The sequence below is a fragment of the Mesorhizobium sp. M7A.F.Ca.US.007.01.2.1 genome (genome assembly GCF_003998165.1).
Taxonomy (GTDB): Bacteria; Pseudomonadota; Alphaproteobacteria; order Rhizobiales; family Rhizobiaceae; genus Mesorhizobium; species Mesorhizobium ciceri.
Genome location: NZ_RZQP01000002.1, coordinates 1 through 85,690 on the forward strand (window position 1 = coordinate 1; position 85,690 = coordinate 85,690).

Annotated in this window: 74 protein-coding genes and 1 pseudogene; 32 read left to right on the forward strand and 43 right to left on the reverse strand. The window is 63.3% G+C overall.

Going from position 1 to position 85,690, the window contains the following annotated elements; all coding sequences use genetic code 11:
* The 5 genes from ugpC to EN949_RS00500 form a co-directional block, all read right to left on the reverse strand.
* On the reverse strand, window positions 1-1,005 hold a 1,005-nt coding region (ugpC, locus tag EN949_RS00480), incomplete at its 3' end, for a sn-glycerol-3-phosphate ABC transporter ATP-binding protein UgpC (RefSeq protein ID WP_127371616.1).
* A gap of 24 nt (window positions 1,006-1,029) precedes the next feature.
* Window positions 1,030-2,694 carry an alpha-glucosidase gene (locus tag EN949_RS00485; protein ID WP_063169812.1) on the reverse strand — a complete coding sequence of 555 codons (1,665 nt, stop codon included), beginning with the start codon at window positions 2,692-2,694 and terminating at the stop codon, window positions 1,030-1,032.
* A gap of 4 nt (window positions 2,695-2,698) precedes the next feature.
* Entirely contained in the window at window positions 2,699-3,853 is a 1,155-nt protein-coding gene (locus EN949_RS00490) for a carbohydrate ABC transporter permease (protein ID WP_063169813.1), read from the reverse strand.
* Window position 3,854: 1 nt separating this feature from the next.
* The gene (locus tag EN949_RS00495) at window positions 3,855-4,868 is read right to left on the reverse strand and encodes a sugar ABC transporter permease (protein ID WP_063169814.1); all 1,014 of its coding nucleotides are present in this window, start codon (window positions 4,866-4,868) and stop codon (window positions 3,855-3,857) included.
* Window positions 4,869-5,096: 228 nt separating this feature from the next.
* Window positions 5,097-6,452, reverse strand: coding sequence for an ABC transporter substrate-binding protein (locus tag EN949_RS00500; RefSeq protein ID WP_013528261.1), 1,356 nt, complete (start codon window positions 6,450-6,452; stop codon window positions 5,097-5,099).
* A 361-nt stretch (window positions 6,453-6,813) separates the two neighbouring features.
* Here EN949_RS00500 and EN949_RS00505 point away from each other — a divergent pair, with 361 nt between their 5' ends.
* Window positions 6,814-7,836: a substrate-binding domain-containing protein gene (locus tag EN949_RS00505; protein ID WP_013528260.1), complete on the forward strand. Its 1,023-nt coding sequence runs from the start codon at window positions 6,814-6,816 to the stop codon at window positions 7,834-7,836.
* Between the two features lie 119 nt (window positions 7,837-7,955).
* On the opposite strand, the gene EN949_RS00510 is transcribed toward EN949_RS00505, so the two are convergent.
* A complete protein-coding gene (locus EN949_RS00510) occupies window positions 7,956-8,864 on the reverse strand; it encodes a LysR family transcriptional regulator (RefSeq protein WP_127366643.1) in 909 nt (302 codons plus the stop codon).
* Window positions 8,865-8,942: 78 nt separating this feature from the next.
* On the opposite strand from EN949_RS00510, the gene EN949_RS00515 reads away from it, so the two are divergent.
* Together EN949_RS00515 and EN949_RS00520 are read left to right on the forward strand one after the other, a co-directional pair.
* Window positions 8,943-9,761: a class I SAM-dependent methyltransferase gene (locus tag EN949_RS00515; RefSeq protein WP_063169816.1), complete on the forward strand. Its 819-nt coding sequence runs from the start codon at window positions 8,943-8,945 to the stop codon at window positions 9,759-9,761.
* A gap of 23 nt (window positions 9,762-9,784) precedes the next feature.
* Window positions 9,785-10,294, forward strand: a complete 510-nt coding sequence (locus tag EN949_RS00520; protein WP_013528257.1) for a hypothetical protein — start codon at window positions 9,785-9,787, stop codon at window positions 10,292-10,294.
* Here EN949_RS00520 and EN949_RS00525 read toward each other — a convergent pair.
* The 14 genes from EN949_RS00525 to puuE all read right to left on the reverse strand — a co-directional run bounded on the left by EN949_RS00525 (window position 10,291) and on the right by puuE (window position 26,505).
* On the reverse strand, window positions 10,291-11,727 hold the full coding sequence (locus EN949_RS00525; RefSeq protein WP_063169817.1) for a S8 family serine peptidase: 1,437 nt from the start codon (window positions 11,725-11,727) through the stop codon (window positions 10,291-10,293). The two genes, EN949_RS00520 and EN949_RS00525, sit on opposite strands and share 4 nt — an antisense overlap.
* A complete protein-coding gene (locus EN949_RS00530) occupies window positions 11,717-12,385 on the reverse strand; it encodes an anti-sigma factor (protein WP_082826721.1) in 669 nt (222 codons plus the stop codon). The genes EN949_RS00525 and EN949_RS00530 overlap by 11 nt, the downstream gene beginning before the upstream one ends.
* On the reverse strand, window positions 12,382-12,948 hold the full coding sequence (locus tag EN949_RS00535; protein WP_027163789.1) for a sigma-70 family RNA polymerase sigma factor: 567 nt from the start codon (window positions 12,946-12,948) through the stop codon (window positions 12,382-12,384). Before EN949_RS00535 ends, EN949_RS00530 begins: the two co-directional genes overlap by 4 nt.
* Window positions 12,949-13,118: 170 nt before the next feature.
* Window positions 13,119-13,958 (reverse strand): alkaline phosphatase family protein, encoded by an 840-nt coding sequence (locus tag EN949_RS00540; protein WP_024501944.1) that lies wholly within the window; start codon window positions 13,956-13,958, stop codon window positions 13,119-13,121.
* A gap of 97 nt (window positions 13,959-14,055) precedes the next feature.
* A complete protein-coding gene (locus tag EN949_RS00545) occupies window positions 14,056-15,645 on the reverse strand; it encodes an ABC transporter substrate-binding protein (protein WP_024501943.1) in 1,590 nt (529 codons plus the stop codon).
* 185 nt (window positions 15,646-15,830) lie between these two features.
* Complete coding sequence (locus EN949_RS00550) at window positions 15,831-17,501, reverse strand: ABC transporter ATP-binding protein (protein ID WP_013528251.1); 1,671 nt, start codon at window positions 17,499-17,501, stop codon at window positions 15,831-15,833.
* Window positions 17,501-18,325, reverse strand: coding sequence for an ABC transporter permease (locus EN949_RS00555; protein ID WP_013528250.1), 825 nt, complete (start codon window positions 18,323-18,325; stop codon window positions 17,501-17,503). The genes EN949_RS00550 and EN949_RS00555 overlap by 1 nt, the downstream gene beginning before the upstream one ends.
* A 9-nt stretch (window positions 18,326-18,334) precedes the next feature.
* On the reverse strand, window positions 18,335-19,294 hold the full coding sequence (locus tag EN949_RS00560; RefSeq protein ID WP_013528249.1) for an ABC transporter permease: 960 nt from the start codon (window positions 19,292-19,294) through the stop codon (window positions 18,335-18,337).
* A gap of 16 nt (window positions 19,295-19,310) precedes the next feature.
* The gene (locus EN949_RS00565; protein ID WP_013528248.1) at window positions 19,311-20,897 is read right to left on the reverse strand and encodes an ABC transporter substrate-binding protein; all 1,587 of its coding nucleotides are present in this window, start codon (window positions 20,895-20,897) and stop codon (window positions 19,311-19,313) included.
* Window positions 20,898-21,051: 154 nt separating this feature from the next.
* Window positions 21,052-23,037 (reverse strand): CocE/NonD family hydrolase, encoded by a 1,986-nt coding sequence (locus tag EN949_RS00570; RefSeq protein ID WP_127365732.1) that lies wholly within the window; start codon window positions 23,035-23,037, stop codon window positions 21,052-21,054.
* 82 nt (window positions 23,038-23,119) lie between these two features.
* Window positions 23,120-23,713 carry a nucleoside deaminase gene (locus EN949_RS00575; protein WP_013528246.1) on the reverse strand — a complete coding sequence of 198 codons (594 nt, stop codon included), beginning with the start codon at window positions 23,711-23,713 and terminating at the stop codon, window positions 23,120-23,122.
* On the reverse strand, window positions 23,710-24,216 hold the full coding sequence (locus tag EN949_RS00580; protein WP_013528245.1) for an ureidoglycolate lyase: 507 nt from the start codon (window positions 24,214-24,216) through the stop codon (window positions 23,710-23,712). The genes EN949_RS00575 and EN949_RS00580 overlap by 4 nt, the downstream gene beginning before the upstream one ends.
* Window positions 24,213-25,076, reverse strand: coding sequence for a bifunctional allantoicase/(S)-ureidoglycine aminohydrolase (locus tag EN949_RS00585; RefSeq protein WP_024501939.1), 864 nt, complete (start codon window positions 25,074-25,076; stop codon window positions 24,213-24,215). Before EN949_RS00585 ends, EN949_RS00580 begins: the two co-directional genes overlap by 4 nt.
* Before the next feature lie 10 nt (window positions 25,077-25,086).
* Window positions 25,087-26,505: an allantoinase PuuE gene (puuE, locus tag EN949_RS00590; protein ID WP_127365731.1), complete on the reverse strand. Its 1,419-nt coding sequence runs from the start codon at window positions 26,503-26,505 to the stop codon at window positions 25,087-25,089.
* A gap of 203 nt (window positions 26,506-26,708) precedes the next feature.
* On the opposite strand from puuE, the gene uraH reads away from it, so the two are divergent.
* From uraH to xdhC, 4 genes are all read left to right on the forward strand, one after another.
* Window positions 26,709-27,083 carry a hydroxyisourate hydrolase gene (uraH, locus tag EN949_RS00595; RefSeq protein WP_013528242.1) on the forward strand — a complete coding sequence of 125 codons (375 nt, stop codon included), beginning with the start codon at window positions 26,709-26,711 and terminating at the stop codon, window positions 27,081-27,083.
* Window positions 27,084-27,086: 3 nt separating this feature from the next.
* Window positions 27,087-28,568, forward strand: coding sequence for a xanthine dehydrogenase small subunit (gene xdhA / locus EN949_RS00600; protein WP_127365730.1), 1,482 nt, complete (start codon window positions 27,087-27,089; stop codon window positions 28,566-28,568).
* Between the two features lie 190 nt (window positions 28,569-28,758).
* Window positions 28,759-31,113 (forward strand): xanthine dehydrogenase molybdopterin binding subunit, encoded by a 2,355-nt coding sequence (xdhB, locus tag EN949_RS00605; RefSeq protein ID WP_127370840.1) that lies wholly within the window; start codon window positions 28,759-28,761, stop codon window positions 31,111-31,113.
* Between the two features lie 74 nt (window positions 31,114-31,187).
* On the forward strand, window positions 31,188-32,069 hold the full coding sequence (gene xdhC, locus EN949_RS00610) for a xanthine dehydrogenase accessory protein XdhC (protein ID WP_127370839.1): 882 nt from the start codon (window positions 31,188-31,190) through the stop codon (window positions 32,067-32,069).
* A gap of 12 nt (window positions 32,070-32,081) precedes the next feature.
* Here the strand turns inward: xdhC and EN949_RS00615 are convergent.
* The 3 genes and pseudogenes from EN949_RS00615 to EN949_RS00625 form a co-directional block, all read right to left on the reverse strand.
* Window positions 32,082-33,333, reverse strand: a pseudogene (locus tag EN949_RS00615) (LLM class flavin-dependent oxidoreductase).
* The gene (locus EN949_RS00620) at window positions 33,330-34,337 is read right to left on the reverse strand and encodes an LLM class flavin-dependent oxidoreductase (protein ID WP_127366458.1); all 1,008 of its coding nucleotides are present in this window, start codon (window positions 34,335-34,337) and stop codon (window positions 33,330-33,332) included. The pseudogene EN949_RS00615 and the gene EN949_RS00620 overlap by 4 nt, the downstream one beginning before the upstream one ends.
* A gap of 124 nt (window positions 34,338-34,461) precedes the next feature.
* Window positions 34,462-35,382 (reverse strand): LysR family transcriptional regulator, encoded by a 921-nt coding sequence (locus EN949_RS00625; protein ID WP_013528236.1) that lies wholly within the window; start codon window positions 35,380-35,382, stop codon window positions 34,462-34,464.
* Between the two features lie 131 nt (window positions 35,383-35,513).
* On the opposite strand from EN949_RS00625, the gene EN949_RS00630 reads away from it, so the two are divergent.
* The 4 genes from EN949_RS00630 (at window position 35,514) to EN949_RS00645 (ending at window position 40,008) form a co-directional block, all read left to right on the forward strand.
* Window positions 35,514-36,731: a urate hydroxylase PuuD gene (locus EN949_RS00630; RefSeq protein WP_013528235.1), complete on the forward strand. Its 1,218-nt coding sequence runs from the start codon at window positions 35,514-35,516 to the stop codon at window positions 36,729-36,731.
* Between the two features lies 1 nt (window position 36,732).
* On the forward strand, window positions 36,733-38,049 hold the full coding sequence (guaD, locus tag EN949_RS00635; RefSeq protein WP_127366459.1) for a guanine deaminase: 1,317 nt from the start codon (window positions 36,733-36,735) through the stop codon (window positions 38,047-38,049).
* A 193-nt stretch (window positions 38,050-38,242) separates the two neighbouring features.
* The gene (locus EN949_RS00640) at window positions 38,243-38,746 is read left to right on the forward strand and encodes a heme-degrading domain-containing protein (protein WP_013528233.1); all 504 of its coding nucleotides are present in this window, start codon (window positions 38,243-38,245) and stop codon (window positions 38,744-38,746) included.
* Window positions 38,743-40,008, forward strand: coding sequence for a glycerate kinase (locus EN949_RS00645; RefSeq protein ID WP_127370821.1), 1,266 nt, complete (start codon window positions 38,743-38,745; stop codon window positions 40,006-40,008). The genes EN949_RS00640 and EN949_RS00645 overlap by 4 nt, the downstream gene beginning before the upstream one ends.
* Before the next feature lie 62 nt (window positions 40,009-40,070).
* Here EN949_RS00645 and EN949_RS00650 read toward each other — a convergent pair whose 3' ends face one another.
* From EN949_RS00650 to EN949_RS00665, 4 genes are all read right to left on the reverse strand, one after another.
* Window positions 40,071-41,528 (reverse strand): UdgX family uracil-DNA binding protein, encoded by a 1,458-nt coding sequence (locus EN949_RS00650; protein ID WP_127370822.1) that lies wholly within the window; start codon window positions 41,526-41,528, stop codon window positions 40,071-40,073.
* 2 nt (window positions 41,529-41,530) lie between these two features.
* On the reverse strand, window positions 41,531-42,766 hold the full coding sequence (locus EN949_RS00655; RefSeq protein WP_127365923.1) for a putative DNA modification/repair radical SAM protein: 1,236 nt from the start codon (window positions 42,764-42,766) through the stop codon (window positions 41,531-41,533).
* Between the two features lie 80 nt (window positions 42,767-42,846).
* Window positions 42,847-44,253 carry a glutamine synthetase family protein gene (locus EN949_RS00660; protein WP_082826626.1) on the reverse strand — a complete coding sequence of 469 codons (1,407 nt, stop codon included), beginning with the start codon at window positions 44,251-44,253 and terminating at the stop codon, window positions 42,847-42,849.
* Between the two features lie 11 nt (window positions 44,254-44,264).
* Window positions 44,265-45,644, reverse strand: a complete 1,380-nt coding sequence (locus tag EN949_RS00665; protein ID WP_127365922.1) for an aspartate aminotransferase family protein — start codon at window positions 45,642-45,644, stop codon at window positions 44,265-44,267.
* 363 nt (window positions 45,645-46,007) lie between these two features.
* On the opposite strand from EN949_RS00665, the gene EN949_RS36325 reads away from it, so the two are divergent.
* Window positions 46,008-46,253: a hypothetical protein gene (locus tag EN949_RS36325; RefSeq protein ID WP_245459037.1), complete on the forward strand. Its 246-nt coding sequence runs from the start codon at window positions 46,008-46,010 to the stop codon at window positions 46,251-46,253.
* Window positions 46,254-46,259: 6 nt separating this feature from the next.
* Here the strand turns inward: EN949_RS36325 and EN949_RS00675 are convergent, their stop codons facing one another.
* Both EN949_RS00675 and EN949_RS00680 read right to left on the reverse strand, forming a co-directional pair.
* Window positions 46,260-47,234, reverse strand: a complete 975-nt coding sequence (locus tag EN949_RS00675) for a WD40 repeat domain-containing protein (protein WP_127365921.1) — start codon at window positions 47,232-47,234, stop codon at window positions 46,260-46,262.
* A 253-nt stretch (window positions 47,235-47,487) separates the two neighbouring features.
* Complete coding sequence (locus EN949_RS00680; protein WP_127365920.1) at window positions 47,488-48,543, reverse strand: GTP-binding protein; 1,056 nt, start codon at window positions 48,541-48,543, stop codon at window positions 47,488-47,490.
* A gap of 199 nt (window positions 48,544-48,742) precedes the next feature.
* Here EN949_RS00680 and EN949_RS00685 point away from each other — a divergent pair, with 199 nt between their 5' ends.
* Window positions 48,743-49,489 carry an intradiol ring-cleavage dioxygenase gene (locus EN949_RS00685; RefSeq protein WP_063169833.1) on the forward strand — a complete coding sequence of 249 codons (747 nt, stop codon included), beginning with the start codon at window positions 48,743-48,745 and terminating at the stop codon, window positions 49,487-49,489.
* A 212-nt stretch (window positions 49,490-49,701) separates the two neighbouring features.
* On the forward strand, window positions 49,702-50,172 hold the full coding sequence (locus tag EN949_RS00690; protein WP_013528223.1) for a MarR family winged helix-turn-helix transcriptional regulator: 471 nt from the start codon (window positions 49,702-49,704) through the stop codon (window positions 50,170-50,172).
* A gap of 24 nt (window positions 50,173-50,196) precedes the next feature.
* Here the strand turns inward: EN949_RS00690 and EN949_RS00695 are convergent, their stop codons facing one another.
* On the reverse strand, window positions 50,197-51,066 hold the full coding sequence (locus tag EN949_RS00695) for an AraC family transcriptional regulator (RefSeq protein WP_127365919.1): 870 nt from the start codon (window positions 51,064-51,066) through the stop codon (window positions 50,197-50,199).
* Between the two features lie 49 nt (window positions 51,067-51,115).
* Between EN949_RS00695 and EN949_RS00700 the strand changes: the two genes are divergently transcribed.
* The 5 genes from EN949_RS00700 to EN949_RS00720 all read left to right on the forward strand — a co-directional run bounded on the left by EN949_RS00700 (window position 51,116) and on the right by EN949_RS00720 (window position 55,172).
* Window positions 51,116-51,523 (forward strand): DUF2000 family protein, encoded by a 408-nt coding sequence (locus EN949_RS00700; RefSeq protein ID WP_127365918.1) that lies wholly within the window; start codon window positions 51,116-51,118, stop codon window positions 51,521-51,523.
* Between the two features lie 197 nt (window positions 51,524-51,720).
* Window positions 51,721-52,605 carry a DMT family transporter gene (locus tag EN949_RS00705; RefSeq protein WP_164754807.1) on the forward strand — a complete coding sequence of 295 codons (885 nt, stop codon included), beginning with the start codon at window positions 51,721-51,723 and terminating at the stop codon, window positions 52,603-52,605.
* A 77-nt stretch (window positions 52,606-52,682) separates the two neighbouring features.
* Entirely contained in the window at window positions 52,683-53,705 is a 1,023-nt protein-coding gene (locus EN949_RS00710) for a LacI family DNA-binding transcriptional regulator (RefSeq protein ID WP_081714208.1), read from the forward strand.
* Window positions 53,702-54,685, forward strand: coding sequence for a 2-hydroxyacid dehydrogenase (locus tag EN949_RS00715; RefSeq protein WP_127365916.1), 984 nt, complete (start codon window positions 53,702-53,704; stop codon window positions 54,683-54,685). The genes EN949_RS00710 and EN949_RS00715 overlap by 4 nt, the downstream gene beginning before the upstream one ends.
* Window positions 54,686-54,767: 82 nt before the next feature.
* On the forward strand, window positions 54,768-55,172 hold the full coding sequence (locus tag EN949_RS00720) for a hypothetical protein (RefSeq protein ID WP_024501916.1): 405 nt from the start codon (window positions 54,768-54,770) through the stop codon (window positions 55,170-55,172).
* Here EN949_RS00720 and EN949_RS00725 read toward each other — a convergent pair whose 3' ends face one another.
* Window positions 55,173-55,946, reverse strand: coding sequence for a gamma-glutamyl-gamma-aminobutyrate hydrolase family protein (locus EN949_RS00725; RefSeq protein ID WP_063169836.1), 774 nt, complete (start codon window positions 55,944-55,946; stop codon window positions 55,173-55,175).
* 263 nt (window positions 55,947-56,209) lie between these two features.
* Between EN949_RS00725 and EN949_RS00730 the strand changes: the two genes are divergently transcribed.
* Window positions 56,210-57,319, forward strand: coding sequence for a TRAP transporter substrate-binding protein (locus tag EN949_RS00730; protein WP_127365537.1), 1,110 nt, complete (start codon window positions 56,210-56,212; stop codon window positions 57,317-57,319).
* A gap of 85 nt (window positions 57,320-57,404) precedes the next feature.
* Here the strand turns inward: EN949_RS00730 and EN949_RS00735 are convergent, their stop codons facing one another.
* The 4 genes from EN949_RS00735 to EN949_RS00750 form a co-directional block, all read right to left on the reverse strand.
* Window positions 57,405-58,433 carry a zinc-dependent alcohol dehydrogenase family protein gene (locus EN949_RS00735; RefSeq protein WP_164754865.1) on the reverse strand — a complete coding sequence of 343 codons (1,029 nt, stop codon included), beginning with the start codon at window positions 58,431-58,433 and terminating at the stop codon, window positions 57,405-57,407.
* An 18-nt stretch (window positions 58,434-58,451) separates the two neighbouring features.
* Window positions 58,452-60,236, reverse strand: a complete 1,785-nt coding sequence (locus EN949_RS00740; RefSeq protein ID WP_206523549.1) for a TRAP transporter large permease subunit — start codon at window positions 60,234-60,236, stop codon at window positions 58,452-58,454.
* On the reverse strand, window positions 60,233-60,817 hold the full coding sequence (locus EN949_RS00745) for a TRAP transporter small permease subunit (RefSeq protein WP_013528212.1): 585 nt from the start codon (window positions 60,815-60,817) through the stop codon (window positions 60,233-60,235). The genes EN949_RS00740 and EN949_RS00745 overlap by 4 nt, the downstream gene beginning before the upstream one ends.
* A gap of 188 nt (window positions 60,818-61,005) precedes the next feature.
* Window positions 61,006-61,911, reverse strand: coding sequence for a branched-chain amino acid ABC transporter permease (locus EN949_RS00750; protein ID WP_127365535.1), 906 nt, complete (start codon window positions 61,909-61,911; stop codon window positions 61,006-61,008).
* A gap of 148 nt (window positions 61,912-62,059) precedes the next feature.
* On the opposite strand from EN949_RS00750, the gene EN949_RS00755 reads away from it, so the two are divergent.
* The 11 genes from EN949_RS00755 to EN949_RS00805 all read left to right on the forward strand — a co-directional run bounded on the left by EN949_RS00755 (window position 62,060) and on the right by EN949_RS00805 (window position 76,006).
* Entirely contained in the window at window positions 62,060-62,671 is a 612-nt protein-coding gene (locus EN949_RS00755; RefSeq protein ID WP_127365534.1) for a CGNR zinc finger domain-containing protein, read from the forward strand.
* Window positions 62,664-63,200 carry a hypothetical protein gene (locus EN949_RS00760; RefSeq protein WP_127365533.1) on the forward strand — a complete coding sequence of 179 codons (537 nt, stop codon included), beginning with the start codon at window positions 62,664-62,666 and terminating at the stop codon, window positions 63,198-63,200. The genes EN949_RS00755 and EN949_RS00760 overlap by 8 nt, the downstream gene beginning before the upstream one ends.
* Before the next feature lie 219 nt (window positions 63,201-63,419).
* Window positions 63,420-66,911 (forward strand): indolepyruvate ferredoxin oxidoreductase family protein, encoded by a 3,492-nt coding sequence (locus tag EN949_RS00765; protein ID WP_127365532.1) that lies wholly within the window; start codon window positions 63,420-63,422, stop codon window positions 66,909-66,911.
* A 144-nt stretch (window positions 66,912-67,055) separates the two neighbouring features.
* Entirely contained in the window at window positions 67,056-69,368 is a 2,313-nt protein-coding gene (locus EN949_RS00770) for an EAL domain-containing protein (RefSeq protein WP_024501909.1), read from the forward strand.
* A 335-nt stretch (window positions 69,369-69,703) separates the two neighbouring features.
* Complete coding sequence (locus EN949_RS00775; protein ID WP_245472353.1) at window positions 69,704-70,441, forward strand: hypothetical protein; 738 nt, start codon at window positions 69,704-69,706, stop codon at window positions 70,439-70,441.
* Window positions 70,442-70,601: 160 nt separating this feature from the next.
* Window positions 70,602-70,751, forward strand: coding sequence for a DUF3096 domain-containing protein (locus EN949_RS00780; RefSeq protein WP_013528205.1), 150 nt, complete (start codon window positions 70,602-70,604; stop codon window positions 70,749-70,751).
* A gap of 206 nt (window positions 70,752-70,957) precedes the next feature.
* Window positions 70,958-71,182 carry an aa3-type cytochrome c oxidase subunit IV gene (locus EN949_RS00785; RefSeq protein ID WP_013528204.1) on the forward strand — a complete coding sequence of 75 codons (225 nt, stop codon included), beginning with the start codon at window positions 70,958-70,960 and terminating at the stop codon, window positions 71,180-71,182.
* Window positions 71,183-71,267: 85 nt separating this feature from the next.
* Complete coding sequence (locus tag EN949_RS00790; protein ID WP_063169840.1) at window positions 71,268-72,548, forward strand: Re/Si-specific NAD(P)(+) transhydrogenase subunit alpha; 1,281 nt, start codon at window positions 71,268-71,270, stop codon at window positions 72,546-72,548.
* Complete coding sequence (locus tag EN949_RS00795) at window positions 72,545-72,973, forward strand: NAD(P) transhydrogenase subunit alpha (protein ID WP_024501908.1); 429 nt, start codon at window positions 72,545-72,547, stop codon at window positions 72,971-72,973. The genes EN949_RS00790 and EN949_RS00795 overlap by 4 nt, the downstream gene beginning before the upstream one ends.
* Before the next feature lie 6 nt (window positions 72,974-72,979).
* Window positions 72,980-74,377, forward strand: a complete 1,398-nt coding sequence (locus tag EN949_RS00800; protein ID WP_013528201.1) for an NAD(P)(+) transhydrogenase (Re/Si-specific) subunit beta — start codon at window positions 72,980-72,982, stop codon at window positions 74,375-74,377.
* Between the two features lie 147 nt (window positions 74,378-74,524).
* Window positions 74,525-76,006: a hypothetical protein gene (locus EN949_RS00805; protein WP_127365530.1), complete on the forward strand. Its 1,482-nt coding sequence runs from the start codon at window positions 74,525-74,527 to the stop codon at window positions 76,004-76,006.
* 98 nt (window positions 76,007-76,104) lie between these two features.
* Here the strand turns inward: EN949_RS00805 and EN949_RS00810 are convergent, their stop codons facing one another.
* The 4 genes from EN949_RS00810 to EN949_RS00820 form a co-directional block, all read right to left on the reverse strand.
* Window positions 76,105-77,022 (reverse strand): hypothetical protein, encoded by a 918-nt coding sequence (locus tag EN949_RS00810; RefSeq protein ID WP_013528199.1) that lies wholly within the window; start codon window positions 77,020-77,022, stop codon window positions 76,105-76,107.
* A 231-nt stretch (window positions 77,023-77,253) separates the two neighbouring features.
* Window positions 77,254-79,725: a DNA topoisomerase (ATP-hydrolyzing) subunit B gene (gyrB, locus tag EN949_RS00815; RefSeq protein ID WP_013528198.1), complete on the reverse strand. Its 2,472-nt coding sequence runs from the start codon at window positions 79,723-79,725 to the stop codon at window positions 77,254-77,256.
* A 70-nt stretch (window positions 79,726-79,795) separates the two neighbouring features.
* Window positions 79,796-79,927, reverse strand: coding sequence for a hypothetical protein (locus EN949_RS37015; RefSeq protein WP_255337201.1), 132 nt, complete (start codon window positions 79,925-79,927; stop codon window positions 79,796-79,798).
* A gap of 248 nt (window positions 79,928-80,175) precedes the next feature.
* Window positions 80,176-80,745, reverse strand: coding sequence for an NADPH-dependent FMN reductase (locus EN949_RS00820; RefSeq protein WP_063169841.1), 570 nt, complete (start codon window positions 80,743-80,745; stop codon window positions 80,176-80,178).
* 177 nt (window positions 80,746-80,922) lie between these two features.
* On the opposite strand from EN949_RS00820, the gene EN949_RS00825 reads away from it, so the two are divergent.
* Window positions 80,923-82,290: a cytochrome P450 gene (locus tag EN949_RS00825; protein WP_013528196.1), complete on the forward strand. Its 1,368-nt coding sequence runs from the start codon at window positions 80,923-80,925 to the stop codon at window positions 82,288-82,290.
* A 29-nt stretch (window positions 82,291-82,319) separates the two neighbouring features.
* Here EN949_RS00825 and EN949_RS00830 read toward each other — a convergent pair whose 3' ends face one another.
* The 4 genes from EN949_RS00830 to EN949_RS00845 form a co-directional block, all read right to left on the reverse strand.
* Window positions 82,320-83,297, reverse strand: coding sequence for a complex I NDUFA9 subunit family protein (locus tag EN949_RS00830; RefSeq protein WP_024501904.1), 978 nt, complete (start codon window positions 83,295-83,297; stop codon window positions 82,320-82,322).
* Between the two features lie 93 nt (window positions 83,298-83,390).
* Window positions 83,391-83,843, reverse strand: a complete 453-nt coding sequence (locus EN949_RS00835) for a DoxX family protein (RefSeq protein WP_013528194.1) — start codon at window positions 83,841-83,843, stop codon at window positions 83,391-83,393.
* 196 nt (window positions 83,844-84,039) lie between these two features.
* Window positions 84,040-84,321, reverse strand: coding sequence for a hypothetical protein (locus EN949_RS00840; protein WP_013528193.1), 282 nt, complete (start codon window positions 84,319-84,321; stop codon window positions 84,040-84,042).
* Window positions 84,322-84,561: 240 nt separating this feature from the next.
* Window positions 84,562-85,563, reverse strand: coding sequence for an Ldh family oxidoreductase (locus EN949_RS00845; RefSeq protein ID WP_063170442.1), 1,002 nt, complete (start codon window positions 85,561-85,563; stop codon window positions 84,562-84,564).
* Window positions 85,564-85,690: the final 127 nt, after the last annotated feature.

The following is an 85,690-nucleotide window of genomic DNA, read 5'->3' on the forward strand; positions in this document are numbered from 1 at the left end:
GACCTCGACATTGCCGGGCAGCTTGGTCACCAGCGGCAGATCGGCGCGGCCGATGTCGACATAGACAAGCTGCACCTCGCCGAGTTGCTCGACATAGTCGACCGTCCCCTCGAACAGATAGTCCGCGCCGCTGGCGATGATCAGGTCCTCCGGCCGCACGCCAAAGCTCACCGCAGCGCCCTTTGCCGAAGCCGGCGTCGCAATCGGCACGGTCGCCTTGCGTCCGCCGACATGGCTGACGACGGTCGGGTTTCCGGTCTTTTCGATGGTCGCCGGCAGGATGTTCATGGCCGGCGAGCCGATGAACTGGGCAACGAACAGATTGCCGGGCTTCTTGTAGAGGTCCATCGGCGTGCCGACCTGCTCGATATGGCCGTCCTTGAGCACCACGATGCGGTCGGCCAGCGTCATCGCCTCGACCTGGTCGTGGGTAACGTAGATCATGGTCGTGTTGGGCATCGATTCCTTGAGCTTGGCGATCTCGATGCGGGTGGCGACGCGCAGCGCGGCGTCGAGGTTCGAAAGCGGCTCGTCGAACAGGAACACCTTCGGATTGCGCACGATGGCGCGGCCGATGGCGACGCGCTGGCGCTGGCCACCCGACATCGCCTTGGGCAGGCGGTCGAGATATTTGGTCAGCTGCAGGATCTCGGCGGCCTGGCGCACGCGGCGGTCGATCTCGGCCTTGTTCTCTTTGCCGATCTTCATCGAGAACGCCATGTTGTCGTAGACGGTCATGTGCGGGTACAGCGCGTAGGACTGGAACACCATGGCGATGCCCCGCTTCGACGGCGGCACGTCGTTCACCACTTCGCCGGCTATTCTGAGTTCGCCGGAGGTGATTTCCTCGAGCCCGGCGATCGACCTCAGCAATGTCGACTTGCCGCAGCCCGACGGGCCGACGAAGACGATGAACTCGCCCGACCTAATATCGAGGTCGATGCCGTGGAGAATGTTCAGATTGCCGTAGGACTTCTTCACTTGTCTTAGCGTGACATCGGCCATTGGTTTCCTCCAGTGATTGGAAATTCAGTCGAGACGCCCGAACCAGGCGCCGTAGCCGCCAAGCTCGATGGAACCGCTGCTCGCCTGCCCCGAAAATCCGTGCCCGGGCAGAGGTTGCAGCGATCGGCCGCCAAGGTCAACCTTGGCCCGCCCGGCTCCCAGATTGAAGACGCAGACGATCTGCTCGTTGCCTGCGCGGCGCGTGAAGGCCACGGTATCTCCCTCACTTTCGATGAAGGTGATGTCGCCCTTGGCCAGCGCCGGATGGGCACGCCGGAAGCTGAGAAAGCGCCGGTAGTGCTCGAGCAGCGAAGCCTCGTCGCCCTGCTGGACATTGACCGCTTGCGCCAAATGCTTGGCCGGCACCGGCAGCCAGGGTTTTGCCTGGGAGAAGCCGCCATTCTTGGCGCCGCCGTCCCACACCATCGGTGTGCGGCAGCCGTCGCGGCCCTTGAATTCAGGCCAGAAGCGGATGCCGTAGGGATCCTGCAAATCCTCGAACCGAAGGTCGGCCTCGCCGAGCCCAAGTTCCTCACCCTGATAGATGCAGACCGAACCGCGCAAGGACATCAGCAGCGCCGAGATGACCTTGAGGTAGGCGGTCGGGTCGGGCTCATTGGCGGCCCAGCGCGAGGCCGGGCGCATTACATCGTGGTTGGAGAAGGCCCAGCACGACCAGCCATCGCTGGCGACCTTGCCGAAGGATTCCAGCACCGAGCGGACCTTGCCCGCGCTGATCTTTTCCGGCGCCAGGAAATCGAAGGAGTAGCACATGTGCACGCGCTTGCCGCCGGCGGTGTAGGCGGCCACCACTTCAAGCCCACGCTGCGAATCGCCGACCTCGCCGACCGCTGCGGTTGCCGGATATTCATCGAGCAGGGCACGGAACCGTTCGAGGAAGCCGAGATTCTCGGGCCGGCTCTTGTCGTAGAGATGGTCCTGGTAGTTGTAGGGGTTGACCGCCGGCGCGGTCTGGTCGTTGCGCTCTTCCGGCGGCAGCGGCGGGTTGTTTTCCAAGCCCTGGCTGTGGAAGTAGAAATTGATGGTGTCGAGCCGGAAACCATCGACGCCGCGCTCCAGCCAGAAGCGGGTGACGTCGAGCAACGCGTCCTGAACCTCGTGGTTGTGGAAGTTGAGGTCGGGCTGCTCGGCCAGAAAATTGTGCATGTAATATTGCTGGCGGCTGGTGTCCCATTGCCAGGCCGAGCCGCCGAAGATCGACAGCCAGTTGTTGGGCGGCGTGCCGTCCGGCCTGGCGTCTGCCCAGACGTACCAGTCGGCTTTCGGGTTGCTGCGGCTCGACCGGCTTTCCTTGAACCACGGGTGGTTGTCGGCGGTGTGCGACAGCACCTCGTCGATCATCACCTTCAAGCCCAACCTGTGTGCCTCGGCGGTCAGCGCGTCGAAGTCGGCCAACGTGCCGAACATCGGATCGACGTCGCAGTAATCCGACACGTCATAGCCGAAATCCTTCATCGGCGACTTGAAGAATGGCGAAATCCAGATGGCGTCCGCACCGAGTGCCGCGATGTAGGGTAGCCGCCCGATGATGCCCTTAAGGTCACCGATGCCGTCGCCGTTCGAGTCCTGGTAGCTGCGCGGATAAATCTGGTAGATCACCGCGCCCCGCCACCAGTCGCGATCGATGGCGAGGTCAGGCTTCGAGCTGGCCTTCAAAGCGGATTGCATCGTCTCAGCCTCCTTTCACCGAGCCGGCAAGCAGCCCGCGGACAAAATAGCGCTGCAGCGAGAAGAACACGATCAGCGGCACGATGATGGTCACGAAAGCCGATGTCGTCAGAATCTCCCAGTCGCCGCCGCGTGAGCCCAACAGCGCGTTGAGCTTGGCGGTCAGCACGATCTGGTCTGCCTCTGTGCCGAGGAAAACCATCGCCACCAGCAGATCGTTCCATACCCACAGGAACTGGAAGATGGCAAACGAAGCCAGCACCGGAAACGACAGCGGCAAGACGATCTTGACGAAGATCTCGAAATCGCTGGCGCCGTCGATGCGCGCCGATTCCATGATTTCGCGCGGCAGGCCGGCAATGTAGCTGCGCAGCAGGTAGATGGCGAAGGGCAGGCCGAAGCCGGTATGCGCCAGCCAGATGCCGAGATAGGTCTTCGACGGCATGCCGAAGAAAGCGCCGACGCCGTTGTAGAGTTTCAACAGCGGGATCAGCGACATCTGCAATGGCACCACCAGCAAGCCGATGATGACCGCGATCAGCAGCGCCCGGCCGGGAAACCGCATCCAGGCCAGCGCATAGGCGGCAAAGGCGGCGATCAGGATCGGGATGACGGTCGCCGGAATGGTGACGGTCAGGGAATTCATGAAAGACCGTCCGATGCCTTCGGAAAACAGCACGGTTTTGTAATTATCGGTGGTGAATTTCGGCGGCGCCGACGAAGCATAATAGACGCGCTGGCCGCGATCGCCTTCGAACGCTTTCGGGGACTGCATGACGAAGCTGCCGTCGGCATTGAGCTGCAAGGTCACGCCGTCGCCGAGATCGGCTGTGGTGCCGGCGGGATACTGCGTCGGTGCCGCCGATTTGATTCCGAAGGCGCTGATGTCGCGCTTGGTGCCGTCGCCGAAGATATTGCCCTCGAGCACGAACTTGCCGTCCTTCTCGACTTGCGCCGAGGCGGGCGGCAGCCGGCCGGCTTCCGTCTGTGTGGAACTGGCGAACGAGTTCCACCAGCCCGAGGCGATGATCTGGTTCTTGTCGCGCAGCGACGAAACCAGGATGCCAAGGGTCGGTATGGTCCAGATCGCGACGAAGATGAGCACGGCGATGTGGACGCCGAAGCGGCTGGCGAAGGAATTTCCGGTCGCGACGGCCATCTCAATGTCCTCCCGTCTCTTTGTTCGCCTGTCGGATGTTCCAGACCATGATCGGAATGACCGCAATCATGATGATGATGGCGATGGTGGCGCCGCGGCCGAAATCGCCGCCGCCGCGGAACATCCAGTCGAACATCAGATTGGCCAGCACCTGGCTGTTCCACTGGCCGTTGGTCATGGTCAGCACGATGTCGAATACTTTGAGCACCAGAATGGTGATCGTGGTCCAGACCACGGCGATGGTGCCCCAGATCTGCGGCACCATGATCTTCCAGAAGATCTGGAACGGATTGGCGCCGTCGATGACGGCGGCTTCCAGCGTTTCCTCGGGGATGCCGCGCAGGGCGGAAGACAGGATGACCATGGCAAAGCCGGTCTGGATCCAGATCAGGATGATCATCAGGAAGAAATTGTTCCAGAACGGCAGCGATATCCAGACCTGCGGCTGGCCGCCGAAATGCTGGATGATGGCGTTGAGGATGCCGATCTGCGTCTGGCCCTCGCCCCGATACTCGTAGATGAATTTCCAGATCACGCTGGCGCCGACGAAGGAGATCGCCAGCGGCAGGAAGATCAGGCTCTTGGCGATCGTGCCCCACCAGATCTTGTCCGTAAGCACGGCGATGATCAGCCCGAGGAAGGTGCAGGCGGCCGGCACCACCGCCAGCCAGATGATGTTGTTGAGGATCGAGTTGCGGAACTCGCGGTCGCCGAACGCCCATTCATAGTTCGCCAGGCCGACGAAACTGATGCCGCCGCGATCGAGGAACGACAGCCGCAGCGTCTCGACCACCGGATAGATCAGGTAAATGGTGAGGATGATCATCGCCGGGCCGACGAACAGCCATGGGCGGACCAACCCTTGCCGGCGTAGATTGTCGATGGCCGCGGCACCGGCGACGCCGCGTGACGGGAATATCAGGTCGACCAGTTTGTTGGCGCCCCAGAAATAGGCGACGCAACCGCCGACGCCGACGATGATGACGAATATGGCCGAGAAAATCTGAGCCGCCATGGGTCCCTCTCCCCCTGCGCATGACCCGACAAGGAATGACCTTGGTGACGGGGACCAGGCGCCGATTCAGTTGTTTGGAGCGCGTCATCGGCGGCTTGCGCACATTGCCGATCGCGCTTCATGTCAATGCGCTCATGACGAAAGGCTGCGGCACGGGCCGCCGTCGGATCCGGGCCGGTACGGTCCGAATCCAGTGCGAGAATGGTTGGTCGTCTACGTGCCAGCCGTCTACTTGATGGCGTCCCAGCTCTTCTGGATGTCGGTGGCGACGTCCTGTGCCGACTTGCCGCCGACCAGGTCGATCATGCCGGTCCAGAAGGCGCCGGCGCCGATCTTGCCCGGCATCAGGTCGGAACCGTCGAAGCGGAAAGTCGAGGCATTGGCGAGGATTTCGCCCTGTTTCTTCAGCGCGTCGCTGGCATAGGCATCCTTGTTGACCGACTTGAGCGGCGTCACGAAGCCGCCCTCGGCCATCCAGATCTCGTGGGCGAGCGGCATCTTCAGGAATTCGATGAACGCGCGCGCACTCTTGCTGTCCTTGGTGATCATCGCCAGCGTACCGGCGCCGAGCACGGGCGTGCCCAGTTCAGGCTTGGCGGCATAGGGCGGGAAGTAGAAGAAGTCCGCGTCCTGGCCGACCTTGGTGCCTTCCGGGAAGAAGGTCGGAATGAACGATGCCTGGTGGTGCAGGTAGCATTTCGGCGGCACCGAAAAGAGGCCCTTCGGGCTGTCGCGGAAGTCGGTCGCCGCAACCGCCTTGGCGCCGCCGTCGACCATCTTGTCGTCGGTCGCGATCTTGCCGAAAATGTCGATGGCGTTGACCACCGCCGGATCGTTGAACGGGATCTCGTTCTTCACCCATTTGTCGTAGACCTCCGGAGGCTGGGTGCGCAGCATCAGGTCTTCGACCCAGTCGGTTGCCGGCCAGCCGGTGGCACCGCCGGAGCCGAGGCCGATGCACCACGGCTTGCCGCCATCGGCGATGATCTTCTTTTCGAGATCGGCGAGTTCTTCCTGGGTCTTCGGCACCTTGTAGCCGGCTTCCTCGAAATTGTCCGGCGAGTACCAGACCAGCGACTTCACGTCGGCCTTGTAAGGGAAGGCGAAGAAGCCCGGCTTGCCGTCCTTGTCCTTGAAGGTGCCGAGATCGACCCATGACTGGCCGGCGCCGTAATTGTCCTTGACCCATTTGGCGGTGTCGTCACCGAGCGGCGTCAAAAGGCCCTTCGACGCCAGGTCCTGGATGAGGCCCGGCTGCGGCAGCACGGCGATGTTCGGCGGGCTGCCGGCCTGCGTGTCGATGACGATCTGCTGCTCGTAATTCTCCGAGGAGGAGTATTTGATCTCGACGCCGGTGGCTTCCGAGAAATAGTCGAGGACGCCGCGCACCAGGCCTTCGTCCTCGCCGCGCCACGGTCCGAAGATCGACAGCGTTTCACCCTTGAGGTCGACTTTCTTGAGCTCTTCGTAGTTCGCCCAGTTGAAGCGCTTGTCTTCGCCGGGCTTGAACTTCAGTTCGGCCTGCGCGGGCGCGTTCAGGGCGAACGTGGCAAACGCAGCACCCAGCAAAAGCATTTTCTTCATCGGTATTCCTCCCAGTGGGTCTCACACACCGGACGGAACCTCCATTCCGCCCGCCGACGCCGCAGGACTGTGACTCAGTCGGAAAGGAACCGCAACCTTTCGAAGAGTCTTCCAAAGCGCTTTGGCTTTTTCGATCACGCCATTGAATCGCGGGGAAGTCAAGAGGCTGGCGAATCAATCGATTTAGGTTCGCGCATTTTCGCCCTAAAAGTGCGTCGCAGCATGCTATTATGGCAGTGCAGCAGCAATTTTTGTTTCAAACATGCCCAAACCGCGTCTATGGTTGGGCTTCGTATGGCTCGGCCCCGGTGGCACTTGGGTCGATTCAATTTAAAAGCGCTTTGAGGGAATGGAGACTTTCGTGAACCTCAAGCAGCTCGCCCACATGCTGGCACTTTCGCAAACCACGGTAAGCCGCGCGCTGAACGGCTATCCCGAGGTCAACGAGGAGACGCGCAGGCGTGTCATGGATGCCGCCAAGCGCCATGGCTATCGGCCCAACCCGAGCGCGCGCCGGCTGGCGACCGGCAAGACCGGCATGATCGGCTATGTCCTGCCGACCGGTGCGTCCGTCGACATCGATCCGCATTTCGTCGAGTTCCTGTCCGGCCTTGGCGACTATGCCCGCTCGCACGAGCTCGACCTTGTGCTGTCGCCGGCCGACGCCGACGACCAGGAGACGACCTACCGGCGCATCGTCGCCAACCGGCAGGTCGACGCTGTTTATATCTCCTCTCCAAGGCCCGCTGACCGGCGCGTGGCGCTGGTCAACACGCTCGGCATTCCCTTCATCGTCCATGGCCGCAGTGAGGGCTTCGATTTCGACTACGCCTTCACCGACATCGACAATGAGGGCGCCTTCCACGAAGCGGCCAGGCTGCTGATCCAGCTCGGTCATCGGCGGCTGGCGCTGATCAACGGTGACGGCCGCGAGACCTTCGCCATCCATCGCGAACGCGGCGTGCGCCGGGCACTCGCCGCGAGCGGACTGACATTGATCGAACGCCATGTCTGCTCGGTCGATATGACCGAGGAGAACGGCTACCGCGCCACCAGGCGTTTGCTGGAAGGGGACGACGCGCCGACGGCGATCGCCTGCTCCAGCCTGATCATGGCGCTGGGCGTCGTGCGTGCGGTGCGCGACCTCGGCTTGAGCATCCCGGGCGACGTCTCGCTGATCGCCCATGACGATGTCTTCCCCTGGCTGAGGCCGGAGAATTTCTCGGTGCCGCTGTCGACGACGCGTTCATCGATCCGTCTCGCCGGCGCCCGTGTCGCCGAGCGGCTGGCGGCACGGATTTCAGGACTGGAGGAGGGCGCGCGAGGCGAGGTCTGGCCGGTCGACCTGGTGGTGAGAGGGTCAGTCGCCGGTGCGCCGGCGTAGCTGGAGATCAAAGCCATGTGCTCTGCGGGATCGAGTTGAGACGCGACACTCACGCCGCATCAATCTCGCCCGACGCCGGCAGTAGCGAGACCACCGCAAGGGGGCCGGATTCCGACATCTCACGCCGCGGATTTGAGGTGGTCGATGAAGGCGCGCAGCTTCGGCAGGACTTGGCGCTTGCCGGGATGATACAGGAAGACGCCCGGCGTCGTGGCGGCGATGCCGTCCAGCACCGGTTCCAGTTTACCTTCGGCTATCGGAGCTTCAGCGATTGGTCGAGGCGTCTGCGCCAGCCCGACGCCCCGCATCGCGGCCCCGAGCAATGTCGGATAATCGTGCGCTATCAGCGGGCCTGAGAGCATCGCCTCGATCGTCTCGTTGCCGTCGACGAAAGCCCAGGGCGCTATGGCGCCATTCGAACGGCGCAAGCGCAGGCAGGCGTGGTTGCGCAGATCGCCGACGCGTTCGGGGCGGCCGTGGCGTTTGAGATAGTCAGGGCTGCCGACGACCACGAACGAAAACGATGGGGTTAGCCGCACCGCGACCATGTCGACCGCAATGAACTGGCCGAGACGGATGCCGGCATCGAACCCGCCGGCCGCGAGATCGACCATCTCGTCGCTCGCGGCGATCTCCAGCTCGATCTCGGGGTAAGCCCGGCAGAACGACGCGATCATCGGCTCCAGGATCAACGGCACGACAGCGCGGGGCACGGACAGGCGCAGCAGACCGGTCGGCCGTTGGCCGATGTCACGCACGGCCTCGCCGGCCGCGACGAGTTCTTCGAAAGCAGGGCCGGCACGATCGAGGAACCGCTGGCCAGGCTCGGTCAAGCCGACGCTCCGTGTCGTGCGGACGAACAGCGCCGCACCCATGCGTGCCTCCAGCGCGCGCACCGCCTGGCTCACGGCGGACGGTGTCACGCCGAGTTGCGCTGCGGCGCGGCGGAAGTTGCGGTGCCTGGCGACAGCCAGGAACGCCTCGATGCCCTCCAGCGCACCATGTCGGACTGTGTAGTTCTGCTTCATAGGTTGTTGTTATTACGCCGGGTAGTCGAATTATGGAAGTGGGCCTAGGTATGAGCTGAACCTAGGAGACATCATGCGATGACCGATGAACTTGAAGGGGTACGCGACCATTATCGCGCGACGGGCCTGACCGAGCGGCTGAAGACGGTGTTGGCTGCCCTCGGCCCGGAGGACCAGCTCCTCACGCCCCAACAATTGGGCGTTCTCGACCAGTTTCACACCCGTGGGCTAGCTGCCACCGCCGAGCTTGCCCAATTGGCGGGGATCGCTGCCGACATGTCGATACTGGACGTCGGCTCGGGCGTCGGTGGGCCGGCGCGCTTTCTGGCTGCGACCTATGGCTGCCGGGTTACTGGCGTGGATCTCAGCGAGCCTTTCGTGGATGCCGCGCGCTATCTGACCGAGCGCACGGGACAGAGCGGGCAGCTGTCGTTCCAGACCGCCAGCGCATTGGAGCTCCCATTCGACGATGGCCGTTTCGACGCGGTGCTGTTGCAGCACGTGGCGATGAACATCTCTGACCGGACGCTGCTCTACAGCGAGATTCGGCGCGTGCTGAAGCCAGGCGGCAGGTTTGCCACATACGACGTCGTGCTGTCTGGAGGCGAGCCGCACTATCCGCTTCCCTGGGCGAGAACGCCGGCGACGAGCTTTCTCCTAACAGCCGGTGCGACGCGCGAGGCGATCGAACCGGCCAGCTTCCGCATGCTGGCATGGCAAGACGACACCGACGCCGCCAAGGCGTGGTTCGCACAGTTGCGCGCGTCGGGGCCGCCGCCTTCGCCCAATCTCGGCGTGGTGATGGGACCGGACTTCGCTGAGCTTGCGGCCAACCTCGGACGAAATCTTATGCAAGGTCGGCTCGGTATCCTGACCGCAGTGTTCGAGGCCGCATGAACCAATTGTCGAGAGGAGGCCAGATGTCCACCGAAGTCCTATTCCAAATCCATCTTGTTCTGGGCTATGTCGCGTGGCTGCTTTGCTTCGCTACATACGGTTTGCCGTGGCTCAGGTCGATGGACCGGGTCGCGGCGCAGCGCGCTGTTGCCGCTCTGCACAGCTTCCGCTTCTTCGGGCTGGTCTTCCTCGTTCCGGGTGTCGTCAGCCCCGATTTGCCTGCCGGCTTTGCCGTGTTTGCTGCCTACGGCGACCTTGCAACAGGAGTGCTGGCCATGCTGGCGCTGCTCACGGTGAGGATACCTCAGCTCTTCTGGGCGCTCGTCGTCGCCTTCAATCTGGTCGGGACGGTCGACCTCATCGTGGACTATTACCACGCCATCCAGGTCGGCCTCCCCCAGCGTGCGGGCGAACTGGGCGCCACCTACGCGATCCCGATCATCTACGTGCCGCTGCTGATGATCACGCACATCGTCGCGTTCTATTTTCTGGTGCGTCCTCCGCAAGCCGCGGCTTGGACTGTCGCAGACTAGTCCTTTGCCGCCGCCGCCTTGATGTCCAGCAGGCCGTAGCCGAAATCATTGTCGCGTCCCTTGGGGCCGAGATCCCTGGCCGTTGCCGCGAGCGCCTTTTCGATGTCGTCGGCCGAGCGATCGGGCGCGGCATGGATGAGATTGGCGATGGCGCCGCTCACGATCGCCGCGGCAAACGAGGTGCCTGTGACCACATCCGAGCCGGCGCCGCTCGGCGCCACCATCTCGACGCCGGGTGCCGAGATGAAGACATAGGCGCCGCGATTGGCCTGCGGCATCAGCCCGTCCTTGGCATCGGTGGCGGTCACCGCGACGACACCATCGAAGGCGGCCGGATAGCCATAGGGCGCCTTCGGCCCGTTGTTACCGGCTGCGGCGACCAGCACCATGCCGAGCGCGCGGGCATTGCGGCAGGCGACGCCGAGCAAATCGTTCTTCGGCCCGACAAAGCTCATATTGATGATGCGCACGTCCTGTTCCGCCGCCCAGTCGAGCGCCGACAGGATGACGTCCATGGTCGACTTGCCGTCCTCGAAGGCGCGGGCGTGATAGATTTTTGCGCCCGGTGCCATGCCTTCCAGCGCGCCGACGCCGGCGATCAGCCCGTCGATCGACGTGCCGTGATCGCGCTTTTCGATCGGCACGTCGGGCATGGCGTCGAACTGCCCGGCAATGACGCCCGAGAGCGCCGGGTTGGTGTCGTCGATGCCGGTGTCGATCACCGCGATGCGGACGTTTTCTCCGTTGGCCTGCTTGGAATCGAGTGCAATGCGGTCGAACGCATAGTTGACGATGCCGGCGGCCTGCTGCAGCGAATAGACGTGATTGGGCTCGCGCCGCTGGGTGCGGCCGTCGGCGGCCAGTTGCGCCAGCACGACGCCGACGGGCCGGCCGTCGGGAATGCCGAAGCGCACCAGTGTGGTGCCAAGCAGCCGCGACTGGCGCTGCGAGCGCACCTGCAGGCCGAAGGAGGCGGCGATCTGCTGGACAGCGCCGGCATCGCCGTCGACGGTCACCAGCACCTCGTCGGGCACGAAATCGCCAACCACCGCGCGCCGCGGCTGAACGGCAATGAGATCGGTCGGCGAGACGATCGGGCCACCGGGCGGGGGGCCGGCTTGAGTGTCGGCCGGCGGCGTCGCCGGTTCGGGCCGTGGCGTCGGCACAGGGGTCGGGGGCGCCGCCGGGTTGGGAAACAGGTCGACGATCAGGGCCGGCAGGAACACCGCGCCGGATTGCGCCGCATCCGATCCGCCCTCTGTGTCGCTGCCATCCTTGGCGCAGTCGGCGCCTGCCGCATTGGTCCCGTCGCGGCAGTCGATTTTCGTCTGGTCGGGATTGGGATCGTTGGTCTGCGCCGACGCGGGCACGGCGACGATTGTCATCGCCGCCGCAAGCATTGCCGCAAATCGAATGACCGCCTCAGCCGCCATCAACCGGTTTCCTTCCCTCGATCACAGTCTCCGTGAAAGCCTGGGCGGCAACAAGGCCGATTTGCCTGGTGTAGTCGGCTGCGTTGGCAGCCGGGATGCCAAGCCGGAACACGCCGTCGGCGGTCGGTCCGCCGACGATCTTCAGCCCGTTGCTGCCGAGGAAGGCGGAAATGTCCGACATCTTCGCATCCGGCTTGAACTTGACCAGGGCGTACGGCATTTTCGCCAGATCGTCTTGCGCGCCGGCAATCTCGAAATCATTGCCCTTTCCGCCGGGTTCGACAAACGACTGCACCATGACCAGCGCCAGCAGAACCGCGGCTGCCGCCCAGGCGACGCCGACCGGCACCGCCATAAAGCGGCCCCAGGCCTGCGCCAGCCAGGACGATCCTGCCGGCTTGCGCGCAGGCCCGGCCTCGGCGTCGAGTGCCTTGGCAAAGCGGCTGAGCGCATCGGCCGGCGGCCGGATTGCTTCGTTGGCGGCCGTGGCGCCGGAGAATTCGGCTTCAGCTTCGCCAAGGGCGGCAAGTGCGGCCGGATCGCTGGCCAGCCATTCCTCGACCGCTTCCAGGTCGGAACCTTCCAGCGAGCCGTTCAGGTAGAACGGCAGCAGCGTTTCCATTTCGTCGCGGCGCGACATCTTTTCAGCGGCGCTCATGGCCACCCCCTGTCGTAACCGGCGGCCTTGAGAGCCTCGCCGAGTTTCTTGCGGGCGTAGAACATCCGGGTCTTGACGGTGGCGACCGGAATGTCGAGCACCTCGCTGATCTCGCTCACCGACTGCCCGTGATAATAGGCAAGATCGATGACGACGCGATGCTCTTCCGGCAAGGCGTCGACGAAGCGCCGCAGGGCGGCCGCCTTGTCTTCCTTCATGGTGACGACTTCCGGCGTGTCGGCGCCGTCGGGCACCGCGGCGGCGGCCTCGTCGTCGATCCAGTCTTCCTTCTTCTTGCGCAGAAAGGACAGCGCCTTGAAACGGGCAATGCCGAGCAGCCATGTCGAGACTTCGGAACGCCCTTCGAAGCCGGGCGCCTGGCGCCACAACTCGAGGAAGACTTCGTTGGCGATATCGTCGGCCATCATTTCCGATCCCGTCTGGCGCGCCACGAAGCGGTAGACCCGCGCGTGGTGACGCATGAACAGGAGCCGCACGGCGGCTCGGTCGCCCTTCGCGACCCGGTCGACAAGCGCGCGATCGGTCTCCGTCGCTGCCGTCATGGCCGGTCGAGCCGCCTGGCTCCTGTCTGCTCTGTCGCTGATCGGCCCAAAAAGGTTCATCCTCCGCCAAGGAATTTTGCGGAGGCTAACCGAAGAGCGCGGAGGTTGCCAGAGGTGCGCCTCTTCCTTCTCCCACAAGGGCAGAAGGGAAGAGCTTCGCGGACCGCTTCTCACTCCAAGAAAGACTTCGCCTTCATCGTCGCGGGCACGGGAACGCCCAGTCGGCTCAGCACCGTCGGCGCCAGCTGCAGCTGGTCGAGTAGTGTGTCCGCATCCGGCCCTTTGCCTTGTCCAAAATAATACAGCGCGAAATCCTGCATCTCGTCGTCATGGCCGCCGTGATGGCCACGATCGGTCTGGCCGTGATCGGCGGTGACGATCACCTCATAGCCGGCTTCGATCCAGCGTGGCAGGAAGGCGGCCAGCATGCCGTCCATCGCATAGACGGCATGGTCCATCTCGTGGCAGTCGTGGCCGAAGCGGTGTCCCATCGAATCCAGCGTGCAGGTGTGCAGGATGCCGTAGTCGATGCCATGGCGTTTCGTCAGCATGGTCAGCGTCGCGAACAGGTCGACATCGCTCGGCGTCATCTGGTTGCGGAGATTGTAACCGGTCATGGTGTGGAAGCGGCCATGCGTGATCGGCCCGCCTGGCTCGTCGAATTCCATGCCCTCCACCAGGTCGAACGGGTAGGCGCGGAAGAATTCCGACCAGTAGGAATGGGTCACCGCCCCCGTCTTGCCGCCTGCCTTGCTGACCTCGGAGAAGATATCGGGCTGCTCGACGCGGAAACGGTTCTCATTGGAGAGAATCCCGTGCACCTGCGGCGAAACCCCGGTGTGGATCGAGGCATAGCAGCAGGCCGAGGTCGACGGCAGCACCGAGCGCATCTTCCAGACCTGCGCCTCGCCCGATTGCACCCAGCCTTCGAGATTGCCCATCAGCCGGCGCCAGTTCCGGTAAGGCACGCCATCGAGGATGATCAGCAGAAGCTTGGATTTGAGCGCCACGGGCTGCTCCATGCGGTTGGCGGTTGAAACGGGAACGCCGTGTGCCGTCCCGGGCACACGGCGTTCTGATAGATGAAATCGGACGATCAGGGTCCGCTCAAGCGTTGAGCCAGCACTCGGCAAGCGCGTAGCCGTCCATCATTTCGCCGATAGGGCTCTTGGCATAGCCGCCGATCTTGTTGGTGGCGGCCGCGTCGATGAACTGGTTGAAGAAGGGCACGATCAGCCCGCCTTCGTCACGCATCATCACTGCCATATCGTGGTAGATCGCCTGGCGCTTGGCCTGGTCGAGCTCGCCGCGCGCGGTAAACAGCATCTTGTCGAATTCCGGCCGCTTGAAGCGCGTGTCGTTCCAGTCGGCGGTCGAGACATAGCCGGTGGAATACATCTGGTCCTGCGTGGCGCGTCCGCCCCAGTAGGAGAGCGAGAAAGGCTGCTTGTTCCAGACCTCCGACCAGTAGCCGTCGCCGGGTTCGCGCTTGATCTCGATCTTGATGCCGGCTTTGGCGCAGGACTGCTGATAGAGCTGTGCGGCATCGACGGCGCCCGGGAAGGCGACGTCCGAGGTGCGCAGCACGATCGAGCCGCTGTGGCCTGATTTCTTGTAGGCTGCCGCCGCCTTGTCCGGATCGAACTTGCGCTGTTCGATATCGGCGGAAAACAGCGGATAGGCCTCGTTGATCGGGAAGTCGTTACCCACCGAGCCATAGCCGCGCAGGATCTTTTCCAGCATCTCGTCGCGGTCCATGGCTAGCTTCAGCGCCATGCGCAGATCGTTGCTGTCGAAAGGTGCGGTGTCGCAGAACATGTTGAACGGATAGTAGCCCTTGCCCGAGACGTTCTCGATGGAAACGCCCGCGATGCGCTTGACCAGATCGACGACCTTGGGTTCGACGCGGTTGATCATGTGCACCTGGCCGCCTTGCAAGGCTGCAAGCCGTGCGGTCGCATCATTGATGACGATGATCTCGACCTGGTCGGCATGGCCGGCCTTGTCGCCAAGCCAGTAATTGGCGAAACGCTCGCCGCCATGGCGCACGCCTGGCTGGTTGACGCTAACCTTGTAGGGTCCGGCGCTGATGCCGGCATTCGGATCGTCCTTGCCGCCATTCGGCTGGATGACGAGATGGTAGTCGGCCATCAGATAGGGGAAGTCGGCATCGGCGTCGCCGAGCGTGACGATGACTTCCTTGCCGCTCGCCTTGACGCCCTTGATGTTCTTGAGGATGCCGAGTGCTCCGGACTTGGACTTCTCGTCCGCATGGCGCTCGATGGTGGCGGCAACGTCCTCCGCGCCGACCGTCTTGCCATTGTGGAACTCGATGCCATCGCGGATCTTGATCGTCCATGTCTTGGCGTCGGCTGAGGCGCCAATCTCTTCGGCAATCAGGTTGACCAGCTTGTTGTCCGGTGTGAGGCGCACAAGATACTCGCCCCAAAGCTTGCCAAAGCTGAAGGTTACCTGGCTGAGATTCAGCGCCGGATCGAGGCTGTTGGTGGATTCCCCGCCCTGCAGGCCAGCCTTGATGATACCGCCCTTCACCGCCGTCTGGGCAAATGCCTTGCCGGCCAGCGCCGGCATCATGGCCGCCGATACGCCGAGCGCGGCGGCGCGCCCAAGAAAGGCACGGCGCGATATCCGGCCGTGACCGGCGAGTTCGGCGAGATAATCGAGTTCAGTTTTCATGTCCTACCCCTGTTTAAAAGTCGTGCGAGCGGCGCTCGTCCCGAAGGACGTGTGGCGCTCTAGTGTTGCATCCGGATGACGGTCGCTGACGCCCCTATGTGGCAGCTTGGTCTGACACAATTTCCAGGGGAAGCGCCTGCCTTTTTCTTCCGGCAGTATTGGTTCCCAGTTTTCCCGGAATTGCTTTAGTTCCCCGCGCTGGCCATGCGCCGTCCCTTGATTGCCTTTTCCAGCCAGCCGATTTCCATCTCTGGAACCGAGGAGAGCAGCAGGTCGGTGTAGGCGTCGAAGGGCGGGCTCAGCACCTTGCCCTTGGGGCCGTAACGCACCACCTCGCCGCGATACATAACCGCGATTGAATCGGCGATCGACTTCACCGTGGCAAGGTCATGCGTGATGAACAGATAGGCGACGTTCTCTTCCTTCTGCAGCTCCAGCAGCAGCTCGAGGATGCCGTGTGCCACCAGCGGATCGAGCGCCGAGGTCACCTCGTCGCAGATGATCAGCTTCGGCTTGGCGGCAAGCGACCGGGCGATGCAGACACGCTGTTTCTGGCCGCCGGAAAGCTCGGCCGGGTAGCGGTCGGAAAATCCCTTGCCCATCTCGATCTTGTCGAGCAGTTCGGCAACGCGTCTGTCGCGCTCACGGCCGCGCATGCCGAAATAAAACTCCAGCGGCCGGCCGATGATGGTGCCGACGGTCTGACGCGGGTTCATCGCCACATCGGCCATCTGGTAGATCATCTGCAACTGGCGCAGATCCTCCTTCGGCCGGTCGGCCAGCCTGTTGGCCAGCGCGCGTCCGTCGAAGGTGACGGTACCCTGTTCGGGTGGCAAAAGTCCCGTGATGGCGCGCGCCAGCGTCGACTTGCCGGAGCCGGACTCGCCGACCACGGCCAGCGTCTGGCCCGGATAGATGTCGACGGATACGTCCTTCAGCACCTTGATATGGCTGCGGCCATAGGCGGCGGTGACGTTCTTCACCGACAGGAACGGCGACGTGCCGGGCTTCTGCTCCTGGTGTTCGATCTCATGCACCGAGACCAGCGCGTTGGTGTATTCCTGGCGCGGCTCCTTGATGATCTGCCTTGTGCCGCCCCATTCGACCAGCCTTCCATGGCGCAGCACCATGATCTCGTCGGAGACCTGGGCGACGACGGCAAGGTCGTGCGTGATGTAGAGCGCAGCGACATGGGTGTCGCGGATGGCGTCCTTGATCGCCGCCAGCACGTCGATCTGCGTCGTCACGTCGAGCGCCGTGGTCGGCTCGTCGAAGACGATCAGGTCCGGCTCGGAGCACAGGGCCATCGCCGTCATCACACGCTGCAACTGGCCGCCCGAAACCTGGTGCGGAAAACGCTCGCCGATGGTTTCAGGGTTCGGCAGGCTGAGCTTCTTGAACAGCGCAACCGCGCGCTTCTCGGCCTCGGCGCGTGTCGCGGTGCCGTGCAGCAGGGTGGCTTCCACCACCTGGTCCATCAGTCTGTGCGCCGGGTTGAAGGCCGCTGCCGCCGACTGCGCGACATAGCAGACCTCGCGGCCGCGTAATTTGCGGAAGCCGTCCTTGCCGCCCTTGAGGATGTCGCGGCCGTTCAGGATCACCTCGCCGCCTGTGATGCGCACGCCGCCGCGGCCGTAGCCCATAGACGACAGGCCGATAGTCGACTTGCCGGCGCCGGATTCGCCGATCAGGCCGAGCACCTTGCCCTTCTCGAGCGTCAGTGAGACATCGTGCACCAGCACGATGTCCTTCGGCGGTTCGCCGGGCGGGAAGACGGTAGCCTCGATGCGCAGATTGCGGATGTCGAGCAGCAGGCCTGACTTCGGTTGCCCGAGCTTCGCTTTGGTGTCGGCCATCACCCGCGTCCTCCCTTGAGGCTTGTCGTCCGGTTGAGCACCCAGTCGGCAACCAGGTTGACGGAAATCGCCAGCAGCGCGATCGCCCCCGCTGGGATAAGTGCGGCCGCGATGCCGAACACGATGCCGTCTTTGTTTTCCTTGACCATGCCGCCCCAGTCGGCGTCCGGTGGCTGCACGCCAAGGCCGAGGAACGACAGCGTCGACAGGAACAGCACCGCGTAGATGAAGCGCAGACCGAGTTCGGAAACCAGCGGCGACAATGCGTTGGGGAGAATCTCGCGGAAGATGATCCAGCCGCTGCCCTCACCGCGCAGTTTCGCCGCTTCGACATAGTCCATGACGTTGATGTCGACGGCGACCGCGCGCGACAGGCGATAGACGCGGGTCGAATCCAGAATGCCCATCACCAGGATCAGCGTCACCAGATTGGTCGGCAGCACCGACAGCACGACGAGACCCATGATCAGCGTCGGGATCGACATCAAGAGATCGACGAGGCGCGACAGCAGCGTGTCGAACCAGCCGCCGAACACGGCCGCCGAGAAGCCGAGAATGGCGCCGAGCGAGAACGACAGCGCGGTGGCCAGCACCGCGATGAACAAAGTGATGCGGGCGCCGTAGATCATGCGCGACAGCAGGTCTCGGCCGAGATTGTCGGTGCCCAGCAAATGGGCAGCCGACATCGGTTCCCAGACGTCGCCGACGATTTCGCCATTGCCGTGCGGCGCGATCCAGGGGGCGAAGACCGCCGCCAGCACGAACAATGCCGTCAGCACGATGCCGATCAGCGCGGGGATGGGGATGCGTTTGATATCGAGCATATCCGCCCCTTATTTCGGATGTCTGAGACGCGGATTGGCGACGATCGCCGCTATGTCCGCAATGATGTTCAGGCTGATATAGACGGCGGCGAAGATCAGGCCGACCGCCTGCACCACCGGCACGTCTCGCTTGGTGACGTGGTCGACCAGATACTGTCCCATGCCCGGATAGACGAAGATCACCTCGACCACGACGACGCCGACGATCAAGTAGGCGAGGTTGAGCATGACGACATTGATGATCGGCGCGATGGCATTGGGGAAGGCGTGCTTGCGGATGACGTTGAAGGCCGACAGGCCCTTCAGTTCCGCCGTCTCGACATAGGCCGACTGCATGACATTGAGGATCGCCGCGCGTGTCATGCGCATCATGTGGGCGAGCACGACCAGCGTCAGCGCCGTCGCCGGCAAGGCGATCGCCTGCATCCGTTCGCCAAAAGGCATGCCGTCATAGACGGTCGAAATGCCGGGGAATATCTGCCATTTCACGGCGAAGAAATAGACCAGCACATAGCCGATGAAGAATTCGGGAAACGAGGTCGAGGCCAGCGCCAGCCCGGAGATCAGCTTGTCGACCCAGCCATTGCGGTAGCGCACCGCGATCAGGCCGAGGATGATCGCCAGCGGCACGGCGACGATCGCCGCCCAGAAGGCGAGGAACAGCGTGTTCCACAGCCGTCCCTTGATCGACGTGGCGATGTCCTGCCCGCTCGACATGGCCGTGCCGAGATCGCCGGTCAGCACGCCGCCCAGCCAATGAAAATACCTGAGATAGGCTGGCTGGTTGAGTCCGAGCTGCTCGCGCAGATTGGCAAGCGACTCCGGCGTCGCCGACTGTCCGAGAATGGCTTGCGCGACGTCGCCGGGCAGGATCTGGGTGCCGGCGAAGATCAGGACCGAAACGGCCAACAAGAGCAGAATGCCCAGCGCAACGCGCTGGGCCACCAGTTTCAAGATGGGTGAGGACATATCCGCAAGGCCAAGCTCAGGCTTCGAGCCAGCACTTCGCCAGCGCGTAGCCGTTCATCAGCTCCTGATGCGGATCGTCGACCCAGCCGCCGACCTTGGCGCCGGTAGCGTCGATGAACTGGTTGAACATCGGCAGGATCAGGCCGCCCTCGTCTCGTACCAGGACAGCCATGTCATGATACATCTGCTTGCGCTTGGTCTCGTCGAGCTCGGCGCGCGCCGCCAGCACCATCTTATCGAAGTCAGGACGCTTGAAACGCGTGTCGTTCCAGTCGGCGGTCGACAGATAAGCGGTGGAGTACATCTGGTCCTGGGTCGAGCGGCCGCCCCAGTAGGACGCGCAGAAGGGCTGCTTGTTCCAGACCTCGTTCCAATAGCCGTCGCCGGGCTCACGCTTCAGCTCGATCTGAATGCCGGCCTTGGCCGCGCTCTGCTGGAACAACTGCGATGCATCGACGGCGCCCGGGAAAGCGACGTCCGAGGTCCGCAGCAGGACCGCGCCGTCGTGGCCGGACTTCTTGAAGTGGAACTTGGCCTTGTCGGGATCGTATTTGCGCTGCTCGATCTCGGTAAACAGCGGATAGGACGCATTGATCGGGAAGTCGTTGCCGAGCGAACCGTAGCCGCGCAGGATCTTGTCCAGCATTTCCTCGCGGTCGATGGCCAGCTTCAGTGCCATGCGCAAATCGGCGTTGTCGAACGGCGCCGTGTTGCAATGCATGATGAACACGTAGTGGCCAGGACCCGCGTGGTTGCGGATGGTGACGCCCGGCAGGCGCTTGATCAGGTCGACGATCTTCGGCTCGACGCGGTTGATCACGTTGACCTGGCCGCCCTGCAGGGCGGCCGTGCGCGCCGTCGCATCGTTGATGACGATGATCTCGATCTGGTCGGCATGGCCCATCTTGTCGCCCTGCCAGTAATTGGCGAAACGCTCGCCGCCATGGCGCACACCGGGCTCATTGGTCGTGACCTTGTAAGGACCGGCCGAGATGCCTGCGTCAGCCTTGTCCTTGCCGCCATTTGGTTGGACGATCAGGTGATAGTCGCTGAGCAAATAGGGCAGATCGGCATTGGCCTCCTTCAGCGTCAGCACGACTTCCTTGCCGCTGGCCTTGATGGTCTCGATACCTTTCATGTAGCCGAGCGCGCCGGATTTCGACTTCTCGTCGGAATGGCGCTCAAGTGTGGCGGCCACGTCCTCGGCGGTCACTGTCTTGCCGTTGTGGAATTCGACGCCGTCGCGGATCTTCAGCGTCCACACCTTGGCGTCGTCCGACGAGCCGATCTCCTCGGCGATGCGGTTCTCGAGCTTGCCTTCCGGCGAAAGCTCGACAATCAATTCGCCCCACATCTTGCCGAAGGCGAACGGCACCTGAGTCATGAACAGTGCCGGATCAAGGCTGTTGGTGGATTCGCCGCCGACAAGTCCGGCCTTCAGTGTGCCGCCCTTGACCGGGCCTGCCGCGCGTGCAGCGCTTGAAAGCAGCGAGTTGGCGAAGGGCGCGGAGATACCGAGCGCCGCCGCCCGGCCGAGAAAATCACGACGGCTCAGTTTGCCCGACGCGACACGCCGGCTAAGAAATTCCAGTTCGTTCGACATTTTGAGTTCCTCACTCTGTTGGTTCGACTCTGCGGTCGTTTTTCTTGTTTCTTGTGAGGAGAATAATGACCGCAAGGGAAAGCGGTAAGCAAGACCGAATGCGACATGCCGTGGCGTAAATCGTACGTCGCAATTGGACCAATGAAATCGGCATTCAAAGAAGCGCGCGCGGCACCTTCTCCTCGAAATTGCGCTCGAAGACGAGGGTTTCGTCCTCATAGGCCTCGATTCTGGCGCTGACGATGAAGTTTTGCGCGTCCGATCGCATTTCGGCTGTCGTTTCGGTGCGTACTGACCATCCGTTTCGCGACAGGGTCTGCGTCCAGTGCGTCTTCCCCGAGGCCGACAGCGGATCGTCGGGATGGATCGTCCAGGTCTCGCGGGCGATGCTGCCATTGGCGAGGCCATGGGCGAGATCACGCACCTCGCCGAAATCGTCAACAATGGAAAGCGTCACCATTCCGGTCTTCTCATCACGATCGACATGGCGCTCTGAATTGGCGGCGCGGATCGTCTCTGTTGCCCAGGGGGTGGCACCTTCCGGCTCGGCGAACGTTACTTCGTCGCCTGTCGCCAGCGGCCGCAGCGGCAAATTGAGCGTCGCCGTCGACAAGGTGAGCTGGACCGGCTCCGGCGACGGCCAGATGGCAGGCCAATAGGCGTTCGAAACGGCAACACGCAGCCGGTGGCCGGCCGGCACACGATAGGCGCATTGATCGAGCACGAGGCGCACCGAGACGGTTTCGCCCGGCACCAGCGCCTCGGGGAATTCGTGCGAATTGCGGTGCGTCAGATTGAGCACGCCATAGGAGATCAACTCCGAGGCGCCGTCGGGATGCACATCGCAAAGCCGGACCGCGATGTTGGCCTGCGGACGATCAGAGGACAGCCGCAGCTCGACCTCCGGCGCTCCGACGATGTCGATCGGCTCGCTGAGTTCCGGCTGGTCGAAACACACCGACAGCGCATCGTCGGGGCGCTGGTCGCCGGGCAGTTCGGGGCCGAAGGTGAAGGGAAAATACTCGCCGCCGGCCAGGCCGCAGCTTTGCGGAGAGGCGATGATGGCGGGTTTTTCCGTTGAGGGGATCAGATCGACTGTTTGCGTCTGGATGGTTGGCGAGGGCCATTCCTGCTCCGCCACCCAACGGCCGGGACGCTCGGGGTGCCAGCGCGCCGGACGCACGCTGTCCATGACATAGGCGCGGTAGGCCGGGTCCGCCTCGACGCCGGTGTCGACACCCTTCAGCCAGCGGTCCCACCAGCGCAAGGCCTCCTGCAGGAAGCCGATGGCAGGCTTGGGCCCGGCGTAGTGCGGGTATTTGTGGATCCATGGCCCGACGATGCCCTTGACCGGGGCTTGGATGTTGGTCGCCAGATGCGAGACGGTGTTGCGGTAGCCGTCATGCCAGCCGCCGATCGACAGCACGGCGGCTTTGACAGCGGAAAAATCCTCGCAGATCGAGCCGCGCTTCCAGTAGGCATCACGGTGCTGGTGTTTCAGCCACAGCGGCGCCAGGAAGGATTGGTTCTCCAGCCGGGTCAGCCACAGATCGCGCCATCGGTTGTCGCCGGCCAAAAGCGGATCCGGCGGCCGCGACGAGTAGGACAGCATGGTCGAGGCCCAGCCGAAATTCTCGATCAGCAGGCAGCCGCCCTTGTAGTGGATGTCGTCGGCATAGCGGTCGACGGTCGAGCACAGGCTGATCACCGCTTTCAGCGCCGGCGGCCGCTTGGCCGCCACCTGCAGGCAGTTGAAGCCGCCCCAGGAAATGCCCATCATGCCGACATTGCCGTTGCACCAGGGCTGGCTTGCCGCCCAGGCGATGACGTCGCAGGCGTCCTGCAATTCCTGCTCGGAATATTCGTCGTCCATCAGCCCTTCGGAATCGCCATTGCCGCGCATGTCGACGCGGATCGAAGCATAGCCGTGGCCGGCGAAATAAGGATGCGTCAGCTGATCGCGAAAGATGGTGCCGTCGCGCTTGCGGTAGGGCAGATGCTCTAGGATGACAGGCACCGGATCGTCGCCCGCATCCTCCGGCATCCACACCCGCGCCGACAGGCGGCAGCCATCCGGCATGACGATGCCCATATCCGGGAATTCGACGATTTTGCGGGCAAATTCGGTGACGGTTTTCATGGCATGCTCCAGGATCGCCAGATGATGGAACCTGCCGTGCCGCGTCGTGGGCCAGCCAACGAATTCGGCTGGTCAATCCGCGTCAGTTCAGCGGGATATCGTTATCGTCCTTGTTCGCCTGATAGATGTTGGACAATTCATCGTAGCGCGCCGAAATCGCGCCGATACGGGTCTCCAGCCGTCGCCGCTCTGCCTCGGGCAACGCTCGCACCAGCCTGCGGATAGAAAAGCTCTTCCAGTAGGCATTCTCGGCATTGTAGCCGCCGGGATCGAGGGTGAAGACCTCTTTCAGGATCTTCAGGTCGTGCGGGATGGCGAAGCTGTCGCGCGAATCCTCGTGGCTGAACAGATAGTAGAAATTGTCGAAGCCGGTCCAGGTGATCGCCGACAGGCACAGCGAGCAGGGTTCGTGCGTGGCGATGAAGATGGCGTCTTTCGTATCGACGCGCTCAGCCCTGGGCATTTCGTAGAAGCGCTTCAGGCAGTGGACCTCGCCATGCCAGAGCGGGTTTTCCATCTCGTTGTTGGTTTCAGCCAGCACCAGCGAACGGTCGTCCTTGCGCAGGATCGCCGCGCCGAACAGCTTGTTGCCATAGGTAACGCCGTCGGCCGTCTTCGGCACGATGTCGTGCTCGATCACATCGAGCAGGCGGTCGATCAGTGAAATATCGGTCACAGGAGGCTCTCGTTGGGCAAGTGGATCTCGTAGGCGTGCGAGAAATGGAACTCTTCGAGATTGGAGCCATCGCCGCCACGGTCGACGATCAGGAAGTCCTGAGCCTCGCCGAGCGGCGTCAGCACGCCATGCCAGAGATTGCGCCGGTAATTGATGCCTTGTCCGGGTGCGGTGATGAAGGCATGCGGCTCGCCCGGCCCCTGCTCCCCGTCATGGCAGACGACGACCAGGAAGGGGCGCGGCGAGAGCGGGATGAAGGCCTGGCTGCCGAAGGGATGGCGCTCGACCATGCTCAATTTCAGGGGCAATTCGTAGGGTGTGCCGCGCACCATCGAGATCAGCACGCGGGCGTTCGGACCGGTTGCTTCGGCGGTAGCCAGATCATGATAGCGCTCGGCCCTGCCGCCATTGATCGGGTAGTGGTTGTCGCCGCCCATGTCGATGACATCGCCGAAGGGGGCAAAGCCCTCGCGGGTCAGCGGCCGCGCGACGATACGGGTCACAGCGCGCGCCTTGCGATGCCGGCGCCGCCGAGCTTGGCGTGCCGGTTGACGTCCTTGTAGAGCAGATAGCGGAATTTACCCGGGCCACCGGCATAGCAGGCCTGCGGGCAGAAGGCGCGCAGCCACATATAGTCGCCGGCCTCGACCTCGACCCAGTCCTGGTTGAGGCGGTAGACGGCCTTACCCTCCAGCACATAGAGACCGTGCTCCATGACATGGGTCTCGGCGAAGGGAATGACCGCGCCGGGTTCCAGCGTGACAATGGTCATGTGCATGTCGTGGCGCAAATCTGCCGGATCGACGAACCGCGTCGTCGCCCAGCGGCCTTCGGTGCCGGGCATCGGCGTTGGCGCGATCTCCTGCTCATTGGTGAAGAAGGCTTCCGGCACATCGAGACCGTCGACCACCTCGTAAGCCTTGCGAATCCAGTGGAAGCGCACGGCGGCCCTGCTTTCGTTGCGAACCGTCCAGCCGCTGGCCGGCGGCAGGAAGGCAAAGCCGCCGGGCCGCAACACATGCGTCTTGCCGGCAAGCAGAACCGTCAGTTCGCCTTCGACCACGAACAGAGCGCCTTCGGCGCCGGCATCGGGTTCCGGCCGATCGCTGCCGCCGCCGGGCGCGACCTCGACAATGTATTGCGAGAACGTCTCGGCAAAACCCGATAGCGGTCGCGACAAGATCCAGACGCGGGTTTCGTCCCAGAACGGCAACGCACTGGTGACGATGTCCTGCATCACACCCCGGGGAATGACGGCATAGGCCTCGGTGAAGACGGCGCGGCCGGTCAGAAGCTCGTTCTGGCCGGAATGACCGCCATGTGGCGCGTAATAGGTTCGCTCGGGCATCCTGATCGTATCCATGGTTTCAAACCTATTGCGGAAGCATGTCCTTGAGGCGGAGCAGCGCGATGCGCTCGACCTGTTTGCAGGCGGTCTCGAATTCGACGCCGCGGCTGTTGCCGATGCGCGCCTCGAACTCCGCCAGGATTTCCTCCTTCGTCTTGCCCTTCACCGCGATGATGAAAGGGAAGCCGAAGGTGGTGACGTAGGCGGCGTTGAGCTTGGAAAACAGTTCGCGCTCCTTGTCGGTCAGCGCGTCGAGGCCGGCCGAGGCCTGTTCCCTGGTCGATTCCGCCGTCAGCCGTTTGGCCTTGGCCAGCTTGCCGGCAAGGTCGGGATGGGCGTTGAGCACCGAAAGCCGTTCGGTTTCGCTGGCGGAGCGGAAGATACGGCAAAGCGCATTGTGCAGGCCGCCCGAAGTGTCATGCGCCGGGCCTAGTTCCAGTTCGTAGGCGCGTTCGGCGATCCAGGGCGAATGCTCGAACACGCCGCCGAAAGTGTGGACGAAGGTCTCGAATTCCATCTTCGATGGACGGAGTGCCGCCGGTTGATAAGGATTGACCTCTTGCCAGTGCTTGGCGATGTCGATGCGCCTCGCCAGCCAGACCTTGTCGTGCGACTTCACATAGTCGACGAAGCACTTCAGCGCCGCCACCCGGCCCGGCCGCCCGACGAGGCGGCAGTGCAGGCCGATGTTCATCATGCGTGGCCGGCCGGCCTTGCCCTCGGCATAGAGCGTATCGAAGCTGTCCTTCAAATAGGCAAAGAACTGGTCGCCCGAGTTGAAACCTTGCGGCGTGGCGAACCGCATGTCGTTGGCGTCGAGCGTATAGGGGATGATGAGCTGCGCGCCGCCCTCATGCTCGAACCAGTACGGCAGCTCGTCGTCATAGGTGTCCGACACATAGTCGAAGCCGCCTTCTTCCGCCACAATCCGCACCGTGTTGATCGATGTGCGACCCGTATACCAGCCGGTCGGGCGCGCGCCGGTCACTTCGTAGTGCAGCTTGATCGCCGCCTCGAGGTCGCGGCGCTCATCCTCGGCGCTGTGGTCGCGGTAGTCGATCCATCTTAAGCCGTGCGAAGCGATCTCCCAGCCGGCGTCCTGCATGGCCGCTACCTGATCCGGCGAACGGGCGAGCGCTGTGGCGACGCCGTAGCAGGTGATCGGCACTTGCGACTCGGTGAACAGCCGGAGCAGCCGCCAGAAGCCGGCGCGGGCGCCGTATTCGTAGATGGATTCCATGTTCCAGTGGCGTTGACCCACCCAGGGTGCCGCGCCGACGATTTCCGACAGGAAGGCTTCGGACGCCTTGTCGCCATGCAACACGCAGTTTTCGCCGCCTTCCTCGTAATTGACGACGAACTGCACGGCGACATGTGCACCGCCAGGCCATTTCGGGTCCGGCGGATTGGCTCCGTAGCCACGCATGTCTCTGCTGTAACGCATCGTCCCTCCCGCCGGGCACGGCCCGAAGTATGATCAGAATATCGAAAGGGTGCTTCTCGCATTCCCCCGAAAATTTTTGAAAGTGTTTTTGTCGCACTCCGCTCGACCGGGACTTATGCATCGCCTTTAATTGGCGCACAATTCACTGTTGATACTTGACCGTACCGGGCCAATTCGCTCGTACCGGAAATGGGAGGCGGCCAATGGCAGAAACGTCGAAAGCCGACGGCGGGCGTCTGACGACCCATGTCCTCGACACGGCGACCGGCAAGCCGGCGGCGGGACTGTCGATCGCGCTCTATCACCTCGAGGGCAAGGCGCGGACACATCTGAAGACCGTTCTCACCAATGCCGACGGCCGTTGCGACAAGCCGCTGCTCGCCGGCGCGGAGTTCCGCACCGGCGAATACGAACTGGTCTTCGCCGCCGGCGACTATTTGCGCCAGCAGGGGTTGAGCCTGCCGAAACCCGCCTTTCTCGATGTGATACCGATCCGCTTCGGCATGGCCGAGCCTGTGCACTATCATGTGCCACTGCTGGTCTCGCCCTACGGTTACTCGACCTACAGGGGGAGCTGAGGCATGACCAAAATTAGCATCCGCAACGAAATCCGCTTCATTCTCAATGGCAGGGATGTGGCGCTTTCGTCCGTGGCACCCGACGCGACCTTGCTCGACTGGCTGCGGCTCGACCGTTCGCTGCGCGGCACCAAGGAAGGGTGTGCCGAGGGAGACTGCGGTGCCTGCACCGTGCTGGTCGGCAAGCTGTCGGAGGGCGGCTTGGTCTATGAAAGCGTCAATGCCTGCATCCGCTTCCTCGGCTCGCTCGACGGCACCCATGTCGTGACGGTTGAGCATCTGCGCGGTTCACCCGGCCAGTTGCATCCGGTGCAGCAGGCGATGGTCGATTTCCACGGCTCGCAATGCGGCTTCTGCACGCCAGGCTTCGTCATGTCGCTCTATGGCTTGTGGATGAAGTCGCCTGATCCCTCGAACGCGGATGTCGAAAAGGCTTTGCAAGGCAATCTCTGCCGCTGCACCGGCTACGAGGCGATCATGCGCGCCGCGCAGGCCATCTCCAGCTACGGCAAGGCGGCAAAGGACCCGCTGGCCACGGAACGCAAGGCGATCACCGCGAGGCTCGAGGCCATGCGTGACGGCGCCCGGGTCGAGATCGGAACCGGCAAGGCGCGGCTGGTCGTGCCGGCCGATGTCGACGATTTCGCCGCCGTGCTGGACAAGGAACCCGGCGCTACCATCGTGGCCGGCTCGACCGATGTCGGCCTGTGGGTGACCAAGCACATGCGCGATATTTCACCGGCCATTTTCATCGGCGATCTCGACGGGCTTTGCACCATCTCGGAAGACAAGGGCGTCATTTCGATCGGCGCCGGCGTCACCTACACTGACGCCTTCGCGACATTGGCGAAGCGCATCCCGGCGTTGGGGCCATTGTTCGATCGCATCGGCGGCGAACAGGTGCGCAACATGGGCACCATCGGCGGCAACATCGCCAACGGCTCGCCGATCGGAGATACGCCACCGCCATTGATCGCACTTGGCGCAAGTCTCACCTTGCGCAAGGGCAAGAAGCAGCGGACGATCCCGTTGGAAACCTTCTTCATCGCCTACGGCAAACAGGATCGACAGCCGGGTGAATTCGTCGAGGCGGTGCATGTGCCGGTGCCGGCCAAGGAAACGAAGTTTGCCGTCTACAAAATCACCAAGCGTCGCGACGAGGACATTACCGCGGCCCTTGGCGCGTTTTTCCTGGATCTGGCCAAGGACGGCACGGTGGCCGACATTTGCATCGCCTATGGCGGCATGGCAGCGACACCTAAACGGGCCCTCGGTGTCGAGCACGCCCTGCTCGGCAAACCCTGGACGGAGGCCACGGTCGAGGCGGCCATGGCCGAATACGCCAATGATTTCACGCCGCTGACCGATATGCGGGCAAGCGCCGAATATCGGGCGCTGGCGGCAAAGAACCTGCTGTTGCGTTTTTTTGCCGAGACCAGCGGCACCAAGGCGCCATTCCAGGTCTCACGGCACGAGGCGGCGTGATGCATATCAGCGCCAGCAAACCAATAGCGTCCTTCTCCCCGTTCACGGAGAGAAGATACCGGCAGGCAGATGAGGGGCGGCGCCGTCGTCGATCGGTATCTGCAAACCAGTCACGGTCAGCGTCGCCCCTCATCCGACCCTTCGGGCCACCTTCTCCCCGTGAACGGGGAGAAGGGAAAAGAGGCACTCGATGAACAAGCACGCTGCCCCCAACCTCAAGGCTGAAAAGATCGCTGGCGGCGTCGCCACCGATCAGCGCCACGATTCCGCGCACAAACATGTCAGCGGTACCGCCGTCTACATCGACGACATGCCGGAACCATCAGGCACGCTGCATGGCTGCCTAGGGCTTTCCGGTGCCACGCATGCCACCATCACCAGCATGGATCTCTCGGCGGTGCGTACAGCGCCCGGCGTTGTCGACGTGCTGACGGCCAGTGACGTGCCGGGCGAAAACGACATTTCGCCGACCGGCCGCCACGACGAGCCGGTGCTTGCTGACGGCAAGGTGCAATTCTACGGCCAGCCTATCTTCTGCGTTATTGCGCAAACTCGCGAGCAGGCGCGCCGCGCCACAAGATTGGCAAAGGTCGAATACAAGGAATTGCCTTTCGTCACCGACATCGGCGCGCTCGATCCGAAGAAGGACAAGCTCGTCACGCCGCCTCTCACCCTGAAGCGCGGCGATGCCGCTACGGCGATCCGTCAGGCGCCGCGCCGGCTAAAGGGAAAAATGCGCATCGGCGGCCAGGAACACTTCTACCTCGAAGGCCATATCGCCATGGCCGTTCCTGGCGAGGATCAGGACGTCACCATCTATTCGTCGACCCAGCATCCAAGCGAAGTCCAGCACATGGTCAGCCATGCGCTCGGCGTGCCGAGCAATGCCGTCACGGTGGAAATCCGCCGCATGGGAGGCGGCTTCGGCGGCAAGGAAACGCAGGGAAATCAGTTTGCCGCATTGGCCGCGATCGCCGCGAAGAAGCACCATCGCGCCGTGAAAATCCGGCCCGACCGCGACGACGACATGATCGCCACCGGAAAGCGTCATGATTTCCTCGTCGATTACGAGGTCGGCTTCGATGACGAGGGCAACATCCTCGGCGTCGATTTCATGTTCGCGGCGCGCTGCGGTTTTTCGTCGGACCTTTCCGGCCCGGTAACCGATCGCGCGCTGTTCCACTGCGACAACACTTATTTCTGGCCGGCGGTGCATGCGCAGTCGGCGCCGCTCTACACCAACACCGTGTCGAACACCGCCTTTCGTGGTTTCGGCGGCCCGCAAGGCATGGTCGGCGCCGAGCGCGTCATCGACGAGGTGGCCTTTGCCGTCGGCAAGGATCCGCTCGAAATCCGCAAGAAGAATTTCTACGGCACCAGTCGCGAGGGGGGCCGCAACATCACGCCCTACCACCAGACGGTCGAGGACAACATCATCCAGCGCATCGTCGCCGAGCTTGAGCAAAGCGCGAGCTATGCGCGGCGGCGGCGTGAAATATCGGCCTTCAATGCCAACAGCCGTTTCATCAAGCGGGGCCTGGCTCTGACGCCGGTCAAGTTCGGCATCTCGTTCACCGCCACGCATTACAATCAGGCCGGCGCGCTGGTGCATGTCTACACCGACGGTTCGGTGCACCTGAACCATGGCGGAACCGAGATGGGGCAGGGCCTCTACGTCAAGGTGGCGCAGGTGGTGGCGGAAGAGTTCCAGATCGATCTCGACCAGGTGAAGATCACCGCGACAACGACCGGCAAGGTGCCGAACACTTCGGCTACGGCAGCGTCGTCCGGCTCCGACCTCAACGGCATGGCGGCGCAGAATGGCGCGCGCCAGATCAAGGATCGGCTGACCGATTTCGCCGCCGAAAAATATCAGGTGCCGCGTGATCAGGTGCTGTTCCTGCCCAACCGGGTGCGCATCGGCAACCAGGAAATCGCCTTCGCCGACCTCGTCAAGCAGGCCTATATGGCCCGCATCCAGCTGTCGGCGGCTGGTTTCTACAAGACGCCGAAAATCCACTGGAACCGCGACAAGGGCGAGGGCCGCCCCTTCTATTATTTCGCCTATGGCGCCTCGTGCTCGGAAGTCTCGGTCGACACGCTGACCGGCGAATACATGGTCGAGCGTACCGATATTCTCCATGACTGTGGCCGCTCGCTGAACCGGGCGATCGATATCGGCCAGATCGAGGGCGGCTTCATCCAGGGCATGGGCTGGCTGACGACGGAAGAACTGTGGTGGGACGCCAAGGGCCGGCTGCGCACGCATGCGCCGTCGACCTACAAGATCCCGCTCGCCTCCGACCGGCCGAAGATCTTCAACGTCACCTTGGCCGACTGGCCGGAAGCCGGCGAGCCAACCATCCACCGCTCCAAGGCGGTCGGCGAGCCGCCGTTCCCGCTCGGCATGTCGGTGCTGCATGCGCTATCGGACGCGGTGGCCAGTGTCGCCGACAACAGGATCTGCCCGCGCCTCGATGCTCCGGCGACCCCGGAGCGGGTTCTGATGGCGATCGAGCGGCTGAAGAAGGAGGCCGGCGCCTGAATCCGGCCCCAGGGTCGGCAATGCGTGCAATCCGGGCCGAAAAAACCTATATTTCCCATTCGGGAACGTGAACCATGAACTCGAAAGTGCAAAGCCTGAAAGCCTTTCTCGCCAGCGCCGGTCGGGTTGCCCTGGTCGAAGTGGCCGGAACAAAAGGCTCGACGCCACGCGAGAAGGGCGCCTTCATGCTCGTCTCGCAGACGGCGATCTTTGGCACCATCGGCGGCGGTCAGCTCGAATATATGGCAATCGACAAGGCCAGGCAGATGTTGGGCAAAGAAGTCCGCATCGAGGTTGACGAAGTCTGCGCTATCCTAGACGTCCCGCTGGGTCCCGAGATCGGCCAATGCTGCGGCGGGCGCGTCGAAGTCTTGATCCGGCTCGTCGATGCTGCGCTTGCCGGCGACCTGGTTGCGGCCGCGGAAGCCGAGGAGGCGCACCTGCCGTACGTCTACATCTTCGGTGGCGGCCATGTCGGCCAGGCGCTGGCATCGGCGATCGCACTTCTTCCCGTGCACGGCATCGTCATCGAGACGCGGGCCGAAGCACTGGAAGGCATGCCCGAAACCATCGAGACACGGCTGACAGCTATGCCGGAAGCGATGGTGCGGAATGCCCCCGCCGGCGCCGCCTTCGCCATCCTTACCCACGATCATGCGCTGGATTTCCTGATCGTCGCGGAAGCGCTGAAACGCGGTGACACCGCCTATGTCGGCATGATCGGCTCGAAGACCAAGAAAGCGACGTTCAGGACTTGGTTCCTGAAATCGGCGGACGGCAGCCAAGCCGAGTTTGCCCGCCTCGTCTCGCCAATTGGCGGCGACACCGTCAAGGACAAGCGCCCTCAGGTCATCGCGGCGCTGGCTGCGGCCGAGATCATGACGGCGCTGGTCAATCACAACGCAGCCTTTAATGCCGACCATCAAATTCCGCATGGCAGGGTGATGGCAGGCTAAGCTGCGCCGCAGCTAAACCGGCCGTTTCAAACCCAGATGGTCGCGCAGCGTGCGGCCCTGGTATTCCGTCCGGAACAGGCCGCGCCGCTGCAACTCCGGCACGACGAGCGTGGCAAAGGCATCGAGTTCCCCAGGGAAATATGAGGGCATGACGTTGAAACCGTCGGCCGCGCCACCCTCGAACCGCGCCTGCAGTTCGTCGGCGACTTGGGCCGCTGTGCCGACGATGCGCCAATGGCCCCGCGCGCCGGCAAAATGCCGGGCGAGCTGGCGGATGGAGAGGCCGTCGCGGCGCGATTGCTCGATGACCAGCGCTTGCCTGCTCTTCATCCCCTCGCTCTCCGGCAGTTCCGGCAGTGGCCCATCGATCGGATAGCGCCACAGATCGGAGATGCTGAGATAGCTGGACAGCAGCGCCACGCCGACATCGTCGGGGATCAGCTCCTGCAATTCCTCGTATTTTTCACGGGCCTCCGCTTCGGTCTCCGCCACCACCGGTGCGACGCCCGGCATGATCTTGATGTCGTCCGGCTCGCGCCCGTAGGCCGGCAGACGTCCTTTGAGATCGTCATAGAAGGCCTTGGCTTCCTCGAAGGTCTGCGCCGCCGTGAACACCACATCGGCGGTGCGGGCGGCAAGGTCGCGGCCGACATCCGAGGCGCCGGCCTGAACCATCACCGGCGCGCCCTGCGGCGAGCGCGGCAGGTCGAGCGGATCGCGAACCGAAAAGCTCTGGCCGTTATGGCCGGAAGCCTTGCCGTGCCACAAGCCGGTCACCACCTCGGCAAACTCGCGCGCCCGTTCGTAGCGGTCGGCATGGGGCTTGAGGCCCGTCGCGCCGAAATTGGCTGCTTCGATGGGGGCTGGCCGAGGTGACCAGATTCCAGCCGGCCCGGCCGCCGCTCAGATGGTCGAGCGACAGGAAGGTTCGTGCCAGCCCATAGGGCTCGTTGTAGCTTGTCGACGCTGTCGAGACGAGGCCGATGCGGCTGGTCTGGACGGCGAGCGCCGAGAGCAGGCTGATCGGCTCGAAACCGATCGAGCGCGACGTCTGGCTGGCAATGCCGATATTGGCTTCACGCAGGCCGGCGGCGTCCTCGCAGAACACCATGTCGAACTTCGCCGCCTCCGCCGTGCGCGCCAGCTGGATGTAATGATCGATGTCTATGCCGGCGGTGACGTGCGCCTTGGGGTGGCGCCAGGCGGCGATGTGATGACCTGTCGCCCACAGAAAGGCGCCGAGCTTCATCTGGCGAGCGGTCATCGGTCACCTCCGCCGGCAAGCCCGAGATGCGAGCGCAACGTTTTTCCGCGATAGCTTTCTCGAACCAGGCCACGCCGCCGTAGTTCCGGCAGAACCAAGCCGACGAAATCGTCGAGCGCAGAAAGCTGTTCCGGCATCAGGATGTTGAACCCGTCGCAGCCTCTCGCCCGGAATTCCTTTTCCAGCCTCTCGGCGACGGCAGCCGGCTTACTATCGGCGATAAGCGCGACGTTCGTCAGCACTTTCACAGCATCGGGAGTGCGTCCGCACGCCGTGACACGGCGCCTGATATCGTCATAGCGTTCGGTCGCGCCCTCCACCAGTCCGCCGTCCAGCAGGATGACATCGGCGGTGCGAGTGGCAATATCGAAGTCGGATTCCTGCAGGCCCGACAAGACGAGCACTGGCGTATCCTGCGGCGACCGGGCGACGTTCAGCGGTCCGCGCACGGAAAAGAATTCGCCCTTGTGCTCCAGCAGGTGCATCTTTTCGGGGTCGTGGAAGCGGCCGCCGCTCTGGTCGAACAGCAGCGCGTCCGCATCCCAGCCCTGCCACAGACCTTGCACGATGCCGATATATTCCTCACTGCGACGGCGGAAATCGTTAGGCGAAAATCCTTCGGGCCGGCTGAAATTGGCTGCTTCCCGTGGCGCTTGCGTCATGGTTGCGTTCCAGCCACTGCGGCCGTGGCTGATAACGTCGAGCGAAGCGAAACGGCGTGCCAGATTGTAGGGTTGGTGGGCACTTGTCGAGGCAGCGGCAACCAAGCCGATCCTGCTTGTGACAGTCGCCAGAGCGGCCAGCAAGGTCGTCGCTTCGAAGGGCATCCGTTTGTTCGCGGCTTCGCTTTCGGACGCTGGCGCGGCATCGGCAAGCAGCACCATGTCCAGCCCGGCTGCTTCAGCCTTTTGCACGAAACCAGCCAGGCGGCTGAATTCCAACCCAGTCTCGAGGGATGGATCGGCGAGCGAAACGGCAAGATGCATTGTGGCGCCGTTGTCCATCGAGGGTTCCCTATGAGATGAAATGCCACCCGAACTATGTTCGCCACATCCTGGGATGGCAACCGCCGGCGCTGGGCCAAACCGCCGCTCACCTACCGGCCAGTCCCTATTTGCCGGCCAGCCTTTATTTGCCAGCAAGCAGATCGTTGATCAGCCGCTGGCAGCGCTCGGCCATGAAGTCGAGCAGCAGCCGCACTTTTGGGTCCTGCAGCTTCTTGTGCGGATAGACGGCGGCGAACTGCACCGGTGTCGGTGGCGTGCTGGGCAGGATCACCTTCAGCCGCCGATCGCGGATGAATGGCTCGACCTCGAAGCGCGGCTTGTTGATGATGCCGCGGCCTGAAAGCGCCCAGCCGGTCAGCACGTCGCCATCGTCGGTGTCGTAGGGCCCGTGTACCTCGAATTTCTGCGGGCCGGTGGGGGTCTGCAGCGTCCACACATATTCGCGCGCGCCGGAATAACGCAGCATCAGGCAGTCGTGCTTCTTGCCGATCAGCTCCTGCGGCTCCAACGGTTCGCCGCGCGCTTCGAGATATTTCGGCGCCGCCACCAGCACGCGCTCGCATTCCATGATGCCGCGCATCCTGAGGCTGGAATCCTCGATGATGCCGAGCCGGAAGGCGACGTCGATGCCTTCCTTCATGATGTCGACATTGTGGTCCGAGAGCCTGAGCCGCACCTCGATATCAGGGTATTTGTCGTGGAAATCGGGGATGCCCGAAGCGACCAGCCGGCGGCCGAGGCCGAGCGGTGCCGTGACGCGGATGGTGCCGCGCGGCTGGCCGGAAAGGGCAGAGACCGCCGCTTCCGCCTCGGTGATTGCCTCCAGCACCTGCTTGGCGCCCCCGTAAAAAACCGTGCCATGCTCGGTCGGCATCAATTGCCGCGTGGTGCGGTTGAACAGCCGCACGCCAAGGTGCTTCTCCAGTTCCTTGATGCGGTTGGAAGCGACCGCCGGCGAAATGCGCATGTCGCGCCCGGCCGCCGACAGATTGCCGAGTTCAACGACGCGAACGAAGACGGCGATGTTGTCGAGATAGGCCATGCGGAGCACCTTCGCCGGTTTGCAGGATCAACCTAGTATTTTCCATTTTTTTTTGAAAGTCCTCGTGCGCCTCGCCTCTTTCCGTTTGCGCTCCAGCCCGTAAAGTCACCCAATCGGCAGGGACGATTTCAATGATGGATTTCGCGATTTTCTGGGATTGGCTGAGTTTTGCCGTGCGCTGGCTGCATGTCGTCACCGGCATCGCCTGGATCGGCTCGTCGTTCTATTTCGTCGCGCTTGATCTCGGCCTGCGCCAGCGTCCCGGCATGCCCGTCGGCGCCTTCGGCGAGGAATGGCAGGTGCATGGCGGCGGCTTTTATCACATCCAGAAATATCTGGTGGCGCCGGCCGAAATGCCGGAACACCTGACCTGGTTCAAATGGGAATCCTACGCCACCTGGCTTTCCGGCTTCGCCATGCTGTGCGTCGTCTATTATGCCGGAGCCGATCTGTTCCTGATCGATCCGAACGTGCTGCCGATGTCGGTGCCGGTCGGTATCCTGCTGTCGCTGGCAACGATCGGCGTAGGCTGGGTGGTCTACGATCTGCTGTGCCGCTCGCCGCTCGGAAAAAGCGACACCGGCCTGATGCTGGTGCTCTATTGCGTGCTGGTGTTCATCGCCTGGGGACTGACCCACCTGTTCACCGGCCGTGCCGCCTTCCTGCATCTGGGCGCCATCACCGCCACGATCATGTCGGCCAATGTCTTCATGGTCATCATCCCCAACCAGAAGATCGTCGTCGCCGACCTCATCGCCGGCCGCAAGCCCGACCCGAAATACGGCAAGATCGCCAAGCAGCGCTCTCTCCATAACAATTACCTGACGCTGCCGGTGCTGTTCCTGATGCTGTCGAACCACTATCCGCTGGCGTTCGGCACTGAGTTCAACTGGGTCATCGCCTCGCTGGTGTTCATCATCGGCGTGCTGATCCGGCACTTTTTCAACTCGGTCCATGCGCGCAAGGGCAATCCGACCTGGACCTGGATGGCGGCACTCGTCCTGTTCATCGTCATCATCTGGCTGTCGACCGCGCCGAAAGTGCTGACCGGCGAACCCAAGGAATCCGCGTCGGCGCAAGTCTATGTCGCTTCAGCGCATTTCCCGGCGGTGCGCGACACCGTGCTCGGCCGCTGTTCGATGTGCCACGCGGCGGAGCCGGTCTATGAGGGCATCTATCATGCGCCCAAGGGCGTGATGCTCGACACCGATGCGGATATCGCCAACCACGCCCGCGAAATCTATCTGCAGGCCGGCCGCAGCCACGCCATGCCGCCCGCCAACGTCTCTCAGATCACCGACAAGGAACGGGCGCTGCTGGTGGCCTGGTTCGAAGGCGCAGGGAAATAGCATGAATTCGACACTTCTGCGCGGCCGCACGCTGTCCTTTGTGCGCTGGCCGCAAACTCTCGAAGACCATTCCGCCTGGCGCTACGAGGAGGATGGCGGACTGCTGATCCGTGACGGCAGGATCGTCGCCGCGGGTACTTATGCCGATGTTGAAAAGCAAGCCGACGAGACGGTGAAAAGGATCGACCACCGGCCGCATCTGCTGCTGCCCGGCTTCATAGATGCCCATGCGCATTTTCCGCAGATGCAGATCATCGCCTCCTATGGCGCCGAACTGCTCGACTGGCTCAACACCTACACTTTTCCGGAAGAAACGAAGTTCGCCAACGCCCAGCACGGCCGCCGCATCGCGCGGCTGTTCCTCGACGAAATGGTGCGCCACGGCACCACGACGGTCGCCGCCTACTGCTCGGTGCACAAGGCCTCGGCCGAAGCCTTCTTCGCAGAATCGCATGACCGCAACATGCTCAACATCGCCGGCAAGGTGATGATGGATCGCAATGCGCCCGACGGCGTGCTCGACACCCCGCAATCCGGCTATGACGACACAAAGGCGCTGATCAAGGAGTGGCACGGCAAGGGCCGCCAGCACTACGCCATCACGCCGCGCTTCGCCATCACCTCGTCGCCGGAGCAGATGGAGATGGCGGGCGTGTTGTGCCGCGAACATCCCGGCCTGCACATGCAGACGCATCTGTCGGAAAACCACGCCGAGATCGCTTTCACGCAGGAACTCTACCCGTGGGCGCGCGACTACACCGACGTCTACGAGCATTACGGGCTGTTAGGCAAAAAGAGCCTGTTCGGCCACTGCATCCATTTGACGGAGCGCGAAGCGGATGCGCTTTCGGACTCGGGCTCGGTGGCGGTGTTCTGCCCGACCTCGAACCTTTTCCTCGGCTCCGGCCTCTTCGATTATCAGCGCTTTCGCCGACGCGACAAGCCGATCCGCATCGCCGCCGCCACCGATGTCGGCGGCGGCACCAACTACTCCATGCTGCGCACCATGGACGAAGGCTACAAGGTGATCGCGCTGAATGGCGAAAAGCTCAACCCGTTCCAGTCCTTCTGGCAGACGACGCGCGGCAATGCCGAGGCGCTGTCGGTGGTGGAAAAGATAGGCACGCTGGACGAAGGCAGCGACGCCGACATCGTCGTGCTGGACGCCAGGGCAACGCCGGGAATGCGGCTCAGGATGGAGACGGTCGAGACGCTGGCGCAGGAACTGTTTCTCCTGCAGACGCTGGGCGACGACCGCTCCGTCCGCGAAGTTTATGTGGCGGGGCGGCCAGCCAAGGCTGACATGAGCGCGGGGTAAGACCCCCTCACCCGGATTGCCAACCGAATTGCGAAGGCAATTCGGGGCAATCCGGCCTCTCCCCGAGGGGAGAGGAGGAAGCCGAGGCCCGTGCTCGTCTCTTCTCCCCTCGGGAGAAGGTGGCCACGCCACGGAAGCTTGACCGAGCGGAGCTTGTCGTACACACGACGTGTGACGATTTCGGAGAAAGAAAATGGCCGTTGCTGACGACATCGCTCTGATCAAGAGACAGGAAGAGACCCTTGTCTTCGCGACCTTCGACGAGGCCGTCGCTTTCAAAATCGGCTCCGCCATTCGCGATCGTGCAATCGCCGAAGATCTACCCATCATAGTCGACATCAGGCTGTGGGACCGGCCGCTGTTCTACGCCGCGCTGCCGGGCTCGAACGCTTCCAATCCCGACTGGGCGCGGCGCAAGATCAATGTGGTCAAACGGTTCCTGAGAAGCACCTATCGCATGGTGTTGGAACAGCAGCGCCCCGACCGCACCTTCAAGATTGGTGAAGGGCTGGATATTGCCGACTACGTGCTGGCCGGCGGTGGCTTTCCGGTGACCGCCAAGGGCACCGGCGTCATTGGCGTCATCGCCGTTTCCGGACTGCCGGAGCGCGAGGATCACGGCGTCGTCGTCGATGCGCTGTGCGATCATTTGGGCGTCGACAAGCGCGGCTTGGCATTGCCTCGGGAAGGCGAATGACCGTGCTCGACCCCAAATTGTTCCTCGTCTCCATCTTCAACGCCGCCGTTGCCGCCGCCGATCCGGAACGAACCATCAGGGATCATCTGCCGGCCAAGCCCAAGGGCCGTACCATCGTCATCGGCGCGGGCAAAGGCTCGGCGCAAATGGCGGCAGCCTTCGAGAAAGTGTGGGACGCCCCCATCGAAGGGCTGGTCGTCACCCGCTATGGCTATGGCGCGACCTGCGAGCGCATCGAGATCATCGAGGCGGCGCACCCGGTGCCGGACGCTGCCGGCCTTGAAGCCTCGCGCCGGCTGCTGGCGAAGGTGCAAGGGCTGACGGCGGACGATCTGGTGGTGGCGCTGATTTCCGGCGGCGGCTCGGCGCTGTTGCCGTCGCCGGCCGGCAGCTTGACGCTGGCCGACGAGATCGCCGTCAATGAGGCGCTGCTCGCCTCGGGTGCGCCGATCGCGGCGATGAACACTATCCGCAAGCACCTTTCCACCATCAAGGGCGGCAGGCTGGCGGCGGCCGCATGGCCGGCCAGGGTGGTGTCGCTGATCGTCTCCGATATTCCCGGCGATAATCCGGCAATGGTCGCCTCCGGCCCAACCGTACCGGATACAGGCAGCCGCGCCGACGCGCTGGCCTCGATATCGGCCTATGGCATGAAACTGCCGGCCTCGGTGATGGCGCATATCAATTCGTCGGCCGCCGATGCGCCAAGCCCGGATGACGAGCGCTTTTTGCGCAACGAGGTGCATCTGATCGCTTCGGCCGGGGTATCGCTGGAAGCCGCCGCTGCGGAAGCGAAACGGCAAGGCGTCGAGGCGGTTATCCTCTCCGATGCCATCGAAGGCGAGGCGCGCGAGGTTGGCGGTGTCCACGCCGCGATCGCGCGTGAAGTGGCGACGCGCAACAGGCCTTTCTCGAAGCCGGTGCTGATCCTGTCGGGCGGCGAGACAACCGTGACGCTGCGCGCAAAAGGCAAGGGCGGCCGCAATTCGGAATTCCTGCTCGCCTTCGCCATCGGCATCAATGGCGTCGACGGTATCAATGCGCTGGCCGCCGACACTGACGGCATCGACGGTTCGGAAGACAATGCCGGTGCCTTTGCCGATGCTTCGACCGTGTCGCGCATGCGCGCTGCCGGGGTGGACGCCAAGGCTATGCTTGCCGGCAACAATGCCTGGACGGCCTTCAACGCGGTTGACGATCTCTTCGTACCCGGCCCGACCGGTACGAATGTCAACGATCTCAGGGCAATTCTGATCAGATAGCCGCAGCAATTCCAGGAAAACCGTGAAGCGGTTTTCCGTCCGGAATCGCGCAAAACAGACAATCAGGCGGCCATCAGCCGCTTCACCAGCTTCATGTCCTGCAGGAACCGTTCGCGTTCAGCCTCCTTGTCCGCGGGTTCGCGGATGCGCAGGATGAAGGAGGGATGGATGGTGATGAACACGCGCAATCCGTCCTCGCGCTCGATCACTTGTCCGCGCATCTTTGTCACCGGAATCGCCTTGCCGAGCAGCGACATCGCCGCTGTCGCGCCGAGTGCCACGGCGAGGTTCGGCTTGATCAGCTCGAATTCTTGGTCGATCCACCAGCGGCAGGCCTGAATCTCACCGGAATTCGGTTTGGAGTGGATGCGGCGCTTGCCGCGCGGCTCGAACTTGAAGTGCTTGACCGCGTTGGTGACATAGACCTTTTGCCGGTCGACACCGGCATCGTCCAGGATCGCATCGAACACCTTGCCGGCCGGACCCACGAAAGGTTTGCCGGCGAGGTCCTCCTGATCCCCCGGCTGTTCGCCGACGAAGATCACCTTGGCATTGTCAGGGCCTTCACCGAAGACGGTCTGCGTCGCGTCGCGCCACAGCGGGCAGCGGCGGCAGCCTTTCGCTGCCTCGCGCAATTCCGGAATCGTGCTTGCATCATCTTCCGGTGCTTCGACGGGCTGCTTCGGCCAATGCCGTGCCTGCACCTTTGCGTGGTGCGGCGCGGGTGTTGTCGGCATCTTCGCAATCATGTCCTTGGCGGCCTTGTCCGCTCCTGCGATCATGTCTGGAATGAGCGAGGCCTCGGGAAGGTTCCGCCAATATTTCTTCGGCATCTCCTTCTGCATGGCTTTCACCTTCAATCGCGCCGGGTTGAAGATGTTCTCGAAATAGGTGCGCCAGAGCGCCTCGGTATCGTCCTGATCAGGCGCATCGCCCTTGGCCGCGCCCGGCCCGATCGCCAGCCTTTCGCCATCCCAGTCGGCAGAGGCATAAGGGGTCAGGATCGTCCAGCGCATGCCGGTGAAACGTCTGACGAAGAAATTGGCGTTGCGCTCGACGATGAAATGATCCGGCTCGAACCAGGCGACATAGCGCTCATCGGCACCGTCGCCGATTTTCCGGAAACGTACGAAGGCGTGCATCTTGTGGCTGTCGCGCCGCACCGCCTTCTCCATGGCCTCGAGCCGCCTGGTGTCGGAATCCGACGCGATTTCCAGCAGTTTAGCCTCGTCGCGCAATCGCCACAGCATTCGGTAGAGAAAGGCAAACCAGCCGGGATCGGAATGGCAGAACGCCGTTTCGGCATGCCCGAGGAAGTCGCGCGGCACGACGAGTTGCGCGCCCGCAGGCATTTCAGGCAATTGTGCCTGATCAGAGCCTGGCGCGACATGCCAGTCGACGTCCTCGGGCCTGACCTCATTCAAGGCCAGCCGCCGTGCCGCGTCACGCCAGCCGGCAAAATCCGTCTCGCTGTCGAGCCGAACTCTGTATCTGGCGAGATCAAGTTCCGCTGGCCGCATGATCAGAACAACGATAATTGTTCGCAGGAGTGGACGATCCTGTCGCGCAGGCCGGCCTTGTCGGTCAGCGCACCAGGCGACCAGCCTTCGGCGGTGATGAACGGCCTGAGCTTGGCGATCGACTGGCAGATCCGTCCGACATCCTCGAGCCGCATGCGCCGGTGCCGGCGCGTCTCCAAAATCTTCGCCACCACCTTGGTGCCGAGACCCGGCACCCGCAGCAGCGCTTCGCGGTCGGCGCGATTGATGTCGACGGGAAACTGCCCCCGGTTGCGCAGTGCCCAGCCCAGCTTCGGGTCGATGGCGAGATCGAGCATGCCGTCGCTGCTGCCGGCGAGGATTTCCGGTTGCGAAAAGCCGTAAAACCGCATCAGCCAGTCGGCCTGATAAAGCCGGTGCTCACGCATCAGCGGCGGCTTCTGCAGGGGCAGCGACGACGACGAATCCGGAATCGGACTGAAGGCCGAGTAATAGACCCGCCGCAGATGGTAGCTGCCATAGAACCGGGCGCTCGTGTGCAATATGCCGTCGTCGGATGTCTTGTCGGCGCCGATGATCATCTGCGTCGACTGGCCGCCCGGCGCAAAGCGTTCGCGCTTTTTGGTCTTCAAAGTCGGCTCGGCCTTCTCCTCCATCTTCTGGCGCAGCCTGGCCATGGAAAGCCGGATTGTCTCCGGCTTCTTCTCGGGCGCCAGCCGCTTCACACCCTCGTCGGTCGGCAGTTCGACATTGATCGACAGCCGGTCGGCATAGAGACCGGCCTGCTCGACCAGTTCGGCCGAGCTTTCCGGGATGGTCTTCAAATGGATGTAACCGGAGAATTTCTCCTCCAGGCGCAGCCGGCGCGCCACCTCGACCATCTCCCCCATGGTCTCGTCCGGCGAGCGAACGACACCCGAGGACAGGAACAGGCCTTCTATGTAGTTGCGCCGGTAGAAATCCATGGTCAGCTTCACCACCTCGTCGATGCCAAAGCGGGCGCGCCGCACATTGGAAGACGAACGGTTGATGCAGTAGCTGCAATCATAGATGCAGAAATTGGTCAGCAGGATTTTCAGCAGCGAAATGCAGCGGCCGTCCGGCGCGTAGGAATGGCAGATGCCCATGCCCTCGGTGGAGCCGATGCCGCCTGATTCCAGCGAGTCCTTTTTCGCCGCACCCGATGAGGCGCAGGACGCATCGTATTTGGCGGCATCGGAGAGGACAGCCAGTTTTTCACGGACGGTGAGTGCGCTCATCCGTTCATGATATGTTCTTATCCGCCCTTATGCCACCTCATTTGATGGAAACGGCGAAAAAGTGATCGCCCGCCCGGCCCTCAGACTTCGTGCAGATAGAGGTGGTAATCCAGTTCGCTGACCGTGCGTGCCACGCGCAGGTATTCGGACTGTTTGATCGCCACGAAGGTCCGGTGCAGGTCCTCGCCGAGCGCGTTCTTCAGGAAGCTGGACGCCCGGGCCGATTCGATCGCGGCGCGCCAGTCGACAGGCATGGTTGTGCGCGTGACCGCTGCCTCATAGCCGTTGCCGGTCGTTTCGGGCCCCGGATCGAGCCCTTCATCCATGCCCTTGATGATGCCGGCGAGCACGGTTGCGGCGATCAGATAGGGGTTGGCGTCGACGCCCGACGGCCGGTGCTCGATGCGCCGGTTCTTGGCGTCGCCGGCCGGCACACGCAGCGCCACCGATCGGTTGTTGACGCCCCATGTCGGCGCCACCGGCGCATAGGATTGCGAGACGAAGCGCCGCCAGGAATTGGCGTGCGGCGCAAACACCAGCATCGATTCCGCCATGGTCTGGATGAGGCCGCCGAGCCCTTGCAGCAGCGGCAGCGACCAGCTCTCGCCGCCGGCTTCGGCAAAGACGTTTCGGCCGGCTCTGTCCTGCAGCGAAACATGGAAATGCATGCCCGAGCCGGCGTATTTCTCGATCGGCTTGGCCATGAAGCAGGCGGTGACGCCGTGGCGGCGCGCCTGCGCCCGCACCAGCCGCTTCAGCATGACCAGGTCGTCGGCCGCCCGCATCACATCCTTGCGGTAGTTCAGCGTCAGTTCGTACTGGCCGGGCGCATATTCGGAAATGACCGTCTCGGCCGGAATGCCTTGCGCCTTGGCTGCGGCATAGATGTCGGAAAACAGCGGCTCCATGCCGTGCAGATGATCGACGGAATAGACTTCCGTCTTGCCCGAGACGCGGCCGTCGAGCACGGCGCGCGCCGGCTGCACCTTGCCGTCGGCGTCGCGCTCATTGGCCAGCAGGAAGAATTCAAGTTCGAAGGCTCCGGCCGGATAGAGGCCCTTGGCCGCCAGGATGTCGACTTGCCGAGCCAACGCCAGCCGCGGATCCGACGACATCGGCCGGCCGTCGAGCATGTACATCGCCATCAGCAGCTGGCCACGCGGCGGGCTCGTGCCGTAGAGCGGCACCAGCGTACCGGGGATCGGCCATGCCCTGAGATCGCCGTCGCCGGTCGTCCAGATCAACCCGGTCTCGTGCACATCCTCGCCGGTGATGTCGAGGCCCAGGATCGAGATCGGCATGTGGCGGCCGCCCTCGAAGATGCTTTTCAGCTCGTGCCGACGCACGATCTTGCCGCGACCGACACCATTGGCGTCGGTCAGCACGATATCGAAGGCCTCGATCTCGGGATGGGCGTCGAGAAAGGCGTGCGCCTCGGCTGATGTCGAGCCCGAAGGTGAGGTCATTGTGGCATTGGGATGGTCCATCGCCGCTTGTCTCATGCCGCAAGCTTTGCCGCAACCGCGCCGAAGGCGGTGATCAGCCGGTTGACCTGGGTCGCAGTGGTCGCCGGCGAGATCAGCATCATGTTGTGGAAGGGTGCGATCAGCACGCCGCGATTGACCAGCGCGACATGGATGGCGGCCTCCAGTTCCGGCGCATGCGCCACTTCCGCCTCGGCGCCATTGCGCAGCGGACCGGGCGCGCAGATGAACTCGACGCGGGCGCCGACACGGGAAACATGCCAGGGCAGGCGATAGCGATCGATCACGCCGGTCAACCCGGCATCGAGCCGCCGCGCCAGGTGATCCATGCGGTCATAATTTTCCGGCGTCATTACCTCTTCAAGCGCGGCGCGCATCGCTGCGAACTGCAGCGGGTTGGCCGAGAGCGTCGTGCCCATGCCGGAATAGCCCGGCTCCTTGGTCCTGTTGTAGTCCGCGTAGCGCGAGGCGACGTCGTCGCTCATGCCCCAGACACTGGCCGGCACGCCGCCGGCGATCGGCTTGCCCAGGACGAAGAAGTCCGGGTCGAGACCATATTTCCTCGTGTAGCCGCCGGGGCCGGTCGAGATCGTGTGCGTCTCGTCGATCAGAAGCAGTGTGCCGGCTTGGCGTGTCAGTTTGCGCAGGGCGTCATGGTAGCCCGGATCGGCAAGCACCATGCAGGAGTTGGTCAGCACCGGTTCGGCGATGACGCAGGCGACGTCCTTATCCCCAAGCGCGGCTTCGAGTGCTGAGATATCGTTGAAATCGATGACCTTGGCCGTACGGGTCAGGTCGCGGAATTCCCCCGCCAATCCCGGCCGGTTGACGGGCTTGCCGTCGATCAGCCGCACCATCGTCTCGTCGACCGAGCCATGGTAGCAGCCGTTGAAGACAAGGATCTTCTCCCGGCCGGTGACGGCGCGGGCGACGCGCAATGCAAAACGGTTTGCGTCGGTCGCCGTCGTCGCGATCTGCCAGAATGGCAGGCCGAAGCGCTGCTGCAGCAGCGGCCCGATGGCCAGCGCATCTTCCGAAGGCAGCATATAGGTCAGGCCACGTCCGGCCTGGCGGCGGATGGCGCGCGCCACCGGCGGCGGCGAATGGCCGAACATCGAGCCGGTGTCGCCAAGGCAGAAATCGTCGAGCTTGTTTCCGTCGATGTCGGTGATCGTGGCGCCCTTGGCGCTGTCGACCAGGATCGGGAACGGCGTCGGCCAGTCGTTCATCCAGTGCATCGGCACGCCGCCGAAGAAGCCGGGCAGGCCGTTGCCGACCTTCGCCTGAGATTGCGGCCGCGCCTTGCGGAAGGCTGCCCCCTCGGTCTCGCGCAGATCGGCAATGCGGTCGCGGCCGATGCCGCCGATGGACGTCTTGGACATATCGCTGTGCATGAAAACCCCTCTGGTCGATTCCTCTTAGCCAATCCGTGTCTGCATCCGCAATTGGCCGCGCATCTGTCCTGCGTTGGCTCAGCCTTTGGCGGCGGCGCTTGACCGTGCTGCCGAAGTCGGCGCCAATATGAGCGGGAATTGAGGGGGGAGGGGTAATGAGGACGGTCATCTGTGTGGCGATGCTCCTGTCGTCGGCGAGCGCGGCCTTCGCCTCGGGCGGCATCTGGTGCTCCACCGACGACGCGGCGGCGACATTCGAGGTCGAGGCCGGCGTCACCAGAGGCATGGGCGGGCCGACCTTCAATTTTCGCGGCAACCTCGAAATTCTGAGCCGGCCCTGCCAGCGACAGCCTGCGCAAGACCGTGTTCGAGGATTCCAACCTGACGCAGTACTGGCTCGACGGCAAGGAATTGCGGCTGAACATCTATCGTGAGCACGAGGCCGCGCAAAAGATCAACTCGGTCGAACTGACGATCCTGACCAGGACCAGCGACGAAGGCGTCTACGACGGGAGCTATACGCTCTCCATCTACGACGCCGCGGCGGATACGGACCAGGACGGCAAACCGGTCGAAATCAGCGGCAAAGTGTCGTGCGGAGCGGAGTGAGCGGGGTCAGGCCGTGATGTCGATGACGCCGCAGTCGCCTGCCGCGCTGCCGAAGGCGACGCGGCGTTCTTCCTTGTCCCACATCATCGAGGTGATGGCACCCTTGCCCGGCCGCCGCAACAGCACTTCCTTGGCGTCGGCAAAACGCACCGCCATCACCATGCCGTCATCATAGCCGACGGCGACGACATCCTGGCTCGGGTGACAGGCGACCGCCGTCACCATGGCGTTGCCGCGCGTGCCGAGTTCCAGCGGTGCCTTGCCCATCGGCCCGTCCTTGCCGGAAAACGGCCAGACGATCGCCGCCGGCGCGCCGGAACTCGCCAGCCACTTGCCCTTCACGCTCCACGACAGGCTTTTGACCTTGCCGGGATAGCCGGTCATGCGCATGTGCTTGCCGTCGGCGAGCTTCCAGCCGTGCAATGCGTTTTCTTGCATGGTGGTGACGAGGAAGGCGCCTTCCGGCGAGAAGGTGATGCCGGTATGGGCGCCGGCCCATTCGAGTTCCACCGGCTTGCCCTCGGCGGCCGGGAAATGCAGCGTCGCGCCATTGTAGCGGGCGACGCCGAAGCGCATGCCCTTGGGCGAGAAGGCCAGCCCCTCCACCGAACGCGGATGGACGAATTCCCTGGTCTTGCCGTCGGCGAAGCGCACGAAGGCAGTCTTGCCCGAGGCATAGGCGATGGCGCCTTGCGGCCCGGCGGCAACGCTGGTGATCCACTTCCTGGCCGCGCTTGCCAATTCCGTGGCCTCGCCGCCCGTTTTCACGGCAAACACCTTGCCGTCCTCGCCGCCGGTGATCAGCCGGTCATTGGCCGCATCATGGAAGGCGGCGAGCAGCCCGTCATTGGCCTGAACCGTCTTGTGGCCATGGTCGAGCCGATGGATGGCGCCGTCGGCCATCGCGAAATGCGGCACGTCGCCGAGAAAGACGGCGGCGATGCAATGGCCTTCGAGGTCTAGGGGGGCGACTGTGGGCATCAGGGAACCGTTCCAATGAAGTTTGTTGCCATCCCCGGGAAGTCGCCAGCGCGGCCAGGTGTGGCACCAACCTTCTCCCCTTGTGGGAGAAGGTGGATCGGCGCGCAGCGCCGAGACGGTTGAGGGGTGTTGGACGGATCGCCGTCGGTGCTCAGCTGGAGCACCCCTCATCCGACCGAGCTTCGCACGGCCACCTTCTCCCACAAGGGGAGAAGGACAGAAGGGGCAGCGCTAGCGTTATAAGGCTTGGAAATCAAGCCGCCTGGCAGGCGTCAAAACTCTTCTTCAGCCGCTCGGCGTCGAGTTCCCTGCCGATGAACACCAGCCGGCTCTCGTGCTTTTCGCCGACTTTCCAGGCGCGCTGGTGGTCGCCTTCGATGATCATGTGCACGCCCTGGATGACATAGCGCTCGTCGTCGCCCTTGAGCGCGATGATGCCTTTCAGCCGCAGGATGTTGGGGCCTTCCATCTGGGTGATCTTCTCGATCCAGGGGAAGAATTTCTTCGGGTCCATCTCGCCGCCGCGCAGCGACACCGATTGCACCGTCACGTCATGAATGTCCGAAGCATGCGCGTGATGGTGGTGGTCGTGCCCGTCATGATCATGGTGGTGGTGATCGTGGCCGTCGTGGTCATGATGATCGGGATCGTCATGCGCCTCGAGGAAGTGCGGATCGTTTTCCAGTGTCCGGGACAGGTCGAAAGCGCCGCGGTCGAGTACTTCGGTCAGGTCGACGCCGGCGCGGGTGGTACGATGGATCTTTGCCGCCGGATTGATGGCGCGGATCGTTGCCTCGACCTTGGCGAGTTCTTCTGACGTGACGAGATCGGTCTTGTTGAGCACGACGACGTCGGCGAAGGCGATCTGGTCCTCGGCTTCCCTGGAATCCTTGAGCCGCAACGGCAGGTGCTTGGCGTCGACCAGCGCCACCACCGCGTCAAGCCTGGTCTTGGAGCGCACATCGTCGTCCATGAAGAAGGTCTGCGCCACCGGCACCGGATCGGCGAGCCCGGTGGTCTCGACGACGATGGCGTCGAAGCGGCCGGGGCGGCGCATCAGGCCCTCGACGACACGGATCAGGTCGCCGCGCACCGTGCAGCAGATGCAGCCATTGTTCATCTCGTAGATTTCCTCGTCGGATTCCACGATCAGATCGTTGTCGATGCCGATTTCACCGAACTCGTTGACGATGACGGCGTAGCGCTTGCCGTGGTTTTCCGACAGGATGCGGTTGAGCAGCGTCGTCTTGCCGGCGCCGAGATAGCCGGTGAGAACGGTTACGGGGATTTGCGTCTGTGCGTCGCTCATGGCTTGCCTCGAAAGTGCTGGGCCGCGAAAGATCCGGCCCTCAAAAGGGATCGTCGGTTCCATATAGGATGTGTGCCGGGCTTTTGCACGGGGCAAACCGATGGGCCAAACCGGCTTGCTACAATACCGGATTTTGGCTGGCGAAAGCCGCTGTGATTGCCTAGCTCGGGATGCGGAAGATCAATTTGAGAGGCAAGATATGTCCGGCAAGCCATCCTCCTTCTCATTGAGCCGGCGCCAGGCGCTCGGGTTGATCGCGGTCACCGCCGGAGGTGGTGCCTTCCTGCCGGCCTCGGCAATGGCCGCTCAATCTTCGGCTGCCCAGGCTTCACCCTATGCCGGACTGGCCTTGTTCGAAAACGGCGCCGGTGTCTGCACCATTACGCCTGAAGTGACCGAGGGACCGTTCTATTTCGACCCGAAACTCGAACGTGCCGATGTCACCGAAGGCAAGAAAGGTATTGCCCTTGACGTCCGGCTGCAGGTTGTCGACGTGGACTGCCGCCCACTTGCCGGCGCCCGCGTCGATATCTGGCATTGCGACGCGCAGGGCGCCTATTCCGGCTATCCCGGACAGGGTGACGGCCGCGACGTCGACACGTCGGGCCAGACCTTCCTGCGTGGTTGGCAGAAAACCGATGCAAGCGGCATCGTCTCCTTCGCCACGATCTATCCCGGCTGGTATCGCGGCCGCACCACCCACATCCATTTCAAGGTCTTCCCCGACGACAGGTCGGTGATGACCGGCCAGTTGTTTTTCCCCGACAGCCTCAGCGAGCAGATCTTCACCTCTGTCGCGCCCTACAATGACCGGCCCGGCAAGCGCGACACTTCAAATGCCGATGACGGCATCGCCAGGCGGGCCGGATCGCAATCGCAGGCTGCGTTGCGCGAGTTGGAGGATGCCTATCAGGCGCTGATGATCGTGGCGGTGAAGTCCGGCTGAGCGTTCCCTCACGCACCTTGTCAGCGGCGAAAACTCCGGTCACGAATTCGTTTGTCATCTAACTGAAATAAACATCTGGCATTAGCCACGGCGGACACCACAATGCTTGCCGGCAAAGCTGTTTGAAGCACCGGAATCTTTTTGATCGTCGATTGCCAACCGGCCGGCTGCCTCTATGCTGCCCGCACCGGTACGGCCGAAGAGGGAAGACCATGGCCAAGGCGGACAAGACTGCGACAATGAGCCGGCTGCATTCCGCGGCAAGGCTGGCAAGGACGGCGCTGGCTGCCCGGCTTCTGGCGCACGGCTTCTATGCCGGCCAGGACCAGATCATGCTGGCGCTCGACCGTGAGGACGGCCAGACGCCGGGCAATCTTGCCGGACGTCTCGGCGTGCGCCCGCCGACGATCACCAAGACCATCAACCGGCTGCAGGCCCAGGGTTTCCTGGAGAAGCGCGCTTCTGAAGCCGATGCCCGCCAGGCCCACATCTTCCTCACCGATACAGGCCGCGACATCATCCACGCCATCGAGAAATCGGTGAAGAAGACCGAAAAGCAGGCGCTGAAGGGCCTCGACAAGAAGGACCAGAAGTCGCTGTTCAAACTGCTTGCCCGCATCGAGGCCAACCTCTCGAACGAGGAACTGGTGCTCATCGACGACGACGCCGAGTCGGACGACTGACCGGCGGATTGTCGCGGCAGGCGATCAAGCCGCCGCGGCAGAGCCCTGGATCAGCGACGACCAGCGTCCCGGTGTCATGCCGAACGCCTTCTTGAAGTGCCTGATGAAATGGCTCTGGTCGCTGAAGCCGGCTTCGACTGCGATCTGCGCCAACGGTTCGCCGGCGGCGATCATCCGCCGCGCACGCTGAAGCCGGCGCATCACCAGGAAGCGATGCGGACTGGTCGAGAACGCCGCGCGGAAATGCCGTGACAAGGCATAGCGGTCGAGCCCGGTTATCGCTTCCAGTTCGCCGGAGCGCACCGGCCGGGTCAGGTTTTCCGTGAGATAGTCGCGCGCCAGTGCAGCCGCCCGCCACGCCGTCCGGGTCATCGGCTTTGCCGGCTGGCCGCCATGCCGGGTCAGGCTTTGCATCAGTTGGACCAGGAAGTCGTCGACGAACAGGTCGTCGAGTTCCTGCTCCAGCGGCCCCAGCGCCGAAAGCAGCGTTGCGCAAAAGGCGGCGTCCGTCACCACGCCATCCCTCACAAAAGGCAGCGAAGCGCCGCCGAGGCAGTCGAGCATCAGCGACGGCTCCAAATAGAGCATTCGGTAGCGCAGGCCGTCCTCGGTGCCGGCGCCGCCGTCATGCAGTTCGTCGGGGTGTAGCACGATGATCTGGCCTGGAAGGCTGTGACGCGCAGCACCAAGATAGCGAAACGTCTGCACACCGTGCAGCGTTACCCCGATCGCATAGGTGTCGTGGCGATGCAGGTCGAACGCGCTGCCATGGAAGCGTGCCTCGATCCGCTCCATGCCTGCGGGATCGGGACCGGAGATAATACGGTTTTCCGCCGCATCGATGCACAAACGTCCAAGACCCTCGAAGGCCTGGCTGTCTAGATCGTGCGACATCGTCTCCGTAAGCCTCGCATTGGGGCACAAACCGAATGGCCAATGTCTCATGTTCGATACGAAATTTGCAATCGTGCTCAGGGAGGATCTGCCGGTCTGGCAGAAACTCAACGTCACCGCCTTCCTGACCAGCGGCATCGTCGCCCAGTTTCCCGACATCATCGGCGAACCCTATCGCGACCGCGCCGGCAATCTCTACAACCCGCTGTCGATCCAGCCGGTCATCGTGCTGTCGACCGATCAGGCGACGCTCGCCGCGATCCACCGGCGCACGCTGGAGCGCGGCGTGACCACCTCGCTCTATGTCGAGGAGATGTTTTCGACCGGCTTTGACGCGGCCAACCGCGCCGTCTTCGCCGAATTTGCGCCTGAAGACGCCAAGGCGGTCGGGATCGCGCTTCGCGCCGACAAGAAGCTGGTCGACAAGATCACCAAGGGCGCCCGTATGCACCCGTAGCTTCAGAGGCATCGACTAAGCCTGCCGCCGACACTTGTTGTGCCAGCCGGCTTTGGCGTGGCGACAGCCGACAATTGGCTTGCCGGGAGCCGGCAATTCCCGCAAAGGTGGGTCCAGCCCAGCTCCCACCCGGCCTGCAAGTGAGTGCTCCCCAAAGACATGTAGAAAGCGCGACGCCCCCGGTGGCGATCCTGTGCATGCTTTCCACTTACGTCTGCTTCACCTTCCTCGACACATCAAGCAAATACCTCGTCCTCGCCGGCATTTCCGTGCTGGTCGTTGCCTGGGTGCGCTTTGCCGTGCATGTCATCCTGGTCGGCACCCTGTTGCGCGGCTGGCGCCAACCCATGCGGTTTCGCCCGGTCAACCTGCCTGCGCATATCCTGCGCGGGGCTTTCCTGTTCGGATCGACCATATTCAATGTCCTGGCGCTCAAATCCCTGCAACTGGCCGAGACAACCTCGATCTATTTCTTTGGGCCGATGGTGATCACGGCGCTGGCCGGTCCGCTGCTTGGCGAGTGGGCGGGCTGGCGGCGCTGGCTGGCCATCCTGGCGGCCTTTGCCGGCGTCCTCATCATCACCCGACCGGGCGTCGGCGTGTTCGGCATCGGACATTTCTTCGCGCTCGGCTCGATGCTGTCGAACTGCTTCTACGTCATCATGACGCGCCGCATGTCGGCGACCGAGACATCGGAGAGCCTCATCCTGTTTTCGGCGCTGGCGCCGGCGCTGCTGCTGTTGCCCCTGCTGCCGTTTTCGTTTTCCCTGCCGCATGACGGCTGGCACTGGTTCGTGCTGCTGATGCTCGGCGTGTTCGGCGGCGTCGGTCACTGGCTGCTCGTCCAGGCCTACCGGCTGGCGACGACCACGGCTTTGGCGCCCTATCCCTATTCGCAGATGGTGTGGATGATCATTTCCGGATGGATCGTCTTCAAGCAGTTTCCCGACCGCTGGACGCTGGTCGGCGCCGCCATCATCGTCGCCAGCGGCCTCTACATCGTCCATCGCGAGCATAGGCTTCGGCTGCGGAGCCGCGCGGCCTCGGACGTCGAGGCCGAGGCGTTGGCAAAAAAACTTTGATTTGCCCCCGATCGGTGGCATAACGCCGCCTTTAAACAGTTTAGGTCTGGAAAGTCAGGTCCGGGGAGCACACGTCGCTGGCACAAAAAATCAAGCTTTCGACGATCGCGGATGCGCTCGGCGTGTCCACGGCCACGGTCTCGCTGGCGCTGCGCGACAGCCCTCTTGTTGCCGGGACCACCCGTGACCGCATCAAGGAACATGCCCGCGCCATCGGCTATATCTACAACCGACGCGCCGCCAGCCTGCGCACCTCGCGTTCCGGCATTGTCGGCGTCGTCGTGCACGACATCATGAACCCGTTCTTCGCCGAGATCCTGCGCTCGATCGAAAGCGAGCTCGACCGCAGCCGGCAAACCTTCATCCTGTCCAACCACTATGATCAGCTCGAAAAGCAGCGCACTTTCATCGATACGCTTTTGCAACTCGGCGCCGACGGCGTCATCATGTCGCCGGCGATAGGCACGCCGGCTTCCGACATCGTGATGGCCGAGGAGAACGGCCTGCCGGCTGTGCTGATCGCGCGCACCGTCGAGGGTGCCGACGTGCCGGTCTTTCGCGGCGACGACTCTTATGGAACAGGCCTCGCCACCAACCACCTGATCTCGCTCGGCCACAAGCGCATCGCCATGATCGGCGGCACCGACCAGACCTCGACCGGCCGTGACCGCTACCAAGGCTATATCAACGCGATGGAGGCGGCCGGGCTGGAAGTCAGGCCGTCCTGGCGCATCGCCGGGCCGCGCACCAAGCAGGCCGGCTTCGAGGCCGCCGGACAGTTCCTGGCGCTGAAGGACAGGCCGACGGCAGCCTGCTGCTGGAACGACCTCGTCGCCATCGGCCTGATGAACGGCATTGCCCGCGCCGGCCTGGTGCCGGGCGTCGACATCTCGGTCACCGGCTATGACGACCTCGAAGAGGCGGCGATTGCGACGCCGGCGCTGACCACAGTCTGGAACGGCCAGCGCGAGGTTGGCCGCCGCGCCGCCAGCGCGCTGCTCGACAAGCTCAACGGCCAGACGGTGCGACCCTCGCAGGAATTGATCAAGCCGGAACTGCATGTGCGTCAGTCGACCGGCAAGCCGGTGGAGCGTGCATGACCATGGCCGAACAGTTGCAGACCGTCGCCATCCTGGTGCCGGGCGATTTCAACGACCATGCGGTCGACCGCATCAACCGCACGTTCAGGCGTGTCAGAATTGAACGCGCCGATCCGGCGCTCGTCACCGACGAGATGCGCAGTGATGTGCGCGGCATCGCTTCGTTCGCCGGCATCAACGCGGCGATGATGGATGCATTGCCCAACCTCGAACTCATCGCTTCCTTCGGCGTCGGCTATGATTCGGTCGATGTCGGTCATGCGGCGGCGAAAAACATCATGGTCACCAACACGCCCGACGTGTTGACCGAGGAGGTCGCCGACACCACGATCGGGCTGTTGATCAACACCATCCGCGACCTGCCGCGCGCCGAGACCTGGCTGCGCGACGGCAGCTGGGTGCGCAAGGGCAACTATCCGCTGAGCCGGCTGACCTTGCGCGGGCGCAGTGTGGGTATTTTCGGCATGGGCCGCATCGGGCAGGCCATTGCCCGGCGTCTGGAGGCCTTTGGCTTGCCGGTCGCCTACCACAACCGGCGCCGTGTCGAAGGTCTTTCCTACCACTATCATGCGACCCTGAAAGGGCTTGCCGAAGCCGTGGATACGTTGATTTCGGTCGCGCCGGGCGGCGCCTCGACGGAGAAGGCGGTCAATGCCGAGATACTGTCGGCGCTTGGCGCCAACGGCGTCTTCGTCAACATCGGCCGTGGCAGCACGGTCGATGAGGCAGCGCTTGCGGCAGCCCTTGCCAACGGCACCATCGCCGCTGCCGGCCTCGATGTCTTTGCCGACGAACCGAACGTGCCCAAGGCGCTGCTCGACGCGCCCAACACCTCGCTGCTGCCGCATGTCGGCTCGGCCTCGGACCATACACGCCGCGCCATGGCGGATCTGTGCGTCGACAATCTGGTGTCCTGGTTCACCGAGCGCCGGCCGCTGACGCCGGTGCCCGAGACGGCGCATGTGAAGGCTAGAAACTGATCGGTGGCTGCCACATTTATTAACGTCAGCTTAACCCTTTGGAATCATTGTTCAACCTGTCCGTGTACGTGGATGAAGAATGATGAAAGCACTTTCCGCATTGATCGCTGCCGCAGCGCTGTTTGGTGGCATTCAGCTGTTTCATGGCGGCAGCCGGGAAAGCGTAGCCAACGAGGCCGCCCCGTCCAACAGCTACAGGCTGGTCGCCAATGGCGATGAGGCGGTCTGTGCAGTCAGCCGCGGGGCCGAAATTTCGGACGGTTTGTCGTTGCTCACCGTTGCTCCAAAATGCCGTCGGCTCTTGCCGGGCATAGAACAGGCGAAGTTCTGGCGCGAGCAAAACGATGGCACCGTTGCCTTCAGCGCCAATGGCACCGATCCAATCGTCACCTTCGCGGCTGCCGATGGCGACGGCTACGAATCCTATGCCCCGGCGCTGCCGCTGCTGTCGCTGGCGGCCACCCGTGATAAAAAATCCGGCGACTGATTATTCCGCTGCGGCCCGCGCGCCGGCCTTCGCTGCGGCGTGCAGCCGAACCGCATCGCCGAAGGCACGGAATATTTTCACCGAATTGCTGTCCGACTTGACCCAGTATTCCGGATGCCATTGCACGCCGACGGCGAAGGCGCGGGCGTCCCGCACCGAAACCGCCTCGACCGTGCCGTCGGTGGCGACGGCCTCGACCTGCAGCTTCGAACCGAGCCGGTCGATCGCCTGGCGGTGCAACGAATTGACCTTGATGTCGCCGGCACCGAACACACCGGCCAGGCAACTGTCAGGTTTGATCGAAATGGTCTGGTGGATGGCGAAGCGTTCGTCCTGCTTCTCGCTCACCGGCGCGCGGTGATCGAGCGAACCCTCGCGCTCCTGGATCTCGGTGCCGAGCGTGCCGCCCAACGCCACGTTCAGTTCCTGGATGCCGCGGCAGATGGCGAGCAGCGGCACGCCGCGTTCGATCGCCCGGCGGATCAGCGGCAGCGTCGTGGCGTCGCGCGCCGGATCATAGGGGCCATTGGCTTCACTGGCGTCGCCGCCATAGAGCGAGGGATGCACATTGGATTTCGAGCCGGTGACCATGACGCCGTCGACCGACGACAGGAGTTCGTCGAAATCGAGCCGGTCGCCGAACGATGGCACCAGCACCGGGAACACGCCGGCGCCGGTGATCGCCGCTTCCAGATATTGTTGTGGGGCGGCGTGCCAGGTGTAGTTGTCGAACTGACGGACGTCGGTCGATATGGCGACGAGCGGCTGATGCATTTGGGCTCTGTGTTCCATTTGGGCAAGGGATACCTGCCTTCAAAATAGGCGATCCCACGTTATTTTTCCATGCCAAGTTTCGGCGTGTCGCATGGGCCACGAAACGGCCTGTTAGACTATAGTTGCAGTGCAGCCGGGCTTCGCCGTCAAATCGGGCCGGCCTGCTGGACTCGACTTCTTGCCTGTGTATTGTCTCGAACGAACCGACACGGAAACCGAGGATTTTCTGACGTCGGCCTGTTGATCCAAAAGGGAGGAACTTCATGGATCGTCGTTCATTCATTCGCAAGGCCGGTGTCACCGGCGTCGGTGCCGCGGCGGCGGCGGCCACGCTGGCGGCGCCTGCAATCGCCCAGCCCAATCCCAAGGTGACATGGCGGCTGGCGTCGTCCTTCCCGAAGTCGCTCGACACCATCTATGGCGGCGCCGAGGTATTCTCGAAGATGCTGTCGGAAGCCACCGACGGCAATTTCCAGATCCAGGTTTTTGCTGCCGGTGAGCTGGTGCCTGGCCTGCAGGCCGCCGACGCCACCACCGCCGGCACGGTCGAGGCCTGCCATACGGTGGCATATTATTACTGGGGCAAGGACCCGACATGGGCGCTCGGTGCGGCGGTTCCCTTTTCGCTCAACGCACGCGGCATGAATGCCTGGCATTACCATGGCGGCGGCATCGACCTGTTCAACGAGTTTCTCGCCACGCAGGGCCTTTTCGGCCTGCCGGGCGGCAACACCGGCGTGCAGATGGGTGGCTGGTTCCGAAAGGAAATCAACACGGTGGCCGACCTTTCCGGCCTCAAGATGCGAATCGGCGGTTTTGCCGGCAAGGTGGTGCAGAAACTCGGCGTCGTGCCGCAGCAGATCGCCGGTGGCGACATCTATCCGGCGTTGGAAAAAGGCACCATCGACGCGGCCGAATGGGTCGGTCCCTATGACGACGAGAAGCTCGGCTTCTACAAGGTGGCGCCCTATTATTACTATCCCGGCTGGTGGGAGGGCGGCCCGACCGTCCACCTGATGTTCAACAAGGCGAAGTACGAAGAACTTTCGCCGACGTACAAGTCGCTGCTGCACACTGCCGCGCAGGCGGCCGATGCCAACATGCTGCAGAAATACGATTATCTGAACCCTGCGGCGGTGAAGCGGCTGGTGGCCGGCGGCGCGAAACTGCGCCCGTTCAGCCAGGAGATCATGGCCGCCTGCTTCGAAAAGGCCAACGAGGTCTATACCGAAATGGAAGCTTCCAACGCCCCGTTCAAGAAGATCTGGGAATCGATCAAGGGCTTCCGCAAGGAGCATTATCTCTGGGCACAGGTGGCCGAATACAATTACGACACCTTCATGATGGTCCAGCAGCGCAACGGCAAGCTGTAGCCGGCCGGACTTCTGCTCAAAAGCTCTCTGGGCGGACCCCGCTCAGGGAGCTTTTCTGTATATGCCGGGAGGCGAAGCCGGCGGTTCAGCCGCGGCGCGGCACCACCAGAACCTTGACCTCGCCGGGCGCCGGCGGATTGGCGATCACCGCTGGCGCTTCTTCAAGCGACACCTGCCTGGAGATCAGCCTGTCGATCTCGACCGCACCGGAAGCGATGAGTTCGGCGGCGCGGCGATGGGTGTAGGGATTGAGGAAGGAACCGAGCACCTTCAGTTCCCGGAACAACAGGTCGAACGGCTCGAATTCCGCTTTCATGCCTTGCGGCGTCACGCCGACAATGACGACCGTGCCGCCGGCTCGGGCCAGGCGCATGGACTGCTCGACGGTCTCTCGCACGCCGGCGCATTCGAAGACGACGTCGACGCCACCTGGCGCCAGACCGGCCGGTCCGGCGATCGCATCGATGACATTGGTGGCTGTCGGATCGATCGTCGCTGTCGCGCCGAGGTCCTCGGCGAGGGCGCGCCGCGAAGCCTGCCTGGTCGACAGAATGATGGTCGTGGCTCCCGCCAGTCTTGCCAGCTGCACGGTGAGCAGGCCGATCACGCCGCCGCCAAGCACGACCACCGAGCTGCCCGGTTTGATACCGGCAAGGTCGACGCCGTGCAGGCAACAGCCGAGCGGCTCGCAGAAGGCACCGTGCAGGGGGTTCAGGCCTGCAGGCAGGACGAAAGCCTGCTTCTGCGGCAAGGCAAGATATTCGGCAAAGCCGCCGTCGCGATGAATGCCGATCGCGCACAGATTGCTGCAGAGATTGACTTGTCCCGCGTGACAGTGTGCGCAGCGCCCACAGGCTATGTTGGGGTCGCCGGTAACACGATCGCCGATGGCAAAACCCGAGACCGATGTTCCGATCGCCTCGACGATGCCGGAAAACTCATGGCCGGGCGTCACCGGTGGCGTGCAAGGAAATTCACCGTGAAACAGATGCCGGTCCGTGCCGCAGACGCCGCAGGCTTCGATGCGCACCAGTAGCTCATCCGCACCGATGTCAGGCATGTCGACGTCGCGCAGCGTGATGTCGCCCACTGCTTCCAGCCGCACCGCTTTCATGGTCTTGACCATGCCGGTTCAGTTGAAGCTTGGCGGTTGCGACAGGTCGGGCTGCGGCACTGCCGGCTTTGCCGGTGTCGGATCGCCGAAACTGGGCGGTTGCGAAAGGTCAGGAGCGGCCGGCGCCGTGCCGCCACCAGCGGGCGCCGCTCCATCCGCCGGCGGCGTGCCCAGCGGCGACAGGCCGGGCACCTCCGGTACCTTGTAGTCGATGGTGCCCGGATCGACGGTCGTTCCCTTGTAGTGCATCACCATTTGCGGGAAGGCGATGGTCAGCCCGATCATGATCACCTGGATGCAGACAAAGGGCACCGCGCCCCAATAGATCTGCCCGGTGGTCACCGGCGCGATTTGTTTGCCGGTGAGACGATCGAGATAGGGCACGCGCGCGGCCACCGAACGCAGGTAGAACAGCGCGAAGCCGAAGGGCGGGTGCATGAAGCTGGTCTGCATGTTGACGCCCAGGAGCACGCCGAACCAGATCAGGTCGATGCCGAGCTTGTCGGCGGCGGGCGCCAGCAGCGGTACGATGATGAACGCCAGTTCGAAGAAGTCGAGGAAGAAGGCGAGGAAGAAGACGAGCATGTTGACGCCGATCAGGAAGCCGACCTCGCCGCCCGGCAGCGATGTCAAAAGGTGCTCGACCCAGATGTGGCCGTTGACGCCGTAGAAGGTCAGCGAGAACACCCGTGCGCCGATCAGGATGAACAGCACGAAGGACGACAGCCTTGTCGTCGAGGCCAGTGCCTGCTTGACGACGTCAAGCGACAAGCGCCCCTTGGCCGCCGCCATGAACAAGGCGCCGACCGAGCCCATGGCGCCGCCTTCGGTCGGCGTGGCGATGCCCAGGAAGATGGTGCCCAGCACCAGGAAGATCAGCGCCAGTGGCGGGATCAGCACGATGATCACCTGCTGCGCGAGCCTGGACATCATGTTGAAGTTCAGGCGCTTGTCGGCAATGGCGACGATGTAGATGAACAGCACCCCGGCAGTCGCGCCAAGAATGTCGGCATTGTCGCCATGCGCCGGCGCCAGATAACGATATGCCGCGTAGGAAACCGCCGATGTGACCAGCAAAGCCACCAGCAGCGACATCACGCCATGGCCAAGTGTACGGGCCTCGAGCGGCAGCGCCGGCATCGAGTTCGGCCGGATGATCGACATGATCAGGATATAGGACATATAGAGGCCGGTGAGCACGAGGCCCGGGATCAACGCGCCCGCGTACATATCGCCGACCGAGCGGCCGAGCTGGTCGGCAAGCACGATCAGCACCAGCGACGGCGGGATGATCTGGGCAAGCGTGCCGGAGGCGGCAATGACACCGGATGCGAGCCGGCGGTCATAGCCATAGCGCAGCATGATCGGCAGCGAGATCAGGCCCATGGCGATGACGGAAGCCGCCACCACGCCGGTGGTCGCCGCCAAAAGCGCGCCGACGAAGATCACGGCGTAGGCGAGGCCGCCGCGAATTGGCCCGAACAGCTGGCCGATCGTGTCGAGCAGGTCTTCGGCCATGCCCGACCGCTCGAGCACGATGCCCATGAAGGTGAAGAACGGGATGGCCAGCAGCGTGTCGTTCGACATCACCCGGCTGCCGTAGAAATTATCCGGCAATGCGTGCAGGAGCGGCCAGGCGAGGTTGATCGATCCTCCGGAATAGGGAGACAGCAGCACGCCGATGAAGAAGAACATCAAGCCGTTGGCGGCCAAGGAAAAAGCGACGGGGTAGCCGATCAGCAGGAAGATGATCAGCGAAGCGAACATGATCGGCGCCATGTTCTGCGCGATGAACTCCATCACGAACGCACCTCGTCGGCCAGCGCCTTGGCTTCGAGTTCGGCCTGCTCATGCACCGATATGAAGGGATTGGGGTCGTCCATGTCTCCGCGCATGATGGCGATCTTCTTGATGATCTCGGAGATGCCCTGCAGCGCCAGCAGGAAAAACCCGACGAGCAGGATGGCCTTGGCGGGCCAGATGATCAGGCCGCCGGAATTGTTGGACATCTCGCCGCTGCGAAACGACAGCGACACATAAGGAACGAAATAGATCACCATCAGCGTCACGAACGGCATCAGAAAAAAGACATGCCCGAAAAGGTCGATCCAGTGCTGCACGCGGCGTGGAAACAGGCCGTAGACGACGTCGATGCGGATATGTTCGTTCTGCTTCAGCGTATAGGCGGCGGCCAGCATGAAGGCGGCGCCGAACAGATACCATTGCAGCTCGAGCCAAGCGTTCGAGGATATGTCGAACACCTTGCGGATAATGGCGTTGGCAGCGCTCACCAGGATCGCCAGCAGGATCAGCCACGATATCCATTTGCCGATGAACTCGTTGGCGCGATCAATAGTCCTGGATAGAGCGAGAAGCCCTGCCATGCATTCCTCCCTTGTACCGGAGGCGTGCCGGCTTCCCCCTTTTTGTCCGTCACGCCACGTGGTCCAACGGTATGCAGCGCGTGGACTGACGGGTCAACAAGGATAGAGGCAGCGAATATCATCGCATGGCAGACAGTGCCCAATACCGGCGATCTGCCCTTGCGTCATGCAACCAAAGTCTGACGTTTTCAGGCGATTTTGCCGGTGTCGCGGCCGGCGCCGATCAGGATCAGCGTCGTGACCAGGAACAGGTACATCCACGCGTCGCGCCACTCGACCGGGAAATAGCCGGCCCACAGCGATTCGGCCATGCCGAAGGCCGCCGCGCCGAGTGCCGCGCGCGGTGGTGAGAGATAGCCGCCGACCGCCGTCACGAACAGGATCTTCAGTCCGTAGACGAGGCCCGAGCCGAAGCTGACATTGCCGTAATAGAGCCCGGCCATGACACCGGCCAGCGCGGCACAGAAGCCGCCGAACAGCACCGCGTGCCGGAACACCGCGCGTACGTCGACGCCGCACATCGCGGCAGCCTTGGGGTCGTCGGAGACGGCGCGCCAGCACCGTCCGAAGCTCGACCGGGCAAAAGCCCAGCTTGCCAGCGCGATTGCCGCCACCACCACGGCGCAGTCGATAAGCTGGATGAGCGTCAGCGTTGCCTTGAAGGTCGCGCCCTGCGCGAAAACGATGGGCTGCGCCAGCATCGGCGGCAGCCACAGATCATGCGTGTCGGCGGCGATGCGGCTCGCTTCGGACAGCAGCAGCAGGATGCCGAGCGTCGTCACCACGATTGCATTGGGCGTGCGGTCGGCCAACGGTTCGAAGACACTGCGCGACAGCACGTGGCTGATCAGCGCGGCATAGAGGAACGCAGCGACGACGCCGAGCGCCACCGCCGCCAGCAGCGTCAGCCACAGCACCTGATAGCCGAAGGCCGCGGTCAGGATCATGGTCTGGCCGCAAAAGGCGAACAACGCGCCATAGGCGAGATTGGTGCGGTGCAGGATGCCGTTGGTCAGCACATAGCCAAAGGCGAGCAACGCATACAGCGCGCCCGAATGCAGCCCGTTCAGCACCTGCTGGAAGAAATAGAGCATGCAAAACCTCGAAGCATGCCGCCCAAAAGTGCGAAGCGGTCCTGGCCAACAGCATGCTCAAAAGGCTGCGGAGACCACCGCATCCCGGAGTGAGGTTGCATCGCTGAATCTAACTTGTCAAATACGATTTATCGGTTAGATTTCCGCCATGACGGTATCATGGACCCCGCACCGCTTCACCGGCGGCCTGCTTGCGCTCGACACGGCGAACACCGTCGTGCTGCGCGGCGATCCGGAGCGGACGTTCGACCGCTTCGAAGATCCGGCCGAGATTGCCCGCTTCGCCGACGCGGCGAGCCGCTTTCGCGCCGCCGAGCTTGGCGAAAGGCCGCTGGCGGTAGCCTCGCCGGTGGCGATCGCACCCGTCGTGCTGTCGATCCGCGAGGCGACGGACCGGCTGTTTCGTGGAGCGGTATCGAAGGGTGCGGTCGCCACCGCTGATCTGCCCGGATTCCTGAGCGCCTGCGCCGAGGGTCTGGCCGGCAGCCGGACCGAGATCGGTGCGCCGGGAAGGCCGTTCGGTGATCCCCTGACGCCGATCGCCTTCGAGGCGGCGCTGGCGGTTTCGGCGCTATCGCTTCTGCGCGACGATACCGTCGCAAGGCTCAGGATCTGTCCCAACTGCACCTGGCTGTTCGTCGACAGAAGCCGCAATTCCAGCCGCCTGTGGTGCGACATGGCGGTCTGCGGCAACCGTCAGAAGGCAAGCCGTCACTATCGCCGTCGTCGCATGGCGGAAAATGAGGTCAAGAATGCGTAGCGGCCTTTCCCGTTCGATCCTTGTTGGCGCGGCGCTCATCGTGGCCGTTGCGCTCGGCGCCTGCCGCGACACCGGCGACGCCGAAGGCAAGCTGTTCGAGGTTTCCGGCAAGATATTCGTTTTCAACTACCGCCTCGCCAGGGCGACTTATGTGGTGACCCTGCGGCCGCTGAAACCGATGGGAGAGGGCCAGGTGGCGGTCGCCAGCTTCCAGGATCCCGCCGGCGGCGCACCTCTGGTGGTCGAGCAGAAGGTCTGGCCGAAGCTCGACAAGGTGACGCTGGAGAGCCCGGCACTGACCTGCGTCGTCAAGAACAAGCCCTATGCGATTGCCATCAGCATCAAGGGCGCCGACGGCGCGGTCCTGCAGAAGATCGACACCACGCTGATGTCGACGGAAGACCAGTCGATCCTGCCCGACCGGCCGCTGGTCATCGACCAGCTCTACACCGCCAATCCCGATCTCGTCGGCCATCCCAACGGCAAGCTGCCGGGCGAGCCGAAGCCAGATTGCTCGAAAGGCGGCTGACGCGTCGCGGCCGCCCGCGCCGCAGCTGTAATGTTCATGCGCCGGGCAATGTCCGCGGATCGGTTTCATACCCGATTCAGGATGGCCGCGGACTGTTCGTTGCGCGTTGCCTGGCATCTGCGATTTTGTTTGACCTGCCTTGCAAGGGGAGAAAGGATACGTCATCCGACCCCGACGTTGGCTGCCTGCCCCGCGTGGCCTCCGCAGAGGAAATGCCTGATGACGCTGCACGACGTCGCGCTCGACGACAAGTTCGATCTCGCAAAGGAGCGCATCTTCCTGTCCGGCGCGCAGGCGGTCATTCGCATGCTCTTGATGCAGCGCGAGCGCGACCGTCGCGCCGGCTTGAACACGGCCGGCTTCGTCTCCGGCTATCGCGGTTCGCCGCTCGGCGGCCTCGACATGCAGCTGTGGAAGGCGAAGAAACAGCTCGCCCAGGCTGACATCGTCTTCCAGCCGGGTCTCAACGAGGAGCTTGCCGCCACCGCCTGCTGGGGGGCGCAGCAGACGGAGCTGCTGGGCGAGGGCACTCATGACGGCGTCTTTTCGGTCTGGTACGGCAAGGGACCGGGCGTCGACCGCTCAGGCGATGTGTTCCGCCACGCCAACCTCGCCGGATCGTCGAAGCATGGCGGCGTGCTTGCGCTGATGGGCGACGACCATATGGCCGAATCCTCGACCAATGCGCACGCCACCGAATTCCTGTTCGTCGACACGATGGTGCCGATCCTCAACCCGGCCGGTGTCCAGGAGATCATCGACTACGGGCTCTACGGCTTCGCCATGTCGCGCTTTGCCGGCACGTGGGCGGCGATCAAATGCGTCAAGGACAACATCGAATCGACCGCCTCGGTCGATGCCGCGCTCGAGCGGCTGAACATCGTCGTGCCGGAGTTCGACATGCCGCCTGGCGGTCTCAACATCCGCCACGAGATCGACATGCTCGGCCAGGAAGAGCGGCTGCATGAGCACAAGCGCGCCGCGGCCTCCGCCTTCATCCTTGCCAATGGGCTGAACCGCATCGTCTATTCGGGGGGCCGCAACCCGAAGATCGGCATCATCACGCTCGGCAAGAGCTATCTCGACGTTCGCCAGGCGCTGGAGGATATCGGCATCGACGAAGCGGCCGCCAACCGCATCGGGGTGCGGCTGTTCAAGGTCGGCTGCCCCTGGCCGCTCGACCTGCATCACATCGCCGGTTTCGCCCGCGGCCTCGACACCGTCGTCGTCGTCGAGGAGAAGCGCTCGCTGATCGAGGTACAGTTGCGCGAAAGCCTTTATGGCACTGCCACCCAACCGGTCATTATCGGCAAGAAGGACGAGCGCGGCGACTGGCTGTTTCCGGCCAAAGGCGCGCTCGATCCCAACGAGATCGCCATCGCGCTTGGCGAGAGGATCGTCAGGACCATCGGCCCGTCCGAAGAGATTTCGGCGCGGGTGGCAAAACTGCGCCAGTTCCAGGCAATGCTCACCGAGGCCACCGACATCGGCTCGCGCACGCCGTTCTTCTGTTCCGGTTGCCCGCACAATTCGTCCACCAAGGTGCCGGACGGCTCGATCGCCGCGGCCGGCATCGGCTGCCACTTCATGGCGCTGTGGATGGACCGCAACACAGTCGGCTTCACGGCCATGGGCGGCGAGGGCGCGCAATGGGTCGGCCAGGCGCCGTTCTCCAAGCGCGAGCACATCTTCCAGAATCTTGGCGACGGCACCTACAACCATTCCGGTACGCTGGCGATCCGCTTCGCGCTGTCGAGCAATGCCAACATCACCTACAAGATCCTCTACAACGACGCGGTCGCCATGACCGGCGGCCAGCCGCACGAAGGCGGCCTGACCGTCGATATGATTGCCAGGCAGGTGCGGGCCGAGGGTGTCGACCGCATTGCCATCGTCACGGATGAGCCGGACAAATATGCTGGCAAAGCCGAATTCCCGGCCGGTGCCACTATCCATCACCGCGACGACCTCGATCTCGTCCAGCGCGAGCTGCGCGACGTCAAGGGCGTTTCGGTCTTGCTCTACGACCAGACCTGCGCCGCCGAAAAACGCCGCCGCCGCAAGCGCGGCACATTCCCCGATCCCGACAAGCGCGTCTTCATCAACGAACTGGTCTGCGAAGGCTGCGGCGATTGCGGCGTACAGTCGAACTGCGTCTCGATCCAGCCGGTCGAGACCGAATTCGGCCGCAAGCGCAAGATCGACCAGTCGAGCTGCAACAAGGATTTCTCCTGCGTCAACGGCTTCTGCCCGTCCTTCGTCACTGTGCACGGCGCCAAGATCCGTAAGGCCGAGGGCCTGGCCGGCAAGGCCGATCCGCTGGAAGGCGTGCCCGTGCCGGCGCAATTCCCGCTTGGCGAGCAGGGCTGGGCGGCGATCATCGACGGCGTCGGCGGCACCGGCGTCGTCACCGTCGGTGCGGTGCTAGGCATGGCGGCGCATCTTGAGGACAAGGGCTGCGGCATGATCGACATGGCCGGCCTCGCCCAGAAGGGCGGCTCGGTGTTCACCCATGTCCGCATCGCCCGTACCCCGGACGACATCCATGCGATCCGCGTTTCGGCAGGGAAGGCCGATCTCGTGCTTGGCTGCGATCTCGTCGTGTCGGGCGCCAAGAAGGTGCTGACCGCGGTGCGCGAGGGCCACACCATCTTCGTCGCCAACACCGCCGAGATCATGCCCGGCGAATTCGCCCGCTCGGCCGATTTTTCGTTGCCGATAGAGCGGCTGAAAAAGGCGATCCGCGCGGCTGCGGGCGACGACAAGGCACATTTCTTCGATGCCACCCGCACTGCCACGGCACTTTTCGGCAATTCGCTCGGCGCCAACATGTTCATGCTTGGCTTTGCCTTCCAGCACAGCGGCCTGCCGCTGTCGGCCGAGGCGGTCGAGAAGGCGATCGAGCTCAATGGCGAAGCCGTGGCGATGAACATCGCCGCCTTCCGCTGGGGCCGTCGCGCTGCCCATCAGCCGGATTTCGTGCGCGGGCTGGTTGCCCAGCCGGGTCCGACCGCGGCTGGAAAGGCAGGCCAGACGGATATCGCCGAGACGCTGGACGACATCATTGCCCGCCGCGTCGCCTTCCTGACCGCCTATCAGAACGCCGCCTATGGCAGGCGTTATGCCGGAAAACTGGCCGCGTTGCGCGCCGCCGAAGCGAAGGCCGTGCCTGGTTCGACCGCGGTGTCGCAGGCTGCCGCCAGGAACCTGTTCAAGCTGATGGCGATCAAGGACGAATACGAGGTGGCGCGTCTTTACACGGACGGCTCTTTCGCCGCCGAACTGGGCAAGCAGTTCCAGAGCTACGAAAGGCTCGAATTCCACCTCGCTCCGCCGATCATGGGCCGTCGCGGCAATGACGGAAGCCCGCGGAAATCGAGCTTCGGCCCGTGGATGATGAAGGGTTTTCGCGTGCTGGCGGCGATGAAGGGCCTGCGCGGCACTGCCTTCGACCTGTTCGGCTACACCGCCGAACGGCGCATGGAGCGGCAGCTGCTGGCGCGGTACGAGGCGGATCTGGAGCTCATCGCCGGATCGTTGGCCCCAGCCAGGGTCGATGCGGCGGTTGCGCTGGCCTCGGTGCCTGCCCTCATCCGCGGCTATGGCCACGTCCGTCAAGCCAGCGCGCAAAAGGCCGCCGGCGAGCGCCAAAGGCTGCTCGAACGCCTGTCGAGTACGCCGGCGCGGCCCGAACTTCAGGCCGCCGAATGATCGATACGCCTTGTTTACCTGAACGACAGTTTCCTTGCTTTCCGCTGCGTCACCCGGCTTGACGGCAGGAGCGCGAGGGTCTCTCTAAATCTTTCTTAAGGCGGATGTGGCACTGCTTGGCTCCCCAGGGTTGGGATTCAGGCGTTGAATCTGCGAAAAAAGAACGAGATCCCGGTCGACGTCTATATTCCGTTCGTGGAAACCCTGTTTCGCGACGGGCTGACGCTTTCGATCGGCATTCTCGCGCAGACTTTCCTGATCGGCCTGGTCTGGTGGAAGAGCGGCGATCCGCGGTATTTGCTGGTCGCGATCTCGATGGTTCTCGTCGGTGTGTTCCGCATGAGAAACTTTCGAAAATACAACAGCATGCCGTCGCCGACGACCTGGGAAGAGGCGCACAAGCGTGAGAATGACTACATTCTCTATGGCTCCCTGCATGGCTTGACGCTTGGCGCTTTCTGCCTGCTCGGCATCTATTTCGCGCGCGATGGTTTCGCCGAAATCGCCTCCGTTTGCCTGACGCTCGCGACGGCGACCTCCATCGCCGGCCGCAACTACGGCTCGCCGCGCATGGTCACCATCCTGACCATTGCCTTGACCTGGCCGATCTCGCTTGGCTTCCTGCTGCGCGGCGACATCTACCATGTCCTCCTCGGGCTCCTGTCGGCGCCGTTCCTGTTCGCCATCCGGAAATTCGCCAACACCGTACGCGATGTGCTTTTTGCGGCCGTCTCGGAAGAGAAGAAGGCCAACCGCATTGCCCAGCGCTTCAACCGGGCGCTCAACACCATGTCGCACGGCCTTGTCATGCTCGGTCCGGACGGCCGCGTCGCGGTGGCCAATGCCGAGGCCGCGCATCTGATGTCGCTCAAGTCGCCCGACGCGCTGCTCGGACGGTCGATCCACGGTCTGTTGATGCGCGGTGTCGCCGGCGGCATGCTGGCGCCCAAGGATTGCCGCTACATCGAGGCGCAGCTGACGCGTGCCCTGCGGGAGGGTCGCGACCGCAAGGTGCTGGTTTCCCTCGCCAACGGCCAGCATTACGAGTTCTCGGCTCGCGAGGGCAGCCAGGAACTGGGCGTCATCACCTTCGAGGACGTCACCGCCCGTGTCGAGGCGGAAGACAAGATCCGCTTCATGGCACGCTACGACAATCTCACCGGCCTGCCCAACCGCGCCTATTTCCATGAATTGGTGGGCGAGGCCATGGCGTCCGGCGATCGCGACCGTCTCTGCGGCCTTGCGGTGCTCGATCTCGACGATTTCAAGAGCGTCAACGACACGCTTGGCCATCCGATCGGCGACGGCTTGATCTATGCCGTTGCCGAGCGGCTTGCCGCCATTGCCAAGCAAGATATCACGGTCAGCCGTTTCGGTGGCGACGAGTTCATGATCTTCTTCGACCGCGTCGAGGATGAGAGCCATCTGACCAGCCAGCTCGACGAGATTTTCGCCGGCCTGCAAGGGGAAGTCGACGTCGCCGGTCACGGGCTGCGCATTCAGGCCAGCGGCGGCGCGGTGCTGTCACGGGTCAAGGATACCGATGTCGACGCCATGATCGTGAAGGCGGACCTGGCGCTCTACAAGGCCAAGGAACTCGGCAAGAACAGCTGGCGATTGTTCGAAGCTTCGATGGATGCCGCCTTCCGCAACCGTCAGCTGATGAAGGCGGATCTGCGCACCGCGGTAGAGGGCAAGAGCCTGCGGGTGGTCTATCAGCCGATCGTGGCGATGAGCACCATGCGTATCGCCAGTTGCGAGGCGCTGTGCCGGTGGGATCATCCAGATCTCGGGCCAATCTCGCCCAGCATCTTCATTCCACTGGCCGAGGAAATGGGCATCATTTCCGAGATCAGCACCTTCGTGCTGCAGGCAGCCTGCGCCGAATGCGCCAAATGGCCCGACCAGACCAGCGTCTCGGTCAATCTCTCGGCCAAGGATTTCCGCAGCCGCGATGTCATCCAGAAGGTTCGCGATGCGTTGGCCGGCTCCGGCCTCGCCGCCAGTAGGCTCGAGATCGAGGTCACCGAAACGGCGCTGCTCGATGACAAGTCGCTGACGCGCCAGTATATTGAGGAGCTGAAGCAGCTTGGCGTGCGCATCGCGCTCGACGATTTCGGCACCGGCTATTCGAGCCTGAGCTACCTGCACAAGCTGCCGCTCGACAAGATCAAGATCGACCGCTCTTTCCTGATGGACGTCACCCAGAATCCCCGTTCGCTCGAGCTGCTCAAGGGTATCGTCAACCTGTCGCGGCCGCTGGGGCTTTCGGTGACCGTCGAAGGGGTCGAGACCTTCGAGCAGCTCAAGATCCTGGCGCTGCAGGTCAAGCCTGATCTTGTCCAGGGGTTCCTGTTCGGTTCGGCGCTCAGCGCTTCCGGCATCGAGACGATGTCGAACACGGTATGGCCCTTCGCCAAGGATATCAGGACCGCCAAAAAGGCGGTACGCCGCTGATTTGCGGCGCCTGGCGCATGGTGCCCAGGCACTGAGAGCCCATCCCTGTTTCCATCAGGATTGAACAGGCGCCCAGGCTTTAGGCATTCACTGCATTCGAGGTTTCTTTGCACATCGCGGGCCATGCCAGAATTTCAGCCGCTTCCCGTCATGTTCGAGACACGCTCTTTCCCCGTCGCGACGCAGAAAACGAAGAAAACCACCAATTTTAGTTTTATTTTAGCAATCGTTAACCTTAACGACTGGTAAACGGGCTGCTTCCTGTTTTCATCTTTTACATCCCAAGACCCTGTCGTAGTGTCGGATCGCGGCGGCAATGTACGGGGATTGAGTTGATGATTGTGCAGTTGAGTTCGCTTCGTCCGGTGACGGGCGAGGACGGCAAGGACGCCGCCGACACCATGTCCAGCTTCGCCCGCAACGTTTCGGCGATGCTTGAGCGGACAGAGTACCGCCGCTGCGACAAGGGCGAAGATCTCGAGGACATCTACCGCCTGCGCTACAAGTCATATCGCTCGAACGATATGGTGCCCGACAACGAAAACCATACCATTCACGATGAGCTCGACGAGGCACCGAATGTGTACCGCTTCGGGGTCTATATCGACCAGGAACTCGTCAGCACGCTGCGTATCCATCACGTCACCTTGGCGACGCCGATGTCGCCTTCCACCAAGGCCTTTGGCGACATCGTCATGCCGATGCTTCGTGACGGGCTGAGCTTCATCTGTCCCAGCCGGTTTGCGTCCGATCCCGAATGGTCGCGCGTCTACCCGCAGATTCCCTACCTGACGCTGCGGCTGGCCGGCATGGCGTGCTTCCATTTCAACGCGCCCTACTGCCTGTCGACCATTCGCGAGGATCACGCCGGCTTCTACAAGCGTATCTACTACTCGGAGAAGATCAGCGAGTCGCGCGCCTATCCGGGCGTTTTCAACAAGGTCGTGCTCTACCGCGCCGACGTCAACGCAATCCGCGAGCGGTCCTTCTCACGGTTCCCGTTCTTCCGCTCGACGCCAATGGAGCAGCGCATGCTGTTCGATACGCCGCATGTCGGGAACTCGCGCCGCTGACCATCCTGCCGACGGCAAAATACTATCACGAAGCCGCCTGATACGGCAGGGATCCACACGATTTTGCAGGGCCGACAGGAGCCTTTTGGCGACTTCGGCGTTCTGGGTGAGGCCACGAGCAGCGCTCCGGGTCGATCTGAGGTTTTTGAGGGAACCCGCCATGACCATTTCCACACTTGCGCTAACCCCGCTCATCTCGCTGATCGCCGGCGTGCTGATCCTGGTCATGCCAAGGCTGTTGAACTACATCGTCGCGCTCTATCTGATCGTCGTCGGGTTGCTCGGGCTATTTCCGCATCTAGCCGGCTGAGGCGCCGGCTTAGGCCACGCAAGCGTCCGCCCTTCGGAGTTCCGCATCAAGCATCAGAATCCAGCGATCGGACTCCGTCGCGGCGTCGACTGCTGGCTTCAATCTTTCTTTGAGGCAGTTGTCGGTTGTTGTGCGGCAATAGCGCCATTGCTCTCGGCGCGGCTTTTCGCTATGTGCCTGAAAGATGTCTTCGAAGGGGTATTCCTATGGCTGATCACTCGCCGACTGGTCCTGTCGAACTGGGCGCGAAGATGGACTATGCCGAGCATGACCGCACCTATGCGGGCTTCCTCGCGCTGGCCAAGTACGGCTCGCTGTTTTGTGGCGCCCTGCTCCTGGCGATGGCCTTCGGCTTCTTCGCGGGCGGCTTCTTCTCGGCGACCATTCTGTTCGTGCTGATTCTGGCTGTCGGCGCCTTTATCCTCCGATAGATTTTTCCGACATCTTGTCCACGGCGCCGCCGCGAGGCCGGCCGGCGTCTTGCGGGAAATAGCTTCCGGCCGAAAGGATCATGCGGTGGGACAGACGGTTTTCATCCCTCGTGAGCTCGATGCCAACGAGCCGCGCGTCGCGGCTTCGCCCGATACGGTGAAACGGCTGGCGGCGTTGGGCTTCGACGTCGTCGTCGAGGCCGGTGCCGGTCTGAAATCGCGCATCATCGATGCCGACTATGCGAGCGCCGGCGCTGCTATCGGCAAGGCTTCCGATGTCGCCAAGGCCGATGTGGTGCTGAAGGTGCGCCGGCCTGGTGATGCCGAGCTGAAGAGCTACAAGCCCGGCGCGGCTGTGATCGCCATCATGGACCCCTACGGCAACGATGCCGCCGTGGCAGCTCTTGCCAAGGCCGGCGTCACCGCTTTCTCGATGGAATTCATGCCCCGGATCACCCGCGCGCAGTCGATGGACGTCTTGTCCTCGCAGGCCAATTTGGCCGGCTATCAGGCGGTGATCGACGGGGCTTCGGAATATGACCGCGCCTTGCCGATGATGATGACGGCGGCCGGCACGGTGCCGGCGGCGAAGGTCTTCATCATGGGCGTTGGCGTCGCCGGCCTGCAGGCGATCGCCACCGCGCGCCGGCTTGGTGCGGTTGTCACCGCCACCGACGTTCGCCCCGCCGCCAAGGAACAGGTCGCCTCGCTCGGCGCCAAGTTCCTCGCGGTCGAGGACGAGGAATTCAAGGCGGCCGAAACGGCCGGCGGCTACGCCAAGGAAATGTCGAAGGAATATCAGGCCAAGCAGGCGGCACTCACATCAGAGCACATCGCCAAGCAGGATATCGTCATCACCACGGCGCTCATTCCCGGCCGGCCGGCGCCCAAGCTGGTCTCGGCGGCGATGGTCGCTTCGATGAAGCCGGGCTCGGTGATCGTCGACCTCGCGGTCGAGCGCGGCGGCAATGTCGAGGGCGCCGAAGCCGGCAAGGTGGTCACCACCGCCAACAACGTCAAGATTGTCGGCCATCTCAATGTGCCTGGCCGCATCGCGGCGTCGGCCTCGCTGCTTTATGCCAGGAACCTGTTCGCCTTTCTCGAGACGCTGGTCGATAAGACGGCCAAGACGCTTGCCATCAATCGCGACGACGATCTGGTCAAGGCAACGATGCTGACCGATGGCGGCAAGGTGGTTCATCCGGCTTTCGTGAAAGCCGACCAGCAGCCGGCAAAGGGCCAATATGTCGAGCCGGCCGCGATCCCGGCCAAGACCATGGTCGCCGATGCTTCGCCCAAGAAAGCCGCGCCCAAGAAGGCGGCCGCACCCAAGTCGCCCTCGTCGAAGCCGAAAGGGATCGCGTGATGGACCAGACCCTGCAGAAAGCCCTCGACCAGCTCGACCAGGCCTCCGCCGCCGTCCGGCTGGCGGTGCACAATCTGGCGACCGCGCCCGGCGGCACTGACGCGGCCGGTGATGCCGCGCATGCGCTCTCCGGCGGCGCCATCGATCCCTTCGTCTTCCGCTTCGCCATCTTCGTCCTGGCGATCTTCGTCGGCTACTACGTCGTCTGGTCGGTGACCCCCGCACTGCATACGCCGCTGATGGCCGTCACCAATGCCATCTCCTCGGTCATCGTCGTCGGCGCGCTGCTTGCCGTCGGCATCGCCGCCTCCGGCATTGCCGCGGGCTTCGGCTTCGTCGCGCTGATGCTGGTTTCGGTCAACATCTTCGGCGGCTTCCTCGTCACCCAGCGCATGCTGGCCATGTACAAGAAGAAGGACAAGTAGAGCGCCATGAACGCCAACTTCGCGTCCTTCCTCTACCTCGTCTCCGGTGTCCTGTTCATCATGGCGCTGCGCGGCCTGTCGCATCCGACCACCAGCCGCCAGGGCAATCTCTACGGCATGATCGGCATGGGTATTGCCATCGCCACCACACTGGCTCTGGCGACCCCGTCCGCCGGCCGCTTCGGCCTGATCGTGCTCGGCCTTGCCATTGGCGGCGGCGTCGGCGCCGTTACCGCGCGCCGCATCGCCATGACCTCGATGCCGCAGCTGGTCGCTGCCTTCCACTCGCTGGTCGGCCTCGCCGCCGTCATGGTGGCGGCTGCCGCGATCTATGCCCCGGAAAGCTTCGGCATCGGCACGGATGGCGACATTCATGCCCAGGCCCTGATCGAGATGAGCCTTGGCGTCGCCATCGGCGCCATCACCTTCACCGGCTCGGTCATCGCTTTCCTCAAGCTCGATGGCCGCATGTCCGGCAAGCCGATCATGATCGGCGCACGCCACTTCATCAACGCCGCACTTGCTATCGCGCTCGTCGTGCTGATCGTGTTGCTGGTCACCACCGAGTCCAAGCTGGTCTTCTGGCTGATCGTTGCCGCCTCGCTGGTGCTCGGTATCCTGCTGATCATCCCGATCGGCGGCGCCGACATGCCGGTCGTCGTCTCGATGCTGAATTCCTATTCCGGCTGGGCGGCGGCGGCGCTGGGCTTCACGCTCGGCAATCTGGCGCTGATCATCACCGGCGCGCTGGTCGGCTCATCCGGCGCGATCCTGTCCTACATCATGTGCAAGGGCATGAACCGAAGCTTCATCTCGGTCATTCTCGGCGGCTTCGGTGGGGAGACGGCAGCGGCCGCCGATGACGGCATCGAACGCACGGTCAAGCAGGGTTCTGCCGACGATGCCGCCTACCTCATGATGAACGCCCAGAAAGTCATCATCGTGCCGGGCTACGGCATGGCGGTTGCCCAGGCGCAGCATGCGCTGCGCGAAATGGCCGACAAGCTCAAGGCCAATGGCGTCGACGTGAAGTACGCCATCCACCCGGTCGCCGGCCGCATGCCCGGCCACATGAACGTGCTGCTCGCCGAAGCCAATGTGCCCTACGACGAGGTGTTCGAGCTTGAGGACATCAACTCGGAGTTCGCGCAAGCCGACGTTGCCTATGTCATCGGCGCCAACGACGTCACCAACCCGTCCGCGCGCGACGACAAGTCCTCACCCATCTACGGCATGCCGATCCTCGACGTCGACAAGGCGCGCACCTGCCTGTTCGTCAAGCGCTCGCTCGGTTCCGGCTATGCCGGTATCGACAACACGCTGTTCTACAAGGACGGCACCATGATGCTGCTCGGCGACGCCAAGAAGATGACCGAAGAGATCGTCAAAGCCATGGATCACTGATCCGGGATAAGCGCCGGGACACGCCAAGAATCGCCCGGCTTCGCGCCGGGCTTTTTCTTGGCAGGCTTTCTTGGCTTGACGGCGATTTCGGCGCTACGATGACGAATTCCCGCCTCGACGGCGGGATTGTCGTCGACGGAGACGTTGGTGCCTGACCCGATCGCATCGCCGCCCGCCGGGAAAGCGCCGCGCAAGCCTGGCCAGGCGGTGGTGATCGTGCATGGCATGGGCGAACAGCGGCCGATGGATACGCTGCGAGGCTTTGTCCAGGCTGTCTGGAGCCATGACCCCAACCGCGCGCCGTTTTATGCCCATGTCGCCGATCCGGCCGACCCCGCCGGCGCGAAGATCAACCAGAGCTGGATCACTCCCGACAGCCGGACCAATTCGTACGAACTTCGCCGCATCACCACGCCCTACGATGTCGATGGCCGCCGCACCGACTTCTACGAGCTTTACTGGGCCGACATCACGCAGGGCACGACGCGAGGCCGGCTTGCCGCCTGGGTGACAAATCTGCTGTGGCGCAAGCCCACCGACATACCGCCGGACGCCCGAAAGCTCTATCTGGTCACTCTGGTTGCCGCCATCATCGTCCTGGTCGCGACGCTCGCGCTTGCGACGTCGGTTTGGCAGCAGCAGATTTCGTGGACCGTCGGCGTCCTCGTCACCATCCTGGCCTCGTTCGTCATCTGGTCAGTGGACCGTTTTGGCCTTCCCTATTTCGGCGATGTCGCGGGCTATGTGCGCGCTGAAGCGGCCACGGTAGAGAAGCGGGCGCTGATCCGCGACCGCGGCCTGAAGCTGCTGAAGCGTCTGATGATGGACGATACCTACGATCGCATCGTGCTGGTCTCGCACAGCCTCGGCTCGATGATCGCCTATGACCTGTTGCAGATCTTGTGGTCCGATTTCAGGCCCCGAAAACTCGAGGCCATCCGCGACAAGGCGAAACTGAAGGCTATCCACGCCATCGACAAGGCGACGCTTGTTGCCGACGGCTCGGCATGGCCCGGCAGCCTTGACGATCTTGCCGGGTTCCGGCGCGATCAGTGGGAGCTCTATCGCCAACTGCGCACCAAGGACGACAGCCATCGGCCTTGGAAGATCAGCGATTTCGTCACGCTTGGTAGCCCGCTGACCCACAGCGAATTTCTGGTGACGCACAATCTCGCCGAATTCAGGCGCGGCATCGCCGAGCGCCTGTTCTCGGCATGTCCGCCGATTGCCGAGGGAGCGGCGGCCGGTGGCACCGTGCTTTATCAGGAAGGGCGCAACCGTTCTTCCGGCAAGCCACAGCGGGCGGTGCATCATGGCGCGGTGTTTGCTGCGACGCGCTGGACCAATATCTTCGACCGCGGCAACGGTTGGCTGACGGGCGATCCGATCTCAGGGCCGATGGCGGAGAATTTCGGCCCGGGCGTGGAGAACGTTCAGGTCGAGCTGCGCGGTTCCCTCGGCCGTGTCTTCACCCACACGCTGTACTGGTCGTTGGCGGCGACCGGTATCGAGGTTGCTGCCGGCGATCAGCCGCGCTCGCATCTCGCCGTGCTGCGCGACGCTGTCGACCTCGGTCGCAAACTGGAGCCGAGCCAAGCCGAAGTGCCGGCGATTCCTCCCCGAAAATAAGAACGGATTTCAGCGAACGGGGTCGTGGCAGCGCCGCTCGACAACTTCAAAGCAAAGCCGCTCCGGGCGGGCCAGAGTGGCTTTGTTGCAAGTGCAGTTCAACGGTTGGTGATAAAAACCGCTTCCTCATCGTCGCGCTGCCTGCCGCCAAGGGCCGCGGCAGCACTGGCGATAAAGGCGCCGATGGCCAGCGAGAGCGCACCAAGCAGGGCAAACGTCGCGCTGGCCTTCCTGGCTGTGTCGGCGGCCTGCTGCGCCTTGACCTTGGCGTCCTGGGCCTTGGCGAGGACGGCATCCACCCGGGTCCTGGCATCTGCTTCCGAAAGCCCCGTGCGAACGGCGACCAACTGCGACAGATAGGTTTTGTCGTCTGCGGAAACCTCGCCTGCCGCGGCGCCGGCGATCAGGATGCGCGAAGCCTGCCCAACCGCGGCCGCATCGCTGTCCGGATTGGCGGCCGCGAGCTTGCCCGGATCAGCCGGACGGAACAGTGAATCCACCAGGTAGGATGTCGCATTGTCGGCCGACGCGCTGCCGGCATTGGCCGAAGCCCCCGCCGATGCGCCCATGGCCGCACCAGACGCGATGGTGGACACCGCCTGCACGCCCGAGCCTATGGCAGCGGAAAGCGCGGAGCCAAGCACGCCGACGACGAGCAGTGTGGCCAACGCCCAGGCAAGAAAGCCATGGGCGGTATCACGGAAATACACCTCGTCCGTGTGGATGCCGACCCATTTGGTGCGCAGGCGTCCGGCAAGGTAGCCGCCGACACCCGAGGACAGCCATTGCACGATGATCAGCCAGACGGCGGTGGATGCCGCGAAAGTGGTGACAGATGCGCCGGATCCCGACCAGGGCGACACCATGCTCAATCCAAGCCCGGAGCCCAGCAGCATGAGGATGAAGGTCAGCGTCGAGGCCGCGAAGGCACCGGCGATGATCGGTCCCCAACTGACGGCGGTGGAGGAGGATTCTGTTGAAGTGGAAACGTCGACAGCCGATAGGGTGGACTGCATAAGTGCCCCCTATCGTACGAACAGCATGATCAGAATGATGATCGGGATCGGTATGCCGAGCAACCAGAGCAAAATGCCGCGTCCCATGGAAGCCTCCTGTTAGAAATTGTGATCGATATTGTCACAATGTCTCGCAGGGACTTCCGTTCCGGCGCGTTGCAAATTGATTTTGTTGCCGCCGGTGGAACAATTGGCGCGCCGCAGCGCGCCAATTCAGATTTAACGGCCAGATCAGATATCCAGATTGGCGACCGACAGCGCGTTGTCCTGGATGAACTCGCGCCTGGGCTCGACCTCGTCGCCCATCAGCCGCGAAAACAGCGAATCCGCATCGGTCGCGTCATTGACCTTGACCTGCAGCAGCGAGCGCACGTTCGGATCGAGCGTGGTTTCCCACAGCTGTTCGGCGTTCATCTCGCCGAGACCCTTGTAGCGCTGCATCGTCAGGCCCTTGCGGCCTGTCGCAAAGACCGCATTGAGCATCGCCAGCGGCCCCGAGATGGTTTCGGAGACATCCTTGCGGCGCAGCACCGGCGGCGACCCGTAGACCTCGCTGAGGCGCTGTGCGTAGCGGTCGAGCTGGCGTGCGTCGGCCGAATTGATCAGCGCCAGGTCGAGATGCGCATATTCCTTGACGCTGCGCACCGTGCGCTCGAACACATAGCCGCCAACGCCTTCATTCGAGGTCGACATGCGGCCGGTCCAGCCGCGCTCGGTGTCCTCGGCAATGATGTCGAGGCGTTTTGCAATCCGCTCCGCCATGTCGTTGGCGCGACCGAGATCGGCGAACACGTCCGGGTTGAGCCCACCGGCGATCGCCGCCTGCTCGACGACGCCTCTGTTGTAGCGCGTGTGCAGGCCGTTGATCAGCTGGCGCACCGCCAGCGCGTCATCGATGGCGCCACGCAGGTCCTGCCCGATGCGAACCTCGCCCGAGCCGAGCGTAAGCGATGCTTCCTCCAGTCCCGAGCCGATCAGGAACTCCTCGAACGCGCTTTCGTCCTTGATGTATTGCGAGCTCTTGCCGCGCGTCACCTTGTAGAGCGGCGGCTGGGCGATGTAGAGATGGCCGCGCTCGATCAGCTCCGGCATCTGCCGGAAGAAGAAGGTAAGCAGCAAGGTTCTGATATGGGCGCCGTCGACGTCGGCGTCGGTCATCAGGATGATCTTGTGGTAGCGCAATTTGTCGGCGTTGAACTCGTCCTTGCCGATCGAGGTGCCGAGCGCCGTGATCAACGTGCCGATCATGTCGGAGCCGAGCATGCGGTCGAAGCGCGCCCGCTCGACATTGAGGATCTTGCCGCGCAACGGCAGGATCGCCTGGTTCTGGCGCGAACGCCCACCCTTGGCGGAGCCGCCGGCGGAATCACCCTCGACGATGAAGATTTCGGATTTCGCCGGGTCGCGTTCCTGGCAGTCGGCCAGTTTGCCGGGCAGGGAAGTGACGCCGAGCGAACTCTTGCGGGTGATATCGCGCGCCTTGCGCGCCGCTTCGCGCGCCGCCGCCGCCTGGATCACCTTGTCGACGACCACCTTGCCTTCGCTCGGGTGTTCTTCCAGCCAGGTGCCGAGCGCTTCGTTGACCAGGCCTTCGACGACAGGACGGACTTCCGACGAGACCAGCTTGTCCTTGGTCTGCGAGGAGAATTTCGGGTCGGGAACCTTGACCGACAGCACCGCCGTCAGACCTTCGCGGCAATCGTCGCCGATCAACGAGACCTTTTCCTTCTTGGTCAGCCCAGAGGATTCGCCATAGCCGGTGATCTGACGCGTCAGCGCGCCGCGGAAGCCGGCCAGATGCGTGCCGCCATCGCGCTGCGGGATGTTGTTGGTGAAGGCCAGCACGTTCTCGTGGTAGCTGTCGTTCCACCACATCGCCACTTCGACGGTGATCCCGTCGCGCTCCGCCCGGATGGCGATCGGCTTGTCGATCAGCGGTTTCTTGACGCGATCGAGATATTTGACGAATTCTTCGAGGCCTCCATCGTAGTGCAGTTCATGGCGCACGACATCGGCGTGACGGGCATCGGTCAAAATGATGCGCACGCCGGAATTGAGGAAGGCAAGCTCGCGCAGCCGGTGTTCCAGCGTGCCGAAGTCGAACTCGACCATGGTGAAGGTCTCGGCCGACGGGAAGAAGGTGATCTGGCTGCCGCTGCGGCCCTCATAGGTGCCCGGCTGCTTGTCCTGCTCATAGGTGCCGGTCGCCTTCAGAGGTGCGTCGGCATTGCCATGCGTGAAACTCATCTCGAAGATCTGGCCGTTGCGGCGGATCTTCAGCTTTAGCCACGCCGACAGCGCGTTGACCACCGAGACGCCGACGCCATGCAGGCCGCCCGAGACCTTGTAGGAATTCTGGTCGAACTTGCCGCCGGCATGCAGCTGCGTCATGATCACTTCGGCCGCCGAAATGCCTTCTCCGGTGTGGATATCGGTCGGAATTCCGCGGCCATTGTCGATCACAGTGACCGAACCATCGGGGTTGAGCGTCACGGTGACGAGGTCGGCGTGACCGGCCAGCGCCTCGTCGATGGCGTTGTCGACCACTTCATAGACCATGTGATGCAGGCCCGAGCCGTCGTCTGTATCACCGATATACATTCCGGGGCGTTTGCGGACAGCGTCCAACCCCTTCAAAACCTTGATGGAATCGGCGCCGTATTCGGCTTCAGCGCCGTTGTTGTTGTCGATCTGATCGCTCATGAAAACCTGTTGTCTGGATGCCGCCTGCACAGCGCGAAAAGTCCGCGCCGAATCGCGCCTCTGATATCGACTAGATATAGGCGCAAAAGGCGGTTTTTCCAAGGTTTGCAGGCATTTCACTGGGAATGGCCGGCTGCCAATGGCGGGCCTCCGCCGGCCCCCATTTCACTTCGGCCAGCGGTCCTTGAGAAACCTTGATCATGAACTTGTATCTCGGCGCCAGCCGCCTGCTGCGGTCGCGCCCCGGCGTCATGTCGGGCGGGCGGCCGGATCAGGCGGTGGTCGTCGTTGGCGATGACCAGGGCCAGGCGCCACCACTGCGGTGGCGGTGGTGAGCATAGGCAGCAAGGCAAACAGCAAGCGCAAATCGAACTGCCCCCCAGTTCGTTCCTGTGCACGACCACCTCTCTATGGCAGCAAACCGGGGTTTTTTGCGGAAGACCAGCGTTTTCAGCCTGCCCGCATCGGCTTCAAAGCCTCGCTCCAGCGCAGCAGCCCGTCGAGCATGGTTTTGGCTCCGCCCTGCACCTGTTCGCTGGCGTTGAAAGCGCCATTTTCGTCGAGCAGTTTCTGGTACATCGGCAGCGCGACGCCTTCCGGGATCGGCATGACACCTACCGAGGTCAGCAGCGGCTTCAGCGCTTGCGCCGCGCGCAGGCCGCCGGAGACGCCGCCATAGCTGAAAATGGCGGCTGCCTTGTACTTCCATTCGCGCGAGAGATAGTCGATCGCGTTGACGATCGCCGGCGCCACGAAATAATTGTATTCCGGCGCCACGAAGACGAAGGCATCGGCGGCATCGATCGCCTTGGACCAGGCTTTGGTATGATCGTTCTGGTAGTTGCCAAGCCTTGGATGGTGCGGTTCGTCCAGCACCGGAAGCTTGAACGCATCGATGTCGGTCAGTACAGGCTCGAATTTCCCGTGCTCGCGCGCGAACCTCTCCAGCCACTCGGCAAAAATCGGTCCGGCGCGGCCTGGCCGCGTGCTGCCGATGATGATGTTCAACTGGTGCTTCAAGCTGGGCTCCTGCGGTGGCGGTATCCATTGGTGACTGCCACCTAGGGCATGCCGCTCGGGGCAACAAGAAGGCACCTCGCGGTAACCGGTCACATTCCGGAGAGTAGGGCCTTGCCGTTCGGTCACATGGACGCCTGCTTTGCGGCCCACTACATTGGGTCATCAGCGGAGCACAGCATGGACATCCAGCCCGCCCCCTTCATTCCCCCGGCGCCGAAGCCGCGCACGACGCCGCCCTCGACGCTAGAGATGATCCGCATCGTCTACCGCAACCCGCTCGAATTGTGGGGTGAGCATACCTACAACGAGCCGTGGATCTCGGCGAACGGCGTTGGCGGACATCTGATCGTCGCCAATGATCCCGCCCTGATCCGGCATGTGCTGGTCGACAACGCCAGGAACTACAAGATGGCGACGGTGCGCCAGAAGATCCTGCGGCCGATCCTGCGCGACGGCCTGCTCACCGCCGAGGGCGAGGTCTGGAAGCGGTCGCGCAAGGCGATGGCGCCGGTGTTCACGCCGCGCCACATCTTCGGCTTCGCCCAGCCGATGCTGAGGCGCACGCAGGACTTCGTCACCCGTTACGAAGACGGCGGCACGTCTGACATCGCCCATGACATGACGCTGCTCACTTATGACATCCTGGCCGAGACGCTGTTTTCCGGCGAGATATCAGGCGAGCCCGGCAGTTTCGCCAACGAGATCGACCGCCTGTTCGAGACCATGGGTCGCGTCGATCCGCTCGACCTGTTGCGTGCGCCCGACTGGCTGCCGAGGCTGACCCGCATCCGTGGCCGCAAGACCATGGCCTATTTCCGCAAGATCGTCACCGACACGGTCAAGATGCGCGAAGCGAAATTCAAGCGCGATCCCGATGCCGTGCCGCAGGATTTCCTGACACTGCTGCTCAAGGCCGAGGGACCCGACGGACTGACGCGGGCCGAGGTCGAGGACAATATCATCACCTTCATCGGCGCCGGCCATGAGACGACGGCGCGTGCGCTCGGCTGGACGCTCTATTGCCTGGCTGAATCACCGTGGGAGCGCAACCGGGTCGAGCAGGAGATCGACCAGGTGCTGGCGCGCGAGCCCGATCCGACGAAATGGCTCGATGCCATGCCCTTCACGCGCGCGGCTTTCGACGAAGCGCTCAGGCTCTATCCGCCGGCGCCGTCGATCAACCGCGAGCCGATCGAACCGGAAATGTGGAAGGATCTTCATATCCCCAAGCACGCCGCGGTGCTGGTGATGCCTTGGGTCGTGCATCGCCACAGGAAACTGTGGGACCGGCCGGATGCCTTCCTGCCGGAACGCTTCCACCCGGGAAATCGCGAAAAGATCGACCGCTTCCAGTATCTGCCGTTTGGCGCCGGCCCACGCGTCTGCATCGGCGCCAGCTTCGCCATGCAGGAGGCGATCATCGCGCTGGCGATCATGCTGTCGCGCTTCCGCTTCGACACCACCGCCGAAACGAAACCCTGGCCGGTACAGAAACTGACCACGCAGCCGCAAGGCGGTCTACCGATGCAGGTCACGCCGCGTTAGGCGTGACACCTTCAGGCAGTTGCGCCGAATTAGGCCGCGGGCTTGCGTTGCTGGAACTGGCCGGCGGCGCGGTAGCGCCAGAGATAGCTGGGCAGGATCGTCGCGATCGACTGCGGCTGGATGCCTAGCCCCGCAAGCGTCCTGTTGGTCTGGTTGGCGGCGTCCGAAACGATGTTGTGCTCGCGCAGCTGCATCACCTGGTCCTTGGTCAGCAGCGGGTTGGGCAGGAGACCGAGGATCGAGGCCTGGATGTTGGCCACCCACCACGGAACCGGCACCAGCAGCCGCTTGCGCTCGATCACGTCGAGCAGCTCTTCCATACACTGCTTGAAGGTGAGCACCTTCGGTCCGCCGAGTTCATAGATCTGGCCGCCATCCACCTTGCCGTCGACCGAGCGCGCCACCGCTTCGGCCACGTCGCCGACATAGACCGGCTGAAACTTGGTCTGGCCGCCGCCGATCAGCGGCAGCACCGGCGAATAGCGCGCCATGTTGGCGAAGCGGTTGAAGAAGCCGTCTTCGGGTCCGAAATTGATCGACGGCCGGAAGATCACGGCGTCCTTGATCGTCTCCAGCACAGCCTTTTCGCCAAGCGCCTTGGTGCGCGCGTAGTCTGATTCGGAGTCCAGATCGGCGCCAAGCGCAGAAATGTGGGTCAGGCCGGCGCCGACCGAGCGCGCGGCCTCGGCCACTGCGCGGGCGCCGAACTCGTGCACGGCGGAGAATTTCTGCCGGCCGCTCTCATGCAGGATGGCGACCAGATTGACGACATGGTCGGCGCCTTGCACGGCGCGGTCTACCGACCAGCGCACGCGCACATTGGCCTGGACCGGCTGGATCTGGCCGACATTGCCGAGCGGCTGCAAATGGCCGGCGAGATCGGGCCGCCGGCAGGCGACCCGGATGCGATAGCCGCGCTTGGCCAACGCGCGCACGACATGGCGGCCGACAAAGCCTGACCCGCCAAAGACGACGACGAGCTTTGGGGTCTGCAGGATTTCGGTCATGGCTGGCTCCGGCGCTCGCAGGCTTGGCTGAAGCCGTTTCATAATCCGTTTCGTGCCAAAGGCAAAGGGCGACGCGTCGTCGCTATCAGCCTGTCAGAACGCTTTGCCGATACGGTTGTCGACCGAATGGCGGTTGCCGCCGCGAATGACGAAGAAGAGCAGGATCGCTGCCCACAGCAGCGACTTTTCCGCACCCGAATAGCCTTGGCCCATGGTGACCCAGTGGAACCAGACCGTGACCAGCAGCACGAACAGGCCGGCAAAGGCGGCCGGCCGCGTCAAAAAGCCGATGGCGATGAAGATGCCGCCAAAGAATTCAGTGCAGGCCAGAAGCAACGACCACAACGCGCCCGGATAGAAGCCGAGACCCTCGACCATCTCGGCAGCGCCGAAAGGATTGGTGATCTTCTGCGAACCGTGGATGGCGAGAAACCCGCCGGCGACGACGCGAAGAACGGTTTCGGCACCATCGTGCAGGGCCGCGTAAAACCTGCCAAGGACCGGGATGACAAGGGCGTTGCGGGGATTGTCCGTGCTTGCCGACATTGTAGCTCCTCTGTTTTGCTCAATCAGCGCAAACGGCCGATCAGGTTGGTCGAAGTCAAATAAACAAAAGTTGACCAAAACGAGAATGTTTTACCATCGTGCGATCAAAACGCAGAAAACCCCGCCGAAGCGGGGTTTTCCGGGTGACATCCATGCGAAGCCAGGGGCCGACGGCGCGGCCTGACCTGAGACGGTATCAGGAGGGCGTGAAGCAAGTACGCCCACCCCAGCCCTGAACATCCGACATGGTGCCACCAACCTTCTTGCAGGCGGCGACGAAATCAGCGCTGCAATTGGCGAATTTTGCATGGCCGTTCTTGCAGTAGTGGTCTTCGGTGGCCCCGCCGCTCGGGGCAGCGATGACACCCGGGCTGGACGGCTTGACCGGTGCGGCCTTCAGGGTGGCTGCCTGTGTGGCGCCCATGAACGAGCCGAGCAGAAGGACGGCGGTCAGCATGGTGATCTTGGTGTTGGTCATGGCAATTTCCTTTGATTTGGGTTGAGTTTTCCGAAGCGCGAAGGACCGGCCTTCGCGTGATGCAGGCTTTCGATTTCGGTTTGCTGCTTCCCTCGGTGTGGATCGGGCAAGCTCGCCTTGCCCTGGACAAAGCTGGGTCGCAGCAAGGCGCGGAAAGGTTCAGCGGCGCGCAAAGAAAATCGCACTGCGCCGCGCCTGCGGCGGACGAATTCCAGATAACTAATTGATATTTAATAATATTCAGGAAGAATAGCGTGCAGCGAATTCGGAAATGCGCTGCACCACGGCCTTCGATGCGGTAATGCCGCGCGCTTGCGCCTTCTCGGCGGCCTCTGCGCGGGCACGACCGGGCACATGCACGCCGAAGCGCCGCCGCAGCCGGTCAAGCTGGTCCTTCATTCGTTGCTCGAAATCTGGATCGAGCAGCTTGGGTTCGATAGCAAGCACGAACAGTCCCGTGCCGGGGCTGTCCGGCCCGCCGCTGAACCATGGCGCGTCGAGCGACCAGTTGGCGCCCGACAGGCCCGCCGCCAGCACCTCGACCATCAGCGCGATGTTGGCGCCGCGCTGACCGCCGAAGGCGAGCATTGCACCCTTCATGGCGGCGGCGGGATCGGTGGTCGGATTGCCGCTGGCGTCCAGTGCCCAGCCTTCCGGGATTGTCTTGCCGTCCTCGGCCGCTTTGCGGATGTTGACGAAAGCGGTGGCGCTCGACGACTGGTCGATGACCAGCGGCGCCCCGTCGGCGGCAGGCGCGGCAAACGACATCGGGTTGGTGCAGTAGACCGGCTTGACCGAGCCCGAGCCGGCAAGCACGGCCGGGCCGTTGGTGGCTGCGAACGACACCAGTCCTTGTGCTGCCAGCCTTCCGGTGAAATAGCCGAGCGCGCCGCATGTATAGGCGTTCTTCTGCGAGAAGATGGCGACACCGAACAGCTTTGCCGCCTTGGCGAGGTCGTCGATGTTGCGGTCGAAGCCGGTATGCGCCAGCCCGCCGCGTGCATCGGAGAGATAGACTGCCAGCGCCGGCCGTGTGATCACCGGGTCGGCATTGCCGTCGATGCGTCCGGCTTCCAGCGCCTCGAGATAGTCGATGAAATGCGACAGACCGACCGAGGAAAGCCCTTCGGCCTCGGCTGATATGATCGAAGCAGTGAGCGATTGCGCCGCTTCCTCATTGGCGCCGGCGCCAAGTGCCGCCATCCGGCACAGTCCTTTTGCCTGGTCGAGACTGAGTTGCATCATGGCCGTCCTAGGGGAGTAGGGGAATAGGGGAGTACGGGACAGTGGGCAGTGAATAGCGAATGGGGATGGAAATGTGAATGTGGATAGTGGCCCGATACTCCCCTACTCCCCTACTCCCCTACTC

Excerpts from the sequence above, each read along its gene's own strand:
- EN949_RS00485 (WP_063169812.1), bottom strand. The coding sequence starts at position 2,694 with ATGCAATCCGCTTTGAAGGCCAGCTCGAAGCCTGACCTCGCCATCGAT.
- EN949_RS00490 (WP_063169813.1), bottom strand. The coding sequence starts at position 3,853 with ATGGCCGTCGCGACCGGAAATTCCTTCGCCAGCCGCTTCGGCGTCCAC.
- EN949_RS00495 (WP_063169814.1), bottom strand. The coding sequence starts at position 4,868 with ATGGCGGCTCAGATTTTCTCGGCCATATTCGTCATCATCGTCGGCGTC.
- EN949_RS00500 (WP_013528261.1), bottom strand. The coding sequence starts at position 6,452 with ATGAAGAAAATGCTTTTGCTGGGTGCTGCGTTTGCCACGTTCGCCCTG.
- EN949_RS00510 (WP_127366643.1), bottom strand. The coding sequence starts at position 8,864 with ATGAAGCAGAACTACACAGTCCGACATGGTGCGCTGGAGGGCATCGAG.
- EN949_RS00515 (WP_063169816.1), top strand. The coding sequence starts at position 8,943 with ATGACCGATGAACTTGAAGGGGTACGCGACCATTATCGCGCGACGGGC.
- EN949_RS00520 (WP_013528257.1), top strand. The coding sequence starts at position 9,785 with ATGTCCACCGAAGTCCTATTCCAAATCCATCTTGTTCTGGGCTATGTC.
- EN949_RS00525 (WP_063169817.1), bottom strand. The coding sequence starts at position 11,727 with ATGGCGGCTGAGGCGGTCATTCGATTTGCGGCAATGCTTGCGGCGGCG.
- EN949_RS00530 (WP_082826721.1), bottom strand. The coding sequence starts at position 12,385 with ATGAGCGCCGCTGAAAAGATGTCGCGCCGCGACGAAATGGAAACGCTG.
- EN949_RS00535 (WP_027163789.1), bottom strand. The coding sequence starts at position 12,948 with ATGACGGCAGCGACGGAGACCGATCGCGCGCTTGTCGACCGGGTCGCG.
- EN949_RS00545 (WP_024501943.1), bottom strand. The coding sequence starts at position 15,645 with ATGAAAACTGAACTCGATTATCTCGCCGAACTCGCCGGTCACGGCCGG.
- EN949_RS00550 (WP_013528251.1), bottom strand. The coding sequence starts at position 17,501 with ATGGCCGACACCAAAGCGAAGCTCGGGCAACCGAAGTCAGGCCTGCTG.
- EN949_RS00555 (WP_013528250.1), bottom strand. The coding sequence starts at position 18,325 with ATGCTCGATATCAAACGCATCCCCATCCCCGCGCTGATCGGCATCGTG.
- EN949_RS00560 (WP_013528249.1), bottom strand. The coding sequence starts at position 19,294 with ATGTCCTCACCCATCTTGAAACTGGTGGCCCAGCGCGTTGCGCTGGGC.
- EN949_RS00565 (WP_013528248.1), bottom strand. The coding sequence starts at position 20,897 with ATGTCGAACGAACTGGAATTTCTTAGCCGGCGTGTCGCGTCGGGCAAA.
- EN949_RS00570 (WP_127365732.1), bottom strand. The coding sequence starts at position 23,037 with ATGAAAACCGTCACCGAATTTGCCCGCAAAATCGTCGAATTCCCGGAT.
- EN949_RS00585 (WP_024501939.1), bottom strand. The coding sequence starts at position 25,076 with ATGGATACGATCAGGATGCCCGAGCGAACCTATTACGCGCCACATGGC.
- puuE (WP_127365731.1), bottom strand. The coding sequence starts at position 26,505 with ATGCGTTACAGCAGAGACATGCGTGGCTACGGAGCCAATCCGCCGGAC.
- uraH (WP_013528242.1), top strand. The coding sequence starts at position 26,709 with ATGGCAGAAACGTCGAAAGCCGACGGCGGGCGTCTGACGACCCATGTC.
- xdhA (WP_127365730.1), top strand. The coding sequence starts at position 27,087 with ATGACCAAAATTAGCATCCGCAACGAAATCCGCTTCATTCTCAATGGC.
- xdhB (WP_127370840.1), top strand. The coding sequence starts at position 28,759 with ATGAACAAGCACGCTGCCCCCAACCTCAAGGCTGAAAAGATCGCTGGC.
- xdhC (WP_127370839.1), top strand. The coding sequence starts at position 31,188 with ATGAACTCGAAAGTGCAAAGCCTGAAAGCCTTTCTCGCCAGCGCCGGT.
- EN949_RS00620 (WP_127366458.1), bottom strand. The coding sequence starts at position 34,337 with ATGGACAACGGCGCCACAATGCATCTTGCCGTTTCGCTCGCCGATCCA.
- EN949_RS00625 (WP_013528236.1), bottom strand. The coding sequence starts at position 35,382 with ATGGCCTATCTCGACAACATCGCCGTCTTCGTTCGCGTCGTTGAACTC.
- EN949_RS00630 (WP_013528235.1), top strand. The coding sequence starts at position 35,514 with ATGATGGATTTCGCGATTTTCTGGGATTGGCTGAGTTTTGCCGTGCGC.
- guaD (WP_127366459.1), top strand. The coding sequence starts at position 36,733 with ATGAATTCGACACTTCTGCGCGGCCGCACGCTGTCCTTTGTGCGCTGG.
- EN949_RS00640 (WP_013528233.1), top strand. The coding sequence starts at position 38,243 with ATGGCCGTTGCTGACGACATCGCTCTGATCAAGAGACAGGAAGAGACC.
- EN949_RS00645 (WP_127370821.1), top strand. The coding sequence starts at position 38,743 with ATGACCGTGCTCGACCCCAAATTGTTCCTCGTCTCCATCTTCAACGCC.
- EN949_RS00650 (WP_127370822.1), bottom strand. The coding sequence starts at position 41,528 with ATGCGGCCAGCGGAACTTGATCTCGCCAGATACAGAGTTCGGCTCGAC.
- EN949_RS00655 (WP_127365923.1), bottom strand. The coding sequence starts at position 42,766 with ATGAGCGCACTCACCGTCCGTGAAAAACTGGCTGTCCTCTCCGATGCC.
- EN949_RS00660 (WP_082826626.1), bottom strand. The coding sequence starts at position 44,253 with ATGGACCATCCCAATGCCACAATGACCTCACCTTCGGGCTCGACATCA.
- EN949_RS00665 (WP_127365922.1), bottom strand. The coding sequence starts at position 45,644 with ATGCACAGCGATATGTCCAAGACGTCCATCGGCGGCATCGGCCGCGAC.
- EN949_RS00675 (WP_127365921.1), bottom strand. The coding sequence starts at position 47,234 with ATGCCCACAGTCGCCCCCCTAGACCTCGAAGGCCATTGCATCGCCGCC.
- EN949_RS00680 (WP_127365920.1), bottom strand. The coding sequence starts at position 48,543 with ATGAGCGACGCACAGACGCAAATCCCCGTAACCGTTCTCACCGGCTAT.
- EN949_RS00685 (WP_063169833.1), top strand. The coding sequence starts at position 48,743 with ATGTCCGGCAAGCCATCCTCCTTCTCATTGAGCCGGCGCCAGGCGCTC.
- EN949_RS00690 (WP_013528223.1), top strand. The coding sequence starts at position 49,702 with ATGGCCAAGGCGGACAAGACTGCGACAATGAGCCGGCTGCATTCCGCG.
- EN949_RS00695 (WP_127365919.1), bottom strand. The coding sequence starts at position 51,066 with ATGTCGCACGATCTAGACAGCCAGGCCTTCGAGGGTCTTGGACGTTTG.
- EN949_RS00700 (WP_127365918.1), top strand. The coding sequence starts at position 51,116 with ATGTTCGATACGAAATTTGCAATCGTGCTCAGGGAGGATCTGCCGGTC.
- EN949_RS00705 (WP_164754807.1), top strand. The coding sequence starts at position 51,721 with ATGCTTTCCACTTACGTCTGCTTCACCTTCCTCGACACATCAAGCAAA.
- EN949_RS00715 (WP_127365916.1), top strand. The coding sequence starts at position 53,702 with ATGACCATGGCCGAACAGTTGCAGACCGTCGCCATCCTGGTGCCGGGC.
- EN949_RS00720 (WP_024501916.1), top strand. The coding sequence starts at position 54,768 with ATGAAAGCACTTTCCGCATTGATCGCTGCCGCAGCGCTGTTTGGTGGC.
- EN949_RS00725 (WP_063169836.1), bottom strand. The coding sequence starts at position 55,946 with ATGCATCAGCCGCTCGTCGCCATATCGACCGACGTCCGTCAGTTCGAC.
- EN949_RS00730 (WP_127365537.1), top strand. The coding sequence starts at position 56,210 with ATGGATCGTCGTTCATTCATTCGCAAGGCCGGTGTCACCGGCGTCGGT.
- EN949_RS00735 (WP_164754865.1), bottom strand. The coding sequence starts at position 58,433 with ATGAAAGCGGTGCGGCTGGAAGCAGTGGGCGACATCACGCTGCGCGAC.
- EN949_RS00745 (WP_013528212.1), bottom strand. The coding sequence starts at position 60,817 with ATGGCAGGGCTTCTCGCTCTATCCAGGACTATTGATCGCGCCAACGAG.
- EN949_RS00750 (WP_127365535.1), bottom strand. The coding sequence starts at position 61,911 with ATGCTCTATTTCTTCCAGCAGGTGCTGAACGGGCTGCATTCGGGCGCG.
- EN949_RS00755 (WP_127365534.1), top strand. The coding sequence starts at position 62,060 with ATGACGGTATCATGGACCCCGCACCGCTTCACCGGCGGCCTGCTTGCG.
- EN949_RS00760 (WP_127365533.1), top strand. The coding sequence starts at position 62,664 with ATGCGTAGCGGCCTTTCCCGTTCGATCCTTGTTGGCGCGGCGCTCATC.
- EN949_RS00765 (WP_127365532.1), top strand. The coding sequence starts at position 63,420 with ATGACGCTGCACGACGTCGCGCTCGACGACAAGTTCGATCTCGCAAAG.
- EN949_RS00775 (WP_245472353.1), top strand. The coding sequence starts at position 69,704 with ATGATTGTGCAGTTGAGTTCGCTTCGTCCGGTGACGGGCGAGGACGGC.
- EN949_RS00780 (WP_013528205.1), top strand. The coding sequence starts at position 70,602 with ATGACCATTTCCACACTTGCGCTAACCCCGCTCATCTCGCTGATCGCC.
- EN949_RS00785 (WP_013528204.1), top strand. The coding sequence starts at position 70,958 with ATGGCTGATCACTCGCCGACTGGTCCTGTCGAACTGGGCGCGAAGATG.
- EN949_RS00800 (WP_013528201.1), top strand. The coding sequence starts at position 72,980 with ATGAACGCCAACTTCGCGTCCTTCCTCTACCTCGTCTCCGGTGTCCTG.
- EN949_RS00810 (WP_013528199.1), bottom strand. The coding sequence starts at position 77,022 with ATGCAGTCCACCCTATCGGCTGTCGACGTTTCCACTTCAACAGAATCC.
- gyrB (WP_013528198.1), bottom strand. The coding sequence starts at position 79,725 with ATGAGCGATCAGATCGACAACAACAACGGCGCTGAAGCCGAATACGGC.
- EN949_RS37015 (WP_255337201.1), bottom strand. The coding sequence starts at position 79,927 with ATGATCAAGGTTTCTCAAGGACCGCTGGCCGAAGTGAAATGGGGGCCG.
- EN949_RS00825 (WP_013528196.1), top strand. The coding sequence starts at position 80,923 with ATGGACATCCAGCCCGCCCCCTTCATTCCCCCGGCGCCGAAGCCGCGC.
- EN949_RS00830 (WP_024501904.1), bottom strand. The coding sequence starts at position 83,297 with ATGACCGAAATCCTGCAGACCCCAAAGCTCGTCGTCGTCTTTGGCGGG.
- EN949_RS00835 (WP_013528194.1), bottom strand. The coding sequence starts at position 83,843 with ATGTCGGCAAGCACGGACAATCCCCGCAACGCCCTTGTCATCCCGGTC.
- EN949_RS00840 (WP_013528193.1), bottom strand. The coding sequence starts at position 84,321 with ATGACCAACACCAAGATCACCATGCTGACCGCCGTCCTTCTGCTCGGC.
- EN949_RS00845 (WP_063170442.1), bottom strand. The coding sequence starts at position 85,563 with ATGCAACTCAGTCTCGACCAGGCAAAAGGACTGTGCCGGATGGCGGCA.